This is a genomic window from Kitasatospora sp. NPDC058063, from assembly GCF_042885395.1.
Classification (GTDB): Bacteria; Actinomycetota; Actinomycetes; order Streptomycetales; family Streptomycetaceae; genus Kitasatospora; species Kitasatospora lactacystinica.
Map to the genome: position 1 here is coordinate 1 of NZ_JBHVSD010000027.1, position 111,983 is coordinate 111,983.

Below are 111,983 nucleotides of genomic sequence, written 5' to 3' on the forward strand. Positions count from 1 at the left end.
TCGAACCACGCGGCCCCATCGAGACCGAAGCAGCCCGCCGCCTCGCCGACGACCTCAAGAACGAGTGATCACCCGATTACCCAACACTTTCTGAGCCGGGTCGGGCCGGCCGGCCGGGCGGTCCGGTCGGGGCGGATCGGATCGGTCGGGCCGCCACGGCCCTACCGGACCGCTACTCCTCCTCCGCCCCCACCCGCCAGGCGTTCGGCGGCGACGCCAGCTCCTCCAGCTCGATCCCCGCCGCCGCCAGCACCACGTCCCCCGCCAGGTGCACCACCTGCTGCTCGCCCGTCTCCAGGTCCGCCACCTGGTACCGCTCGACCAGCAGCGGCCCGGAATCCGTCTCGTGGGTGTCGACGCCCTCCAGCAGCCACCCCTGGTCGAGGGTGCGCGGAGCCAGCACCGGCTCGGTGAAGGCCACCAGCCGCACCCGCGCGCTCGCCCCCTCCCCCAGCCTCAGCAGCCGGGCGGTGGCGACCAGGAAGCCCGGCGACCGGCCGGTGAAGGCGTGCGCCCGGTCGTGGCCCTCCGCCGCGTGCTCGCCGCCGGGGTCGGCCGCGTCGGTGCGGACCCAGGCCACCCCGTCCACCGCTCCGCCGCGCACCTGCCAGCCCCCGGCCCGCAGCTCCATCCGCAGCGGCCGGGCGCGCGAGTCCAGCGTGAGGTCGGTGCTGCCGAGCACCCGGCCGTCCGGCGCGTAGGTCTTGGAGACGTACCGCCACCCGGCCGCCCCGGGCGCGCAACTGAAGCGCTCCTCCCCGAGCGGGACGTGGTCATGAGGGTCGTGGAGCGAGTACCGGCCGTTGGGCATGCCGGAAAGCCTACGTGCGCGCCGCGCGTGCAACCTTCCGGCCGGTGCCCGCATTAGAGCGGCGGACGGCGCGGCTGTGCGTCGCCACCACGACGAGAGGGGGTGCGGATGGCGAAGCGGACGCGGGACGCGGAGTTCACGGAGTACGTGGCCTCCAGGAGCGGCTGGCTGCGCAAGGTCGCCTATCTGCTGTGCGGGGACTGGCACCGGGCCGACGACCTGGTGCAGGAGTGCGCGACCAAGCTGTACGTGAACTGGTCACGGGCCGGCCGGGTCGAGAACCTGGACGGCTACGCCCGCAGGGTGCTGGTCAACACCTTCCTCGCCGAGCAGCGCTCGTCCTGGTGGCGGCGGACGTCGCGGACCGCGACGCCGGTGGACGTCGCCTCGGTGGGCGCCGACCTCGACGTCCAGCTCGACCTGCGCAGGGCGCTGGCCGCGCTGCCGCCCAGGCAACGGGCCACCGTGGTGCTCCGGTACTACTGCGACCTCACGGTCGATCAGACCGCCGAGGCGATGCGCTGCTCCTCGGGCAATGTGAAGAGTCAGACCTCGCGCGCTCTCGCCACCCTCCGGACGACGCTCGCCGCTCGCCCCACCACCGCCGAGAGGACGTCATGAGGACGCACGAGCAGCGTGATCTCACCGCCCGGCTGGGTGCCCTCGCCGAGACCCCGGCGCCGCCCGCCGCGCTCGACACCTCGGCGGTGATCGCCCGCGGGCGGGTCCGGCTGCGCCGCCGCCGGCAGGCGCTGATCGGCGTGGTGGCCGGGTCGACCGCCGCCGTGCTGGCCGGCGTGCTGCTGCTGCGCCCGGCCGGCGGGCCTCCCGCACCGGCCGTCCCCGCGCCGACCTCCCCGGCCTCGCCCACGCCGTCCCCGACCGCCACCCCGACGCCGACGGCGTCCACCGGCCCGCTGAGCGCCGAGGCCCGCTTCGGCTGGCTGCCGCCGTGGCTGGCCCGACCGGCCGTCGGCTACGCGAACAGCAACGGACGGTCCGTCACCACCGCGGCCACCACGACCGCCGTCGAGAACGCCGTCCCCGCCCTGAAGCTGGAACTGCTGCGCGGCCCCGGCGAGTCCCTCGCCCCCGGGGTGCACACGGTCGCCGCGCCCGCGGTCGCCGGCCGGGAGGCCCAGTGGCTGGTCACCGACGCGTCGGGAGTCCCGGTCGGCCTGCGCTGGATGACCGCCTCCGGTCGCTGGGCCGACCTGAGGGCCACGCTGTGGATCGGGGCGAAGGTCAAGGAGGACCTGCTCAGGGTCGCGGCCGGCGTCGAGTTCGGCGGCCGCGACGTCCCGTTCCCGGTGCGGCCGACCGGCGTGCCCGCCGAGCTCAAGGCGCGGAACATCGAGGTCCACCGGCCCTCGAAGGACACCGAGCCCCCGTGGAGCGCCATCCTGTCGTACACCGTCGACGGGAAGTGGCTGAGCGTCACCGTCCAGCCGGAGAGCTTCGGGGTGTTCGTCGACGGCAGGCCGGACGGCGGCACCCCGGTGTGCCGCGTCGACAAGGGCGTCCGGCTCTGCGCCAACGGGACGGCCGCGGGGAGCCCGCCGGTGCAACAGGCCGGCGGACTGGCGGGCCTGCTCGGCCGGTTCACCGTGCTCGGTGCGGACGAGGCCTCCTGGACGGCGACGGGGCCCGCGGACCCGCCCCGCTGACGGGAACGGCCGACGAACCTGCCGGCGGAGCGGCCGACGGGCCCCGCAGACGCCGCAAACGCCGGCGGCCGGCGCCCCCCGAGGGGAGGGCGCCGGCCGCCGGACGGTTCACCGATCAGTAGCGGTACTGCTCGGCCTTGTACGGGCCGTCGACCGGGACGCCGATGTAGTCGGCCTGGTCCTGGGTCAGGGTGGTCAGCTTCACGCCCAGCGCGTCGAGGTGCAGGCGGGCGACCTTCTCGTCCAGGTGCTTCGGCAGCACGTAGACGCCGATCGGGTACTGCTCGGTCTTCGTGAACAGCTCGATCTGGGCGATCGTCTGGTTGGCGAAGGAGTTGGACATCACGAAGGACGGGTGGCCGGTCGCGTTGCCCAGGTTCAGCAGGCGGCCCTCGGACAGCATGATGATGGTGTGGCCGTCGGCGAAGCGCCACTCGTGGACCTGCGGCTTGACCTCGGTCTTCACGATGCCGGGCAGCTTCGCCAGGCCCGCGATGTCGATCTCGTTGTCGAAGTGGCCGATGTTGCCGACGATCGCCTGGTGCTTCATCTGCTCCATGTGCGAGGCAAGGATGATGTCCTTGTTGCCCGTGGTGGTGATGAAGATGTCCGCGATCGAGACGACGTCCTCCAGGGTGGTGACCTGGTAGCCGTCCATCGCGGCCTGGAGCGCGCAGATCGGGTCGATCTCGGTGATGATCACGCGGGCGCCCTGGCCGCGCAGCGACTCGGCGCAGCCCTTGCCGACGTCGCCGTAGCCGCAGACGACGGCGACCTTGCCGCCGATCAGGACGTCGGTGGCGCGGTTGATGCCGTCGATCAGCGAGTGGCGGCAGCCGTACTTGTTGTCGAACTTCGACTTGGTGACGGCGTCGTTGACGTTGATGGCCGGGAACAGCAGCTTGCCGTCACGGTGCATCTCGTACAGACGGTGGACACCGGTGGTGGTCTCCTCGGTCACGCCCTTGATCGTGGCGGCGACCTCGGTCCACTTGTTCGGGGTGTCCTTGAGGGTGCGGTTGAGCAGCTCCAGGATGATCCGGAACTCGTCGTTGTCCGCGGTGGACGGGTCCGGCGCGGCACCGGCCTTCTCGAACTCGACGCCCTTGTGGATCAGCAGGGTGGCGTCGCCGCCGTCGTCCAGGATCATGTTCGGGGTCTTGCCGTCAGGCCAGGTCAGGGCCTGCTCGGTGCACCACCAGTACTCGTCCAGGGTCTCGCCCTTCCAGGCGAAGACCGGCACGCCCTGCGGGTTCTCCGGGGTGCCCTCCGGGCCGACGGCGATGGCCGCGGCCGCGTGGTCCTGGGTGGAGAAGATGTTGCAGGAGCACCAGCGGACCTCGGCACCGAGCGCCGTCAGGGTCTCGATCAGGACGGCGGTCTGCACGGTCATGTGCAGCGAGCCGGTGATGCGGGCGCCGGCCAGCGGCTGCGCCTCGGCGTACTCGGCGCGGATCGCCATCAGACCGGGCATCTCGTGCTCGGCCAGCTGGATCTCCTTGCGGCCGAACGGCGCCAGGGAAAGGTCGGCGACCTTGAAGTCACCGGTGATGTCGGTCGACATGCGTCTGCTCCTCGCTGATAGGGGTGGGGCCAAAGGTCCGGGCGTGCGTCGCGTGCGTCAGGCCGTACGGGTGCACGGCCACGCCGGAACAGCCGGGTCCGTGGTGGACCGGCTTCCCGTTGCGCAGCACAAACCGTCGGAGGACCTCTCTCCCTCGACCGGCGCACACCCTACGGGTGCGGACCGCCGATCGACCGCCATCAGCAGCGACGTTCTGGCTCTGGTGACGAATCTACACCGACGGCCCCGCCGGCCGTCCGCCGATGACCGATTTCGGCCCCCGGTCCGAGCGGCGCTCCAGCCGGGCCCCAGCGGCCCCGGCCGCGGGGCCGGGGCGGAGTTCAGTGCGCGTCGGCCGGGCCCGGACCACCGGGCGTGGCGGCCGGGTCGTCGCCCGCCGCGGCCTTCTCGGCGCTGTACACGTCGGGCTCCAGGTAGATCGCCCGGGCGATCGGGACGACCGCGCGGACCCGCTCCTCGGCCGCGTCGATCGCCTCCGCCACCCGGGCGGCGCTGTCCTCGGCGTTGACGGCGATCTTGGCGGCGACCAGCAGCTCCTCCGGGCCGAGGTGCAGGGTGCGCATGTGGATCACCCCGGTGACCGTCTCGCCGTCCACCAGCGCCTCCCGGATCCGCTGCACCGAGTCCTTGTTCGCCGACTCGCCGAGCAGCAGCGACTTGGTCTCCATGGCGAGCACCACGGCGATCACCACCAGCAGGACGCCGATGCACAGGGTGCCGACACCGTCCCAGACACCGTTCCCGGTGATCACGGTGAGCCCGACGCCGAACAGCGCGAGCACCAGACCGATCAGCGCACCGGTGTCCTCCAGCAGCACCACCGGCAGCTCCGGCGCCTTCGCGGTGCGGATGAACTGCACCCAGCCCTGCCGGCCCTTGGCCTTGGCGGACTCCCGCATCGCGGTGAGGAAGGACCAGCCCTCCATCACTATGGCGAAGACCAGCACGCCGACCGCCCAGCCCCAGGCGTCCAGGGTCTCCGGGTGGCTGATCTTGTGCCAGCCCTCGTAGATCGCGAACAGGCCACCGACGCTGAACAGCACGACGGCCACCAGGAAGCCGTACACGTAGCGCTCGCGGCCGTACCCGAAGGGATGCTCCTCGTCGGCCTCCCGGCGCGCCCGCTTGCCGCCGATCAGCAGCAGCACCTGGTTGCCGGAGTCGGCCACCGAGTGCACGCCCTCGGCCAGCATCGAGGAGGAACCGGTGAAGCCGAAGGCGGTGAACTTGGCCGCCGCGATCGCCAGGTTCGCGGACAGTGCCGCGATCAGTGCCTTGGTGCCGCCTTCGGTACTCATGCCTGCAAAGTCCTCACGGGTCGATCAGCTCGTCGAGCGCTTACCGTACCGGCCCGGAGGTTCCACCCGGCCGACCGTCTCAGGACTGCGCGGCGAGCCCCAGGTAGACGGCGGCGAAGTCGGTCAGCGCGACCAGGTCGGCCAGCGCGTGCAGCGGGTCCGGCCGGGCGCTCGCGTACTCGGTCAGCCGGACGTCGTGCGCGGCGGCCAGCCGGTGCGCCCGGCTCACCCCGAAGCTGCGCGGCCCCGCCTCCTCCTCCGGCACCTCGGCCGGGCCGTCCTGCCCGTCCTCGGCCGCCGGGCCGGCCGCGCCCGGGGCGTGCCGCAGCAGCAGCACCTGCAGGTGCAGCGGGTCCGGCTCCTCGACCCGGTCGCGGAAGAAGTCGTCCGGGTCGGCACCCGCGCCCAACTGCCCGGTGAACATGCCGCGGTGGGCGGTGAGCACCTGCGGCAGCGGGCCGGCCAGCGCCGGGCGCCCGGCCCGGTCGGCCAGCTGGGCGGCGAACCGGGTGGCGGCCGCCCCGGCGATCGGGCCCTCGGCCCACAGCAGCGGAACCGTCCCGGCCAGCCGGGCGGCCAGGCCCTTCGCCGGGTTGGTGTACGCGGCGGCGTCCGGGCGGCAGCGCACGGCGGTGGCGTCCAGCAGGTCGGCGACGGCCGGCAGCGCGTCGTACGGGAGCTGGGTGAGGCCGATCTTCTGGGCCAGCGCCAGCAGCGGGGTGAGGTGGGACCAGAGCGCCGCCGGGTCCTCGGCCGGCAGGTCCGGCTCGGCGGCCGCCACCGGCGCGAGGTCCTCGGACGACGCCGAGGCCACGAAGGGCAGCGGCAGGGCGCGCACCTGCAGAGCGGCCTCGGCCAGCGCGCTGCCGGCCGGGGCGGTGACGACGATCGCGCAGCCGCGCGCGTACGCCTGCTCGGCGAGGCCGACCAGGCCCTGCTCGCCGCCGTCTGCGGAGCTGATCACCAGCAGGTCCAGCGGGCCGGCCCAGCCGGGCAGCTGCCAGCCGAGCCCGGTGGTGAAGGCGGGCGGGGCGCCGGCCCGGTCGGCGCGCGGGGCGGCCGCCTCGGTCGGCGGCAGCGGGGTGACCAGGGAGGCCGTGCCGGCCAGCGCGGACAGCATCTCGGCCGCGGTCAGCGCGCTGCCGTGCCCGGCGACCAGGACGGACCGCGGCCGGCCGTCCGGCCGCAGCCGGTCGAGCCCGGCCGCCTCGGCCCGGCGCAGCGCGGTGCGGACCCGTGCGCCCGCGCCGGCCAGGGCCAGCAGGGCGCGGTCGTGGTCGGCACGCCGAAGGGCGGCCGGATCGTCGAGCAGGGTGTCGTCGAGCATGCGGCGAACCTCCGGCTGCGGTCCTCTGGGCGCGCGCTCCGCTGCGCGCCGGGCGGTCGGGGTGGGGCTTTCGCCCCGGGCAACGCCCCCAGCATCAGGCCGGGCGGCGGGCCTCGTCCACCAGGAGGACCGGAATGCCCTCGCGGACCGGGTACGCGAGGCCGCAGTCCGCGCCGGTGCAGACCAGCTCGGGCTGCTCCTCGGTGCCGCCCTCGACGAGCGCGGCCCGGCACTGCGGGCAGACCAGGATCTCCAGCAGGAAGGATTCGAGCTTCATGGGGCTCTCCAAAGTTCGGGGGTGGCACGGAGGTGCCCCGGCCGATAGGAAACCCTACCGGCCGGGGCACCGGGGCCCGTGATCAGGCTCAGCCGCGGACGACGGCGAGCACGCCGTCGCGCAGCTCGGCCATCTTCGCCGGGTCCTTGGCCTCGACGTTCAGGCGCAGCAGCGGCTCGGTGTTGGAGGCGCGCAGGTTGAACCACCAGTCCGGGCCGGCCACGGTCAGGCCGTCCAGCTCGTCCACCGTGGTGCCCTCGGCGCCGGCGAAGGCGGCGCGGACGGCGGCCGTGCTGGCGGCCTGGTCGGCCACGGTGCTGTTGATCTCGCCGGAGGCCGCGTAGCGGTCGTACTCGGCGGTGAGCGCGGACAGCGTGCCCGGCTGCCCGCCGAGCGCGGCCAGCACGTGCAGGGCGGCCAGCATGCCGGTGTCGGCGCGCCAGAAGTCGCGGAAGTAGTAGTGCGCGGAGTGCTCGCCGCCGAAGACGGCGTCGGTCTCGGCCATCTCCTGCTTGATGAAGGAGTGGCCGACCCGGGTGCGCACCGGCTTGGCGCCGAGCTCGCGGACCACCTCGGGGACGGTCCAGGAGGTGATCAGGTTGTGGATGACCGTCGGCTCGGCCTCGCCGGCGGCGCGGGCGCGGGCGATCTCGCGGACGGCGACCAGGGCGGTGATCGCCGACGGGGAGACCGGCTCGCCGCGCTCGTCCACGACGAAGCAGCGGTCGGCGTCGCCGTCGAAGGCCAGGCCCAGGTCGGCGCCGACCTCGCGGACCTTGGCCTGGAGGTCGACCAGGTTCTTCGGGTCGAGCGGGTTGGCCTCGTGGTTCGGGAAGGTGCCGTCCAGCTCGAAGTACATCGGCACCAGCTCGATCGGCAGGCCGTCGAAGACGGTCGGCACGGTGTGGCCACCCATGCCGTTGCCGGCGTCCACCGCGACCTTGAGCCGGCGGATCCCGGTGAGGTCGACCAGGCCCAGCAGGTGGTCGGCGTAGCCGCGCAGGGTGTCCTGCGCGGACAGCTCGCCCGGCTTCACGTCCTTGGCCGGGACGGTGACGGTGTCGTCCTCGGCGGTCCAGGACTCGACCAGCTCGCGGATCTCGGTCAGGCCGGTGTCCTGGCCGACCGGGGCGGCGCCCGCCCGGCACAGCTTGATGCCGTTGTACTGGGCCGGGTTGTGGCTGGCGGTGAACATCGCGCCGGGCAGGTCCAGCTTGCCGCTGGCGTAGTACAGCTGGTCGGTGGAGCACAGCCCGATCTGCACCACGTCGGCGCCGTAGGCCGCGGCGCCCTCGGCGAAGGCCAGGCTCAGCGCCGGGGAGGAGGGCCGCATGTCGTGCCCGACCACGATCGCGGACGCGCCGGTGACCTGCACGAACGCGGCACCGAAGGCCCGGGACAGGCTCTCGTCCCACTGGTCCGGGACGACGCCCCGGACGTCGTACGCCTTCACGAGCTGCTTGAGGTCGCGCACTGCGGCTCCACCCTGGTCTTAGGACTGATCACGGAACGTCTGGGCCACCGCGCGTCGGATCGACGGGCGCGGTGACGGTAGACGGGCAGCGTACCCGGGCCGGACGAACACTCCGTGCCGGGTTGGTCCCGATCAGGCACGATCCGCCCGGCGGACCCCGGTCCTCAGTTGTCGGGCGAGCGCAGGACCCGGAGGTGGCCGCGGCGGCCGCCCTCGGTGGACTCGCCCTCGGGGCCGCGGCCCTGACGGGGGTTCTGCGGGCGGGCGGCCTCGCGCACGGCGTTGGCCAGCGCCTCCAGGTCGTCGCTGCTGCGGCGCAGCGGCCCGGCCTCGGCGGCGAGCCGGACGACCTCCCAGCCGCGCGGGGCGGTGAGGCGCTCGGCGTGCTCGGCGCACAGGTCGTAGCAGTGCGGCTCGGCGTAGGTGGCGAGCGGGCCGAGGACGGCGGTGGAGTCCGCGTAGACGTACGTCAGCGTCGCGACGGCCGGCCGGCCGCACGCGGTCCGCGAACAACGACGTACAGAGCTCACGAGGGTGGACGGTACCGCACTCCTCGCCGGGGAGCGAAGACCGCCTGCCCGGAAGGGGTGCCGTGTCGCACCGCGGGCGCCGGGGCCGCGTATCCAACGCCCCGTGCGATTCCCGGCCGGAGTGGTCCACTTCCGACCGTCCAAGGACTACCCTCGGCAGTGATATGGACAGCTCCGCACCGCAGTCATCGACAGGCCCGGCGCGCCGCCCCCGGCACCGCGACCGGCACGGGCGGGGCCTGCGCGGCCCGCTGGCGCCGCCCCAGGTGCCGATCTCGCTCACCCGCTCCGAACTGTTCGACGACTACGTCCGCGAGTCGGTGGAGCGCCTCGAACGGCGTTGGCCGCAGTTGATCGAGGTGGAGTTCGCCGTCCAGGAGGTGCCGCTGCACGAGCCGGACGGCGCCGACGCCGAGGACGGCGTGCCGCTGGGGCGGGTGTCGCCGGGCAAGCAGGGGCACAAGAGCCAGATCGTGGTGTACCGGCGGCCGGTGGAGATCCGGGCGAAGACCCGGGAGGACCGCGCGGCGCTGGTGCACGAGATCCTGATCGAGCAGGTCGCCGAGCTGCTGGGGCTGTCCCCGGACGCCATCGACCCGCGCTACGACGAGGACTGATCCCCCCGGGGCGGCCCCGAAGTGCCGCCCCGTCGGCTGCTCAGCGCAGGACGACGCCCGGATCCTGGCCGGCCTGCGGGACCTTGACGGTGCTGCGGTCGTCGCGCAGCGCCTGGACGGTGAACATCGGCACGTCCTTGGCCGGCAGGGAGAGCATCCGGGCGGCCACCACCGGGCCGCCGGAGACGGTCTCCACGGTGAGCGCGAAGACGCCGTTCAGCCCGGCGGGCTCGGGCGCCGGGAGGGCGACCGTGCCGCCGGCCGGGACCTGGACCTCCTTGGTGGCCGGGGTGCCGCCGCCGCTGCCGGCCGAGGCGGTGACCCGGACGGTGGCGGCCTCGCCGCTGGAGGTCAGGTAGAGCGTGGAGGCGCCGGCCCGGTTGTCGGCGACAGTGGCGCGGGCTCCGACCGGGTTGCTGCCGGTGAGCCAGGCCGCGTCGGTCTTGCCGTTGGCCGCCGCCCGGTCGATCCGCAGTCCGGCCACGATCGGGGTGCGGTGCTTGTCGTCGCTGGGCGACAGGCGCAGCCCGGCGACCTCGTCGCGGGTGACCTTGCCGAGGTCGACGGCGGCCACCATGCCCGCCTTGACGTGGATCGACTCGTTGCCGGCCGGGCTGAACCAGCCGTTCTTGCCGGACAGCTGGATCTTCAGGTCGGCGTCGTCCTCCGGCGGCGCCCAGACCACCAGGCGGGCGGAGGCCGTGTCGGCGGGCAGGCCGGGCAGCACCTGGACGGGGGCCGGGTCGGCCGAGGCCGGGATCCAGTCCGCGCCCTTGCCGCCGTCGGCGGCGTGCAGCGCGGCGCCGACCCGTCCCGAGCGCACCACCACGTGCACCGCGAGGTCGGCGACCGCGCCCTTGCTGATGGTCGACAGCAGGACGGCCTGGGAGCTGCCGGGCGCGACGGTGATCCCGTTGGCCGAGTCGTTGTCGATCAGGCCCTTGTCGCCGTACAGCTTGATGTCCACCACCGCGGCGGAGGACTCGGTGTTGACCAGGCTGACGTAGTCGACCCGGTCGCCGGCGGTGCTGGCCCCGGCGAACCAGAAGCCGGTCCCGGCCGGGGCGCAGGTGAGGCCGGACAGGCCGAGGCCGCGCTGCTCGGTGACCACCGTGGTCTGGGTGACGGTGAAGCCGGGGGCGAGGGCGCCGGTGGCGACCGCCCCGGTGCCGGGCGCGGCGTCGCCGTTGGCGGCCGGGCCGGTGGCCGGGGTTCCGGGCTTGGACACCGTCAGCCGGGCGTCGGCGGGCGCCGCGTTCTTGTCCTGGGCGGGGGCGGCGGGGGCGCCCGAGCCGGTCGGGGCCGGGGCGGCGGGGGCCGCCGGGGTCGCCGGGGCGGCGGTCGGCTGGGCGGCGGGCACGGCCGGCGCGGCCGCGTCGGAGAGCCAACCGGCCCCGCCGGTGGCGGAGCCCGTCCCGGGCGGGGTGTAGGCGGTGAGCGTGGTCGAGCCGGTCAGGCTCTGGAGCGGCTGCGGGCAGACCACCGAGGTCCGCTCGACCTGCTCGGTGGTGGGGGCGGCTCCGGTGGCCGCCTTGGCCGGGGCGGCCGGCGGGCGCACCTCGGCGATCCCGAACACGGCCGCGAGCACCACGGCCGCGGCGAGCAGGGACGGGGTGGTCCTGGCCGCGCCGCCGGCCCCTGCGGACCCCCCGGCGAACGGGCTGCGGCTGCGGCCGGGCCGGGCGGCCGGGGCCGGCCCGGACGGCTCCGCCGCGAAGGCGGGCCCGGCCGGCCCGGCGGCCTCGCCGGCGCCGGACTTCTTCCTGAATGCGGGCTTCTTCATCGCGGGTCAGCTCCCCGATCCGTGCTGGTGCGGGTACCGGCCGGGGCCGTTGGGGTCGTTCGGGTCGTAGTAGGGCTCACCCTGCTGCCGGCCAGGCAGCCAGGGCTGCTGCTCCGGCTGCTGCTGGTGGCCGTCGTACCCGTGGGCGTCGTAGCCGTACGGCTGCTGCTGTTCGGGCTGGTACGGCTGCTCGTAGCCCTGCGGCCGGGAGCCGTCGTACCCGTGGTTCTCGTAGCCGTGGGCGTCGTAGCCCTGGCCGCCGTACGGTGCGGCGACCGGCTGCTGGGCCGCGTACTGGTCGTAGCTGTACGGGTCGGCCTGCTGGTACGCCTGGTACGGGTCGGTGTACTGCTCGGCGTCCTGGATGGCGGCGGCCGCCTGGACGGCCCCGGTCACCGGCTCGCCGGCGGGCTGCGCCGGGATCGCGCCCGGCCGGTCGTACACCCCGGACTCGTCGGCACCGCCCTCGGCGCCGTCCGCGCCCTCGCCGCCCTCGCCGCGCTCGGCCATCCGGCGGGCCCGGCGGCTGCCGGGGGCGGGGGCCTGCGCCTGGGCGGCGGCGGCCAGCGCGGCGGCCGCGACGGCCTCCTCGGGCAGGTCGTCGTCCTTGTGGCTGCGGCGGCCGGGCAGGGCCAGCACCAGGATGGTGAGGCCGAGCAGCACCTGGGCCCAGATCCAGCCGGTGTGGGCGGCGCCGCCCTCCCGGGTGACGGTCAGCTTGCCGCCGGCGGCCGGGAGCTTGAAGCCCTGCGCCCAGCCGTCGACCGTGGTGGGCTCCAGCGCGGTGCCGTCCACGGTGGCCTTCCACTCCGTGGCGGCGGACTCGGCGAGCCGCAGCACCCGGCCGTCCGGACCGGCCGGGACGGTGGTGGACAGGTCGCGGGCCCCGGACGGGACGACCACCGGGTTGGCGCCCGGGGCGGTGATCACCGCGCGGACCGCGGGGGTGCCGTTGACCTGCCAGAGCGCGGCGGCGCCGTCCTGGTTGGCCTTGACCAGGCCGGGGGTGGTGTCCAGGACGTCCTTGAAGACGTCGATCACCGGCTGCTGGACCAGCACGTAGGCGATGCCGTAGCCGGCCAGCGCGCTCGCCTGGTCGGCGCCGGAGCCGGCCAGCAGGCTGCCGACCATCTTGTTCAGGCCGTCCTGGGTGCCGGTCGCCGGGTCGACGGTGGACTCGGCCTGGCCGAGCGTCAGCCCGGCGCCGCGCAGCACGGTGTAGCGGACCGCGCCGCCGCTCTTCTCCCCGGTGACGACCAGGGTGCGGGCCCGGTCGGTGGTGCCGGCCTCCTCGGCGATGAACGCGGGGACCTGGTCGGCCTGGCCGCGGTGCAGCGGGCCGCCGGCGCCGGTCAGCGCCCACCACAGGCCGGTGCCCAGCGGCGCCAGCACGGCCGTGGCCACCACCAGGGCGGCCACCGGCTGGCGCCAGCCGAAGGCGATCCCGGCCACGCGGGCGTTGGCGCCGTCGGCGCCGATCGCGGCGGCGGCCAGCAGGGCGATGCCGGCGATCAGGGTGGCCGGACCGGCCCAGGCGGGCACCGCCGGGCCGCCCGAGGCCGGGGTGACGGAGGTGCCCGCCACCGCGACCGAGAAGACCAGGCCGGCACCGGCCGCGCCCCAGGCGACGAGCACCGCGCGGCGGCGGTCGGCGCGCAGCAGCGCGGCCAGCGCGGCGAGCACGACACCCGCCGAGAGCCAGATCGGCGGCACCCCGGCGCCGCCCGGGTTGACCAGCAGCAGGCCGGCCGCGCTCGCGCCGCTGCCGTGCAGGCCGGGCAGCCCGGCCTCCAGCAGCAGCCGCTGCGGGTGCGACAGCACCGCGAGCGACCACGGCGCCAGCACCACGACGGGCACTGCCAGGATCACCAGGACGCGCAGGCCGAGCAGGCGCAGCGCCGCGCCGCCGGAGCCGAAGGGGCCGCCGCGCAGCACCGCGACGACCAGCATCGCCAGGCAGAGCGGCACCGCGAGCGCCCAGGTCAGCGGGACGAAGGCGGTGGCCAGGGTGAGCAGCAGGACGGCCATCCAGACCGGGCGCCAGCCCGGGCGGGCGCCCTTGGCGGCGCTCTCGTCCCGGATGCCCAGGCCGGCCGCGATGGCGGCGGCGCGGGCCAGCGGCGGCAGCAGCACGGCGAGCACGGCGGTGCCGATCCGGCCCTGGGCGAGCGCGCCGGTCGCGGCGGGCAGCAGCGCGTAGGTGGCGCTGGCCCAGGCGCGGACCACCTTGGAGTCCAGCAGCGGCCGGGACACCAGGTAGGCGCTGACCGCGGACAGCGGGACGGCGAGCACCACGATCAGGGTGAGCGCGAGGTCGGCGTGGTCGAAGAGCAGCCAGGAGAGCACGGCCAGCACGCCGAGGTACGGCGGCGCGGCGGCGGTGGAGCCGGTGCCGACCGGGTGCCAGGCGTCCGCGTACATCGACCAGAGGCCGCCGGCCCCGTCGGCCGCGGGCAGCAGGGCGCCGCCGAACAGCTCGCCGCTGCCGAACAGGCCGCGGCAGGCGATCAGGGCGAACACCAGCACGGCCGCGAACAGCACCGGCGCCGGGCGCCGGGCGAGCTTCTTGAGCAGCGCGAACTGCTCGACGACCAGGTCCTCGGCGTCCTCGTCGCCGCCGGCCTCGGCCGAGCCGTGCCGGCCGCTGTCGTCGCCGCCCCCTATCCCGAGCGAGCCGACGACGCCCTCGACCGCCAGCCGGGTGGTGGCGCCGGGGGCCGGGAAGAGCGTGCGGTCGTCCAGGGCGTCCGCCGCCCGGGACCGGGCACGGCGCTTGCGCGCGGCCAACAGCCGTGGGAAGCGGACGAGTTCGTGGCCGAGGCCGGCGAGTTCGTCGAAGGCCTGGCGCGGGTCCTTGCCGAGCAGGTTGGTGACGGCCCGCAGCAGGGTGCCGAGCACCAGCCGCAGCAGGACGTAGGGGAAGAGCACGCCCTTGCAGTTGGCGAGCAGGGTGTAGACCGCGCCGGCCTTGTCCACCCGGTGCGGGTGGGTGGGGCCGCAGTCGATCGCGCGGCGCTCGCGGGAGGACGCCTCGGCGTGCCGCAGCACGGCGTCGGGGGCGACCACCACGCGGTGGCCGGCGGCGTTGACCCGCCAGCAGAAGTCGGTGTCGTCCCGCATCAGCGGGAGGGCCCGGTCGAAGCCGCCGAGCTCCTCGAAGACGTCCCGGCGCACCAGCATGCCCGCGCTGGAGACGGCGAGCACCGGGCGGACCTGGTCGTGCTGGCCCTGGTCCTGCTCGCGGCGGTCCAGGCCGGTCCAGCGGCGGCCGGAGTGGGCGATGGTGACGCCGACCTCCAGCAGCTGGCGGCGGTCGTACCAGCTGCGCAGCTTGGGGCCGACCACGGCGGCGCTGGGGGTGGAGTCGGCGACCTGGAGCAGCCGGCGCAGCGCGTCGGTCTGCGGTTCGCAGTCGTCGTGCAGCAGCCAGAGCCATTCGACCGGCCGGGTCTCGCGGGGGCCGCCGCGGCCGAGGTCGTCCTCCTGGGCGAGCGGGTCGCCGAAGTCGTCCCAGCCGCCGGTGACCGGGTCGTAGCCGGAGGGGTCGAGCCGGTACGGCAGGTCTTCCGGACGCAGGGGCGCGCTGCTCGACACGGCCTCGGCGACGGCGGTGCCGAAGCCGGCCCGGCGGCCGAGGACCAGCGGGCCGCTGTCCGGCAGCCAGTCGGCGAGGGTGTCGGCGAGCAGTTGCGGAGAGTTGTCGGTGGATCCGGTGTCGACGGCGAGGATCCGCTGGACCTGGCGGTCCTGACCGAGCAGGCCGGCCATGGCCTGCGGCAGCCAGCGGGCGCCGTCGTGCGAGACGATCACGGCGGTGACCAGGTGGCGCGGGTAGGCGGGCGGCCGGGAAGCGGTGGAGCCGCTCTGGTGGCTGTAGACGGTCATCGCGTGCGCGGGCCCCAGTTCTCGGTGGACACAGCCGGTGAACGGCAACCGGATGGCGCACCACACTAACGGCTCCGGGTGGCCGCTTCGTCCGGGGTGTGCGTGCGGAGACCGTGAAGGGGGCCCCGGGAACACGAAAGCGCCCCACCACCGCGGTGAGGCGCCCGTACGACTGTGCGGCTGTCCGTCGCTGTCGAAGGGTCAGCGAGCGTCGGGGCCGCCCGTCAGACCGCGCTCTTCTTGAGCCGGCGGCGCTCGCGCTCGGAGAGACCGCCCCAGATGCCGAAGCGCTCGTCATTGGCGAGCGCGTACTCCAGGCACTCGGAGCGGACCTCGCAGGCGAGGCAGACCTTCTTGGCCTCGCGGGTCGAGCCGCCCTTCTCGGGGAAGAAGGACTCGGGGTCGGTCTGGGCGCACAACGCGCGCTCCTGCCAGCCGAGTTCCTCCTCGTCCTCCGCGATGCCGTCCCCGATCAACAGCTCAAAGAGCTCGCTCATGTGGCGCGCCTCCTCTGCCCCTACTTGGCGTCCCCGTGGTTGCCGTTGCCTCGTGCGGCCGACGACACGAGTGAAATTACAGTTGCGTCACTCTGGCCCAGTCAAGCCGAGCTCTGGTATTGGGGCCGGGATTCACTCCCTGGCACCAAGCCGTTACGAATAGTGTACATATACGGACACATCGGACCTTCTGCCTCAAGGTCCTGAACAGTGCCGAACCATCCGCAACCATTCAGCAGGTGACGCCCGGTCACCGCCACAGGCCGGTCATCGGGCTGCCTTCCCGGCGATCTTCCCATCGAAACATAGAGAGTGATGAATCACCCCATCAGGGAAAGATCCGGACCTAACCCACTCGAATGCCGCATCCTTTGGTTTGACACCGCCCCCGCGGATGCGGTGTCCTTGCTTCTATGTCAGAGTTCGCCAGCCCCCGGAGCGGTTCCACCCTCCGCCGTGCCGTGAACTCTTGTTGTCGCCTCTGTTCCTGCTGTATCTAGGCGCCCGCGTCCCACCGCGCGCCGCCCCCAGGAAGCACAGAGGCCGCCCGCGATTCCCGTCCCAGGACATCCGGATCCGGCCGATCCCACGAACCGGCCGACTCCTCCGAGGACGACTCCCGTGCGCATGATCCGCATCCGCAAGCGGAACCGCGACCGCAACAAGCTCGCCCACCGCGGCCCCGCCACCGCCCCCGCCGGCACCCCCGCCGGCCCCCGGACCCGCCAGTGGGCCGACGGCCTCAGCGACGTCTCCATCGCCGGCGACCCGCTCGCCTTCCCGCACCTGGCCCGCACCGACCTGCCGGCCCACCCCACCACCGTCGCCGGGTATGCCCGGCTGGTGCGCGAGATCGCCGCCGACCGCACCCGCTGGGAGCCGCTCGTCCGCTACGACGCGCTGACCCGCTGGTACGCCCGGCTGGAGACCGGCCCCGGCTACGAGGTCTGGCTGCTCAGCTGGCTGCCCGGCCAGTCCAGCGGCTTCCACGACCACGGCGAGTCCTCCGGCGTGATGAGCGTCGTCAAGGGCGAGCTGATCGAGCGCTCCCTCACGCACGCGGGCGAGGGCGCCCGCGCCCTGCGGCCCGGCGGGCAGCGTGTGTTCTCCTCCGGCTACCTGCACGAGGTCGTCAACGGCGCGCTCGAACCCGCCGTCTCCATCCACCTCTACAGCCCGGGCCTGACCGAGATGAACCAGTACGGCGCCGCCGCCGTCCCCGAGCAGCACCCCGAGCAGCATTCCGGGCAGCAGGCGCAGGCCGGGTCGCACTGATCACGGGCTGACGGAGGGTCCGACCGTGGCAGGATGAGTCCCATGCGCATCGTGGCACTGGCAGGCGGAATCGGCGGGGCGCGCTTCCTGCGCGGACTCCGCGCGGCGGTCGGACCGCAGGACGAGATCACCGTCATCGGCAACACCGGCGACGACATCCACCTCTACGGCCTCAAGGTCTGTCCCGACCTCGACACCGTGATGTACACCCTCGGTGGCGGCATCCACGAGGAACAGGGCTGGGGCCGGACCGACGAGACCTGGTCCATCAAGGCCGAGATGAAGGCGTACGGCGTCGGCCCCGAATGGTTCGGGCTCGGCGACCGGGACTTCGCCACCCACCTCGTGCGCAGCCAGATGCTCACCGCCGGATACAGCCTCACCCAGGTCACCGAGGCACTGTGCGTGCGCTGGAAGCCGGGCGTGCGACTGCTGCCGATGAGCGACGACCGGGTCGAGACCCACGTGCGGATCACCGACGAGCAGGGCACCCGGGCGATCCACTTCCAGGAGTACTGGGTCAAGCTGCACGCCGCGGTGGACGCCGAGGCGGTCGTCGCGGTCGGCGCGGACACCGCCAAGCCCGCGCCCGGCGTGCTGGAGGCGATCGCCGAGGCGGACGTCATCCTCTTCCCGCCGTCCAACCCGGTGGTCTCGATCGGCACCATTCTCGCCGTCCCCGGCATCCGGGAGGCGATCGCCGCCGCGCCCGCGCCGGTCGTCGGGCTCTCCCCGATCATCGGCGGGGCGCCGGTGCGCGGCATGGCCGACAAGGTGCTCGCCGCCGTCGGCGTCGAAGCCACCGCGGAGGCGGTCGCGCTGAACTACGGCAGCAGGGCGGCGCTGCGAAGCGGCCCCGGCGGGAGCGGCGATGGACGAGGGGCGGGCCTTCTCGACGGGTGGCTGGTCGACAGCGCCGACCAGTCCTCGGTGGCCGCCGTCGAGGCCGCCGGGATCGCCTGCCGGGCCGTCCCGCTGCTGATGACCGACATCGAGGCCACCGCCGAGATGGCGCGCACCGCGCTGGCGCTGGCGGAGCAGGTGCGGAAGTGACGCTGGAGGTCCTCGGAGTCGGCGGCATCCCCGAGATCGAGGCGGGGGCGGACCTGGGCGAGTTCATCGCCAAGGCGGGGACGTACCAGGACGGCGACATCCTGCTGGTCACCTCGAAGATCGTCAGCAAGGCCGAGGACCGGCTGCTGCACGCCACCGACCGCGAGGACGCGATCGACGCCGAGACCGTCCGGCTGGTCGCCCGGCGCGGACCGATCCGGATCGTGGAGAACCGCAACGGCTTCATCATGGCCGCCGCCGGGGTCGACGCCTCCAACACCGCCCCCGGCACCGTACTGCTGCTGCCCGAGGACCCGGACGCCTCCGCGCGGGCGCTGCGGGCCCGACTCCAGCAGCTCACCGGCCGCCGGCTCGCCGTCGTCGTCACCGACACCTTCGGACGGCCCTGGCGCAACGGGCTGACCGACGTCGCGATCGGCGCCGCGGGCCTCTCCGTCCTGGAGGACCACCGGGGCCGCACCGACAGCCACGGCAACCAGCTGGAGATGACCGTCACCGCGACGGCCGACGAACTCGCCGCCGCCGCCGACCTGGTGAAGGGCAAGGCCTCCGGCATCCCGGTGGCCGTCGTGCGCGGGCTCGGGCACCTCGTCACCGCCGAGGACGGCGAGGGCGTCCGGCCGCTGGTCCGGCCCTCCGTCGACGACATGTTCCGGCTCGGCACCTCCGAGGCGCTGCGGCAGGCCGTCACCCTGCGGCGCACCGTCCGCTCCTTCACCGCGGAACCGGTCGACCCGGCCGCCGTCCGCCGCGCCGTCGCCGCCGCCGTCACCGCGCCCGCCCCGCACCACACCACGCCGTGGCGGTTCGTGCTGCTGGAGTCGGCGGACACCCGGGTGCGGCTGCTCGACGCGATGCTCGCCGCCTGGCAGCGCGACCTGCGCGAACTCGACGGCTGGGACGAGGCGAGGATCGCCCGGCGCACCGCCCGCGGCAACGTCCTGCGCGACGCCCCCTACCTGGTGGTGCCCTGCCTGGTGACGGACGGCTCGCACGACTACCCCGACCCGCGCCGGGCCGCCGCCGAACGGGAGATGTTCACCGTCGCCGCCGGCGCCGCCGTGCAGAACCTGCTGGTCGCCCTCACCGGCGAGGGCTACGGCTCCGCCTGGGTCTCGTCCACCATGTTCTGCCGCGACACCGTGCGCGAGGCGCTGGACCTCCCGGACGACTGGGACCCGATGGGCGCCGTCGCCGTCGGCCGCCCCGCCGAGCCGCCGAAGGCCCGCCCGCAACGCGGCGCCGGCGCCTTCATCGCGGTGCGATAGGGATCAGCGGCCGCGATAGATGTCGCGACGGTTGCCCACCTTCACGACGAGGATCACCAATACGTCGTCCTGGACCTCGTACGCCAGACGGTAGGCGCCGACGCGAAGACGGTAGAGGCCAACGTGGCCCGTCAGCTTCTTGACATCCGGGCCGTCGACATACGGGTCGTCACCGAGCCGGGTGAGCGCAGCGAGAATCTGCATGGCGTCGACCTGGCTGATGCCGCGCAGCTGCTGCCTGGCGTGCGCGGTGAAACGGAACGCGTACTTCACGCGGCGCCCCCGGCAGTACCCGGAGGTTCCTCGAAGAGGTCTGCCAGGAGTTCGGCCATGCTCACGGTGGGTTCGTTCCGATGCTTCTCCGCCTCACGAGCGAGAAGCTCGTCCTCCGCGTCCTCTATGGCGTCGAGAATCTCGATCGGCACGACCGCTCCGACGCGCTCGCCCTTGCGCGTGATCACGGTGATCTCGCCGGCCTCGGCCTGGGTGACCACCTCCGCGAGGCGTGCCCGCAGTTCCCGGATGTTCAGCGCGTCAGCCATGCCTCAAGCGTACACATGAACGTGTACACCAGGAGGGGTTTCCGGGTCAGCGGCGGCGGTGGTCGTTGGGGGTCAGGCGCGGGCCGTAGCGGGGGGCGTGGACGCCGGTGGCCAGCAGGAGGCGGCAGACGCGGTGGCGCTGGGGACGGTAGGGCTCCAGCAGCGCGAGCATCTGGGCGTCGTCGCTGCGGGGGCGGCCGGCCAGGGCCCAGCCGACCAGATCGGGCAGGTGGAAGTCCCCGACCGAGACCGCGTCCGGATCGCCGTTGCTGCGCTGCAGGGTCTCGGCGGCCGTCCAGACCCCGATGCCCGGGACGGCGGTGAGGCGGGCGAAGGCCTCCTCGTGGCCCATCGCCGAGGCCTCCTCCAGCCGCGGCGCCAGCCGGACCGCGCGCATGATCGTCGCCGAGCGCTTCGGGTCCACGCCCGCCCGGTGCCACTCCCAGCTCGGCACCAGCGCCCACTCGCGGGCCGACGGTGCCACCCGCATGCCCTCGGCCGGGCCCGGCGCCGGGGTGCCGAAGTCCCGCAGCAGGGTGCGCCAGGAGCGGTAGGCCTCGTCGGTGGTGACCTTCTGCTCCAGGATCGCCGGGACCAGCGACTCCAGCACCAGACCGGTCCTGGCCAGCCGGACCCCGGCGGTACGGCGCTGGGCGTCCCGCAGCGGACCGGGCGGCAGGACCAGCGCCTCCGGGGTGTCGTCGGCGCCCAGCAGGGTGGGGAGGCGGTCGAGGAGCCAGTCCGCGCCCGGGCCCCAGGCGCTCGCCTCGACCTCGCCGGCGGCCGGACGCGGCAGCACCCGCAGGGTGCCGATGCCGGCCGGGGTGCGGGAGGCGCGCCAGACGGCGCCGTCACCGGTGCTGCGGTACGCCGGATCGGCGGGGCCCCGGCGCAGCGGGAGCAGGGTGCGGGCCACGTCCAGCGGGAAGCCCGGGCGCCAGCGCCGTACCGCTTCCACCGCTGTCGCCTCCCGCGTCGCCTCCGGACATGAACGATACGCGCGGGGTCGGACGGACCCGCGGGGGCGGCGAGCGGGGCGGCGGGGGTCCACCGGACGACATCGCCTCCCCGGCCCTTTCCGGTGCGGTCGGGACCCGGGAAGGGGCGGGGTGGGGAGGGGTGGGGAGGGGTCAGCGGGTCTGGAGGAGGGCGGCCGCGGTGCGCAGGGAGGGGAGGAGCGCGTAGAGGGCGTTGCCCGGGCACTCGGTGGCGACGGCGTCACGGTGTCCGGAGACGGCGTCGAACTCGACGACGCTGCCCTTGGGGTAGCGGCTGGCGCCCGAGGACGAGGTGAGCTTGGTGCGGCCGTCGGCCGGTTGGGCTTCGAGGCCGAGCTTCCAGGCGGCGAGCGCGGCGAGGCTGTCGACGAGCGGCTGGGGCGGCCGGCCGTCGACGTAGGTGCCGATCGCGGCGATGCCGGAGGAGTCGGCGTTGAAGCCGAGGGTGTGGGCGCCCTGGACGGGCCGCTCGACGCCGCCCGCCCGGCCCTCGTAGACGGTGCCGCAGCGGTCGACCAGGAAGTTGTAGCCGATGTCCCGCCAGCCATTGGTCTTCACGTGGTACTGGTACATCGCCCGGATCACCCGGGGGGCGTCGGCGCAGGCGTAGTCGGTGGCGGTGTCGGTGTGGTGGACGAAGACCTCGCGGACCGGGCCGGTGTACACGAAGTCCCGCTCGCGCAGTGACTCGTCGGCCCCCCAGCCGGCCCGGGTGACGATCGCCGGGCTCGGAGCCTGGCCCTTGAGCGCCGGCTCGGTGGACGGGCCCGGCTCGGTGGACGGCCCGGTCGGCGGGTCAGCGGGCGGGTTCGCGGGCGGCTCCGTCGGCGACCCGGTCGGCGGGTCCGTCGACGGATTCGCGGGAGACCCGGTCGGCGGATCTGTCGGCGAGGCCGTCGGCGGGTTCGCGGGAGACCCGGTCGGCGACCCGGTTGTCGGGTCCGTCGGCGGATTCACGGGCGGATTCACGGGCGGCCCGGTTGTCGGGTCCGTCGGCGGGTCCGTCGACGGCCCGGTCGGCGGCTCCGCGGGCAGGGTCCGTACGCGCGTCGGGGCCACCCCGTTCCCCGGGTCGACCAGGTCGAGCCGCAGCCCGGCCGGTACTCCGGCGGGCCCGGGCCGGACCTCGACCGCGACACCGTCGCTGCGGCCGGTCCAGAGCGGGGCGGTGGCGCCGTGCGCCGGGTCGTCGGGGCTGTCCCCGGGACCGGCCTCCAGCCGGTGCCAGGCGCTCCAGCGGCCGGTGGCCGCGTCCCGGGTGCGGACCCGGACCACCGCCCCCGCGAGGGCGTCCGCCGGGCCGTCCCAGCCCAGGCCGAGGAGTTCGAACGGTCGGGTGCCGCGCGCGGCGAGGCCGGTCCCGGCGGGCAGCGGGAGGGTGGTGGTCGAGCCGCCGCCGGCGAACTCGCGGCGCTGCGGCTTCGGCGAGGGGGTCGCGGTGGCGGCGGGTTGGAGCAGGAGGGCGGCGGTGCATCCGGCGAGCAGGGCGGCCGGGAGTGAGAGGCGCATAAACCGGATCGTCGCCGCAAACCGGACCGCCCGCCACGCCGCTCCGCGCCCGTTCGGCCGCCCCTCCCGGCCTCCCACCCGAAGGCCGTAGGCTGGGGCGCACCATGACTGCGCCTTTCGCTGCCGATGCCCGCACCCCCGTCGAGCTGCTGCACGCATTCCTGCGCGGCGGCACCCCTTCGGTCGATCCCGCGGCCCCGCTGGTCACCTTCTACGACGACGCCACCGGCGAACGGGTGGAGCTCTCCGCCCGCACCTTCGACAACTGGGTCGCCAAGACCGCCAACCTCCTCCAGGACGAGCTGAACGCCGGCCCCGGCGACCGGGCGGCGCTGCTGCTGCCCGCCCACTGGCAGAGCGCCGTCTGGCTGCTGGCCTGCTGGTCGGTCGGGGTGGCGGCGGTCCCGGGCGGCGACCCGGCCGCCGCCGACCTGGTGGTCAGCGGCCCGGACGGGCTGGAGGCCGCCCAGGCCTGCGAGGGGGAGCGGGTCGCGCTCGCCCTGCGCCCGCTCGGCGGCCGCTTCCCGCAGCGTCCGGAAGGGTTCCTGGACTACGCCGCCGAGGTGCCCGGCCAGGGCGACCGCTTCGCGCCGTACTCCCCCGTCGCCCCGGAGGGGCAGGCGCTGGAGACCGCGGTGGACGGGCTGCCGCTGAAGCTGACGGGCGAGCAGACCGTGGCGCTGGCCCGGGAGGGCGCGGCGCGGCTCGGTCTGAAGCCCGGTGACCGCGTCCTGTCCACTCTCGCGTACGACGACTGGGCCGGTCTGGAGGCCGGTCTGCTGGCGCCGCTGGCAGCCGGTGCCTCGGTGGTGCTGTGCCGCAATTCGCAGGCGCTGGACGCCGGGCAGTGGGAGAAGCGGACGGAATCCGAACGGGTGACACTGCGCCTCGGCTAACCCCCGGCGCGGGCCCGGCGGGTAGGGATCGCTGCCATGGCCGAGGACGACACCGCGCACCCCCCGACCGGCACTCCCCCGGCGAGCGGCCCCGCACAGGACGGTCCGCCGACCGGCACCCCTCCCGACGGGACCGGACGCCCGCGACGGCGCCGGCGGTGGTTGATGATCACCGCCGGCGCCGTCGCGTTCCTGCTGGTCGCCACCGGCGTGCTGCTCTGGATCGCCTACCGCAAGCTGGACGGCAACATCCGCACCGACTCGGCCACCGACCGGCTGCTGGCCCGGCTGGAGGCCGAGCGGCCGAGCCGCACCGCCGGGGCGCGGGGTGCCGAGAACATCCTGCTGATCGGCAGCGACGACCGCTCCGGCGCGAACGGCTCGTACGGCGGTGGGAGCGGCACCGAGCGCTCGGACACCACGATCCTGCTGCACCTGGCCGCCGACCGCGGGCACGCGACGGCGGTCTCGGTGCCGCGCGACGTCATGGTCTCCGTCCCCGCCTGCGAGAAGCCGGACGGCACCCGCAGCAAGCCCGCGCTGATGCAGTTCAACCGGGCCTTCGAGACGGGCGGTCCGGCCTGCTCGATCCGGACCGTCGAGAAGCTGAGCGGCATCCGGATCGACCACTACGTGATCCTCGACTTCAGCGGCTTCAAGACGATGGTGGACGCGATCGGCGGGGTCGAGGTGTGCGTGCCGCAGCCGATCCACGACAAGGACGCCAGGCTCGACCTGCCCGCCGGCCGGCAGACCCTGCACGGCGAGCAGGCGCTCGGCTACGTCCGGGCCCGGGAGAGCCTGGGCGACGGCAGCGACACCCAACGCATGGGCCGCCAGCAGCAGTTCCTGGCCGCGCTGATCCGCAAGGCGCAGTCGCAGGGCGTGCTGCTGAACCCGGCGAAGCTGTGGCCGGTGCTGGACGCCGCGACCTCCTCGGTGCGGGCGGACGGCGGGCTGTCCTCGCTCGGCGCGCTGTACGACCTCACCCAGGACCTGCGCGGCGTCCCCTCGGCGGACGTGGTCTTCCTGACCGCGCCGCGCCGCCCGTACCGCTACGACTCGGACCGGGACGAGTTCGTGCAGCCGCAGACCGGCCAGTTGTTCGCGGCGCTGCGGGACGACCGGCCGGTCGCCGTCCGGCCGCCCGGGTCCTCGCCCTCACCGGGCCCGTCCCCGTCCCCGGGCGCCGGCCCGACGGCCGAGGTGGCGGCGGCGGTGACGGCCTCGGGGGCGGCGACCGCGTCACCCTCCGCGAGCGCCGCGCCCACCTTCGAGGGACGCACCGCCGACGTGGACGCCTGCGCCCCGCACTGAACCGTCGGCCCCCGACCGCGCCGGTGCACGCCGGTCCGGCCCCGTCGGCCGATCCGGACGTTTCCGCAATTGCTCGGCCACGAGCGGTATTTATCCCCGCCCTGCCGGAACATGGCGGAGATCACACCGGGAACGACTCCCCCGTTCGGCTCGTCTAGTGTGTCCGGATCGGCCCGTCCGTACGGGCGGTCCGCAGCCGTGACCGGTCGAAGGTAGGGAACCCCCGTGCACGAGGAGCAACCGGAAGGCGGCCGGTACCGGGTCGACCCGGCTCCCGGCGTCCCCCGGCAGCGCCGGCGGGCCGGCGAGGCACCGGCGGCACCGGCGGCACCGGCCCCGGAGGGCCGCCGGGACAGCCGGCGGCGGGCGGCCGCGCTCGCCAAGCGCAGCCGGCGCCGACGGGCGCTCAAGTGGACGGCCGGGGCGGGCGCCCTGGTGATGGTGGCGGGCTGCGGCGGGGCGTACTACCTGTACCGGCACTTCAACGACAACCTGACCTCGGTCAAGGTCCAGCTGGGCGACGAGTCCGAGCGGCCCCGGGCCGCCGGGGACGCGCTGAACATCCTGGTGATCGGCACGGACAGCCGGGAGGGCCTCGGCCGGGAGTACGGCGACGAGGGCAGCACCGGGCACGCCGACACCACGCTGCTGTTCCACATCGCCAAGGACCGCACCAACGCGACGGTGATCAGCCTCCCGCGCGACCTGATGCTGCCGATCCCGGAGTGCCAGAACGCCCAGGGGAAGAAGATCCAGGGCTCGGCGCGGGAGGAGTTCAACAACAGCCTCGGCCAGGAGGGGCGCGACGCGGGCTGCACCTGGAAGACCGTCGAGAAGAACACCGGGATCCGGGTCGACCACTTCGTGCAGGTCAACTTCGAGGCGGTGAAGACCCTGTCCACCGCCGTCGGCGGGGTCGAGGTCTGCGCGGCCAAGGACATCAACGACTCCGGCTCCCACCTCAAGATGACCAAGGGCCGGCACGTGGTCCAGGGCGAGGAGGCGCTGGCCTTCGTCCGCACCCGGCACGCGGTCGGCCAGGGCGGCGACCTCACCCGGATCCCGCTCCAGCAGCAGTTCATCAGCTCGATGATCCGCAAGATCAAGAGCGACGACACCCTGACCAGCCCGACCAAGCTCTACAAGCTCGCGGACGCCGCCACCAAGGCGCTCACCGTGGACTCCGGCATCGGCAGCGTGGACAAGCTCAAGGACCTCGCGCTGGACATCAGCAAGGTGGACACCAAGAACATCACCTTCACCACCGCGCCCGTCCTGGACGACCCCAAGGACGAGAACCGGGTGATCCTCAAGCAGCCGGACGCCGGGCAGCTGTTCGCGATGGTCGCGGCCGACCGCTCGCTGACCGAGACCGCCGCCCCGCCGAGCGACCCGCCCGCCGCCGAGGCCCCGGCCACCGGCGCCGCGACCCCGCCGCCCGCCCCGGCCGCCACCACCCCGCCCGTCTCCGGCAAGGGCGTCCAGCTGACGGTGCGCAACGGCAGCGGCACCCGCGGACAGTCCGGGCCGACCGTGGAGAAGCTCCGGGCGAAGGGCTTCGACAAGGCCGTGGTGGGCAGCGACGCACCGCCCGCCGAGACCACCACGGTGTCCTACCCGTCCGGCCGGGAGGCCGAGGCCCAGGCCCTGGCCGCCGCCCTCGGCCTGCCCGGCGACGCCGTCCGGCCGGCCGCGAAGTCGGACCCGAAGGGCGGGCTGGTGCTGGTGCTCGGCAAGGACGTGCTGGCCGCCGCCAACCCGGCGGCGGTGCCCACCGAGGCGCCCGAGGACCTCCAGCGGGTCCAGGCGGACGACACCGACGTCTGCGCCAAGTAGCCAGGTCCTGTCCGGCCGATCTCGCGGACTGATCCGCCGAGATCGGCCGGACAGGGCCTAGCCGGGCAGGAGGGTTCCGCCCTCCTCGCGGTAGCGCTCGGAGGTCCGGGGGCACTGCCAGCCGCCGTCCCCGGTGGGCCGCAGCGGCTCGCCGGCCCGGCCGACCCAGCCGATCCGGCGGGCCGGGACACCGGCGACCAGCGCGAAGTCCGGGACGTCCCGGTGCACCACCGCGCCGGCCGCGACCAGCGCCCAGCGGCCGACCGTCACCCCGGCGACCAGCACCGCGCGGCCGCCGATCGAGCAGCCCTGACGGAGCGTCACCCCCTCGGCCCGCCAGTCGTGTTGGCCCTTGGGGCGGCCCTCGGGAGTGACCGCGCGGGGGTACCGGTCATTGGTGAGGACGGCGGCCGGACCGATGAACACCCCGTCCTCGACCACCGCCGGCTCGTACACCAGCGCGTGGTTCTGCACCTTGACCCGGTCCCCGATCCGCACGCCGGGACCGACGTACGCGCCGCGGCCGATCACGCAGTCCGCGCCGACCACCGCGTCCTCGCGGACCTGGGCGAGGTGCCAGACCGCCGTCCCGGCACCGATCGCGGCCCGTTCGTCGACGTCCGCGCTCGGCTCGATCCGGACCGCACCCGCCCCGTCCTCAACTGTCGCCATGCGCACCGACGATAGCGGCGCCGCACGGCACCGCGGGCTGCCGGGACGAATCAGCGGGCGCCAGGGCGTGTCAGGCACGCCCCAGGATCAACCCGTCTTCGAGAGCACGTCCTTGGAGGACGGGCCGACGCTGGCGATCACTCTTCGGGCCAGCGAGCGCGGAGAGGTCAGGAAGCCGAAGCCCCAGCTGAGGTGCATGGTCGCGAAGGCCACCGGCAGCAGCGCCCTGGCCTTGAACGACAGCCCCCGGCCCTCGACCGCGGCGCCGCCGAGGATGCCCATCAGGTACGCGCCGGGCACCGCCAGGAAGGCGGGGTGGACGGCGGCGCCGAGCACCAGCCCGAGGACGACCGCCGCCAGCGCGGCCGGCGGGGCGAGGTAGCGCATGTTGACCGAGCCGCGGTGGTAGCGGGTGACCACCCGGCGCCAGCGGCCGTAGTCCTTGTACTGCTTGGCCAGCGCCCGCACCGAGGGGCGGGGCCGGTACGTCACCTTGAGCTGCGGGGTGAACCAGACCAGGCCGCCGTCCTGGCGGATCCGGTAGTTCAGCTCCCAGTCCTGGGCGCGGATGAACTCCTCGTTGTAGCCGCCGAGCTTCTCCAGCACCTCGCGCCGGAACACCCCGAGGTAGACGGTGTCCGCCGGGCCGGCCAGGCCGCCGGTGTGGAAGGCCGCGTTCCCGACGCCGATCTTGGAGGTCATCGCGGCGGCGACCGCGTGCTCCCACTCGGTCTCGCCCTCAGCGTGCATGATGCCGCCGACGTTGGCCGCCTCCATCTCGCCGAGCAGCCGGACCGCCGTGGTGATGTAGCCGGGGGTGAGCAGGCCGTGGCCGTCCACGCGCACGACTATCGGGTGCCGTGAGCCCCGGATCGCGGCGTTCAGCCCGGCCGGCGTCCGGCCGGTGGGGTTCGCCACCGTCCGCACCCGCGGGTCCTCGGCCACCAGCTCGGCCGCGATCTCCGCGGTGCGGTCGGTGGAGGGACCGAGGGCGATCACCACCTCCATCGGCCCGGGATACTCCTGGTCCAGGATGCGGCGGACCGCCGTGCGCAGGTGACGTTCCTCGTTGAGCACCGGCATGATCACGGAAACAGCCGGCAGCTCCTCAGCAGCCTTGGTGTTCATCGGGGCCAACCGTACCGGTGCGGACGCGTCCCCGTCTTGTCCCGGTCTGGGCGGCCGGGGACGCCTCGCGGCGCGGCACCGGTGCTGTGATCAAGAACACCGTACTCCCCCTTATGTGCGGGCCGGAAGCGGTGTGGATCCGGTGCCGGTCCGGGGTGGGTTCAGAGTGCGTAGTGAGCGACGGTGAACACCGCGTAACCGGTCAGCGCGAGCCGGTTCACCAGGTGCTGGGGGCCGCCCAGCCGGTCCGGCAGGGCCTGCGCCGGCCGCAGGTCGGGGCGGTGGGCGGCGGTGGCGACGGTCCGGGCCACCGCCGCCGGGTCGTACTGCCCGCCGAAGAAGGCGGCCAGCCGGGCCGCCGGTCGGCTGAAGAAGGAGAACTCCCGGCCGCCGCGCAGCCGGATCGTCAGCAGGCTCCGGTGCACCGCCGCCGCCGAGATCTCCGCCCAGCGATAGCTGCGGGTGCGCAGCGCGGTGGCCACCCGCAGGCCGTCGCGGTCGGCCACCAGCTGCCAGGAGAACGTCTGGGCGCAGGCGTGGATCGCCAGCGAGCCGATCCACAGCGGGCGCACCAGCCCCTCCCACCAGCCGTCGTCGTCGAGGAGCACGACGGCGGCGACGACCAGCAGCGCCGCCAGCGGTCCGGCCGCCGCGCGCAGCGGCAGCGGCATCTCCCAGCGGCAGGCGTCCAGCGGCCGGGCGTCCGAGCCGGCCTCGGGGGCGGCGGCGACGGTCTCGGCGGTCAGCGCGGCGACGGCCAGCTCGCGCTCGCGGTAGCGCCCGGAGCGCCGGCCGAGCCGCGGGGCCCGGGCGACGGCGGCGACGACGGAGGCCACCCGGTGCGGGTCGCCGTCCAGCAGGGCCGGGCGGACCAGGAGCTGCTGGTCGGGGCCGTCCGGGCCGCGGTACAGCACGGCCGGGACGCTGCGGCCGGCCCGGGCCAGCCGGGCGGCGGCCTGGTCCGGGGTGGCGCGCTCGACGAGCTCGCCGTACTCCTCCTCGGTCGGGTCGTGCCGCGGTTCCGGCTCGGGGCAGTCCTCCTCGTCGTCCTCCAGGTCGGGGTGCTCGGGCAGCCAGCCGGGGCCCGGGCGGTCCGGCATGTCCGGGTGGCCCTCCCTGGCCCAGTAGTAGCGCTCCCACTCCTTCAGCCGCCACAGCGCGGGCCCGTCCGCCGGGCCGTCCACCGGGAGCACCAGCAGGTCGCCCTGGGCGTCGGCCCGGACCCGGACGGCCAGGGCGGGAGCGGTGCCCTCGAAGCCGGGCCGGGTGCGGCGGGCGTCGTGGGCCAGGGCGGAGCCGAGCAGCAGCAGGCCGGGCAGGGCGAGCAGGCCGCCGAGGAGCGCCTCGCCGGACAGGTCGTAGTCGTCGCCCAGCGCACGGACCCGGTCGCCGTCCAGCAGCAGCGGGATCGTCTGGCCCGGCTGAGGTCGCTCGGCCCACCACACGTCCAGCTTCGCGGTGGGCCCGGCGGCGGCGCCGGGCGGCGCGGCGACCGTCACGTCTCCGCGGCGGGGGTCCTGGTAGTGGACGGTCAGCAGGCCGTCCCGGTCGTACTCCCCCGCGGTGCCGGTGACCCGCACGGCCGCGCCGTCCCGCTCCTCCTGCTGGGACTGCGCCCACAGGCCGTACAGCGGCAGCGCGGCGGCGGCGACCAGGAACAGGACGCCGAGCACCCGCCGCCCGACCGGCGCGTGCGGGGGGTGGACGGGCGAGGGCGCGCCGGCGGCCGTCCAGGGGAAGGGGACGGGCGGGGCCATCAGTTCGTCGAGCTGGTGGCGGGCGCGGCGGCGGCCGAGGTCGGCGCCGATCAGGACGGCGGCCAGCAGCAGGTGCAGCAGCACGGCGGACCAGCGGGCGAGCGGGGTGACCAGGCCGTTCGGGAGGTACCAGAACAGGGCCAGGGCGGCGACCGGGACGAGCGGCCGGACGCGGGGCCGGCCGACCAGCAGGACGGCCTCGGCCAGCAGCGTCCAGAGGGCCAGGGTCTCGCCCCAGGTCTCCCGGCAGATGCCCTGGGCGTTGCAGGCCCCTCCGCTGTCCGGCTCCACCGCGGCGGCCAGGGCCAGGAAGGCGATCGGCAGCAGCGCGAGCCACCGGCTGTCCAGCCGCCAGGCGGTCCGGGCGGCGCGCCAGCGGGTGGCGGCGGCACTGGTGAGGGGCGCGGCGCTGGGCAGCGGCGGGGCGTCCGAGGGGAACATCGGACGATCATCCCAGCCCGGGGGAAACGGAACGCGCCTCGGCGGCGGCCTCCCGGCAAGGGGCGGGGAACGGCACCGGGGCCGGGTGCTGTGCGCACCCGGCCCCGGTCCCCCGTTCCCCCGTTCCCCCGTCTCCCCCGTGCTCCGGGGCCCGGCGACCCCGGAGCCGGCTCAGTCCGTCGCGATGGCCGCGAGGACGTTCATGCGTCCGGCCCGGAAGGCCGGGACGAGTGCGGCGAACAGGCCGATCAGCACCGAGGAGACCAGCGTGATCGCCACCATGGTGGTCGGGACGGAGAGCGTCCCCAGGCCCTGGTCCCGCAGCACGCCCTGGACGGTGACGCCCCAGGCGAGCCCCAGCCCGGTGCCGAGGACGGCGCCGAACAGCGCGATCACCACGGACTCCAGCCGGATCATCCGGCGCAGCTGGCGGCGGGACAGCCCGATCGCCCGCAGCAGGCCGATCTCGCGGGTCCGCTCGACCACCGACAGCGCCAGGGTGTTGACCACGCCGAGCACCGCGACCGTGATCGAGAGGGCGACCAGCCCGTAGATCAGGTAGAGCAGGGTGTTGATCTGGGACTGGGCGAGTTCCTTGTAGCCGGCCCGGTCCTTGATGGTCAGCTGCGGGTACTCCTTCAGCCCGTCCTCCAGCGCGGTCAGCGTCTTCTGGACGTCGGCGCCCTGGGCGGCCTTGGCGAAGAAGGTCCACACCGGCGGCTGCTCGGCGGCCGGGACGGCCTTCGCCATGGTGTCCACGGCGACGAAGGAGCCGCCGCCGAACAGGTCGCCCTTGCCGAGGACCGCGCCGACCGGCAGCGCCTGGGTGCGGCCCTGGCCGTAGTCGACGGTGACCTGGTCGCCGACCTTCAGGTTGTGGTCCTTGGCGAAGGCGGCGCCGATCCCCAGCGAGCCGCGCTGGAGCGAGTCCACCGCGCCGGAGTCGACGGTCGGCCGGAAGTCGGTGCCGAAGAAGGACGGCGGGACCGCGGTCAGCGGGGTCTTGGCCTGCTGCCCGTCCGACAGCCGGACCTTGGCGGCGAAGAACCGCTGGGTGGTGATGTGGTCGATGCCCGGGGTCCGCTCGACGGCCTCCAGCATCTCGGGCGTGATCGCGGTGCGGCCACCGGAGATGATGTAGTCCGCGCCAACCGACTTGTCGATCTGCGCGCTGGTCGAGGTGACGGCCGAGGAGCTGAACACCGCGGAGGCGATCACCAGCGCCAGGCCGATCATCAGCGCGGCGGCGGTGGCGCCGGTGCGGCGCGGGTTGCGCATCGCGTTGCGCTGGGCGAGCTTGCCGGACGGCCCGAACAGCGCCGGCAGCAGCGCGCCGAGCACCCGGACGACGGCCGAGGCCAGCAGCGGGCCGAGCACCACGAAGCCGATCAGGGTGAGCACCACGCCCAGGCCCAGGTACTGGCCGCCGGTGGCCGCCTTCTCCGCCCGCGCGCCGAGCACCAGCAGGGCGCCGCCGCCGGCCGTCAGCAGCAGGCCGAGGACGGTACGGACCAGGTTGGCGCGGCCCTCGGTCGGCGTGCCGTGGTCGCGCAGGGCGGCCATCGGCGAGATCCGGCTCGCCCGGCGGGCCGGGAACCAGGCCGCGACCAGGGTGACCACGATGCCCAGCGCGTACCCGGCGACGAACACGTCCGGCCCGATCCGCAGGTCGGCCGCCTCCAGGTCCATGCCGATCGCGGTCATCAGCTTGATCAGGCCGACCGCCACGCCCAGGCCGGCCGCGACCCCGAGGGTCGAGCCGAGCACGCCCAGGATCAGCGCCTCGACCAGCACCGAGCGGTTGACCTGCCGCCGGCTGCCGCCGATGGCGCGCAGCAGGCCGATCTCCCGGGTGCGCTGGGCGACCAGCATCGAGAAGGTGTTGACGATCAGGAACGCGCCGACGATCGCCGAGACGAAGGCGAAGCCGAGCATCGCGTACTTCATGAAGTCCAGGCCCTTGCCGACCTGCTCGGTGCGGTCCGCCTTCTGCTCGGCCGCCGTCTTCACCAGGTACCCGCCGCCGAGCGCGGACTGCACGTCCGCCTTGAGCCGGTCGTTGCCGCGGCTGCCGTCGCCGTACGCCTCGACGGTGCTGAAGGCCTGCTCGCCGAGCAGCACCTGCTGGGCGGTCGCGGTGTCCAGGAACGCGAGCGCCGCGCCCGGGTTGGTGGTGGTGAAGGTGCCGATGCCGACGATGGTGAAGTCGTGCCGGCCGAGGGGGTTCTCGACCCTGAGCCGGCCGCCGAGGCCGAGCTTGGCCTTCTTCACGGTGTCCGCGTCCAGCAGCAGCTCGGTCGGGCCGCGCGGTGTGCGGCCGGAGGTGACCTTCAGCGGGTTGGCCGGGGTGTCCGTCCAGCTGCCGACCAGGGTGGGCGCGCCGGTGGTCGGGCCGACCAGCTTGTTGGTGGCCGGGTCGATCAGCACGGCGTTCTCGACCAGGACCTGGCCGACGGCGCTCTTCACCCCGGGCAGCGCGGCGACCTGCCGCTCCAGCGCGACCGGGACGGTCGGCGGCTTGACGGCGGCCTGCTGCTCCTCGTCCTCGGCCGGCTTGGGCGGATTGACCGAGACGTCGGAGGAGGTCGCGGCGAAGAGCTTGTCGAAGGTGCCGGTGGCGGTGTTGGAGAACACCAGGGTGCCGGAGACGAAGGCCACCGACAGCACGACGGCGATGAGCGAGAGCGCCATCCGGCCCTTGTGGGCGAAGAAGCTCCGCAGTGAGGTCTTGAGCAGCATGATGGTGTCGTCCCGCCGCTCAGCTGGTGCGCTTGCCGTCGAAACGGCGCATGCGTTCGAGGACGGAGTCGGCGGTGGGCGCGTACATCTCGTCCACGATCACGCCGTCGGCGAGGAAGAGCACGCGGTCCGCGTAGCCGGCGGCGACCGGGTCGTGGGTGACCATCACGATGGTCTGGCCCAGCTCGTCCACCGAGCGGCGCAGGAAGGTCAGCACCTCGGCGCCGGAGCGGGAGTCCAGGTTCCCGGTGGGCTCGTCCCCGAAGATGATCTCGGGGCGGGCGGCCAGCGCCCGGGCCACCGCGACGCGCTGCTGCTGGCCGCCGGAGAGCTGGGAGGGGCGGTGCTTGAGCCGGCCGGACAGGCCGACCGTCTCCACCACCTGGTCCAGCCAGGCCTGGTCGGGCCTGCGACCGGCGATGTCCATCGGGAGCGTGATGTTCTCCAGCGCGCTCAGGGTCGGAAGCAGGTTGAACGCCTGGAAGATGAAGCCGATCTTGTCGCGCCGGAGTCTGGTGAGCTGCTTGTCCTTGAGGCCGGTGATCTCGGCGTCGCCGATCCGGATCCGGCCGGAGGTGACCGTGTCGAGGCCCGCCAGGCAGTGCATCAGGGTGGACTTGCCGGAGCCCGAGGGGCCCATGATCGCGGTGAACCGGCCGCGCTGGATGTCCACGTCGACGGAGTCGAGCGCGGTCACCCTGGTCTCGCCCGAACCGTACGCCTTGGTGACCTGACGGGCCGACGCGGCGACGGCCGGCGCTCCGCCGGGAAGCTGGGGGTCGTACACGGCTGCTGCTGCCGTCGTCACTGGACTCTCCTAAGGAAGATGCGCTCACCCGTTGGCCCCCAGCCTCGCGGGCCCGCCCGCCTCATGACATGGCGCAGGCGGTAGTCCTCGACCGGGAGTTGTCTCCACCCTCCCGGTGGACCTGGCCACCGGACCCGACGCGATCGGGCCGTTTCCTGGCGGGTGGGGATGTGTGAACCACGTTAGGAGCCGACGGCCGCCGGCTCCTCATCCGCCGGAATGAAGCCGCTCAACCAAGGTTCTACGGGCCGCGGCGCCGCTCCCCCTAGGGGTAGCCGCGGCCCGTCTCGGGGACGCCCCGTACGGGCCGCGGCGGCGGTCCGTCAGCTCGTCAGCGCGGTTGCGGCCAGCCGCTCCAGGGCCGTGGCGAAGCCCTCCACGACCGGGACCAGCAGGGCTTCGGTCTCACGCTCCACCAGGGTCGTCCCGTCCTCCCGGGCGGTGATGTGGCGGTCGAGCACGAACCAGCCCTGGGTGATGTGGTCGGCGCCCATCGAGCTGAGCACCGGGCGCAGCGCGTAGTCCACCGCGAGGACGTGCGCGGGCGAGCCGCCGGTGGCGAGCGGCAGGACGGCCTTGCCGGCCAGCGCGTACTGCGGGAGCACGTCCAGCAGGGCCTTCAGCAGGCCCGAGTAGGCGGCCTTGTAGACGGGGGTGCCGACGACCACGCCGTCGGCGCGGGCGAACAGCTCGGTGACGGCGACGATCTCGGGGTGGTCGAAGTCGCCCGACAGCAGGGCGTGCGCGGGCAGGCTGCGGGCCTCGAAGGGGACGACGTGGTGGCCGCGCTCCGCCAGCCGCGCGTCGACGTGGCGCAGCAGGCGGGTGGTGCGGGAGGTGGGGGACGGGGAGCCGGAAACGGACAGGACGACGGCCATGGGTTCACCTCTGGGTGGAAGCGGGGCGGCGCGGGGCGGCGGGTTCCGGCCGGGTGCGGCGGGGGAAGGCGCCGCGGGTGGGGGCCGGTGCCGGGAGCGGTGCCGGGAGCGGTGCCGGCGGACGTGCACCGGGGGCGCTGTGTCGGCGGACGTGCGGCGGGGACGCCGTGCCGGCGGACGTGCGGCGGGTGCGGGGATTCGGCGGGCGCGCGTCAGCCGCGACAGAGCGAACAGGCCACACCGCGCCGCAGGTCGACGTACCGCCGACGCGTGAGTGCCCAACGCTGATCCATGCCTGGAATGCAAACACGCTGTGTTCGCGCTGGTCAAGAAACGTTTCAGCAGCTGGAACACGGGGTGTCCGGACGTTGCGGCGGAACGATCCGGTACGTGCATCAAAACTGCTACAAGAAGCCCGGTGGACCCCCCGGGGGGAGTCAGCCCGACCGGGGTCGGGCATCCTCGTCGGCATGAACACGTGGCAGGAGGGCCGCCCGGGGGGCGGCGGGAACCCGTACGGCGGAAACGGCGGGGGCGGCGCGGCCGAGCCGCCGCTGCCGTCCTCGCTGAACCCGCGCGGGCCGGGGGCGGCCGCGCCACGGCAGCCGCGACAGCCCGGGCAGCCGGGGCCCTCCCGGCTCGGCGGCGTCCCCCCGCAGGGGGCCGGCGCGCCCGGCGGCCGTCCCGGCGCACCCGGCGGCGCTCCCGGCGGCGCCGCAGGCCACGGTGCTCACAGCGGACCCGGTGGCCCCGGCGGTCAGGGCCGCCCCGGCGGGCCCGGTGGCCAGGGCCGCCCCGGTGGCCCCGGCGGGCCCGGCGGCACCCGCCCGCCCGGTGCCCAGGCCCGGCGCTGGCCGCGGCGGCGGATAGTGAAGTGGTCGGTCTTCGGCGTGCTGATCGCCGTCATGGTGACCGCCGTCTCCACCTGGTTCTGGGCGGACTCCAAGCTCAACCACGAGAACGTGCTCGCCGACTACCCCGGCCGCCCGGCCGCGGGCAAGGGCACGAACTGGCTGATCGTCGGCTCCGACAGCCGCCAGGGCCTCACCGACGCCGAGCAGGACGACCTGCACACCGGGCACGACACCGAGGGCAAGCGCAGCGACTCGATGATGATCCTGCACGTCGGGGACAACGGGAACACCCTGATGAGCATCCCGCGCGACTCCTGGGTGCCGATCCCCGACCACCCGGGCAGCAACGGCAAGCCGGTCAAGGGCACCACCGCGAAGATCAACTCGGCCTTCGGCAACGGCGGCGGCCGGCTGCTGGTCCAGACCGTCGAACAGAACACCGGCCTGCGGATCGACCACTACGCCGAGATCGGCTTCGGCGGCTTCGTCGGCATCGTCGACTCGATCGGCGGCGTCGAGATGAAGATCGACCAGGACGTCCAGGACAAGGACTCCGGCCTCGACCTCAAGGCCGGCGACCAGACCCTCACCGGCAAGCAGGCGCTGGCCTTCGTCCGCCAGCGCCACCAGATGGCCGACCAGGACCTCGGCCGGATGCGCAACCAGCAGAAGTTCCTCGGCGCGCTGGCCCACCAGGCCGCCTCCCCCGGCAACCTGATGAACCCGTTCACCTTCTACCCGCTGGTCGACTCGGCGCTCGGCACCCTGATCGTCGACGAGGACTGCGGCCTGACCGACCTCGGCTCGCTCTTCCTCGCCATGAAGGACGTCAACGGCGGCAGCGGCAAGTCGCTGACCGTGCCGATCGGCAACCCGGACTACCGGACCAAGACCGGCGAGTCCGCCGTGCTGTGGGACGCCAACAAGTCCAAGCAGCTCTTCGCCGCGTTCAAGAACGACACCGCGGTCCCGGACTTCAAGTAGTCCGCGACTTTGTGCGACCGCGTCGACACAATGGGTGGATGCCACTCGTCACCGCGCTGATCCATCGCCGTCGCCACCGCCTCCTGGGCCGCCTGGTCCAGGAGGCGCTCGCGCTCTACGGGATGGAGGTGCCCGCCGCCTGCGAGATCGGGCCCGGACTGCGCGTCTTCCACCGCGGCTTCGGCACCGTGCTGCACCCGAACACCACCCTCGGCGCCGGCGTAACGCTCTACAACGGCGTGACCATCGGCCGGGCCGACCCGTGGGTGCCGCAGGAGGAGAGCGCGATGCGGCGGGTGGTGGTCGAGGACGGCGCGGTGCTGTGCGCCGGCGCCAAGGTGGTGTGCAAGGAGGGCGTGCTGACCGTCGGCGCGGGCACCGTCGTCGGCGCCAACGCGGTGCTCACCCGCTCGACCGGGCCCGGGGAGGTCTGGGCCGGCGTCCCGGCGCGCAAGGTGGGGATGCGGACGGGCGGCCGGTGGACCTGCCCGGTACCGGCCCGGCCCGCCCCGAGCCCCTCCTGAACGCGCCGGGACGCACCGGACGCACGGGACGCACCGGACCGGACGGGCACGGACCGGACGGCACGGACCGGTACGGGAACCGGCGCCTGCCTAGACGAACGGCAGCAGCCCGGTGCCGCACTCCGGGAAGCGGACCAGCCACTCCCCCTCGCCGCCGGCCGCCTCGGTGGCACCCGAGAAGCCGTAGTGGATCGGCTGCCCGTCGCCGCTCAGCCACCTCGCGTGGGTCAGCTGCACCGAGAGCGAGGCCGGGCGGTACGGGGCCGCGGCGGCGTGGACGACCGGGGCGGGCTGCTCCAGCACCAGCTCGTGCTCGGTCTCGCCCGGCCGGAAGGTCACCACCGTCTCGGTGCCCGGGCGGCGCGGGAAGGCGCCCGTCGGATCCGTCCAGTACGCGGCGACCATCACCGCGAGGGTGCCGTCCAGGCTGCCGGTGTCCGGCCGCACGTACTCCTCGTCCGCGACCCAGCGGGCGTGGTGGCGGACCTCCTCCGCGCCCCACCGCTCGTCCCAGCGCACCCAGTAGCCGGCCACCCGCTTGACGGTCATGCCCTCGCGGACGACCCGGACGGCGAACCGCGCCGGGCCGACCGGCTCGCAGCCGGCCAGGGAGACCACCGTCACCTGTTCGAAGGTCACCTCGCCGTCGTCGGCGCCCTGCTCCACCATCGGTCAACCACCTTGCCGCAGAGTCGAGTTCGGCCGCGGCTTGGGCCGTGTCCGAGAAGTCGAGCGTAGGGCCCCGGCAAAGGAGGACCGCACGATTGCCCGGTTCCGGCCCGGACGGCGGCGCTCCCGGCTACCCTGCCCGCCGCACCGCGGTCCGGCGCGGGAACGGGCCCGGGGCGGGTACGGCGAGCGGGTACGAAACCGCCCCGGAGCGGGAGGCCGGAAGATCCGACGTCCCGCTCCGGGGCGGTGCGCGCCAGTGGCGGCGGCGACTACTTGACCTCGCCGGAGGCGGCGATGGAGATCTTGGCCGAGGTGCGGCCGCTCTGCGAGCCGAGGCCCTCGATCTTCTTGACCAGGTCCATGCCCTCCAGGACCTCGCCGAAGACGACGTGCTTGCCGTCCAGCCAGTCGGTGACGATGGTGGTGATGAAGAACTGCGAGCCGTTGGTGTTGCGGCCGGCGTTGGCCATCGACAGCAGGCCCGGGCGGTCGTGCTTGATCTGGAAGTTCTCGTCCGCGAACTTCTCGCCGTAGATGCTCTTGCCGCCGGTGCCGTTGTGGTTGGTGAAGTCACCACCCTGGAGCATGAAGGCCGGGATCACGCGGTGGAAGCCGGAGCCCGCGTAGCCGAAGCCGTTCTGGCCGGTGGCCAGCTCGCGGAAGTTCTGGGCGGTCTTGGGAACGACGTCGTCGTACAGCTTGAAGACGATCCGGCCGGCCGGCTCGTCGTTGATCGTGATGTCGAAGAAAACGTTGGAAGACATGCAGGGATGATGGCACGATCACCTGTTCGGCGCGCGCTGCCCCCGGTCGGGCGCGGCCGGACGCGGCTGTGTTATCCGGATTCCGCCCCCCGAGACGCGACCGGGAAGCTAACATCGATGTCAGGTTTCAGGCCTCAGTGCGGCACGGGGACGGGGTGGACGGCGTGCGGATCGGCGAACTGGCCCGTCGGACGGGTGTGAGCGAACGCTCGCTGCGCTACTACGAGCAGCAGGGCCTGCTCGCCGCCCGCCGCACCGAGGGCGGCCACCGCGAGTACCCGGAGGCCGCCGTCGACCGGGTGGTGCACATTCAGGAGCTGTTCGCGGCCGGGCTGCACAGCCGGACCATCTACAAGATCCTCCCCTGCATGCGGGACTCCGACGGCAGCCCGAACGAGGTCGCCACCCCCCTGCTGGTCGAGGAGCTCACCGCGGAGCGCGAACGGATCGACCGGACGATCAGCGACCTGCTGCGCTCCCGCGAGGTGCTGGACGAAGTGATCGCGACCGCCTCCGGGCAGCCGCCGTCCTCGTCCGAGGCCGCGTAGAAGACCGCGCTGGAGGCCGCGCAGGAGGCCCGCTGGAGGCCTCAGCCCTTCGGCCTGCGGGCCAGCAGACAGGCCTGTGGGGTCTTCTCGTCCCCCTCCGGCTCACGGACCGTACGGGACGTGACCGTCAGGCCCGCCTCCCGCACCAGCTCCTCGACGTGCTCCGGCCGCAGCCGGCGGAAGTCCAGCGACACCGGGTGGCCGAAGGGGCGCTCCTGGCGCGACGGCCGGTCGCCGACCTGGAAGGCGAGCATCAGGTGGCCGCCGGGGGCGAGCACCCGGGCGCACTCGGCGAACACCTCGGGCAGCCGCTCCGCCGGGGTGTGGATGATCGAGTACCAGGCCACCACGCCGGTCAGCTCCCCGTCCCGGAAGGGGAGGTCGAACATCGAACCGACGCTGAACGGCACCTCCGGGTGGGCCTGCCGGGCGAGCTCGACCATCCGCGGCGAGAGGTCGATCCCGTGCACGTCCACGCCGAGCCGGTGCAGCGGGCCGGTCATCCGGCCCGGGCCGCAGCCGAGTTCGGCCGTCCTGCCGCCCGGCCGCTCGGCGCGGACCAGGTCGGCGAAGAGCCCCAGCATCGCCCGGTCCATCGGCATGCGGTCCAACGCGTCCCGGAAGAGCTCGGTGTACTCGGCGGCGACGGCGTCGTAGAACGCCCTGGTCTCGGTGAGGAAGTCCGGCTCGGTCATGGCCCCGGACCCTACCGGGCGGCCGACCGGACCCGGGGCGTGTCCGGCGGATCCTCGCCGGGTGCGCGACAGCGGGGCACGCGCCTACCATCGGTCCGGCCAACCAGCCCGAGGGGGACGGAAGATGAGCACGATCGGGGTCTACCTGGCGCATCCGCGGCCGGGGAGCTTCAACCACGCGCTGTACGGGGCCGTGGTGGACGAACTGCGGGAGCGCGGCTGCCGGGTGCGCCCCCACGACCTGTACGCGGAGGGCTTCGCGCCGCTGCTGGCCGCCGAGGAGACCGGCACGGTGGCCGCGGCGGAGCGGTCCGGGGATCCGGTCCTCGCCCTGCACCGCGCCGAGGTGGCCGCCCTGGACGCGCTGGTGCTGATCCACCCCAACTGGTGGGGCATGCCGCCCGCGGTGCTCACCGGCTGGGCGCAGCGGGTCCTGGTGCCCGGCGTCGCGTACAAGCTCGGGACGACCGACGGCGAGCCGGCCGGGCTGCTGCGGGCCGGCCGGGCGCTGGTGCTGAACACCTCGGACACCCCGGAGGCCCGCGAGCGCGAGGAGTTCGGCGACCCGCTGGAGCGGATCTGGGCGGCCTGCGTGCTGCCGTACGTCGGGGTCGCCGAGGTACGGCGGACGGTGTTCCGCACGGTCACCGACTCCTCCGACGCCGAGCGCGCCGGCTGGCTGCGACAGGCCCGGGAGCAGGCCGCGGCGCTGCTCAGCTGAGCGGCGGGAGGTCCAGTTCGGCGACGGTCTGGCCGCCGCTCAGCTCGCCGGTCGGGCGGAAGCCGAGACGGGCGTAGAACTCCTCCGGGCCGTCCGGGCCCGGGTGGTGGGTGACGGTGACGCGGGATCCGCCGCGGCGGCGGATCTCGGCGCAGACCTGCTCGACGGCGAAGCGGCCGTAGCCGCCGCGCTGCCGCTCGGCGTCGATCAGCAGCCGCCACAGGCCGGAGCGGGGGCGGTCGCCGGGGCGGTCGGGGTAGAAGGTGAGGTCGAAGAAGGCCATCACGAAGCCGACCGGCCGCCCGTCGTCCAGGATCAGCCGGGGCCAGGCGGCCTCCCCGTACGCGTACGCCTCGGCCAGCGACTTCACCACCGGCGCCACCAGGGCCTCCTGGTCGGGGCGGACCCGCAGCGCGAGGGCGGCGTCGACGTTCTCGGGGGTGATGGGGGCCAGGCTGAGCACGGAGGGCCTGGTGGGCGCGGAGGGCATGGCGGGCAGCCTACGGAGCGCGGCTGCCCGCCGTCGCGCGGTTTTCGTCGCGCGGCCCTCCACCGACCGAGGGGTGGGGCCACCCACCACCCGCCGCCCGGTGGACGGGGCCGTCCGCCGGCCGGTGGGCTACTCGCCGGCCGGGAAGTCGGTGCCGCGGCCGACCGCCGCCCACGTCTCGGTCTCCCGCCGCGCCTCGTCGAGGGTGCCGAGGACGCCGTCCACCGCGTCGCTGCCGAGCGCGAGCCGCAGCGGGGTGTGCTCGGCGGCCAGCGCGGCCAGGATCGCCTCGGCGGCCCTCGCCGGGTCCCCGGCCTGCTTGCCGTCGCTGTCCGGCAGCCCGGTGCGGACCGGGCCGACGAGCGGCTCGTACGCCTCGATCGGGGCGCTGTGGGCGAGCGCGTCGCCGCCCGCGAAGCCGGTCCGGAACGCGCCGGGCTCGACGATCAGCACCTTGACCCCGAAGCCGGCCACCTCCTTGGCCAGCGCCTCGGACAGCCCCTCCAGCGCGAACTTGGTGGCCGAGTAGGCGCCCACCCCGGGGAAGCTGAAGCGGCCGCCCATGCTGCTCATCTGCACCACCGCGCCCGAGCCCCGGGCCCGCAGGTGCGGCAGCACGGCCCGGGTGAGTGCGGCCGGGCCGAAGAAGTGCAGCTCCATCAGGTCCCGCAGCTCGCGGTCGGTGGACTCCTCGACGGCGCCGATCAGCCCGCGCCCGGCGTTGTTGACCAGGACGTCGATCCGGCCGTGCCGCTGGACGGTCTCCGCGACGACGGCCGCGATCCGCTCCTGGTCGGTGACGTCCAGCCGGACCGGGAACAGCCGGTCCGGGTGCGCGGCGGCCGGCTCCGCCAGCGTCTCGGGGCGCCGGGCTGCGGCCACGACGGTGTCGCCGGCCGCCAGCGCGGCCTCGGTGAGCGCCCGGCCGAAGCCGGAGTTGGCGCCGGTGATCAGCCAGACCTTGCCGGTGGGGTGCTGCTCGGGGGTGCTGCCCATGATCGTCGATCTCTCGCAATCGTCGCGTGCTGCCCATGAGTTGACGATCATTTATGACACCGTCACGGGGGCCGCGTCCAGGACGGTTCGATGCCGGACGACATACGGCCCCCGACCGCGGACGGGCGGTCAGGGGCCGTGGGTGTACGTCGAGTGGGGTGTCGGGTGGGGTTACGGGAGGTTGCGGGCCATCACGATCCGCTGGACCTGGTTGGTGCCCTCGTAGATCTGCGTGATCTTCGCGTCCCGCATCATCCGCTCCACCGGATAGTCCCGGGTGTACCCGTACCCGCCCAGCAACTGCACCGCGTCCGTGGTGATCTCCATCGCCGCGTCCGACGCGAAACACTTCGCCGCCGCACCGAAGAACGTCAGATCCGCGTCCCCGCGCTGCGACTTCGCCGCCGCCGCGTACGTCAGCTGCCGCGCCGCCTCCAGCTTCATCGCCATGTCCGCCAGCATGAACTGGACCCCCTGGAACTCGGCGATCGCCTTCCCGAACTGCCGGCGCTCCCTCACATACCCGTTCGCGTAGTCCAGCGCCCCCTGCGCGATCCCCACCGCCTGCGCCGCGATCGTCACCCGCGTGTGGTCCAAGGTCTTCATCGCCGTCGCGAAACCCGTCCCCTCCGCACCGATCATCCGGTCCGCGGGAATCCGCACATTGTCGAAGTACACCTCACGCGTCGGCGAACCCTTGATCCCCAGCTTCTTCTCCGGCGCACCGAACGACACCCCCTCGTCGCCCTTCTCCACCACGAACGCCGAGATCCCCTTCGAGCGCTTCTCCGGATCCGTCACGGCCATCACCGTGTAGAACTCCGACACCCCCGCGTTGGTGATCCAGCGCTTCACCCCGTTCAGCACCCAGAAATCCCCGTCGCGCACCGCCCGGGTCCGCATCCCCGCCGCGTCCGAACCCGCCTCCGGCTCCGACAGGCAGTACGAGAACATCCCCTCGCCCCGCGCCAGCGCCCCCAGGTACTTCGCCTTCAACTCCTGAGACCCCGACAACTGCACCGGCAGCGACCCCAGCTTGTTCACCGCCGGAATCAACGAGGACGACGCACACACCCGCGCCACCTCCTCGATCACGATCACCGTCGCCAGCGCATCCGCCCCCGCACCACCGAACTCCTCCGGCACGTGCACCGCATGCAGATCACTGCCCCGCAACGCCTCCAGCGCCTCCTGCGGGAACCGCCCCTGCTCGTCCACCTCCGCCGCGAACGGAGCGATCTTCGCCTCGGCCAGCGAACGCACCGCCTCACGGAGCATCCCGTGCTCCTCGGAGATCCGGAAGAGATCGAAGTCAGCCGCCCCTGCGCTGCCCGCCATGATGCCTGCCTCGTCGTTCAGTGACCGGTGCCCGATCGAGGTCCGATCGACGCCCGGTGCGAGTCGAATCCGCGGTTAACTACCGTTCAGTAGAGATCCTAGGGCGCCGACCTGCGGCTGCCTAGCGTTCAGGGCGGTCCCTCGGGCGTGCAGGTGATCCCGGTGCGCCCTCGGCGGGCGGATAGCATCAGGGCATCCGTACTGGTCGCGTCCGCATCCAAGGAGAACCCGTGACCCTCCGCATCTCCGTGATCGGCACCGGCTACCTCGGCGCCACGCACGCCGCCGCGATGGCCGAGTTCGGCTTCGAGGTGCTGGGTCTGGACATCGACCCGGACAAGATCGCCATGCTGACCGCGGGCCGCGTCCCGATGTACGAGCCGGGGCTCTCCGAACTGCTGCTCAAGCACGTGGCCGGGCACGAGGGTTCAACCGGACGGCTGCGCTTCACCACCTCCGCCCAGGAGGCCGCCGAGTTCGGCGACGTGCACTTCATCTGCGTCAACACTCCGCAGCGCAAGGGCGAGTTCGCCGCCGACATGTCGTACGTCGACACCGCGATCGACGAGCTCGCACCGCACCTGACCCGTCCCGCCCTGGTGGTCGGCAAGTCCACCGTCCCGGTCGGTTCGGCGGCCCGGCTGGCCGAGCGGCTGGCCGCGCTGGCGCCGGTCGGCGAGGGCGCCGAACTCGCCTGGAACCCGGAGTTCCTGCGCGAGGGGTTCGCCGTGCAGGACACCCTGCGGCCGGACCGGATCGTGGTCGGCGCCCAGAGCGAGCGGGCCGAGCGGGTGCTGCGCGAGGTGTACGCGGAGCCGATCGCGGCCGGGGTACCGTTCATGGTCACCGACTACGCGACCGCCGAACTGGTCAAGGCGGCCGCCAACTCCTTCCTGGCCACCAAGATCTCCTTCATCAACGCGATGGCCGAGGTCTGCGAGGCGGCCGGCGCGGACGTCACCCAGCTCAGCAAGGCGCTCGCCTACGACGAGCGGATCGGCGGCAAGTTCCTCAACTCCGGCCTCGGTTTCGGCGGCGGCTGCCTGCCCAAGGACATCCGGGCGTTCATGGCCCGGGCCGGCGAGCTCGGCGCCGACCAGGCCCTGACCTTCCTGCGCGAGGTCGACTCGATCAACATGCGGCGCCGCTCCCGGATGGTCGAGCTGGCCCGCGAACAGTGCGGCGGCGGCTTCCTGGGCCGCCGGGTCGCCGTCCTCGGCGCCGCCTTCAAGCCCAACTCGGACGACATCCGGGACTCCCCCGCCCTCAACGTGGCCGCCCAGATCCAGCTCCAGGGCGCCCAGGTCACCGTCTACGACCCGAAGGCCGTGGACAACGCCCGCAAGATGTTCCCGTCCCTCACCTACGCCCACTCAGCCCTGGAGGCCGCCGAGGGCGCCCACGTGGTCCTCCACCTCACCGAGTGGTCCGAGTTCCGCGAGCTGGACCCGTCCGCGCTCGGCGCCGTGGTCGCCGAGCGCCGCCTCCTCGACGGCCGCAACGTCCTGGACGCCGAGGCCTGGCGGGCCGCCGGCTGGACCTACCGCGCCCTGGGCCGCCCGAGCTGACGAGTCCGCTCCCGAGCGCCCGTCCCCGACCCCGGGGGCGGGCGCTCGCGCGTTCCCGGACCCACATATTTGAACATGTTCAACTCTCGTGCGAGGATCGGGCCACCCGCTGTCCGCGGTGGTCCGAAGACCGGGGGGTCCTTCATGCGCAAGTCGTTCGTCCGGTTGGCCATCGGCTGCGCGGCGGTCGCCGCGCTCCTGCTCTTCCTCGCGAGCCGCTTCGCGCTCGCCCTCGACGACCTCGCCTCCGGCGAACCCGTCAAGGCCGACTGCTCGGAGGTCGTGGACTTCGCGGGCGGATCCATGCCCGCAAAGGCCACCGGGGCCCACTGCACGGACACCAGCGGCTGGCAGGAGCAGGGGTACACCGGCGAGTTCCGGATGCCCCGGACCGACCTGGCCGCCCGGCTGGTCGCCGCGTTCCCGCGCGTCCGGCTGATCAGCGACGAGACCTGGGGAATGACCCTCCGGAACCGCGACGAGACCGATGGGAACCGGCCCCGGGGGAAGGCCTGGGTCGTCGAACTGGAGGTCACGTACGACAACGACACGACGGCCCTGGTCAAGCTCAACGCCACCAACATCTGAGCCCAGGAATCCGGCGTCCGCGAACGTCGTTGCTACCGGCATGACGAGCTACGGCGACGAAGCGGCGGTCCGCGAGATCCTCACCCGCACCGGCGACACCTGGGCGGTGGTGGGCCTGTCCACCAACACCGCCCGCGCCGCGTACAGGGTGGCCAGGGCGCTCCAGGAGTACGGCAAGCGGATCGTGCCCGTGCACCCGAAGGCCGAGACGGTCCTCGGCGAGCAGGGCTACGCCTCGCTCGCCGAGGTGCCGTTCCCGGTCGACGTGGTGGACGTGTTCGTCCGGTCCGAACTCGCCGGGGAGGTGGCCGACCAGGCGGTGGCCGCCGGGGCGAAGGCGGTCTGGTTCCAGCTGGGCGTCGTCGACGAGGCCGCCTACGGGCGGACCCGGGCGGCCGGGCTCGCCATGGTGATGGACAGGTGCCCGGCCATCGAGATCCCCAGGCTCTAGGCCTGAGGGCCGTCCAGCTGCGCGATGGTGGCGATGGACGGGCGGCGGCTCGCGCGCAGCCCGGCGGCCGCCGATTCGGCGTCGCGCAGGACGCGCACGGCGTTGTGCCAGGTGAGCTTGGCCAGGTCGGCCTCCGACCAGTGGCGGCCGAGGAGTTCGGCGACCAGGTTGGGGTAGCCGGCCACCGAGTCCAGGCCGTCCGGCAGGAAGGCGGTGCCGTCGAAGTCGCCGCCGATGCCGATGTGGTCGATGCCGGCCACCTCGCGCATGTGGTCGAGGTGGTCGGCGACGGTGGCCGGGGTGGCGATCGGGCGCGGGTTGGCGGCCTCGAAGGCGCGCTGGCGCTCCATGGCCGGCGGGGTGGTGTCCAGCGGGTGGAAGCCGTGGGCGCGCATGTTCTCGTCGGCGGCCCTGGTCCAGTCGATGGCGGCGGGCAGGATGAACTTGGGCACGAAGGTCGCCATCGCCACGCCGCCGTTGGCGGGCAGCTGGGCGAGCACGTCGTCCGGGATGTTGCGCGGGTGGTCGCAGACCGCGCGCGAGGAGGAGTGCGAGAAGACGACCGGCGCCTCGGTCACCCGCAGGGCGTCGCGCATGGTGTCGGCGGAGACGTGCGAGAGGTCGACCAGCATGCCGAGCCGGTTCATCTCCCGGACGACCTCCTCGCCGAACCGGGTCAGCCCGCCGGCCACCGGCTTGTCGGTGGCGGAGTCCGCCCACGGCACGTTGTCGTTGTGGGTGAGCGTCAGGTACCGCACGCCCAGCTCGTACAGGGCGCGCAGGGTGGCCAGCGAGCAGTCGATGGAGTGGCCGCCCTCGGCGCCCATCAGGGAGGCGATCCGGCCCTCGGCGCGGGCGGCCTCGATGTCCGCGGCGGTACGGGCCAGGCGCAGCCGGTCCGGGTAGCGCTCGACCAGGGCGTGGACGAAGTCGATCTGCTCCAGGGTGGCGCTCACGGCGTGGTCGCCGGCCAGCGAGGAGGGGACGTAGACGGACCAGAACTGCGCGCCGACCCCGCCCTCCGCGAGGCGGGCGAGGTCGGTGTGCAGGCGGTCGCTCTGGTCGGCGGCGAGGTCGAGCGCGCCGAGGTCGTATCCGGCCTGCTCGCGCATCGCCCAGGGGAGGTCGTTGTGGCCGTCCACCACGGGGGCGGTGCGCAGCAGGGCGCGGGCGCGGTCCAGCGGGGTGGGGGAGTCCGTCCGAGAAGTCATACGGGTTGTTCTACCCCACCCCCACCAGGGGAATTACTTGCCGAAGCCGAAGGAGGAGGAACCGGCCACCTTGGCGCGCAGCTTCTGGCCCTTCTCGGTGGCCTGGTTGTTCAGCTCGGCCTGGAACTCGGTCATCTTCTCGGCGAGTTCGGGGTCGAAGGCGGCGAGCATCCGCACCGCGAGCAGGCCGGCGTTGCGCGCGCCGGCCACCGAGACGGTCGCCACCGGCACGCCGGCCGGCATCTGGACGATCGACAGCAGGCTGTCCATGCCGTCCAGGTAGCGCAGCGGCACCGGCACGCCGATGACCGGCAGCGGGGTGACGGAGGCGAGCATGCCCGGCAGGTGGGCCGCGCCGCCGGCGCCGGCGATGATCGCCTTCAGGCCGCGCAGGTGGGCGTTCTCGCCGTACGCGACCATCTCGCGGGGCATCCGGTGGGCGGAGACGACGTCCACCTCGTAGGGGATCTCGAACTCGTCGAGCGCCTGGGCGGCGGCCTCCATGACCGGCCAGTCGGAGTCCGAGCCCATCACGATGCCGACGAGGGGGGCGGTCGAAGCGGGGCTCATTCGGTGATCGTTCCTCGCAGGTAGGCGGCCGCGTGGCGGGCGCGCTCGCGGACGTCTTCGAGGTCGTCCCCGAAGACGTTGACGTGGCCGACCTTGCGGCCGGGCTTCACGTCCTTCCCGTACATGTGGATCCGCAGCCCGGGGTCGCGGGCCATGCAGTGCAGGAAGGGGCGGTACATGTCCGGGTAGTCGCCGCCGAGGACGTTGACCATGACGGTCCACTTGGCGCGCGGGCGGGGGTCGCCGAGCGGGAGGTCGAGGACGGCCCGCAGGTGGTTCTCGAACTGCGAGGTGACGGCGCCGTCCTGGGTCCAGTGCCCGGAGTTGTGCGGGCGCATGGCCAGCTCGTTGACGAGGATGCGGCCGTCCCGGGTCTGGAACAGCTCGACGGCGAGGTGGCCGACGATGCCGAGGTCGCCGGCGATCCGCAGGGCGAGCTGCTGGGCCTCGTCGGACAGGGCCGGGTCGAGGTCCGGCGCGGGGGCGGTGACCTCGGCGCAGACGCCGTTCTCCTGGACGCTCTCCACCACCGGGTAGGCGACGGCCTGGCCACTGGGCGAGCGGACCACGTTGGCGGCCAGCTCGCGGACGAAGTCGACCTTCTCCTCGGCCAGCACCGCGACGCCGGCCAGGAACGGGGCCTGCGCCTGCTCCTCGTCGTCGACGACCCAGACGCCCTTGCCGTCGTAGCCGCCGCGGACGGTCTTGAGGACGACCGGGTAACCGGAGCCCTCCTCGGCGAAGGCGGTGACGTCGGCCGGGTCGGCGACGATCCGGTGCCGGGGGCAGGGCACGTCGATGGAGTCCAGCTTGGCCCGCATCACGCCCTTGTCCTGGGCGTTGACCAGCGCCTCCGGGCCGGGGCGGACGGCGATGCCGTCGGCCTCCAGGGCCCGCAGGTGCTCGGTGGGGACGTGCTCGTGGTCGAAGGTGATCACGTCGCAGCCGGCGGCGAAGGCGCGCAGGGTGTCGAGGTCGCGGTAGTCGCCGAGGACGACGTCGGACACCACCTGTGCGGCGGAGTCCTGGGGCGTGTCGGCGAGGAGTTTGAACCTGACCCCGAGCGGGATGCCCGCCTGGTGTGCCATGCGGGCCAGCTGCCCGCCACCGATCATGCCCACCACTGGAAAATTCACATTGCCCGGGGAAGTCACGCGGCCCAGGATATCCGGGCCGGTCGGGGGCGGTGGAGCCGCCGGTGGGGCCGTCGGGGCGGACGCGCGTAGATGTCAACCTGTCGCCCTGGGGGCTGAGCCGTTCGATGGAAGCGGGTAGCCTGGACGGCCAGGTCCTGGTCTGCGCGGTCCGATCATGTGCGTGCACGCAGGGCTCAAGGGGTGGCCGCGCCGTCGCGGCAGGCCCTTTCGTCCCGCAGGCACATGGAGGCAGTCCGGTATGGCGACGACCGCAGCTTCGAACCCCCCGCTCGCACAGAAGATGCGTGGGATCACGGGCGAAGTCGTGAAGTTCGGCATCGTCGGCCTGAGCGGCGTGGTGGTCAACTTCGCCGTCTTCTGGGTCTGCATCAACGGCATGGGCCTGGCGTCGGTCCGGTCGAACATCGTCGCGACGGTGATCGCGATCGCGACCAACTACCTGGGCTACCGCTACTGGCTCTACCGGGACCGCGACGCCGCCTCCCGCCGGCGCGAGATCACGCTCTTCCTGGTCTACAGCGGCATCGGCATGCTGATCGAGACCGGCATCCTCGGCTTCTCGGTGTACGTGCTCGACCTGCGCTCGCACTACGAGCAGATCGGTGCCAAGGTGATCGGCCTCGCCGTGGCCACCGTGTTCCGCTTCGTCTCGTACCGCACCTGGGTGTTCAAGGCCGTGCCGGAGCCCGTCGGACTGCCCGCCCAGCAGGCGGTGGACGCCACCAGCGGCCAGGAGCTGGCCGCACAGGCCGAGCTGATGCTGGCCACCGAGCGGATCCGCCTCGCCAAGGCCGAGTAGGCCCCGCACCCCCTGCGCCCCTCGCACCCCCTTCGCTCCCCACAGCCCCGGCAGCCCGAACGCGGCCGCCGGGGCTTGCCGTGTCCGTCGGGGCTTGCCGTGTCCGCCGCAGCCGGAGGACAGTGGTTACCGAGGGCGAGCACGGCCGGCGGACGATCGTGGCCGAGGGGGTCCAGGAGGCTCGCCATGACGTTCGTCCAGATCATCGACTGCAGGACCGACAGGCTCGACGACCTCAACCGGCTGCTGAACACCTGGGTCGAGGCGACCCGGGGCAGGCGGACCGCTTCCCACGCGGTGATCGGCACCGACCGTTCCGACACCGCGCACGTGGTGCAGATCGTGGAGTTCCCCTCCTACGCGGCGGCGATGGAGAACTCCGCCCTGCCCGAGACCGACCGGATCTTCCGCGAGATGGTGGCGCTCTGCGACGCGCCGCCCACCTTCACCGACCTCGACGTGGTCCGCGACGCGCAGCTCGACTAGCCAGGGCCCGGGCCCGTTCAGTCCTGGTGGCTGCGTCCGAGGAAGAGCGCGAACACCGCCGGCTTCAGCGAGAGCAGTTCGAGCCGCCCGCCGTCCGCCTCCGCGAGGTCGCGGGCGACGGCCAGACCGATGCCGGTGGAGTTGCGCCCGCTGACCGCGCGTTCGAACACCCGGTTGCCGAGGTCCGCCGGCACGCCCGCGCCCTGGTCCTGGACCTCGACCACCGCCGAGGTGCCGGACGGCCGGACCCGCAGGGTGATCGTCCCGGCGCCGTGCATCAGCGAGTTCTCGATCAGGGTGGCCAGCACCTGGGCGACCGTCCCCGGGGTACCGACCGCGGTGACCCCGTGCAGCCCCTCCAGGGAGAGCACCCGGCCCTGCTCCCGCAGCGTCGGGCCCCACTCCTCCACCTGCTGCTTGATCACCTCGTCGAGGTCGAAGGCGACGGCGGTGGGGCTGCGCGGGTCGCGCTGGGTGGTGAGCAGCCGCTGGACCACGTCGGTGAGCCGCTCGACCTGCTGGAGGGCGATGGTCGCCTCCTCCTTGACCGTCTCCGGCTCCTCGGCGAGGGCGGTGATCTCCTCCAGCCGCATGGAGAGCGCGGTGAGCGGGGTGCGCAGCTGGTGCGAGGCGTCGGCGGCGAGCCGGCGCTCGGCGGTGAGCATCCGGGCGATCCGCTCGGCGCTGGTGTCCAGCACCTCGGCGACCCGGTCGAGCTCGGGCACCCCGTAGCGGCGGTCGCGCGGGCGCGGGTCGCCGGAGCCGAGCCGCTCGGCGGTCTCGGCGAGGTCGGTGAGCGGCCGGGCGAGCCGCTTGGCCTGCCAGACGGCGAGGGCCACCGCGGCCTGGACAGCGAGCAGGGCGACCACGCCGAGCAGCAGCAGGTTGTTGGCGATCTCGTGGTCGACGTCCTCGCGGGACTGCTCGACGGTGACGGTCTCGCCGCTGTTGCCGCGCTCGACGGCCTTCAGCAGGTGGTTCCCGGCGGGGCGCTCGCCCGCGGAGACCACCGGCTGGCCGGGCACCTGCACCTCGACGTAGCTGCCCTCGGTGATCTGGCTCTCGAAGGCCCGCCCGGTGACCGGCTCCCCCGCGGCGAGCCGGCTCTCGACCAGGGCGAGCACCCGGACGGCGGCCGCGTCCACCCGGTCCTGGGCCGAGTTGACGATGGTCCGCTTCTCGACCAGGGCGAGCGGCACGCAGAACACCACGACGACCACCAGGACGACGCCCAGCAGCGAGTTGATCATCCTGCGTTTCACGCTGCCGCTCCCCGGGGTGTTCCACTGCCGCGGGCCGAGGGCCCGTTCTCCGTCAGGGACTAATTCTTCTCGAACCGGAACCCGACTCCGCGCACGGTGGCGATGTAGCGGGGGTTGGCCGCGTCGTCGCCGAGCTTCTTGCGGAGCCAGGAGATGTGCATGTCCAGGGTCTTGGTGGAGGTCCACCAGGTGGTGTCCCAGACCTGCCGCATGATCTCCTCGCGGGTGACCACCCGGCCGGCGTCCCGGACCAGGACCCGCAGCAGCTCGAACTCCTTGGCGGAGAGGGTGAGTTCCTCGTCGCCGAGCCAGGCGCGGTGGGATTCGATGTCGATCTTCACACCGTGCGCGCCGGTGGTGAGCTGGTCGACGTTGCCGCGCCGGAGCAGGGCCCGGACGCGGGCGAGCAGTTCGGCCAGGCGGAAGGGCTTGGTGACGTAGTCGTCGGCACCGGCGTCCAGGCCGACCACGGTGTCCACCTCGTCCGCGCGGGCGGTGAGCACCAGGACGGGGCAGCTCTTGCCGTCGGCACGCAGGCGGCGGCAGACCTCCAGGCCGTCCATCTCGGGCAGGCCGAGGTCCAGGACGACGAGGTCGACCTCCTCGGTGAGGCCCGCGGCCAGTGCGGTCGGACCGTCCTCGCGGACGAGCACCTCATAGCCCTCGCGTCGCAGGGCCCGGGCGAGCGGTTCGGAGATCGCCGGATCGTCCTCGGCGAGCAGCACACAGGTCATGTGGTGATGGTAGTCCGCCGGGGTAACGCCGGACGCCCTGTGAGGTAGTTCACAGAGCGTGATCGTTATACAAGGCCCCGATTGCACCCAACGGGCCGTAGCTGACCGGCCGTTCGGTGAAGAATCTCCGTTTGGATCTTGAAACCGAAGGAAGACGCGCCCATCTACCATCGATAGATCGGGAAGATCTGGCGCCGACTTTGCCATTCCCATACCTGATTCAAGGCTTTTGTCATCTGATAAAGCCAAATGTCGCCACGTAGAGTGGTTTCGTCCACGTCCGCCGCCACCCCCCTAGGCGGACGCTGTCAGGCAAGGAACCACTACTCATGGCGTCGAAGACCCTGGACGCCGACATGACGTCGGCCTCTCCCGGCGGCAAGACCTTCCTCGGGCATCCCCGAGGTCTTGCCACCCTGTTCATGACCGAGATGTGGGAGCGCTTCTCCTACTACGGCATGCGCGCCCTGCTCATCTACTACCTGGTCTCCGGTGGCGCCGACGCCGCCGTGGGCAGCCAGGGCGGCGGCCTCGCCATGACGGCGACGACGGCGACGGCGATCTACTCCGTCTACGTCTCGATGGTCTACCTCATGGCCTACCCCGGCGGCTGGTTCGGTGACCGGGTCTGGGGCGCCCGCAAGACCGTCGCCATCGCCGGGTTCGTGATCATGTTCGGCCACATCGCGCTGGCCGTCCCGGGCCAGGCGGCGTTCTTCCTCGGCCTGCTCCTGGTCGCGCTCGGCTCCGGGCTGCTGAAGGCCAACATCTCCACGATGGTCGGCCAGCTCTACAACGGCCCCGAGGACCCGCGCCGCGACGGTGGCTTCACCGTCTTCTACATGAGCATCAACCTCGGTGCCTTCGTCGCCCCGTTCATCATCGGGACGATCGGCAAGGAGTACAGCTGGCACCTGGGCTTCGGCATCGCCGCGGTCGGCATGGCCTTCGGCCTGGTGCAGTTCCTGCTGGGCAGCCGCCACCTGAGCCCCAAGAGCAGCAAGGTCCCCAACCCGCTCAAGCCCGCGGAGCGCAACAGCCTGCTGGTCAAGGGCGGCATCACCGTCGCCGCCGTCGCCGTCTTCTACGCCGTGATCGTCGGGCTGGGCGTCTACACCCTGAACTGGGCCCTCGTCCCGCTCACCCTGGCCGGTCTGCTCATCCCGATCGCCGTGCTGGTCCGGATCAAGCGCGACAAGGACCTCAGCGCCGGCGAGCAGTCCAAGATGTCCGCCTACATCTGGTTCTTCGCCGCGGCCGCCATCTTCTGGATGATCTACGACCAGGGCGGGTCGACCCTCTCCCTGTTCGCCGACAAGAAGACCGCCGACAGCCTGTTCGGCTTCGGCTTCTCGGCCACCTGGTACCAGTCGCTCAACCCGCTGTTCGTGATGGCGCTCGCGCCGGTGTTCGCCTGGCTGTGGCTGTGGCTCTCCCGCCGCAACAAGGAGCCGAACACCATCGTGAAGTTCTCGATGGGCCTGGTCCTGGTCGGCGCCTCGTTCTTCATCTTCATCATCCCGATGAACATGGCGGACGGCGGCACCATGGTCTCCCCGCTGTGGCTCGTCTCGATCTACCTGATCCAGACCATCGGTGAGCTCTGCCTCTCCCCGGTCGGCCTCTCGGTCACCACCAAGATGGCGCCGCAGAAGTACGCCTCCCAGATGATGGGCGTCTGGTTCCTCGCCGTCACCGCCGGTGACTGCACCACCAGCCTGCTCTCGCTGGCCGGCGTCAACCTCGACGGCAACGGGATCATCGCGATGCAGGCGTCGCTCGCCGTCCTCGCCGGGCTCGCCGTCTTCGGCTACCGCAAGCGCGTCCAGGCCCTCATGGGCGACGTGCGCTGACGGACCGGCCTACGGCTCACGACTCCGGGGCCGCCGTGGATTCCTGAGATTCGCGGCGGCCCCGGCCGTCTTTCCCGGCCCTGCCCGTCCTCCGCCCCGGCCGCCCGGCCACCCCGGCTGCCCGCCCGCCGAGGCCGCCGAGGCCGCCGCCGGGCGTTATGCGCTCGACACGGGCCCGGCGGCCGTGCCTATGGTGCCCCGCATGACGACCCTCTCCTTACCCCGTCAGCTGGCCCGCACCCGGCAGTTCACCCTGGGCGTCCCCGTCCGGCCTGAGCCCGCGCCGGACGGCGCCACCGTGCTCTTCCTGCGCGGCCGGTCCGGCACCGACCCGCTCGCCTGCCTCTGGGCCCTGGACACCGCCACCGGCGAGGAACGGCTGATCGCGGACCCGGCCGTGCTGGGCGCCGCCGAGGGCATCGCCGGGTACAGCACCGACGCCGCCGGCGCGCTCGCCGCCTTCGCACTGGACGGCGCCCTGTGGCTGGCCGACACCGCCCGCGGCACCGTCCGCGCCGTCCCCGTCCCCGGCCCGCCGCAGGACCCCCGGCTCGACCCGGCCGGCCGCCGGATCGCCTACGTCACCGGCGGCGCCCTGCGGGTGGTCGGCGTCGACGGCACGGACGACCGTCCGCTCGCCGAACCCGAGGCCGAGGACGTCTCCTACGGGCTCGCCGAGTACGTCGCCTCCGAGGAGATGTTCCGCGACCGCGGCCACTGGTGGTCCCCCGACGGCACCGCGCTGCTGGTCGCCCGGGTCGACAACCGCCCGCTCGCCCGCCTCTTCGTGGCCGACCCCGCCGACCCGCACCGCCCGCCGCGCACCGTCCGCTACCCGCTGGCCGGCACCGCCAACGCCGAGGTCTCACTGCGGCTGCTCGGCCTCGACGGCACGGACACCGGGGTCCGCTGGGACCGCGCCGCCTTCGAGTACCTCACCGCCGCCGGCTGGGACGGCCACGGCCCGTACGCCGCCGTGCAGAGCCGTGACCAGCGCACCGTCCGCACCCTGGCGATCGAGCCGGACGGCGCCACCCGGGTACTCGCCGAGCGGCAGGACGCGCACTGGATCGAGCTGCTCCCCGGCCTGCCGACCCGCACCGGGGGCGGCGCCCTGGTGGACACCGCCGACCTGGGCGACACCCGGCACCTGACCGTCGACGGCAAGCCGGTCACCCCGCCCGGGCTCCAGCTGCGCGCGGTGCTCGGGACGGACGGCGAGCAGGTCCTGTTCACCGCCTCCGACGAACCCACCGAGACCCACCTCTGGACGTACGGACCGGACACCGGCCCACGGCGGCTCAGCAGCGGCCCCGGCCTGCACACCGGGGTGCGGCGCGGCGGCACGCTGGTCCTCACCACCCACACCCCCGGGCACCCCGGTGGCCGCTCCACCGTCCTGCGCGAGGGCTCGACACCCCACCCGCTCACCTCGCACGCCGAGCCGCCCGTCGTCACCGCCCGGCCCGAACCGCTCCGGCTCGGCCCGCGCGAGCTGCGCGCCACGCTCTTCCTGCCCGCCGGTCACCGCCCCGGGGACGGCCCGCTGCCCGTCCTGCTCGACCCGTACGGCGGACCCGCCATGCAGAAGGCCACCACCGGCGGCCTGTGGTGGGACCAGGTCTCCCAGTGGTTCGCCGACCAGGGCTTCGCGGTCCTCGTGGTGGACGGCCGCGGCACCCCCGGGCGCGGGCCGCGCTGGGAAAAGGCGATCCACGGCGACAAGGCGGGGCCCGCCCTCGACGACCAGGTCGAGGGCCTGCGGGCGGCCGACCGGCTGCGGCCCGGGCTGCTCGACCTCGACCGGGTCGCCATCCGCGGCTGGTCCTACGGCGGCTACCTCGCCGCGCTCGCCGTACTGCGCCGCCCGGACGTCTTCCACGCCGCCTCCGCCGGAGCCGCGCCCACCGACTGGCGGTTCTACGACACCCACTGGCAGGAGCGCTTCCTCGGCCACCCCGACGAGCACCCCGAGCACTACGACAGCGGCTCGCTGATCGCCCTGGCGCCGGAGCTCCGCCGCCCGCTGCTGCTGATCCAGGGCCTCGCCGACGACAACGTGTACCCGGCCCACACCCTGCGGCTGTCCGCCGCCCTGCTCGCCGCCGGCCGCCCGCACGAGGTCCTCCCGCTGCGCGCCACCGGCCACCGGCCCACCGACGAGGCGGTGGTCGAGCACCTGCTGACCCACGAACTGCACTTCCTGCGGCGCTCGTTGGGCCTGGCATGAGCGAAGGCCCGCCCCCCGGTCGCAGGACCGGGGGGCGGGCCTTCCACGGACGTGTCCTCAGAGCTCGCGCACGCCCGCCCGCCAGACCGCCGCCGTCAGCGGCACGCCCGGGCGGTAGGCCAAGTGGACGTGCGAGGGCGCGTCCAGCAGCAGCAGGTCCGCGCGGGCCCCGGGGGCGACCACCCCGACGTCCGTGCGCCGCAGCGCCCGGGCGCCGCCCGCGGTGGCCGCCCAGACCGCCTCGTCCGGGGTCATCCCCATCTCCCGCACCGCGACCGCGATGCAGAACGCCATCGAACTGGTGAAGCTGGAGCCCGGGTTGCAGTCCGTGGACAGCGCCACCACCGCGCCCGCGTCCAGCAGCCGGCGCCCGCTCGGGTACTCGGCGCGGGTGGAGAACTCCGCGCCCGGCAGCAGGGTGGCGACCGTCGCCGAGCCGGCCAGCGCCGCCACGTCCTCGTCCGTCAGATGGGTGCAGTGGTCCGCCGAGGCGGCTCCCAGCTCCACCGCGAGCTGCACGCCCGGCCCGTAGGTGAGCTGGTTGGCGTGCACGCGCGGCGTGAGGCCCTTCTCGATCCCCGCCGTCAGAACAGCCCGCGCCTGGTCCCCGTCGAACGCGCCCTTCTCGCAGAACACGTCCACCCAACGGGCGTGCGGGGCGCAGGCGTCCAGCATCTCGCCGGTGACCAGGTCGACGTAGCCGGCCGGGTCCTCGGCGTACTCGGGGGCGACCACGTGAGCGCCCAGATAGGTGGTCTCCGGGGTGTACCCGGCGGCGATCCGCAGCGCCCGCGCCTCGTCCTCGACCGTCAGCCCGTAGCCGGACTTGCACTCGATGGTGGTGGTGCCCTGCCGCAGCGCCTCCCGGACGAACCGCACCAGATTGGCTTCCAGTTCGGCATCCGAAGCGGCCCGCGTAGCCGCCACCGTCGTGCGGATGCCGCCCGCCGAGTACGCCTGCCCGGACATCCGGGCGTTGAACTCGGCGGTGCGGTCACCCGCGAACACCAGGTGGGCGTGCGAGTCGACGAAGCCGGGCAGCAGGGCCCGGCCCCCGGCGTCGAAGCGCTCGTCCGCCGCCGGGGCCTGCGCGGCCGGGCCGACCCAGGCGACGGTGCCGCCGTCGACCACCACGGCCGCGTCGGTGAGCAGGCCGAGCGGCCCGGCGCCCTGCCCGGGGTCGTTGGTGACCAGGCTGCCGATGCCCGTGATCAGGGTGGTCGTGGTGCTCAAGACAACGCCTTCCGAAGGGAGTTGAACGGGGTCAGTAGTCCAGCGCGCCGATCGCGGAGCGCAGCGCGCCCGGCACGTCGACCACCAGCCGGTGCACGCCGTCCCGGACGACGTGCCGGCCGCCGACCACGACGTGCCGCACGTCCGCCGCCGAGGCCGCGAAGACCGCGATCTCGGCGCCGAGCCGGGGCGGCGGTCCCGCCGTGCGGACGGTGTCCAGCGCGATCACCGTGAAGTCGGCGAGCGCCCCGGCCTCGATCCGTCCGGCCTCCGGCCAGCCGAGCGAGGCGTGGCCGTCCTCGGTCCCGGCCCGCAGCAGCGCGTTCGCCGTCCAGTGGCCGCGGGTGCGGGTGCGCAGCCGCTCGTCCAGCTCCAGCGCGCGGGCCTCCTCGAACGGGTCGATCACCGCGTGGCTGTCGCTGCCCAGGGTGATCGGGGAGCCCGCCGAGGCCAGCCGGCGGGCCGGGCCGATGCCGTCCGCGAGGTCCCGCTCGGTGGTGGGGCACATGCAGACCGTGGTGGAGGAGTCGGTGAGCAGCCGGACGTCCTCGTCGGTCAGGTGGGTGGCGTGCACGGCCGAGGTGCGCGGGCCGAGCGCGCCGTGGTCGGCGAGCAGCCTCGTCGGGGTGACCCCGTGCGCGGCCAGGCAGGCGTCGTTCTCGGCGGTCTGCTCGGAGAGGTGGACGTGCAGCGGCGCCCCGCGCACCGACGCCCAGTGCGCGACGGTGCCCAGCTGCTCGGCCGGGACGGCCCGCACCGAGTGGACGGCGGCGCCGATCCGGGCGTGCTCGCGCGGCTTGAGCGCGTCCGCCCGGACCGCCCAGGCCTCCGCGTCGCCGTCGCTGAACCGCAGCTGCGGCCTGGTCGGCTCGGCGCCGAAGCCGGAGGAGAGGTAGCAGGTGTCCAGCAGGGTGATCCGGATGCCGGCCCGGGCGGCGGCCTCGATCAGCGCCTCGCCCATCGCGTTCGGGTCGGTGTAGCGGGCGCCGCCGGGCGCGTGGTGCAGGTAGTGGAACTCGCCGACGGCCGTGATGCCGGCCAGCGCCATCTCGGCGTAGACGGCGGTCGCGAGCTCCAGGTAGCGGTCCGGGTCCAGCGCACCGGCGAACCGGTACATGGTGTCGCGCCAGGTCCAGAAGGTGCCGGAGCCGACCTGGACGTGCCCGCGCAGCGCCCGGTGGAAGGCGTGCGAGTGGGCGTTCGCCTGACCGGGCAGCAGCAGCCCGTCGAGCCGGACGGCGTCGGGCGGGCAGGGGCCGCTGTCCGGGGTGACGGCGGCGATCGTGCCGCCGGGGCCGGTGGTGATCAGCACGTCCGGCTCGACCACCGGCCCGTTGTCGTGCGGCAGCCAGGCGTACTGCGCCCAGTAGCGCACGTGCTCGTTCACTGGCACGCCAGGTCCTCCAGTACGTCGGCGAGGGCGGCGACCCCGGCCAGGCAGTCGGCCTGCTCGGCGTGCTCGGCCGGGGAGTGCGAGACGCCGGTGGGGTTGCGCACGAACAGCATGGCGGTCGGGATCGCGGAGGCCAGGATGCCGGCGTCGTGTCCCGCGCCGGTGGGCAGCACCGGGGCGTCCAGCAGCTTGGCGAGCCGGTCGCGCAGCGGCCCGTCGAAGTCCACCACCGGGGTGTAGGACTCGCGGGTCAGCTCGACCCGGACGCCGTCGCGCTCGCCGCGCTCGGCGGCGGCCCGCTCGATCTCGGCGACCAGCTCGGTCAGGGTGCGCTCGTCGGCGGCCCGGGAGTCCAGCCAGCCGCGCACCAGCGAGGCGATCGCGTTGGTGCCGTTGGGCTCCACCGCGACCTTCCCGAAGGTGGCCAGCGCGCCCGCCAGCTTGGCCTTCTTGCGGGCGGCGAGCACGGTGTTGGCGTAGGTCAGCATCGGGTCGCGGCGGTCCTCGATCCGGGTGGTGCCGGCGTGGTTGGCCTCGCCGTGGAAGTCGAACCGCCAGCGGCCGTGCGGCCAGATCGCGCCCGCCACGCCGACCGGCTGCTCCTCGGCGAGGCAGCGGCCCTGCTCGACGTGGAGCTCGACGAAGGCGCCGATCCGGGCCAGCCGGTCGTCGTCCGCGCCGATCGCGGTCGGGTCGTAGCCGGCCTTCTCCATCGCGTCGGGCAGCCGTAGGCCGTCGGCGTCGCGCAGCTCGTACGCGGCCTCGCGGGACAGCACCCCGGCGGTCAGCCGGGAGCCGATGCAGGCCACCCCGAACCGGGCGCCCTCCTCGTCGCCGAAGTTGACGATCGCCAGGGGCCTGGTGAACTCCGTTCCCCGGGCGCGCAGTTCGTCCAGCGCGGCGAAGGAGGAGACCACCCCGAGCGGGCCGTCGAAGGCCCCGCCGTCCGGGACGGAGTCCAGGTGCGAGCCGGTGACGACCGCCCCCTGCCCGTTCGGGTCGCCCAGCCAGGCCCACTGGTTGCCGTTGCGGTCCAGCTCGTACGTCAGGCCGCGGCTGCGGGCCTGCTGCTCGAACCAGGCGCGGCACTCGGCGTCGGCGGAGTTCCAGGCGAAGCGGCGGTAGCCGCCGGAGGTGGCGGAGCGGCCCACGGGGAGCAGCTCCGCCCACATCTCTTCGAACGAGGGTGCTGTCACAGCTCACCCATCGGGACGCGAACCCCGCGCTCGGCGGCGACCTCGTCGGCGCGGTCGTAGCCGGCGTCGACGTGCCGGATGACGCCCATGCCCGGGTCGTTGGTGAGCACCCGGCGGATCTTCTCACCGGCCAGCGGCGTGCCGTCGGCCACGGTGACCTGGCCGGCGTGGATGGAGCGGCCGATGCCGACGCCGCCGCCGTGGTGGATGGAGACCCAGGAGGCACCGGAGGCCACGTTGACCATGGCGTTGAGCAGCGGCCAGTCGGCGATCGCGTCCGAGCCGTCCAGCATCGCCTCGGTCTCCCGGTACGGGGAGGCGACCGAGCCGCAGTCCAGGTGGTCGCGGCCGATGACGATCGGCGCGGACAGCTCGCCGGAGGCGACCATGTCGTTGAAGCGCTCGCCGGCCTTGTCGCGCTCGCCGTAGCCGAGCCAGCAGATGCGCGCGGGCAGGCCCTGGAAGTGCACCTTCTCCTGGGCCATCTTGATCCAGCGGTGCAGCGACTCGTTCTCCGGGAAGAGGTCGAGCACGGCCTTGTCGGTCTTGGCGATGTCCTGCGGGTCGCCGGACAGGGCCGCCCAGCGGAACGGGCCCTTGCCCTCGCAGAACAGCGGGCGGATGTACGCGGGGACGAAGCCGGGGAAGGCGAAGGCGCGGTCGTAGCCGGCCAGCTGGGCCTCGCCGCGGATCGAGTTGCCGTAGTCGAAGACCTCGGCGCCGCGGTCCAGGAAGCCGACCATGGCCTCGACGTGCTTGGCCATCGACTCGCGCGAGCGGGTGGTGAACTCCGCGGGCTTCTCGGCCGCGTAGGTGGCCATGTCGTCGAAGGCGACGCCGATCGGCAGGTAGCTCAGCGGGTCGTGGGCGCTGGTCTGGTCGGTGACGATGTCGATCGGCGCGTCCATCGCGAGCAGTTGCGGGAAGAGCTCGGCGGCGTTGCCCAGCAGGCCGATGGAGAGCGGCTGCTTCTTGTCGCGGGCCGCGGTGGCCAGCTCCAGCGCGTGCGCGAGGTTCTTGGCCTCGACGTCCAGGTAGCGGTGCTCGATCCGGCGGGAGATCCGGGACGGGTCGCAGTCGATGCAGATCGCCACGCCCCCGTTCATGGTGACGGCCAGCGGCTGGGCGCCGCCCATCCCGCCGAGGCCGGCGGTGAGGGTGATGGTGCCCTCCAGCGAACCGTTGTACCGCTTGTTGGCGACGGCGGCGAAGGTCTCGTAGGTGCCCTGGAGGATGCCCTGGGTGCCGATGTAGATCCACGAGCCGGCGGTCATCTGGCCGTACATGGTGAGCCCGAGGCTCTCCAGCCGGCGGAACTCCTCCCAGTTGGCCCAGTCGCCGACCAGGTTGGAGTTGGCGATGAGCACGCGCGGCGCCCACTCGTGGGTCTGCATCACGCCGACCGGCCGCCCGGACTGGACCAGCATGGTCTCGTCCTGCTTCAGGCCCTCCAGCGTCCTCACCATGGCGTCGAAGGAGCGCCAGTCCCGCGCGGCCTTGCCCGTGCCGCCGTAGACCACCAGCTTGGACGGGTGCTCGGCCACCTCCGGGTCGAGGTTGTTCATCAGCATCCGCAGGGCCGCCTCCTGCTGCCACCCCTGCGCCGTCAGCCCCGTCCCACGCGCCGCGCGCACCTCACGCGGCCCGCTCGCCTGCTGCACCATAGTTCGGCCTCCCTGCGGATGGATTCATTCAAGCTATGTTCGATTGAATATAACTAAACAGTCGGCTTTCGACCAGACCCCGAAAGCATCCGATCAACGCCCGAACCGGAGCGCCTGCCGCCAGTAGCCTGCGGCCGGAAGCACCAGCCGATCGGCCCAGTGGAGGACGCCATGGCAGCTGTTCCGGCACGCTCCGGCAGGCTGCGCCGGACCGCCGAAGGGATCGAGCGGCGCACCGGGCTGCAGGTCGAGATCATCGGCGGCACGCTGCTGATGTCGCCTCCCCGCCGAGGGAAACACGCCGGCACAGTGCGCCACCTGCGCGAAGACCTCGGACCGCAGCTGCCCGCGAACCTCGGCGCCCACGAGTCGTCATCGGTCGCCCTACCGGACGACGAGGACGACTGCGCCACCCCCGACCTGATCGTGCTGCCCGTCGCATGGGAGAACGAGGACGACCGGCGAGCCGATCCCCGCCGTGCCGCTCTCGCCGTTCAGGTCGTTCCCGGCCCCTCGCTCATCACCCACATCGCCGCCAGGACCAGCTGGTACGCGATCGCAGGCGTTCCGGTCCTCCTCACGGTCGACCCCCGCAAGGGCGCCTGGACACTCCACACCCGCCCCCGCGACGGCGAGTACCAGGGCGTCCTGCACGGCACGTACGGCGAGGCCGTCCCGCTGCCCGCGCCGCTGCCCGCCGAGCTGGACACCTCCGGCCTTCCGCTGTACGCGCCGCGCGGCTGAGTCAGGCCGCCGCGCCGCCGTCCCAGTCGATGCCGATCTCGGCGAGCCAGCGGCGGTCGTCGGCGTCCGGGGCGGGCGGGGACGGCGGGCGGGGGATGTTCTGGACGGGGCCGAGGCCGTACTTCTCGGCGGCCGCGACGGCGCGGGCGTCGGGTTCGATGACGCCGACGTGGACGGCCGACTCGTCGCCCGGGTCGAGGACGGTCAGTTCGGGTTCGGGCAGGCGCCGCAGGGTGACGCGGCGTCCGCAGGCGGGGCAGGACCATTCGTCGGCGCCCGAGGAGAGGCGGGCGACGAACTTCATCTCGTGGATCACGTGCATGGGTGGCACCCCCTGCAGGAGGGGATGCCCGGGTTTGTGACGGCTACTCCCCCGCCGCCGCTCCGGGCCGTGCTTGTTCCACGCTCATTCCAGGAAGAGGCCGCGCGCCGCCGCCGACTGCTCGATCGCCTCCAACCGGGCTTCCGCTCCGGGCAGTTCGTCGCACATGGACTGCAGCAGCACCCGGCCGAGCATCATCGGGGCGCATGCGGTGTCGAAGACCAGCCCGGTGCCGACGGCGGCCGGCAGCATCAGGTCGGACAGCTTGGCGACCGGCGCGAACGCGCTGTCGGCCACGGTGAGCACCGTCAGCCCGCACTCGCGGGCCACCGTCAGCGCGTCCATCAGCTCCCGCGGGTAGCGCGGCAGCGCGAAGCAGAGCAGTGCGCTGGCCCCGGCCGCCCGGGCCTGTTCCAGCCGGTCGGCGAGCATGCTGCCGCCCTCGTCCAGCAGCCGGATGTCCGGGTGCACCTTGGCCGCGAAGTAGGCGAAGCCGCGCGCCTGCGCCGAGGCGGCCCGCAGGCCGAGCACCGGCAGCGGGCGGGAGGCGGCGAGCAGCCGGGCGGCCCGGGTGATCGGCTCCGGGTCGGCGAGGAGTTCGGCGAGGTGGCGCAGGTGGGCGATCTCGGCGAGCACGGCCTGCTGGTGCTCGTTGCGCACCGCGTCGTCCGGGGTCTCCGGCGCGGCCTGTTCGCCGCCGCCGAGTTCGCGCAGCTGCTTGCGCAGCGCCGGGTAGCCGTCGTACCCGAGCGCGACCGCGAAGCGGGTGACGGAGGGCTGGCTGACGCCCGCGAGTTCGGCGACCTCGACGCTGGACAGGAACGGCGCCTCGGTGGCGTGCCGCACCAGCGAGTGGGCGATCCGGCGCTGGGTCGGCGTCAGCCGGTGCCCCTCGAACAGTTGGAGCAGCCGGGCGGAGGGGCCGACGCTGCCGGTCTCGTCGGTGGCGGTCATCAGCGGTACCTCCGGGTGCGAGGGGGTCGGACGACGACTGTGCAGGAGCGGGCCGCACCTGGCAAAGACGTCTCGTACGGCGGGACGTCCGGTGGGACGCCCCGCGGGTCGGACCGGTCGGGCGGGCCGGACCGGTCGGGCGGGCCGGCGGCCGGCCGAACCGGGTCGGGGTAACCCTGATTTGTCCCTGAGCCCGCCCGGATTCCTCCTGCGAACGGATGGACCGGGGGCCCCGGCGGCCCCACCCTGGATCCATGGACACTCGTCAGGACGAACTGCGGCGCGACCTCGACGCCACCCTCCAGGCCCGCAAGGAGCTCGGCAAGGAGTACGAGGACGCACTCGTCGACTCCTTCATGAAGCGGCTCGACGCCCGGCTGGACGCCCGGGTCGAGCGGTCGGTGGCCCAGCGGTTGGACGACTACGAGCCGCGGTCCCCCCACCGGGGGCAGTCCCGCCGTTCGGGCTGGGGCAAGCGCTCCAACACCGGGCTCGCGGTGACCTCGCTGGTCCTCGGCATCCCGCTGACGGCGATCGCGGGCAGCCCGGAGAGCGGCGGCTTCGCCGGTCTGGTGGTCTGCTGGGCGGGCATCGTCGGAGTCAACCTGGCGGCCGCCCTGGGCGAGCTGCGCAACCGCCGGGACCGCGCGGAGCGCTCGCCGCGGAGCGACTGGGACTGAGCCCCCGTCACTCCACGGCGACGCCACGACCCCGGCCGGCCGGGTCTCAGGCCAGCGGGCCGGTGACCCGCTCGACCGCCCGCACCAGCTCGCCGGAGGCGACCAGCTCGGCTGCGGCCTCCAGGTCGGGCGAGAGGAAGCGGTCGCGGCCGGCACCGCCGACGCCCGCCTCCCGGGCGGCGGCCATGGCGGCCGCGGTGGCCGGGGCGACGCGGCCCGACGCGTCGGCCTGCTGACGGATCTCCAGCGCCCGGGCGGCCGCGGTGAGTTCGACGGCGAGGATCCGGCCGAGGTTGGCCACGGCCTGGCGCAGCTTGCGCGCGGCCGACCAGCCCATCGACACGTGGTCCTCCTGCATCGCGGAGGACGGGATCGAGTCGACCGAGGCCGGGACGGCGAGCCGCTTGTTCTCGCTGACCAGTGCCGCCTGGGTGTACTGGGCGATCATCAGGCCGGAGTCCACGCCCGGGTCGTCGGCCAGGAAGGCCGGCAGGCCGTGCGAGCGGGCCTTGTCGAGCAGCCGGTCGGTGCGGCGCTCGGAGATCGAGCCGAGGTCGGCGGCGGCGATGGCGAGGAAGTCCAGCACGTAGGCGACCGGGGCGCCGTGGAAGTTGCCGTTGGACTCCACCCGGCCGTCCGGCAGCACCACCGGGTTGTCGACCGAGGCGGCCAGTTCGCGCGAGGCGACCAGCCGGGCGTGCTCCAGGGTGTCCCGGCCCGCGCCGGCGACCTGCGGGGCGCAGCGGATCGAGTAGGCGTCCTGGACCCGCGGCGCGTCGTCCTGGTGGTGGCCGGTGAGGCCGGAGTCCTTGAGGACGGCGAGCATGTTGGCGGCGCTCAGCGCCTGGCCCGGGTGCGGACGGATCGGGGCGTGCAGCTCGGGGGCGAGCACCTTCTCGGTGCCGAGCAGCGCCTCCAGGCTCATCGCGGCGGTGATGTCGGCGTTGGTGAAGAGCCGCTGGAGGTCGGCGATGGCCATCACCAGCATGCCGAGCATGCCGTCGGTGCCGTTGATGAGGGCGAGGCCCTCCTTCTCCAGCAGCTCGACGGGCTCGATCCCGGCGGCGGCGAGCAGTTCGGCGGCGGGCTTCTCCACGCCGTCCGGGCCGGTGGCGGTGCCCTCGCCCATCAGGACCAGTGCGCAGTGCGACAGCGGCGCGAGGTCGCCGGAGCAGCCGAGCGAGCCGAACTCCCGCACCACCGGGGTGATGCCCGCGTTGAGCAGGGCGGCCATGGTCCGGGCGACCAGCGGCCGGACGCCGGTGCGGCCGGAGGCCAGCGTCTTCATCCGCAGGAACACCAGCGCGCGGACCACCTCGCGCTCGACCGCCGGCCCCATGCCGGCGGCGTGCGAGCGGACCAGCGACCGCTGCAGCTGGGCGCGCAGCTCGGGGCTGATGTGGCGGACGGCGAGCGCGCCGAAGCCGGTCGACACGCCGTAGACGGGGCGCGGCTCGGCCGCGAGGGCGTCGATCCGCGCGCGGGCGGTCGCCATCTCGGCCAGCGCGTCGGGGCCGATCTCGACCCGGGCGTTGCCCCGGGCGACGGCGAGGACGTCCTCCGCGCTGACGTCGGCCTTGCCGACCAGGACCAGCGGAGCGTCGGGGGCCACAGCACTGTGCATATCCATATACACCATCACATCAGGTGAATGAAGATATGACAACAGGTGCTCGCCATCCGGATTCTCCGCCCTCCGGACCGGCGCCGCACACCGCGGCCCCCGCGCCGCCTCCGCGTCACGTCGCGAGCTCGGCCTCGATCAGGTCCGCCGCCCGGGCGGTGCCGCCCTCGGCCCGCCCGGCGGCGGACAGCTCGCGCAGCCGCTCGGCCACCGCCGGATCGCCGACCAGCTCCAGCAGGGCGGCGCGCAGCGCCTCCGCAGTGGCCTGCTCGGTGTCCAGCCGGCGGGCGACGCCGAGCCCCACCAGGGCGTCCGCGTTGGCGAACTGGTCGGTGGCCTGCGGCACCGCGATCATCGGCACGGCGTGGAACAGCCCCTCGCTGGAGCCGCCCATGCCCGCATGGGTGACGAAGGCGTCCGCCTGGGAGAGCACCGACAGCTGCGGCACCCACCGGTGCACCTCGACGGTGTCCGGCACCTCGCCGAGCTCGGCCGGGTCGGTGTGGCTGCCGATCTGGAGCACGGTGTGCCAGCCCGGCAGCTCGCCGAAGGCCCGGACGCAGGCCCGATAGAAGGCCGGCTGGTGGGTGAAGGCCGAGCCCAGCGAGACCAGCAGCACCTTCTCGGCGCCGGCCGGCCGCTCCCACCGCCCCTGGTGGGCGCGGTCGCCGAAGCAGGGCCCGACGAAGCTGATCCGCCGCTCGTCGACCCGGTCGGCGTTGGGCTGCAGGGCGCGCGGGACCAGTGCGATCGCCCGCTCCGGGCGGTTCTTGAAGGAGTCCACGTCGCGCTGCACCACACCGGCCTCGGCCAGCCAGTCGGCGAACCGGCGGTAGTGCTCGGCGCCGCCCGGACCGGTGCGGATCGCCTCGAACACCTCCGCGAGGTCCTGCTCGAAGCCCTCCCAGCCGACGAAGGTGGGCGACAGCTGCACGACCGGCACCCCCAGCCGCTCGCCGAGCGCCCGGGCCGCGAAGCCCGCGATGTCGCAGAGCACCAGGTCGGGCCGGTCGTCGGCGAAGGCCTCCAGGAGGACGGGCCACATGGAGAGCGCGTCGTCCAGGAACAGCTCCTGGATCGCCACCGGATCCTCCATCCAGCCGTCCGGGTCGTCGGCGAGCGGCAGCTTCGTCGGGTACGGGACGAAGGCGGCGCCGGTGGACTCGACGGTTTCCCGGAAGGACGGGTCGTTGACGTAGCTGACCCGGTGGCCGCGGGCGACCAGCTCGGTGATCACGGCGAGGCTGGGGTTGACGTGGCCATGGGCCGGAATGGAGACCATCAGGATGTGTGCGGGGCGGTTCACGGGCACCTCCGGGGGCAGCGATGAAGACGAGACGGACCGTCTCGCGGTTGCTTGAGAAGACAATACGGTTCGTCTCGCTGTTGTGCATAGAATTTTTCCCATGACGTCCAGAACCGCCCCCGACCCCGCCCGCCGCAGCGAGCGCGCCCGCGCCGCCGTCCTCGCCGCAGCCACCGAACTCGTCGCCGAGGTCGGCTACGGCAAGCTGACCATCGAAGCGATCGCCGCCCGCGCCGGCGTCGGCAAGCAGACCATCTACCGGTGGTGGCCCTCGAAGGGGGCGGTGGTCTTCGACGCCTTCCTCGCCGCGAGCGAGCACGAGGGCAGCCTCGCCCTCCCCGACACCGGCGACCTCGCCGCCGACCTCCGCGCCGTCCTGCGCCCCACCAGCGACGAGCTCGCCGACCCGGGCGCCGACCGCACCTACCGCGCGCTCCTCGCCGAGATCCTCAACGACCCCGCGCTGCACGCCGAGTACCGCACCCGCCTGCTGGACCCGCTGCTGGAGGCCACCCGCGACCGCCTGCGCCGTGCCCGCGAGGCCGGCCGGATCGCCCCCGACGCCGACCTCGACCTGGCCGTCGAACTCTTCTACGGCCCGCTCAACTACCGCTGGCAGTTCCGGCTCGGCCCGCTCACCCACGAGCACGCCGACCTCCTGGTCGACGCCGCCCTCCGGGCACTCGCCCCACCCGCCGCCGACGGCGGTCGCGGCGCCTGAACCAGCACACGGCCACCACCGCCACCGGCACGCGGAGCAGCGGCACCAGGGCGGGCCGGGTGAACGGCCCGCCGGACCCACCGCCGGACCCACCGCGGGAGCCGTGCCGACGGCGAGGTGCCCGGCACGCCGTCACCGGGTCCGCCGACGGGCCCCGACCGGGGCCGACCCCTCAGACCGCCGGCGGCGAGGCCGGGCCCGCCAGGGCGACCGAGACCAGGGCCCGCATGGCGCAGGCGGCCTGGCCCAGCGGCAGGGTGGCGTCGTCGGCGAAGAGCTCCACCAGCCAGCCGCCGGCCGGGTTCTGGCCGCCCGCCGCGACCATGCCCCGGTAGCCGGAGACGACGAGCATCGCCTCCTCCGCCGGGTCGTTGCCGGCCGCGCCCGACCGCAGGGCGAAGGCGCCGCCGCGCACGGCGCGGCGGGTCATCGGGTAGTGCCGGAGGTCGAAGACCGCGTCGGGGGCCTCGATCCGGGCCCGCTGGGTCTCGGCGCGGGCGTTGGCGGGGCCGCTGGTCATCCGGTAGACGGCGTGCTGGGCGGTGCGCATGAACTGGGAGCCGGGCGGAACGTACGAGACCCACCAGCCGACGGCGTCCAGCAACCGGGCGGCGGCCTCGGCGACCACGACCAGCTTGCCGAGGGTGTCCGCCGGGTGGACGACCCGGGCCGCGGCAGCCCGGTCGAGGGAGGCGAGCACGGCGGTGAGCAGCTGCCCCGGATCGGCGCTGTGGGCGGCGCCGCGGAACCGCCGCCGGTCGCCCGCCCCGGCCCGGCCGTTCGGCCCGCGCCGCCCGTCCGCCCGGTGGTGCGGGTCGGCGGCGTCGGCGAGCAGCACGGTGGGGTCGGGCGAGAATCCGGGGCCGTGGCTGCGCCCGGCGACCACCGGGTGGGCGGCCCGGGCCGCCTTGGCCCGGTACTGGGCGGCGTCGGCGAGCCGGAACAGCCGGTCGGGGGTGGTGACGGGCCCGATCGAGTCCCCGGTGGAGGCGACCCCGCAGGCCACGCCCTCGCCCTCGGAGAGCGCGAGCGCCCGGGCGCACAGCTCCTCGGCGACGGCGACCACCTCGTCGGCCTTCTGCCCCTCCACCAGCAGGCAGAACTCGTCGCCGCCGAGCCGGGCGGCGAGGCTGCCGGGGAGCTTGGCGGCGGCCAGCGAGAGCTGGTGGGCGAACCGCTCCAGCAGCCGGTCGCCCATCTCGTGGCCGAGCTGGTCGTTGACCCGTTTCAGTCCGTTGACGTCGCAGACCACCAGGGAGACCACGGTGTTGTCCCGGTTGTGCGCCTCCAGCGCGCTCTCCAGCCGGGCGTCGACGGCCCGCCGGTTGGCCAGGCCGGTGAGCGGGTCGGAGAAGGCGAGTTTGCGCAGGTCGGCGAGGCGCTCGGTCTGCGCCAGCCCGGCCGAGACCTGGGCGGCGAGCAGGGTCGCGTAGTCGGCGTCGCCCTCGGTGAACCCGGGCATCCCGGCCGACCGGGCGAGGTAGAGCTCGCCCCAGGCCTGGCCGTGCAGCACGATCGGCGCGACCACGCAGCAGGCCCGCCCGCGCCGGCGCAGCGCCGCGGCGCGCTCCTGGCAGTACGCGCCGGCGGTCGGGTGGGCGTGCCCGGCGTGCGGCTCGCTGTTCTCGGCGCTCTGCAGCCAGGCGCGCGGCAGCCGCCCGGTGGTCCAGCGTTCCTCCAGGTACGTGACGATCTCGGGGAAGTCGGCGACCGGGTACGACTCGTCCTCGGGCAGTTCCTCCTCGCCCGGGGCGAGTTCGCCGTGGTTGACCAGGACCCGCAGCCGGCCGGACTCCCGGTCCCAGACCGATACGGCGGCCATGGTGGCGCCGAGCGCCTCGGTGGCCCGGGTGGCGGCGGCCCGGACGGCCTCCAGCGGGGTGAGCGCGGCGGCCATGTCCTGGGCGAGCTCGACCACGGACTGCAGCCTCAGGTCGGGCAGCGGGTCGGGGTTCCGCGGACGGCCGCAGTCGCAGTCGCGGTCCGTCATGATCGCCTCGCTGCCCACCGGCTCGCCTCGCTCCCTGCGCTCGGTCCTGCCAGACCCCCGCCGGCCGGCCGCACCCGACCGGCCGCTTGCACCAAGACTATGGCGGTTTCATTCGGTTATGCCCCGTTTGCCCGGACGGACCCGCAGCCGACCGTACGGGTTTCAACCGTTCGGCACCCGGGAAGCCGTACCCGCCGCGGGAGAGCCGCACCCATCGCAGGAGAGCCGCACCCACCACGGGAGAGCGCGCCCACGGACCTCCGCACCGCGGGCAGCCTCCTCCGCACCGCGGACGGCTTCTCCGCTCCCACGCCTTCCCCGCGGACGGAGCGCTATTCGCCCTCCCCGCGGACGGGCCGCTGTCCGCCCTCTCCGCGGGCGGAGCGCTACTCGGCCTTCAGCCGCCGGGTGAGCAGCCACGGCTCGACCAGTCCGAGCCCCCGCACCGGCCGCCGCCACATCGGCTGCAGGTGGAACCGGGCCCCGGCCTCCGGGCCCGGCATCGGCAGCCCGGAGGCGGGCATCCCGGCCGCGGCCGACAGCGCCTCGGCCAGGCCCGGCCCCTCCGAGTCGGCCGGGGCGACGCTGCCGTTCTGCTCCAGCGCGGCGGCGAACTCGCCGTCGATCAGCACCGCGTCCTTGGGGGCGATCGAGGTCAGCCGGCTGGCCAGGTTGACGGTGGTGCCGAAGACGTCGCCCATCCGCGAGGTGACCGTACCGAAGGCCATGCCGACCCGCAGCGGCGGGATGGTGTCGTTCCCGGCCAGCGCCTCGATCAGGCTCAGCGCGATCTCGGCGGCGGTCGCCGGGTCCTCGGAGACGTAGAGGATCTCGTCGCCGAGCGTCTTGATCACCCGGCCGCCCTGGCCGGCGATCAGGTCCGAACAGGTGTTCTCGAAGGTCTCGACCAGCTCGCCGAGCTCCTCCTCCTCCAGCCGCCGGGACAGCCGGGTGAAGCCGACCAGGTCGGCGAAGCCGACGGCGAGCCGTCCGCTGGTGATCTCGTTGTCCTCGGCGGCCTGCACCACCCGGCCGGTGACGGCCGCCAGCTGGCGCCGCCAGACGTACACCAGGAACTGCTCCAGCTCCGGCAGCAGCAGCTCGACCAGCGGGTACGCGACGTCGGCCCGGGTCAGCCCGGGCTCGGCGGACTGGGTGAGGTTCTCCAGGAAGGTGTCCATCTGCCAGCCGGCCAGCCGGGCCGTGGTCTGACCGGTGGAACGGGCCACCTGGATCGCCATCGACTCGCTGAGCAGCCCGGACTCCACCAGGCCGGCCAGGCGCCGCAGCGCGATCACGTCGCCGTCGGTGAGCGCGCGGGACTGGCCGATGTCGGGGAAGCCCATGGCGCGCCAGAACCGGGTGGCCAGCTCCATCGGGACGTCGGCGGCGCGCGCGGCCTGGTACGGGGTGTAGCGGCGCGGCGCGTCCAGGATCAGGCGTTCCAGTTCGAGCGCGACCGTGGGGTCGTTACTGCCCGCCGTCGCGCCGCTGCTGCCGTCCTCTGCCACCGGTCCGTCCCCGTGCGATCGCCGCACTCGCCTCGTGTCCTACCTGTCCGGGCGCGCCGTCCGCCACCCGGGCGGACAGTGGCGCGCCTCACACCGCTGCCAGGTGGAATGTTCGCACGGAATCGTCGGATCCGGGGCATCAGCCCGGGTCAAGGGGTGGTGAAGACTGCCGTTCAGCGGGCCTCGGGGCGCACGTGGACGACGTCCCCGGCACCGACCGCCCGGCGTACGCCGTCGGGCGTGCGGACCACCAGCCGCCCGTCGCCGTCCACCGCCACCGCCTCGCCGACCAGCTCGCGGTCGCCCGGCAGGTGCACCTTCACCCGGCGGCCGAGCGTGGTGCAGCGGTCCGCGTAGGCGCGCAGCAGGTCGCTGGCGTGCGGGTCGCCCGCGGCGGCCGTCCACTCCCGGTACAGCTCGGCCAGCTCGCGCAGCAGGGCGCGCAGCAGGGTGCCCCGGTCGGTGGTGGAGGCGCCGGCCAGCGCGAGCGAGGCGGCGGCGGGGACGGGCAGTTCCTCCGTGCGCAGCGAGACGTTGAGGCCCATGCCGACCACCACCGCGCCGCCCGACAGCTCGGTGAGGATGCCGCCGAGCTTGCGCTCCGCGCCGTCGATCTCCGCCTGGAGGTCGTTGGGCCACTTCAGGCCTACCTCGACCCCGGCGACCCGGCCGAGCGTGCTGGCCGCGGCCACCCCGGCCAGGATCGGCAGCCAGCCGTACCGCTCGACCGGCACCCCCTCGGGGCGCAGCAGCACGGACAGGAACAGCCCGGAGCGGGGCGGAGCGGTCCACTGCCGGCCCAGCCGGCCGCGGCCGCCGCTCTGCGCCTCGGCCACCAGCACCGCGCCCTGGGCGGCGCCCGCCGCGGCCCGGGCGGCGAGGTCGCTGTTGGTGGAGCCGGTCTCGGCGACGACGTCCAGCGAGGTCCACAGGCCGCCCGGGACGAGCAGGTCGTGGCGCAGCGCCTCCTCGTCCAGCGGTGGACGGTCCAGGTCGGTCCAGGGCGACGGTCCGGCGTGGCCGAAGCCGCGCAGTCCGCTGCGGCGGGGGGTCTCGGGTGCGGTCATGGGAAAACCCTAGGGCGTGTCTGACAATTCGAGTCGGATCAGGGCGCGGCGTCGGGGTGCGTGCATCGCAAGGCGGAGGTGGGGGCACCTCCCGGCCGGAGGCTGGGGGCGGAGCCACTGCGGTGGGGGCACCTCCCGGCCGAAGGCTGGGGGCCATTGGCGACCGACGACAACGCGGCGAGGTGCGTGCCCCGACGCCGCGCACCCGGCGGGAATTGTCAGACACGCCCTGGGGCCGATCCGGGACGCAGGCCGCCCCATCGTCCCGCAGAACACCCGTCAACAGAACTGTGTCGATGGTCATGACGCCAGGACGTGCCGCATCGCCCTCCGCGCTGGCTACGCTACCCAGCGGTAGTTCGTAGCGCCGCCCTGCCCTCATGCGCGGGCCCACCACCCGGCCCCGCGCGCACTCGAACAGGTCGCGGCCATGGATCAGGGAGAGCCACCGGATGACCGAGGCGTCGTACGACCCCCACACCACCGCCGGCAAGCTCGCCGACCTGCGGCGAAGGCTGGACGAGGCGGTGCACTCCGGCTCCGCGAAGGCCGTGGAGAAGCAGCACGCCAAGGGCAAGCTGACCGCCCGCGAGCGGGTCGCGGAACTGTTGGACGAGGACTCCTTCGTGGAGTTCGACGAGTTCGCCCGCCACCGCTCGACCAACTTCGGCCAGGAGAAGAACCGGCCGTACGGCGACGGCGTGGTGACCGGCTACGGCACCGTCGACGGCCGCCAGGTCGCCGTGTTCGCCCAGGACTTCACCGTCTTCGGCGGCTCGCTCGGCGAGGTGTTCGGCGAGAAGATCGTCAAGGTGATGGACTTCGCGCTGAAGACCGGCTGCCCGGTCATCGGCATCAACGACTCCGGCGGCGCCCGGATCCAGGAGGGCGTGGTCTCGCTCGGCCTGTACGGCGAGATCTTCCGGCGCAACGTGCACGCCTCCGGCGTCGTCCCGCAGATCTCGCTGATCATGGGCCCCTGCGCGGGCGGCGCGGTGTACTCCCCCGCGATCACCGACTTCGTGGTGATGGCCGACCGGACCTCGCACATGTTCATCACCGGCCCGGACGTGATCAAGACCGTCACCGGCGAGGACGTCGCGATGGAGGAACTGGGCGGCGCGCGCACCCACAACGCCAAGTCGGGCAACGCGCACTACCTGGCCGCCGACGAGAAGGAGGCGATCGAGTACGTCAAGAGCCTGCTCTCGTACCTGCCGTCCAACAACCTGAGCGACCCGCCGTCCTACCCCGAGCAGGCCGACCTCACGGTCACCGAGGAGGACCTCGAACTCGACACCATCGTGCCGGACTCGGCGAACCAGCCGTACGACATGCGCACGGTGATCGAGCACATCGTCGACGACGGCGAGTTCCTGGAGACCCAGCCGCTGTACGCGGGCAACATCATCACCGGCTTCGGCCGGGTCGAGGGCCAGTCCGTCGGCATCGTCGGCAGCCAGCCGATGGACCTGGCCGGCTGCCTGGACATCAACGCCAGCGAGAAGGCCGCCCGCTTCATCCGCACCTGCGACTCGTTCAACGTCCCGGTGCTGACCTTCGTCGACGTGCCCGGCTTCCTGCCCGGCACCGAGCAGGAGTGGGACGGCATCATCCGGCGCGGCGCCAAGCTGATCTACGCCTACGCCGAGGCCACCGTCCCGCTGATCACCGTGATCACCCGCAAGGCCTTCGGCGGCGCGTACGACGTCATGGGCTCCAAGCACCTGGGCGCCGACCTCAACCTGGCCTGGCCGACCGCGCAGATCGCCGTGATGGGCGCGCAGGGCGCGGTCAACATCCTGCACCGCCGGGAGATCGCCGAGGCCGAGGCGGCCGGCACCGTCGAGGAGAAGCGGGCCGAGCTGATCGCCTCGTACGAGGACACCCTGCTGAACCCGTACCTGGCGGCCGAGCGCGGCTACGTGGACGCGGTGATCGCGCCGAGCGAGACCCGCCGGCACATCGTCCGCGGTCTGCGGGCGCTGCGCGGCAAGCGCGAGGTGCTGCCGCCGAAGAAGCACGGCAACATCCCCCTGTAGGCCCCGTCCCTGTCGGGAGAGAAGCAGCCATGTCCCCGATCCACGTACTGCACGGGCAGCCGACCCCCGAGGAGCTGGCCACCGTCCTGGCGGTGGTCCAGGCCCGGGCCGCCGCCGCGCAGGCCGCCGCCGAGGCGGCGCGCCTGGCCGGTGCCGGCCCGGCGTCCCCCTGGAACGACCGCGCCCGCCTGCACCGCGCCGCCGTCCGTCCCGCCGTGAACGCCTGGCGGACCTCGGGCTGGGCGCACTGACACCCGCCGCGCGGAGCGGGAGGCCGGCCCCGCCGGCCGCCCGCTCCGCGTGTTCCCGGGTGCCCGCTCCGCCCGGAACCTGAGTACGGATACTCAGGCGCCCGCGGCCCGCGCGGCGCACTCTGGACTGGTGCTCTGGTCAGATCCCCGTGACGAGCCCTCGCCCGAGGCCCGTCGGATGCAGGAGCGGATGCAGCGGGCCGGCAAGGTGATCGCCGTCCTGGTGCTGGTCGGCGCCGTGCTGATGATGCTCTCCCAGCCCTTCACCTGAACCGTTCACCCGAACGGCGGATAGGGGCACCCCCTACCCTGGTGGGCATGACCGACCAGCGCGCCCTCGTCCTCGCCTCCGCCTCCCCCGCCCGCCTCGGGCTGCTGCGCCAGGCGGGCCTCGACCCGCGCGTGGTGGTCAGCGGCGTCGACGAGGACGCGATCACCGCCGCCACCCCCGCCGAACTCGCGCTCGTACTGGCCGAGGCCAAGGCGAAGGCCGTCGCCGCCGAACTCGCCGACGGCGAGCTGGTGATCGGCTGCGACTCCGTCCTGGAACTGGACGGCCGGGCCCTCGGCAAGCCCGCCGACGCCGCCGAGGCGCTGGCCCGCTGGCAGTCGATGCGCGGGCGCGCCGGCGTGCTGCGCACCGGCCACTGCGTGATCGACACCGCGACCGGCCGGCAGTCCTCGGCCACCGCCTCCACCACCGTCCGCTTCGGCACCCCGGACGACGTGGAGGTCGCCGCGTACGTGGCCTCGGGCGAACCGCTGCACGTCGCCGGGGCGTTCACCCTGGACGGCCGCTCGGCGCCGTTCATCGACGGCATCGACGGCGATCCGGGCAACGTCATCGGCCTCTCCCTGCCGCTGCTGCGCCGGCTGCTCGCCGACCTGGGCGTGCGCATCACCGATCTGTGGGCCGACTGACCTGCCGCACCGCGCCCCTGTCCCCCTAAGCTGACCGGCGTCCGAACGGGGAGGGGCGCGGAAGATGACCGACAGCGTGCTCAACGTGGTGCTCGGCCTGGTGGCCAGTGCGATCAGCGCTGTCCTCGGCTGGCTGGCCCAGGTGCTGCGGCGGCGCCGCAAGGTCGAACGGGTGCGGGCGTTCTTCGGACTGCCGAGCGGCAGCGATTGCCTGATCGTGGTGCCGCGCAGCATCGGGACCGGCTCGCACGCGCACACCGTGACCCGGCGCGACGCCTACGCGCTGATGTGGCTGGCCGGGCTGGTCGAGGAGTGCGGGGCGCGTCCCGAACTGGTCGCCCACGACGCCGCGCACCGCGGCCTGGGCGCCAAGACCGAGCTGTGCCTGGGCGGTCCGGTCAGCAACGAGCGGATGGCCGCGCACCTGGCCTGGGCCCTGCCCGGCGTGCTCGTCACCTCCGGGCCGGGTCCCGGCAGCAACGTGATCGTGGTGGGCGAGCGCGACTACACCGCCGACCGCGACCAGACGCACGCCCTGCTCGCCCGGATCTCCACCCCGGACGGCGGCCGCCCGGTGTTCCTGGTCGCCGGCCAGACCGGCGTCGCCAACCAGGCCGGGGTGCGCCACCTGGTCGCGCACCATCGCGAACTCGCCCGGAGGTACGGGCAGGACGGCACCTTCGCGCTCGTCCTGCGGGTGGTCAATCCGGAGGCGTACGGGCCGGACATGGTCGAGGTGGCGGCCGACGTGACGGCCGAGGCGCTGCAGCGGCCGGGTGCCCGCTCAGGCGCCGCTTGAGCGGTCCGCGCGAGACTGTGGCCGATGCCACCTCCCCGCCACGCCGCCGACCGGTCACCCGCCGTGGCCCCGCCCGATCCGGGCGGACCGGCGCCGACCTGCGGCGTCGTCCGCGGGGCCGCGGAAGGGGCCGGAAAAGCCATCACCGAGCGTGTGGGATAGTTCACAACCCGGGGCTACTCGCCGGTACTGCCCAGGAATCCATAAACTCAACGAGGTTCAAGAAGGGAGCCACAGTGCGCAAGGTGCTCATCGCCAACCGCGGGGAAATCGCCGTCCGCGTCGCCAGGGCCTGCTCGGACGCCGGTATCGCCAGCGTCGCCGTCTACGCCGAGCCGGACCGGGATGCGCTGCACGTCCGCGCGGCCGACGAGGCTTACGCGCTGGGCGGTGACACCCCCGCTACCAGCTACCTGGACATCGCCAAGGTCCTCAAGGCGGCCGCCGACTCCGGCGCCGACGCCGTCCACCCCGGCTACGGGTTCCTGTCGGAGAACGCCGACTTCGCCCAGGCCGTCCTCGACGCGGGTCTGATCTGGATCGGCCCGCCGCCGCAGGCCATCCGCGACCTCGGCGACAAGGTGACCGCCCGGCACGTCGCCCAGCGGGCCGGTGCCCCGCTGGTGGCCGGCACGCCGGACCCGGTCTCGGGCGCCGACGAGGTCGTCGTCTTCGCCCGGGAGCACGGCCTGCCGGTCGCCATCAAGGCGGCCTTCGGCGGTGGCGGCCGCGGCCTCAAGGTCGCCCGCACGCTGGAGGAGATTCCCGAGCTGTACGAGTCCGCGGTGCGCGAGGCCGTCGCCGCCTTCGGCCGCGGCGAGTGCTTCGTCGAGCGCTACCTGGACAACCCGCGGCACGTGGAGACCCAGTGCCTGGCCGACAAGCACGGCAACGTGGTGGTCGTCTCCACCCGTGACTGCTCGCTGCAGCGCCGCCACCAGAAGCTCGTCGAGGAGGCGCCCGCGCCGTTCCTGACCGCCGAGCAGAACGCCGAGCTGTACCGGGCGTCCAAGGCCATCCTGAAGGAGGCCGGCTACGAGGGCGCCGGGACCTGCGAGTTCCTGGTCGCCCTGGACGGCACGATCTCCTTCCTGGAGGTCAACACCCGTCTCCAGGTGGAGCACCCGGTCACCGAGGAGGTCACCGGCCTCGACCTGGTCCGCGAGATGTTCCGGATCGCCGACGGCGAGGAGCTCGGCTACGGCGACCCCGAGGTGCGCGGCCACTCCTTCGAGTTCCGCATCAACGGCGAGGACCCGGGCCGCAACTTCCTGCCCGCGCCCGGCACCGTGACGCTGTTCGCCCCGCCGTCCGGCCCGGGCGTGCGCCTGGACTCCGGCGTGGAGACCGGCTCGGTCATCGGCCCGGCCTGGGACTCGCTGCTGGCCAAGCTGGTCGTCTCCGGCCGCGACCGCAAGCAGGCCCTGGAGCGGGCCCGCCGCGCGCTGGCCGAGTTCAAGGTGGAGGGCATGGCCACCGCCATCCCGTTCCACCGGGCGGCCGTCGTCGACCCGGCGTTCGCGCCGGAGGTGCACGGCAGCGACGAGCCGTTCAAGGTCTTCACCCGGTGGATCGAGACCGAGTTCGACAACACCATCCCGCCGTTCGCCGGCGCGGCCGGTGACGGCGAGGAGGCCGAGACCCGGGAGACCGTGGTGGTCGAGGTCGGCGGCAAGCGGATCGAGGTCTCGCTGCCGTCCTCGCTGGGCGTCGCGACGGCCCCGGCGGCCGGTGCGGCGGGTGCCGCCAAGGCCAAGCGCCGGGTGGGCGCCAAGAAGGCCGGTTCGGCCGTCAGCGGCGACACCCTGGCCTCGCCGATGCAGGGCACCATCGTCAAGGTCGCCGTGGAGGAGGGCCAGGTCGTCGCCGAGGGCGAGCTGATCGTGGTCCTGGAGGCGATGAAGATGGAGCAGCCGCTGAACGCCCACAAGGCGGGCACCGTCTCCGGTCTCAAGGCCGAGGTGGGCGCGAGCGTCAGCAGCGGCGCCGCGCTCTGCGAGATCAAGGACTGACGCCGCCGCGGGAGGCACCGTCCCCCGGACCGGTCCGTACGCCCTTCGAGGGCGTGCGGACCGGTCGCGTTTCCGGGGTCCGCCGGTCGCGTCCCGCGGACTCCCCGCGGGCTCAGCGCCCGCGCGGCAGCCCCAGCTCGGCCAGCCGGGTCGGCATGCCGCCCGGGCCGACCGGTCCGCCGTGCGCGCCGGGGCGGCGCTGGCCGGGCAGCGGGGCACCGCCGGGGGGCGGGCCGCCGCGGCGGGCCATCGGGCCGGGCTGGGTCTGGTGCACCGGGCCGCTGCCGGTGCCGTGCACCGGGGCGTCGCCGCTCGGGCCCGCGCCCAGCGGGGCCAGGTCGACCTGCACCCCGCAGTCGGCGAGCGCGTCCAGTTCGCGGACGGTGGCGTCGTCCGCGGTGGCCTGCTCGTCGGTGACCAGCCGGGTGATGGTCTCGGTGGCGACGGTCTGGAACATGCCGGCCGCGCCGAGCTTGGTGTGGTCGGCGAGGACGATCACCTCGGCGGCCGCCAGCACCATGGCCCGGTCCACGCTCGCGGACAGCATGTTCGCCGTCGACAGCCCGCGCTCGGCCGTCAGCCCGCTGCCGGAGATGAAGGCCTTGGTGACCCTCAGCCCCTGCAGGGACTGCTCCGCGCCGCTGCCCACCAGCGCGTAGTTGGAGCCGCGCAGGGTACCGCCGGTCATCACCACTTCGACCCGGTTGGCGTGCGCCAGCGCCTGGGCGACCAGCAGCGAGTTGGTGACCACCGTCAGCCCGGGCACCCGGGCCAGTCTGCGGGCCAGCTCCTGGGTGGTGGTGCCGGCGCCGACCACCACCGCGTCGCCCTCCTCCACCAGGCCGGCGGCGAGGTCCGCGATGGCGCTCTTCTCCGCCGCGGACAGGTGGGTCTTCTGCGGGTATCCGGGTTCGCGGCTGAAGCCGCCGGGGAGCACCGCGCCGCCGTGCCGGCGGTCGAGGAGCCCTTCTGCCTCCAGCGCCCGCACGTCACGGCGCACGGTCACTTCGGAGGTCTGGACGACGCGGGCCAATTCCCGGAGCGAGACGGCTCCGTTGGCGCGCACCATTTCGAGGATCAACTGGCGACGTTCTGCTGCAAACACAGAACCGACGGTAACCTGCGTGACCGTCTGCTTTCAGGCGTTTGCAGCTAGTAGCGGGAATTGCTCACGCACGAGCGGCGCGTGACCGTAGAATACGCGCCGCCCATGCCCCCGGAACCGCGCCCGCCGTCCGGGTGACGGCCATGCCCGCGCGAAGGGCGGCCGCCGATCGGCGACCGCCCTCAACTGTGCGCCGGACGCTCAGGATTCGCCGTCGGCCCGCTTGCGGATGTGCAGCTGGCGGGCGGCCTCGGCGGTCGAACCGGAGACGGACGGGTAGACGGTGAAGGCGCTGGCCACCTGTTCGACCGTCAGATTGGCGTCCACCGCGAGCGAGATCGAGTGGATCAGCTCGCTGGCCCGCGGGGCGACGACCACGCCGCCGACCACGATGCCGGTGCCCGGGCGGCAGAACAGCTTCACGAAGCCGTCCCGGATGCCCTGCATCTTCGCCCGCGGGTTGCCGCGCAACGGGAGCTTGACCACGACGGCGTCCATCTTGCCGCACTCCACGTCGGCCGCCGTGTAGCCGACGGTGGCGATCTCCGGGTCGGTGAAGACGTTGGACGCCACGGTCTTGAGGTTCAGCGGCTGCACCGCGTCGCCGAGCGCGTGGTACATCGCGATCCGGCCCTGCATGGCCGCCACCGAGGCGAGCATGAAGACGCCGGTGCAGTCGCCGGCCGCGTACACGCCGGGGGCGCTGGTGCGGGAGACCCGGTCGACCTGGATCTGGCCCCAGTCGTTGAGCTTGACCCCGGCCTCCTCCAGGCCCATCTCGGAGGTGTTGGGGATCGAGCCGACCGCCATCAGGCAGTGGGTGCCCTCGATCACCTTGCCGTCGGCCAGCATGACCTCGACCCGGTCGCCGATCCGCTTGACGCTCTCGGCGCGTGAGCGGCCCATCACGTTCATGCCGCGGCGGCGGAAGACGTCCTCCAGCACCTCGGCGGCGTCCGGGTCCTCGCCCGGCAGCACCCGGTCGCGGCTGGAGACCAGGGTCACCTTGGAGCCGAGCGCCTGGTAGGCGCCGGCGAACTCGGCGCCGGTCACGCCGGAGCCGACCACGATCAGCTCGCGGGGCAGCTCCTCCAGGTCGTACACCTGGGTCCAGGTGAGGATCCGCTCGCCGTCCGGCTGGGCGTCCGGCAGCTCGCGCGGGTGGGCGCCGGTGGCGATCAGCACGGCGTCGGCGCGCAGCGTCTGCACGGTGCCGTCGGGCGCGTCCACCAGCACCTCGCGGGAGCCGTCCGCGGCCTGCCCGCCGGTGCCGAGCCGGCCGCGGCCGCGCAGCACGGTGACGCCGGCCCGGGTGACGGACTGGGTGATGTCGTGGGACTGCGCGATGGCCAGGCGCTTCACACGGCGGTTGACCTTGCCCAGGTCCACGCCGATGACCCGGGCCGCCTGCTCGACCGGCGGAGTGTCGTCCGCGACCAGGATGCCCAGTTCCTCGTACGAGCTGTCGAAGGTGGTCATCACCTCCGCGGTCGCGATCAGGGTCTTCGACGGAACGCAGTCCGTGAGCACCGCCGATCCGCCCAGACCGTCGCGGTCGACGACGGTCACCTCCGCGCCGAGCTGAGCGGCCACCAGCGCCGCCTCGTAGCCGCCGGGTCCGCCACCGATGATCACGATCCGAGTCACGCTCCCCATTGTCCCGCACGCCGGGACGGCCGCCACGCCGGGGTCCGGGCTCCCGTACGTTCGTCCAGTAGCCCCGGCCCGCCCGCCGCCCGGGCTACGCTGGCCCCCATGCCCCTTTACGCCGCGTATGCCACCAACCTCGATGCCCGGCAGATGACCCGCCGAGCCCCGCACTCCCCACTGCGCGGCACGGGGTGGCTAGCCGGTTGGCGGCTCACCTTCGGCGGCGAGCAGCTCGGCTGGGAAGGCTCGCTGGCCACCGTGGTCGAGGACGAGAAGGACCAGGTCTTCGTCTCGCTGTACGACGTCGCGCCGATGGACGAGGAGGGCCTGGACCGCTGGGAGGGCGTCCAGCTCGGCATCTACCGCAAGATCAAGCTGCGCGCGCAGACCCTGGACGGGGACATCCCGGTCTGGACGTACGTGCTCAACGACTACGAGGGCGGCCTGCCCGCGGCCCGCTACCTCGGCCTGATCGCCGACGCCGCGGAGAGCGCCGGCGCCCCGCACGACTACGTGATGGACCTGCGCCGCCGCCCCTGCTGAGGGGTTCCCGGGGCTCCGTGCGCCTGCGGGCCGCGCGCCGGGCGAGCGGGTACGGAGGGTACGGAGCGCCGTCTGTGTGGGAACCGACGAACCGAGTGGCCCGGAACCACCGCCGAGCTGTGTTTTCGGGTCATCCGGGTAACGATCCGGCATGCCGCGGCGGAATTTCTACGCGCGTAGCCGATTCCCGTCTATCCTCGGACCCGTGAACGCTTCTCCTCAGTCGGTCGTCTCCGCCGACCCCTACGCCGCCGCCCAGGCCGCCGCCGAGCGCCTGCGCGAGCTGACCGGTGCCGAGCGGCACGACGTCGCCCTGGTGATGGGCTCCGGCTGGGTGCCGGCCGCCGACGCCCTGGGCGAGACCGTGGCCGAGTTCCCGGTCACCGAGCTCCCTGGCTTCCCCGCCCCCGCCGTCGCCGGCCACGCCGGCACGATCCGCTCGGTGAAGATCGGCGACAAGCGCGCCCTGATCTTCCTCGGCCGCAACCACTACTACGAGGGCCACGGCGTCGCCACCGTCGTCCACGGCGTGCGCACCGCCGCCGCGGCTGGCTGCGGCATCATCGTGCTGACCAACGGCTGCGGCGGTCTGCGCCAGGGCTGGACCCCGGGCCAGCCGGTCCTGATCAGCGACCACATCAACCTGACCGCGGACTCCCCGATCGTCGGCGCCAACTTCGTCGACCTCACCGACCTGTACTCCAAGCGCCTGCGCGCGCTCTGCCGCGAGGTCGACCCGTCCCTGGACGAGGCCGTCTACGTCCAGTTCCGCGGCCCGCACTACGAGACCCCGGCCGAGGTCAACATGGCCCGGGTGATCGGCGGCGAGCTGGTCGGCATGTCCACCACCCTGGAGGCCATCGCCGCCCGCGAGGCCGGCGCCGAGGTGCTCGGCATCTCCCTGGTCACCAACCTGGCCGCCGGCATGACCGGCGAGCCGCTCAACCACGCCGAGGTGCTGGAGGCCGGCAAGGCCTCCGCCGAGCGCATGGGCGAACTGCTGGCGAAGGTCCTTGAGCGGATCTGACGCCCACCAGGCGCAGAATCATGACCGACGGGGCCCACGGGCGGCGTGATCCGCTGATCACGCCCTCCCGTGGGCCCCGTCCGCATGCGCGACCCCTTCCCTTGCGGAACCCTCCGGTCACAGCGGAAACCCTCCTCCCGATCAACCGCGGAACCTCCGGCCGACACACCGACGCACTCCCGATGGAGCTGGCATGACGCAGGCACTCAACCCCGATCTCCTCGCCCGGGCCCGGACCTGGCTGGCCGAGGACCCCGACCCGCAGACCCGCGAGGAGCTCGCCGCGCTGCTGGCCCTGGCCGAGGGCCCGGAGGCCGAGACCGACGCCAAGCTCGCCTGGTCGGAGCTGGCCGAGCGGTTCTCCGACCGGCTCCAGTTCGGCACCGCCGGCCTGCGCGGCGAACTCGGCGCCGGTCCGATGCGGATGAACCGCGCCGTGGTGATCCGGGCCGCCGCCGGCCTGGTCGCCTACGTCAAGCAGCAGGGCCTGGGTGACCTGGTCGTCATCGGCTACGACGCCCGCCACAAGTCGTACGACTTCGCCCGCGACACCGCCGCCGTGGTGGTCGGCGCCGGCCTGCGCGCCGCGCTGCTGCCGCGCCCGCTGCCGACCCCGGTGCTCGCCTTCGCCGTCCGCCACCTGGGCGCGGCCGCCGGCGTCACCGTCACCGCCAGCCACAACCCGCCGCAGGACAACGGCTACAAGGTCTACCTGGGCGACGGCTCGCAGATCGTCCCGCCGGCCGACGCCGGGATCGCCGCCGAGATCGACGCGATCGGCTCGCTGGACGAGGTCCCGCGCGCCGAGGAGGGCTGGGAGGTGCTCGGCGAGGAGGTCGTCGAGGCCTACCTGACCCGGGCCGTCTCGATCATCGACGAGCACGGCCCGCGCGACCTGGAGGTGGTCTACACCCCGATGCACGGCGTCGGCCGCGACACCCTGGTCGCCGCGTTCCGCCGGGCCGGCTTCCCCGCGCCCACCGTGGTCGCCGAGCAGGCCGAGCCCGACCCGGACTTCCCGACCGTGGCCTTCCCCAACCCGGAGGAGCCGGGGGCGATGGACCTCGCGTTCCGCACCGCCGCCACCGTCGGCCCGGACATCGTGATCGCCAACGACCCGGACGCCGACCGCTGCGCGGTGGCCGTCCCCGCCAACGGCAACGCGGCCGGCGGCGGCGCCGGCGCGGCCGGCTGGCGGATGCTGCGCGGCGACGAGGTCGGCGCGCTGCTCGGCTCGGCCCTGGTCGCGAAGAAGGCCGAGGGCACCTTCGCCACCACCATCGTCTCCGCCACCCTGCTCGGCCGGATCGCCGAGGCGGCGGGGCTGGGCTACGCCGAGACCCTGACCGGCTTCAAGTGGCTCTCCCGCGCCGAGGGCCTGCGCTACGGCTACGAGGAGGCGCTCGGCTACTGCGTCGACCCGCAGGGCGTCCGGGACAAGGACGGCATCACCGCCGCCCTGCTGGTCGCCGAGCTGGCCGCCACGCTCAAGAAGTCCGGCCGCACCCTGTCCGACCTGCTGGACGACCTGGCGCTGGAGCACGGTCTGCACGCCACCGACCAGCTCTCCGTCCGGGTCAAGGACCTCACGCTGATCACCGACGCGATGCGCCGGCTGCGCGAGCAGCCGCCGACCGTCCTGGCCGGTCTGCGGGTCACCCGCGCCGACGACCTGTCGGCCGGCTCCGCGGACCTGCCGCCCACCGACGGGCTGCGCTACTACCTGGCCGGCGAGGGCGTCCGCTCCGCCCGCATCGTGGTCCGCCCCTCGGGCACCGAGCCCAAGCTCAAGTGCTACCTGGAGGTCGTCCTCCCGGTCGCCTCCGCGGCCGACCTCGGTCCCGCCCGCGAGCGCGCCGCCGCCCTCCTCGCCACCGTCAAGCACGACCTCGCCGAGGCCGCCGGCATCACCGTCTGACGTCCGCGCACACGTGAAGGGGCCCGCCGGTCGCGACCGGCGGGCCCCTTCGTGCGGTCGGCGGGGTCAGACCGCGATGACGGTGATCAGCGCGATCAGACCGGCCAGGGTGGGGGCGATGACCCACCAGCACCAGCGGACCTCTACCGGGCCGGCGGCGGAGGGTCGGGCGGCGTTGCGCTCGGCCGTCTCCTGGAGGACGGCGGTGACCTGGTCGGACCAGGCGCGGGTGGGGTCGGGCGAGCCCTGGACGACCGGGTTGGTCCGCTTGGCCATGCCCATCCCCAGGCCGGTCCGGGAGGCGTGCTCGGCGGCGCTGGGGCTCTGCGCCCGGGTGGCCCGCTTGCGCTGCCGCAGCGACACCGGCACGGCCCAGAGCTGGAACTTCTTCCCGCCGGCGAGCAGCTCGACCGAGTACCCGGCGCGCAGCGCCTCCACCGAGGCCCACGGCGCGACGACGGTCCGCCACGGGTTGCGCACCACCAGCCGGTCGCGGCCGGCCGTCACGGCCGGGCGCAGCGTGTACGCGATCACCGGGAAGGCGAACACCGGCACCGCCGCGAGCGAGACGTACGGGGTCTTCCCGGTCCCGCTCACCACCGCGTCGCCGATCAGCCAGGCCGCCACGACCAGCAGCAGCACTCCGGAGATCACACCGGGGACAGAGCGGTACACGCGGTCGGCGTACTCGGGCTCCCCGTCGGGGGCGGCGGGGCCCTGGTGGGGCTTGCCGTCGGAATCGGTCATGACGTCGATTCTGCCCCATGCCCCTCGCCCCGAGGTCTCGGTCCGGCCACGAATGACGAGCGCTCTAGCGGTTTGCTACGCGCGTAGATATGCTGCCCTTGTGACTATGTCCACTGTTGCAGCCAATGCCCCCGGCGTTGCGGGCAGCGGCCTTCAGGACGTTGCGGCGTCCGAGGCCTCGCTCCGCCGATTCCTGCACGGCCTGCCCGGCGTCGACCAGGTCGGCCTGGAGGCGCGTGCCGCCGCTCTCGGTACCCGCTCGATCAAGACCACGGCGAAGGCGTACGCCATCGACCTGGCGATCTCGATGATCGACCTGACCACGCTGGAGGGCGCGGACACGGTCGGCAAGGTGCGCGCGCTGTGCGCCAAGGGCAGGACCCCCGACCCGACCGACCCGACCACCCCCCGCGTCGCCGCCATCTGTGTCTACCCGGACATGGTCGCCACCGCGAAGGCCGCCCTGAAGGGCACCGACATCCAGGTCGCCTCGGTGGCCACCGCCTTCCCGGCCGGCCGCGCCGCCCTCCCGGTCAAGCTCGCCGACACCGCCGACGCGGTGGCCGCGGGCGCCGACGAGATCGACATGGTGATCGACCGCGGCGCCTTCCTCTCCGGCCGCTACCTCGACGTCTTCCGCGAGATCACGGCCGTCAAGGAGGCGTGCGAGCGCCCCGACGGCAGCTTCGCCCACCTCAAGGTGATCTTCGAGACCGGCGAGCTCCAGACCTACGACAACGTCCGCCGGGCCTCCTGGCTGGCGATGCTGGCCGGCGCCGACTTCATCAAGACCTCCACCGGCAAGGTCGCCGTCAACGCGACCCCGCCGGTCACCCTGCTGATGCTGGAGGCGGTCCGCGACTTCCGCGCGGCCACCGGCGTCCAGGTCGGCGTCAAGCCCGCCGGCGGCATCCGCACCACCAAGGACGCCATGAAGTACCTGGTGATGGTCAACGAGACCCTCGGTGACGACTGGCTGACCCCGCACTGGTTCCGCTTCGGCGCCTCCAGCCTGCTCAACGACCTGCTGATGCAGCGCCAGAAGCTGGCCACCGGCCGCTACTCCGGCCCCGACTACGTGACGGTGGACTGATCACCATGGCCAAGAAGAAGAACACCGAGGAGCCCGTGGCCAAGCCCGCCGGCGGCCTCTTCGCCTACGCCCCGGCCCCGGAGTCCCCCGCCGCCGCGGGCGACATCGCCACCTCCTACGGCCACTTCATCGGCGGCGAGTTCGTCGACTCCTCCGGCAACGAGGCCCTGAAGACGGTCAACCCGGCCACCGAGCAGGTGCTCGCCGAGTTCGCCCAGGGCACCGAGGAGGACGTGGACCGCGCGGTCGCCGCCGCCCGCAAGGCCTTCGCCGACTGGTCGGCGCTGCCCGGCAGCGAGCGCGCCAAGTACCTGTTCCGGATCGCCCGGATCATCCAGGAGCGCAGCCGCGAGCTGGCCGTGCTGGAGTCGATCGACAACGGCAAGCCGATCCGCGAGACCCGCGACGTCGACCTGCCGCTGGTCGCCGCCCACTTCTTCTACTACGCGGGCTGGGCCGACAAGCTGGACTTCGCCGGCTTCGGCCCGAACCCGAAGCCGCTGGGCGTCGCCGGCCAGGTCATCCCGTGGAACTTCCCGCTGCTGATGCTGGCGTGGAAGATCGCGCCCGCGCTGGCGACCGGCAACACGGTCGTCCTGAAGCCGGCCGAGACCACCCCGCTGACCGCGCTGCGCTTCGCCGAGATCTGCCGCCAGGCCGGTCTGCCGAAGGGCGTCGTCAACATCGTCACCGGTGACGGCCGCACCGGCGCCGCGCTGACCTCCCACCCGGACGTCAACAAGGTCGCGTTCACCGGCTCCACCCCGGTCGGCCGCGCCATCGCCAAGCAGCTGGCCGGCACCCGCAAGAAGCTCTCGCTGGAGCTGGGCGGCAAGGCCGCGAACATCGTCTTCGACGACGCGCCGATCGACCAGGCCGTCGAGGGCATCGTCAACGGCATCTTCTTCAACCAGGGCCACGTCTGCTGCGCGGGTTCGCGCCTGCTGGTCCAGGAGTCGATCCAGGACGAGCTGCTGGACGCCCTGAAGCGCCGGATGACCACCCTGCGGGTCGGCGACCCGCTGGACAAGAACACCGACATCGGCGCCATCAACTCGGCCGAGCAGCTGGCCCGGATCACCGCGCTGACCGAGGCCGGCGAGGCCGAGGGCGCCGAGCGCTGGTCGCCGGCGTGCGAGCTCCCGGGCACCGGCTTCTGGTTCAAGCCGACCCTGTTCACCGGCGTGAGCCAGGCCCACCGGATCGCCCAGGAGGAGATCTTCGGCCCGGTCCTGTCGGTGCTGACCTTCCGCACCCCCGCCGAGGCGGTCGAGAAGGCCAACAACACCCCGTTCGGCCTCTCCGCCGGCATCTGGACGGAGAAGGGCTCGCGCATCCTCTGGATGGCCAACCGGCTCCGGGCCGGCGTGGTCTGGGCCAACACCTTCAACAAGTTCGACCCCACCTCGCCGTTCGGCGGCTACAAGGAGTCGGGCTACGGCCGCGAGGGTGGCCGCCACGGTCTGGAGCCCTACCTGAATGTCGAGGCCTGAGATGTCTGACACGACCTTCCAGCGTCTTGACGTCCTCAAGACCTACAAGCTGTACGTCGGCGGGAAGTTCCCGCGCTCCGAGAGCGGGCGGGTGTACGAGGTGACCGACGCAAAGGGCGAGTGGCTCGCCAACGTCCCGCTGGGCACCCGCAAGGACGCCCGCGACGCCGTCGTGGCCGCCCGCAAGGCGGTCAAGGGCTGGTCCGGCACCACCGCGTACAACCGCGGCCAGGTGCTGTACCGGGTGGCCGAGATGCTCCAGGGCCGGCGCGAGCAGTTCGCCGCCGAGGTGGCCGTCTCCGAGGGCATCGGCCCGAAGAAGGCCGCCGCGCTGGTGGACGCCGCGATCGACCGCTGGGTCTGGTACGCGGGCTGGACCGACAAGGTCGCCCAGATCGCGGGCGGCGCCAACCCGGTCGCCGGGCCGTTCTTCAACCTCTCCACCCCGGAGCCGACCGGCGTGGTCGGGATCGTCGCCCCGCAGGCCGGGTACGGGCACTCGCTGCTCGGCCTGGTCTCGGTGATCGCCCCGGCGATCGCCACCGGCAACACGGTCGTGGTCGCGGCCGCCGCGGACGCCCCGCTGCCCGCGCTGTCGCTGGGCGAGGTGCTGGCCACCTCGGACGTCCCGGGCGGCGTGGTCAACATCGTCTCGGGCCGGACGGCGGACATCGCCCCCACCCTGGCCTCGCACCAGGACGTCAACGCGCTGGACCTCACCGGAGCCATCGCCGTCGACGGTCCCGGCGCGCCGCAGCCGCTGGAAGCGGCCGCCGCGGATACCCTGAAGAGGGTAGTCCGTCCGGTGCTGGACCCGTTCGCCCAGGACTGGACCAATGCGCCCGGTACGGACCGGCTACTCTCGTTCCTGGAGACGAAGACGGTCTGGCACCCGATGGGGATCTGACCTCCCCGCTCCGAGTAACAACTCCACAAGCTGGCCGTCCCCAGTGCCCTCACCCCCCCAGGGCCCGGACGGTCATTGGACGGACCCGCGCCTCTCCCCCCCCTGGCGCGGGTCCGTCGGCGTTCCCGCGACTTTCGTCGCCGCCCGGGCCGACTTTCGGGGCTCCCGGTCCGTACGCGCCCGGGCCATGATCGTCGGGACGGAACCGGCCGAGGGGGCGCGATGGAAGAACTGGGCGAGCTGATGGCACTCGTCACGGACGGCGTGCTGCGCCGGTGGCGGGTGGCCCGGGCCCGCCGCCGGCTGGCCGCCGGGAAGGCGGTGCGGCTGCCCTGCTCGGCCCGCTCCGACCGGCCCGGCCGACGGCCCGGCTACGTCAACGGGACGCTGGGGATCACCCCCGGAGCCGCCACCGCGTGCTTCCGCGCGCGCGGCGCCGACCCGCTCGAACTGCCCGTCGGGGGCACCTTCCACGAACCCGAGCCCGACACCTGGCACGACCAGGACTGGGCCGCCACCGCATACCGGCCGCCCGGCGGCGGGGAGCCGGTGTACCTCCAGGTGGACAGCCGCTGCCTGCCGATGGTCCGGTCCGCCCTGGCCGGCCCGAAGCCGCGTCAGAAGGTCTGAGCCGACCGGTTTCGGCAACCGGCCGGGATGCGTCAGACTGGTGTCCCGTGAGTGACTCCCCCATGAACCCCGCACCGACCGGGCATGCCCGGGTGATCCTGCTCTCCGGGCCCTCCGGGTCGGGGAAGTCCTCGCTGGCCGAGCGCAGCGGCCTGCCGGTGCTCCAGCTCGACGACTTCTACAAGGACGGGGACGACCCGACCCTGCCGCGGCTGCCGGACGGCGCCGTCGACTGGGACTCCCCGCTGGCCTGGCACCGCGACCGGGCCGTCGCCGCGATCCGCGCCCTGCACGAGCACGGGCGCACGGACGTCCCCGTGTACTCGATCCCGGACAACGGCCGGATCGGCACCCGCGGCCTGGATCTGGGCGGGGCGGGCGCGTTCATCGCGGAGGGCATATTCGCCGCCGAGATCACCGCCGAGTGCGCCGACCAGGGCCTGCTGGGCGACGCCCTGTGCCTGCGCAACGGCGCGCTCACCACGGCCTGGCGCCGGCTGCGCCGGGACGTCCGGGAGGGCCGCAAGTCGCTGCCGGTGCTGCTGCGCCGCGGCCTGCGGCTGATGCGGGCCGAGCGGTCCATCGTCGGGCGGCAGGTCGCGCTCGGCTCGTACGCGTGCGCCGGCCCGGAGGCCGAGCGGCGGATCCGCGCCGCGGCCCGGAGCACCGAGCTCTCCGCGGCCTGAGCCCCGGGGCCGGATCCCGCGCCCCGGCCCGGCCCGGACCGGACCGCGCCGCGGGGCCGTGACACCCAGGACATGACGAAGGGCCCGGTGCGTCTCCCCCGCACCGGGCCCTTCGCCTTCCCCGAACGGTCCTCGGCTCCCCCACGGGCGTGCTCCCCCGAGCCGCTGCCCCCGGACCGTGACCGTCCGCTTCCCGTCCCCCGACGGGAGTCCTCGTTACGCGACCAGCTCGCCGAACGCCCGGACGGTGTCGCCCGACTTGTTCAGGTGCTCGTCCTCGCGCAGCCGGCGCAGGGCGCGCCAGATGCTGCTCTTGACCGTGCCGACGCTGATCCCCAGCACGTCGGCGATCTCCGGGTCGGTCTTGCCCTCGTAGTACCGCAGCACCAGCATGGTGCGCTGGTTCTCCGGCAGCTTCGCCAGCGCCTGCCAGAGCACGGTGCGCAGCTCGGTGCCGCCCATCGCGTCGGTGTCGCCGGCCGTCTCCGGCAGCTCCTCGGTCGGGTACTCGTTGACCTTGCGGCGCCGCCAGGCGGAGATGTGCAGGTTGGTCATGGTGCGGCGGAGGTACCCGCCGACCGCGGCCTTGTCGGTGATCCGGCCCCAGGCCCGGTAGGTGCTGAAGAGCGCGCTCTGCAGCAGGTCCTCGGCCTCGTAGCGGTCACCGGTCAGGTGGTAGGCCGTGGCGTACAGGGAGGCGCGGCGCTCGCGCACGTACGCGGTGAACTCCGTGATGTGGTCCTCCGCGACGGCCGGGTGCTCCCCCTGCGCGCCTCCCTGTCCCGCCTCGGTGGTGCGGGCCGCGGCGGGGTTCAGCCGCAGCAGCGTCGCACCGGCGGCCTCACGACCGGTCGGCTCCCCCGAACCGACCGTCCGCAGACCGTTCCCCCCGGTCCCCCGGTTACCCCCCGGGACGTCCTTGCCCTCGACGCGGACGGGGAGGATCCCCCGCAGCGTGAGGGTGTTGGCGGAGTCGGCCGAACTCCCCAGACGGCCGATCCCGTACAGCTCCCCCGTCCTGCCGCCGCCGCTCACCCGACGGGCGCCAGGGTTTCCACCGGTGCTGTGCGCGCACCCCCGCACGGTCACGGCACCGGAGTTCTCGTCGGTCCTGACCTCGTACCGGGTCCGGTGGGACGTGGCTGACGAACGCGCGGTGCGGACAGCCGGGTTGGTCCGGGTCTGAAGCATGGCGTTCATCGTGCGCCCCCTGGGTCGGTACGAGCGGTTCCGGTAGCCGCCCTTCAGCCGGCCTTGCGGCCCGCTGTCCTGCGGCGACATGGAAAATCCTGCCCGCCGGTTGTGATGGCGCTGTCCGCCGACTGTCACAGGGGTGTCACAGGAGGGGGCCGAACATCCCGGACCGCCTCCCTCCGTACCGGACGCCGGTGGCGTCCGTTCCGGTTCCCGGAGGGACGGTGGGTGGTCCGGGGGGTGATTCGGCGCGGCCGGTGGGCCAAAATGGGGCCGTGCCTTTCCTCCTTCTGATCGAGGACGACGACGCCATCCGGACCGGCCTCGAACTCGCTCTCACCCGCCAGGGCCACCGCGTGGCCACCGCCGCCTCCGGCGAGGACGGCCTGAGGCTCTTCAAGGAGCAGCGGCCCGACCTGATCGTTCTGGACGTGATGCTGCCCGGGATCGACGGCTTCGAGGTGTGCCGCCGGATCCGCCGCACCGACCAGCTGCCGATCATCCTGCTCACCGCGCGCTCGGACGACATCGACGTGGTGGTGGGCCTGGAGTCCGGCGCGGACGACTACGTCGTGAAGCCGGTGCAGCCACGCGTGCTGGACGCCCGGATCCGGGCGGTGCTGCGGCGCGGCGAACGGGAGAGCTCGGACTCCTCCGCCTACGGCAGCGTGGTGATCGACCGCGCGGCGATGACCGTCACCAAGGACGGACAGGACCTCCAGCTCACCCCGACCGAGCTGCGGCTGCTGCTGGAGCTCAGCCGCCGCCCCGGCCAGGCGCTCTCCCGCCAGCAGCTGCTGCGGCTGGTCTGGGAGCACGACTACCTCGGCGACTCCCGCCTGGTGGACGCGTGCGTGCAGCGGCTGCGGGCCAAGGTCGAGGACGTGCCGTCCGCGCCGACGCTGATCCGCACCGTCCGCGGGGTGGGCTACCGGCTGGACCCGCCGGCCTGACCCCGAACACCTCCGACCAGCCCCACCCGCCCCTGAACTCCCGTACCACGACAGGCTCTTGTGACTGACCATCAGACGACTGCCCGGCGGTTCCCGACGGGCCGGTGGCGTCGGCTGCGCTCCCTGCGGGTGCGGCTGATCGCGGTGTTCGCGGCCGTCGCGCTGCTCGCCGCCGTCTCGGCCTCCGGTATCGCGTACTGGCTGAACCGCGACGCGGTGCTCAAGCGCGCCCAGGACACCGCGCTGAACGACTTCCGGGTCTCGCTCACCCGCAACGTCTCCGAGCTGCCGCTGAACGCGAGCTGCCCGGAACTGGCCGCGCTGGCGTCCAACGTGGCCAGCTCCGGGCTGACGTACGACGTGGTGGTGGTCGACGCGGCGCACCCGGAGTGCACGGCCTCCTCCGACCCCGCGAACTTCACGCTCGCGGACGTCCCGGCGGCGCTGCAGTCCACCGTCGCCAAGCCGCGCGAGATCACCGAGAACAACCCGTACCCGTACCACCTGTACTGGCAGCGGCAGAACCTGGAGGGCCGGCCGTTCGTGATCGGCGGCACCAAGGTGGTGCCGAACGGCCCGACGGCGTACATGTTCAAGTCGCTGGAGAACGAGCGGGCCGACCTCAACACGCTGGGCTGGTCGCTGGCCATCGCCACGCTGCTCGCGCTGATCGGCTCGGCGCTGCTCGCCCAGGCCGCCTCGGCGACCGTGCTGCGGCCGGTCAAGCGGCTCGGGGACGCCGCCCGCAGGCTCGGCGAGGGGCACCTGGACACCCGGCTGGAGGTCGAGGGCTCGGACGAACTCGCCGACCTGGCACGGACCTTCAACCGGGCCGCGGAGTCGCTGCACGAGCAGGTCGAGGAGCTGAGCGCGCGCGAGGCGCAGAGCCGGCGGTTCGTCGCCGACATGTCGCACGAGCTGCGCACCCCGCTGACCGCGATGACCGCCGTGACCGACATCCTGGAGGACGAGGCCGAGTCGCTGGACCCGATGATCGAGCCGGCCGTCCGGCTCGTGGTCAGCGAGACCCGGCGGCTGTCCGACCTGGTGGAGAACCTCATGGAGGTGACCCGCTTCGACGCCGGTACCGCCAGACTGGTCGCCGACGAGGTGGACATCGCCGACCTGATCATGTCCTGCATCGACGGGCGGGCCTGGTACGACGCGGTCGAACTGGACGCCCCGCGCGGCATCCTGGCCGTGGTCGACCCGCGCCGGCTCGACGTGGTCTTCGCCAATCTCATCGGCAACGCGCTGAAGCACGGCGGCTCGCCGGTGCGGGTCGGGGTCCGGCAGGACGGGGAGTCGGTCGTGGTCGAGGTCTCCGACAGCGGTCCGGGCATCCCGGAGGACGTGCTGCCGCACGTCTTCGACCGCTTCTACAAGGCGGACCGCGGGCGGGCGCGCTCGGAGGGCAGCGGCCTCGGGCTGTCGATCGCGATGGCCAACGCGCAGATACACGGGGGAACGATCACGGCGGCGAACGGGGAGGTCGGCGCGGTGTTCACCCTGACCCTGCCGCTGGCCCCGCCGCCTCCGCCGTCAGCGGGCGGGACCGAGGACGGCCCCGCCGGCGACGCCGCCGAGGACAAGGACACCACGTGACCGCCCCCACCGACACCGCCGTCCCCCGCACCGCCCTGCGCCGCGGCGCCGGCGTGCTGCTGCTGCTCGCGCTGGCCTCCGGCTGCGGCATCCGGCCGACCGCCGTGCCGGTCGACGCCGGCGCGCCCGCCAGCCGGACGGCCTGCCCGACCACGCCGCACATACCGGCGGCCCTGGCCACCCCGCCGGGACCGGCCCCGACCGTGACCCCGACCCGTGGCACCAAGGCGGCCGTGAGTCCGAGCCCGTCGCCCACCCCGGTGACGCCGGGCAGCCCGCCGCCGGACAACGTGTTCGGCGCGGTGCCGACGACCTCGCCCTGCCGTTAGGGCGTGTCTGCCAATTCCCGCCGGGGAGGAGGGAGCGGACGGGACTCGGGGGGCGCGTTTGGGAATGTTCACGCCGGGTGTGGAACCGACGTGCCGTCGACCCACGTCCTTCCCCCCGTGCAGCGAGATGGCACCAGGACACGCGACGAGCGTTCCGGCGCGGGGACGAAGAGCAGCCCGGCGGCGGCCGTCCACCGTCCCCTCCGGTTGGCCGGGCTGGCGGGTCTCGCCGGCCACCTTGCACTGGCGCTCTGGCTGGTGCTGAGACCACTGCCGGTGGCCTGGGTGTACGACGCCAACCTGACGCCGCTCGCCTCGCTCCGCTCCTCCAGCGGCTGGCAGGTGGTCGGCGAACTCCTGCTGCTGGCCCCGCTCGGGGTCCTGCTGCCGCTGGCCGGCGGCCGGCTCCGGGCCCCCTGGCTGCCCTCCTTCCTGCGCACCACCGGCGTCTCCGCGCTGCTGGCGACCGCGCTGGAGTTCCTCTCGTCCTGGGCACCCGGGCACGTCCTCAACGTGGACCACATCCTGCTCGCCGTGGCCGGCGTGGCCGTCGCCCACCTCGCGCTCGTCCCCGGTCTGCGGCACCTGCTGCGGGACCGGCGGCCGCGGGCGCCCCGGATGACGGTGCTCTCCGTGCCGCCGGTGGCCGTCACCCCGGTCACGGCCGTCGCCCCCACCGCCCGCCGGCGCGCCTACGCCGAACCGACGCCGCCCGCCCGCTGAGCCGGCCCCGGGGCCCGGACCACCCGGCCGCCGACCTCCACCAGCCCGCCCGGGCACGGTCCGGCCAGCAGCTGCGAGCCCCGGCCCTGGGTGACGGTCAGCGCCCGCCCCAGACTCGCGGCCAGCAGCAGGGCGGCCGCTCCCGTCGCCTCGTCCTCGTCGATCCCGTCTCCCCGCCCGGGGAAGGCCCGGGCCCGTACGGTGCCGGCCGCCTCGTCCTGCCAGGCCCAGGCGTAGACCCACTCCCCCGGCGGCGGCACCTCCAGCGCCTCCACCTCGGCCGCCGAACCGTACTGCCGCAGCGTGCGCCCCGGGGCCCACTCCGGCCGGGCCGCGATCCGGGTCAGCCCGTCCGCGCGCCGCACCGCCACCTCGCCGGCGGCCGTGACCAGCCGGTCCACCCCGAGCAGCCAGGCCGCGCCCACGCACGGGTGGCCGGCGAACGGCAGGCGCACCGACGGGGTGTAGATGTCGATCTCCCCGCGCTCCGGGTCGTCGACGAACACCGTCTCGCTGAAGCCCAGTTCGCGGGCGATCCGCTGCCGCTCCGCACGCCCCGGAACGGCGGCGCCGTCGCGCACCACGCCGAGCGCGTTGCCGTGCCCGCCGTCCGGCCCGCAAAAGACCCGCAGCACCTCAAAATCTGTCATTTCCCACCTCGTCGACTGCCGCTGCGGCACAGCGCAATGACACCGTGACACAAAGGCGGCGACGAATGTCGGCCGCCTTTAGTACTGTGCGCTCTCGTCCCCGAACGGCGCCTGCCGTTTTTCTTCTTCCCTTCCCCAGGAAACCGCTTTGAACAATCTGGACTTCAGCGCCGAACCGCTCTTCTCCTGGTACGTCGTACTGCTGGCGCTCAGCGGCGTCATCATGGTGGCCCTCGGGGCCGCCGCCGGCGGGCTGAAGGCCGGCCTGCGCGTCCTCAACGTCGTCCTCGGCCTCGGCTTCCTCGGGTACGCCTATTACCTGGCGTTCGTCTTCGAGGGCGGCACGTACTACATCTTCTTCAAGGTGTTCATCCTGCCGGTCGGCATGATCGTCGCCTCGGTGAAGTCGCTCGTCGAACGCGGCAACGCCAAGCAGCAGCAGGCCGCCCAGGCGGCCGCCGCGTTCAACCCCAACGCGCCGCAGGGGGCCTTCAACCCGAACGCGCCGTTCAACCCCAACGCCCCGCAGGCCCCGTTCAACCCGAACGCCCCGCAGGCCCCGTACGCCCAGCAGCCGGGCGCGCCCGTCCCGCCGCAGGCCGGCGCCCCGGTTCCCCCGGTCGCGCCGCAGGCCGCTCCGCCCGCACCGCCGCAGGGCGGCGCGCCGTACCAGCCGGGCGTCCCCCCGCAGCCGGTGGCGGACAACCCGTACGCGCAGCCGCAGCCGCCGCAGAACCCGGTCGGCTGACCGCACCACCGGCTCGTACGCACACCTGAAGGCCCGTCCGTCCCCGCGCGACAGCGGGGGCGGACGGGCCTTCAGGCACGTCAGGGCCGGTTCCCGGCACCGCCCCGCACCCGGTTGCGGCGCCGCGCCACCACCAGGGTGCCGACGCCCATGGCGATCGCGGTCACCCCGGTGATCGCCATCGGCTCCGCGGCCGTGCCGCCACCGGTGGAGGCCAGCCGGGTGTCGGCGGCCGGGGCGGCCACCGCCCGCGGGCCGCCCGCCGCCGGGCTCGGCGCCATCGGAGGGGCCGCCGCCGGGACGACCGGGGCGGCGGACGGCTCCGCCGCCTCCGGGCCCGGGTCGGGGTCCTGGAACGCCGGAGCGGCCCTGGCGGTGGGACCCGTCGCGGACACGGTGATGAAGTCGGCCGCGGCGCCGACCGCCTCGGCCGCGCTCTCGCCCGGCTCCGGCAGGGTGTCCGCGACGGCGACCAGGGACTCGAACAGGATCGGCGCGTCCCTGGTGAAGGCCAGCCGGACCTCGACGGTGCGGCTCCCGCCCTTCGCCAGCGCGATGACGTCGGCGTTCCGGTCCCCGGTCCGCAGCCCGAGGCACAGCCAGGCCGGGTGCCCCGGGCTGTCGGCCGAGGTGGCCTCCCGCCACTGCCCGTCGGCGGCACGGAACTCGAACTTGACGGTGCTCGAAGGGAGTTCGGCCGCCCCCTGGAACACGGCCGCGGGCACGACCCGCAGGTCCCGGCCGCTCCGGTTGGTGAGGACCAGCGTGAACGGCTTCGCCTCCCCGCCCACCGTGAACGAGGTGGGCACGCCCTCGAACCCGACCTCCACGGTGGCCGCCGGGGTGGCCGGCGCCGTGGTCGGCACGGGGGTCGGCGCCGCCGCCGGGGCGACGACCAGGTCCGGGTGGCCGCTCTCCGCACCGGTGGTGCGCTGCTCCGGCGGCAGGGCCGGGTCCGAGACCACGGCGTCGAAGCCCGGCGTCACCCGCCCGGCAGGGGCGTCGGCGGTGACGGTGAGCCGCAGCCGGTAGACGGCCTCGGCGCCGGCCGCCAGCGACAGCACGGCGGGCTGGTCGAGCGCCCAGCGGGCGCCGGTGCCCGCGGCGTTCACCCCGGCATCCTGCCACTGGGCGGCGCCGGGCGACCGGTACTCCAGCCTGAAGTGGCCCTGCCCGGCACCGGCACCGGCACCGGTGTCCGCGAGGCCGAAGAACGAGGACGGGACGTCCAGCCGGTGGTCCGCGGTGTTCCGGAGCGTCGCGGTGAACTCCACCGCCGCGCCACCCGCCGTGACGGTGCCGGGAAGGCCCCCGAAAGTGATCGTGACCGGCGAGGGACGGGTCCGGGTGCCCGGGACCACCGCGACGGCCTGCGGCGCGGCGAGGACGGCCGGACCCTCGACGGCGGCCAGGCCGGAGGCCAGCGTGACGGCGGCGGTCGCGGTCAGGAATCTGCGATGCCGAATGCGCAATTCAACCTCACGAGAGAATGCGGGACAGAACCCATCAGGACGTGAAATCGCTTGCGCGAGAGGTCGTTCCACAACGAAGTCGGGCTTCTCGTCCGCCCCCCGGCCGACTGCGATCGGCAGCATCCTACCGAGCCGGCCCGGCCCCTTCGGACGGGCCCGGGCGCACGTTCCGGCCCTCGGCCCTCGGGGTCACCCTGAGGCCGACCCCGACGTCCGGCTACACCTACCCGGTGACCCTTCGGGGCGGAGAATCACCTGCCGGACGGAGGACCGGGGGCCGCCGGCGACGGAGTATGGAAGCAGCCCGCCGGACCGGCCGGACCGGGCCGCCACCACACGGAGACGACCATGACCGCGCGCCTCGCCCGCCCCCGCCACAACCGCGTCATCGCCGGCGTCTGCGCCGGGATCGCCGAACGCTTCGGCCTGACCCCGTGGACCGTCCGGCTGATCTTCCTGCTCTCCTGCCTGCTGCCCGGCCCCCAGTTCCTCCTCTACCTGGCCCTCTGGCTGCTGCTCCCCCAGGAGCCGTGAGCCCGGCGGCCCGTCGCCGTGCCGTGGGCCGGGGCGTGCCGGTCGGGCGCGCCCCGGACTTCAGCCGGTCAGGCCGGGGAGGGCCGGCAGGGTGCTGGTCAGCGCGCCGATCGGGGTCTTGTCCAGGCCCGGGACGGTCGGGAGGGCGGCACGCTGCTGGGTGACGCCGGCCAGCGGGGTCTCCCCGGCCGGGACGGCCTTGCCCACGCTCGGGGCGAGGGTGCCCAGCGTCTCGGTCACCTTGCCGGTGGCGGGCAGCTTGGCGGCGGTGTCGGTGACCGCACCGGTCACCGCCGGGTTCGTCAGCGCGCCGGTGGGCAGCCCGAGGCCGCCGGCCGCCTGGCCGTCGGCCGCGGAGGCGGTACCGGCGCCGACCGCCGCGATGGCGATGCCGAGCGCCGCGGTGCCCGCGGCCTTGAGAGCCTGCTTCATGGTGGGTCCCCTTTGGGTCCTCGTCGGTGGCCGACTTCACGTACGGGACCGACGGACGGGCGACCGCCGCCGAGCCGTATCGGCAATGACGGGCACACCGTAGTGAGCCGGTCACCCGGGAACCAAAGGGCATTCACTCACCCGAGTGAGTAGTCGGATGAACGCCAACTCTCGTGCGGGAGCACGGCGTTCATCCGACCCGGCGGGCCCGGCGCACCGCCCCGGCGGCTCAGTTGCCGCCGGCGCCCACGCTGAACAGCCACTCCGACTTCAGCTCGGCGTAGCCCGGCTTGATCACGTCGCTGATCATCGCCAGCCGCTCGTCGAACGGCAGGAACGCGGACTTCATCGCGTTCACGGTGAACCACTCCAGGTCGCCCAGGGTGTAGCCGAAGGCCTCCACCACGTGGCCGAACTCCCGGCTCATGCTGGTGCCGCTCATCAGCCGGTTGTCGGTGTTCACGGTGACCCGGAACTTCAGCCGGCTGAGCAGCCCGATCGGGTGCTCGGCGTACGAGGCCGCGGCGCCGGTCTGGATGTTGGAGGTCGGGCACATCTCCAGCGGGATGCGCTTGTCGCGCACGTACGCGGCCAGCCGGCCGAGCTCGACCGTGCCGTCCTCGCCGACCGTGATGTCGTCGACGATCCGCACACCGTGGCCGAGCCGGTCGGCGCCGCAGCACTGCAGGGCCTCCCAGATCGACGGCAGGCCGAAGGCCTCGCCCGCGTGGATGGTGAAGTGGTTGTTCTCGCCCTTGAGGTAGTCGAAGGCGGCCTGGTGGCGGGTGGGCGGGTAGCCGGCCTCGGCACCGGCGATGTCGAAGCCGACGACGCCCGAGTCCCGGTGGCGGTTGGCCAGTTCGGCGATCTCCTGCGAGCGGGCGGCGTGCCGCATCGCGGTGATCAGGGTGCCGATGCGGATCCGGTGGCCGGCTGCGCGGGCGTTGGCCTCGCCGAGGCGGAAGCCCTCCTGGACGGCCTCGACGACCTCGTCGAGGCTCAGCCCGGCCTCCAGGTGCTGCTCGGGGGCGTAGCGGACCTCGGCGTACACGACGCCGTCGGCGGCCAGGTCCTCGGCGCAGTCCGCGGCGACCTTGATCAGCGCCTCACGGGTCTGCATCACGGCGCAGGTGTGCGCGAAGGTCTCCAGGTAGCGGACCAGCGAGCCGGAGTCGGCGGCCTCGCGGAACCACTCGCCGAGCTCCTTGGCGTCGGTGGTGGGCAGGCCCTGGTAGCCGCAGGCGGCGGCCAGCTCGACCACGGTCTCCGGGCGCAGCCCGCCGTCCAGGTGGTCGTGCAGGAGGACCTTCGGCGCGCGGCGGATCTGGTCGGCGGTGGGGATGCGCGGGCCGGTGCCCGCGGTGGTGACGGGGATCTGCTGTTCCATTGCGGAAATATAGCCCCTACGCGCGTAGACCGACCACCGCGAACACCACCGGATGGTCCAAACTCCACGCGGAATTCCACCGCCCGGTCCATACGATCCGCCAAAACTCCGGACCGCCGCCGAGCGGGCGTCAGTCGTGCTGCAGCAGCCGCCCCCGCCGGGACAGCACGAAGTCCCGGAAGGTCCGCGCCGGCGGGGCCAGCGGCCGCCCCGCCGCCCAGGCCAGCCCGATCGCCCGGCGGGTGCGCGGCGCCGTCACCTCCAGCTCCACCACCCCCGGCCGCGGCACCAGGGCCGGCGGCAGCAGCGCCACCCCCAGCCCGGCCGCCACCAGCCCGCGCAGCGTCTCCGTCTCCTCCCCCTCGAACGCCAGCCGGGGGACGAACCCGGCCTGCGCGCAGAAGCCGTCCGTGATCGCGCGCAGCCCGTACCCCTGCTCCAGCCCGACGAACGGCTCCTCGGCCACCTCCGCCAGCCGGATCCGCCGCCGCCCGGCCAGCCGGTGGTCCGCCGGGACGACCAGGTGCAACCGCTGCTCGTCCAGCGGGCGGGCGGCGAACGCCGGGTCCTCCGGCAGCGGCGCGACCAGACAGAGGTCCAGCTCCCCGGCCCGCAGCCGCTCCAGCATCGCCGCGCCGTAGTCCTGCACCAGCTGGAACCGCACCCGCGGGTGCGCCGCGCGGAAGCCGCGCAGCAGCGCCGGCACCGCGTCCGGCCCCATCGTGTGCAGGAAACCGAAGGCCACCAGGCCCGCCTCCGGGTCCGCCTCCGCCCGGGCCGCCGCCGCACCGCGCTCGACCTCGGCCAGCGCCCGCTCCACCGAGGCCAGCAGCAGCCGGCCCGCCCGGGTCAGCTGCACCGTACGGCCCTGACGGGCCAGCAGGTCCACCCCCAGCTCCTCCTCCAGCCGGGCCACCGAGCGCGACAGCGTCGGCTGCGGCACCCCGAGCAGCGCGGCCGCCCGGGTCACGTGCTCCAGCCGGGCCACCGCCGCGAACCGGGCCAGCCGGGGCGCCAGCAGCACCGCCGGCTCCCGCGGTCCCAACTCGGCCACCCGGTACCGCTGCTCGCCGCCGTCCGCCGACTCCGGACCGGACATCGCGCCACCACCTCGACTCATACGCCAGTGCATCGATCATCCACACTTCATGCATTGGACGCATCAACGGCGCCAGGCCTACGGTCGACGACATGCAGCCCGCCGATACCGGGGCATCCGTGACCACCCCGGATGCCCCCGCCACCGCCCCCTCCTCCGCCGCCACCGCGGACGACCGCCACCGCCCCGGCCAGCGCGGCTTCCGCCGCGCCAACCTCGCCCTGTTCGCCGCCGGGGTCGCGACCTTCGTCCTGCTCTACTCCACCCAGGGCCTGCTGCCGATCCTCTCGGCCGATCTCGACCTCACCCCCGGCCAGGCCAGCTGGACGGCCTCCGCCGCCACCCTCGGCCTCGCCCTCGGGCTGCTCCCGGCCAGCGCGCTCTCCGACAAGTACGGCCGCACCGCGGTGATGACGGCCTCCACCCTCGCCGCCTCCGCCCTCGCGCTCGCCCTGCCCTTCGCGCCGGACCTCACCGCCCTCGTCACCCTGCGGGTCCTCCAGGGCGCCGCCCTCGCCGGGCTCCCCGCCACCGCCATGGCCTACCTCGCCGAGGAGGTCCACCCCAGCGCGCTGCCCTCCGCGATGGGCCTGTACGTGGCCGGCAACAGCATCGGCGGAATGGGCGGCCGGCTGCTCTCCGGCTGGACCGCCGCCGGACTCGGCTGGCGCTGGGGCCTCGCCGCCTCCGCCGTCCTCGCCCTGCTCGCCACACTCGCCTTCCGGCTGCTGATCCCCGCGGCCCGGCACTTCACCCCCGCCCCGGTGGACGCCCGCGCGCTCGCCCGGACCGTCGGACGGCATCTGCGCAACCCGCTGCTGGTGCGGCTGTACGCGCTCGGGATGCTGTTCATGGCCGTGTTCGGCGCGGTCTACAACACCGTCGGCTACCGGCTGATCTCCGCGCCGTTCCACCTGCCGGAGTCGATCGCCGCCTCGATCTTCGTGGTCTACCTGGTCGGCACCGGCACCTCCGCCGCCGCCGGCCGGCTCTCCGGCCGCCTCGGCCGGCGCGGCGCCCTCTACGTCTCCATCGGCGTGACCGCGGCCGGCCTGCTGCTCTCCCTCGCCGAGTCCCTGGTCTGCGCCCTGCTCGGCCTGGTCCTGATCACCGCCGGCTTCTTCGCCGGCCACGCCACCGCCTCCTCCTCGGTCGGCCGCACCGCCACCGAGGGCCGCGCCCAGGCCTCCGCCCTCTACCTGATCGCCTACTACCTCGGCAACAGCCTCGGCGGCACCCTCGGCGCCGACGCCTACCACGCCACCGGCTGGCCCGGCGCCGCCACCGTCGGGCTCGCCGCCATGACCCTCGCCGCCGCCGTCACCCTCTACGCCACCCACCGGGCCCACGCGGCCCGCCGAACGGGGCAGCTGGGCAGACTTTCCGCCAGGTAGACTTTCCCCATGGCAGACCTCAAGCGCCGCCGACGCCCCCACTTGGTGTCCACTCCCGTGCGGAAGAAGGGCGTGGTCACCATTCCGCAGGAGATAAGAGAGCAGCTGGACCTCCAGGAGGGCGACCAACTGGTTGTCGCGGTGGAGGACGGCCGCATCGTGCTGACCCCGGCCTCGGTCATCCCGGACGACCAGGCGTGGTTCTGGAGCGGCTCCTGGCAGGAGAAGGAGCAGGAGGTCGACGAGGCGATCGCCGCGGGCGAGCGGGGCGAGGTATTCCAGGACGGGGACGCCTTCCTCCAGTCGCTCGCCGACGAGGCCGGTCTCGACCTGGGGGAGATCAAGCGCCGTGCCGACGTATGAGTCACTGGCTCACTTCCTGCGCGACTGGAAGGGCCTGACCGCCGCGCAGAAGGCCGCGTTCCTGGTCGCGGTGACCCAGTTCGTCACCGACCTCCGAGCCGGACAGGGCTTCCGCCGAGGCCTGCGGGTGAAGAAGATGCAGGGCCATCCGGACATCTGGGAGATGACCTGGGCCCCGGACGGCCGGGCGACCTTCAGCTACGGAACCCCGGTCCAGGACGGCGAGCCGCACATCGTCTGGCGCCGGATCGGCACCCATGACATCTTCGGCCGCCCCTGATCGGGGAAAACGCCGGGCCGCCCACCGGTGCACCGGTGGGCGGCCCGTTCACGACCACGCTCAGGCGATGCGGTCGAGGACGATCGGGTTCGGGGTGAAGGCGGTGCCCGCCGGGGCGACCTCGATGCCGCCGGCCAGGGCCTCGACGGCGTAGTCGAAGCGCTCCGGGGTGTCGGTGTGCAGGGTCAGCAGGGGCTGGCCGGCCACCACGGTGTCGCCGGGCTTGGCGTGCATCTCGATGCCGGCGCCGGCCTGGACCGGGTCCTCCTTGCGGGCGCGGCCGGCGCCCAGGCGCCAGGCGCTGACGCCGATCGCGTAGGCGTCCAGCGTGGTGAGGACGCCGGAGGCGGGGGCCGGGATGATGTGCTGCTCGCGGGCGACCGGGAGCGGGGCGTCGACGTCGCCGCCCTGGGCGGCGATCATGCGGCGCCAGTGGTCCATCGCGGAGCCGTCGCGCAGCGCGTCGGCCGGGTCCTTGCCCTGCACGCCGGCCGCGGCGAGCATCTCGCGGGCGAGCGCGAGGGTCAGCTCGACGACGTCGGCCGGGCCGCCGCCCGCGAGCACCTCCAGGGACTCCCGGACCTCCAGCGCGTTGCCCGCGGTGAGGCCGAGCGGGGTGGACATGTCGGTGAGCAGCGCGACGGTGTTGACCCCGGCGGTGGTGCCCAGGCCGACCATGGTGCGGGCGAGTTCGCGGGCGTCGTCCAGGTTCTTCATGAACGCGCCGGAGCCGACCTTGACGTCCAGGACCAGCGCGCCGGTGCCCTCGGCGATCTTCTTCGACATGATCGAGGAGGCGATCAGCGGGATGGCCTCGACGGTGCCGGTGACGTCGCGCAGCGCGTACAGCTTCTTGTCGGCCGGCGCGAGGCCGTCGCCCGCCGCGCAGATCACCGCGCCGGCGGAGCCCAGCACGTCCATCATCTCCTCGTTGGAGAGCAGGGCGCGCCAGCCGGGGATGGACTCCAGCTTGTCCAGGGTGCCGCCGGTGTGGCCGAGGCCGCGGCCGGACAGCTGCGGAACGGCGGCGCCGCAGGCGGCGACCAGCGGGGCGAGCGGCAGGGTGATCTTGTCGCCGACGCCGCCGGTGGAGTGCTTGTCACTGGTGGGCAGCGGCAGCGAGGAGAAGTCCATCCGGACGCCGGAGCGGATCATGGCGTCGGTCCAGCGGCTGATCTCGTGCGGCTTCATCCCGTTCAGCAGGATCGCCATCGCCAGCGCGGACATCTGCTCGTCGGCGACCTCACCGCGGGTGTAGGCGTCGATGACCCAGTCGATCTGAGCGTCGCTCAGCTCTCCGCGATCGCGCTTGGTCCTGATGACGGAGATGGCGTCCATGCGTGCTCCAAGAGAGGTTTCAAAAGCGAAGAGTGTCGCGAGATGACCGGGTTCCGGCCCACTCGCGACACTCTACGCGCGTAACAATTGCTGCGGCTAGGGCCAACCGGGCCCTTAGAGCCGCTCCGGCCCGAACGCGTCGGGAAGGACCTCGCTCATCGGCTTCACGCCCGAGGCCAGCTCGACCAGCAGCCCCGGACCGCCGTGCTCGTACAGCAGTTGGCGGCAGCGCCCGCACGGCATCAGCAGTTCGCCGGCGCCGTCCACGCAGGTGAAGGCGACCAGCCGGCCGCCGCCGGAGGAGTGCAGCGCGGACACCAGCCCGCACTCGGCGCACAGCCCGAGCCCGTACGAGGCGTTCTCGACGTTGCAGCCGGTGACCACCCTGCCGTCGTCCACCAGGGCGGCCGCGCCGACCGGGAACCTGCTGTACGGCGCGTACGCGCGGCCCATGGCCTCGCGCGCCGCCGCGCGCAGCAGCTCCCAGTCGATCGCGGGCGGCGCCGCGGGCGCGGAGGCGGTCACTTGCCCTGGCCCTTGCGGTAGATCTGACCGTCCGCCTTGGGCATCCGCAGTCGCTGCGAGGCCAGCGAGAGCACCACCAGGGTGATCACGTACGGCGTGGCGACGATCAGCGGGCGCTGCACCTCGTCGGTCAGCGAGTACCAGGCGATCAGGCCGCCGGCCACCACGAAGGAGACCACCGTCGCGGTGTACTTGCGGCGGTACAGCTGCCAGAGCGCGAACAGGATCATCGCGATGCCGACGATCAGGATCAGCACGTGCACCGACTCCGGGTCGCGCAGCTGGAGGCTGTCGGTGAAGCCGAACAGGCCGGCGCCCATGGCGAGGCCGCCGGGCATCCAGTTGCCGAAGATCATCGCGGCGAGGCCGATGAAGCCGCGGCCGAGGGTCTGGCCGTCCTTGTAGAAGTGCGCCGCGACCAGCGAGAGGTACGCCCCGCCGAGGCCGGCGAAGGCACCGGAGGCGATGACCGCGAGGTACTTGTACTTGTAGACGTTGACGCCCAGCGACTCGGCGGCGGTGGGGTTCTCGCCGCAGGAGCGCAGCCGCAGGCCGAACACCGTGCGCCAGAGCGCGAAGTAGCTGACCACGATCAGCGCGCCGGCCAGCAGCACGACCACCGAAATGTTGGTGACCAGGCCGCCGAGCACGCCCGCGACGTCCGAGACGAAGAACCAGTGGTGGCTCTCGATGCTCTTCAGCCCGGAGGACAGGCCCGGGACGGTGATGTACGGCAGCGGATCGGCCGGCGGGGACTGGTTCTGGCCGGCACCGACCGAGACGTAGTCCTTGTAGTAGATCCGGTTGACGTACGCACAGATGCCGGGGATCAGCAGGTTGATGCCGACACCGGAGACGATGTGGTCGACGCCGAAGGTGACCGTGACGACCGCGTGCAGCAGGCCGCCGACCGCCCCGCCCAGCATGCCGGCCAGCAGGCCGACCCACGGGTTGACCAGGTAGCCCGCCCAGGCGCCGCAGAAGGTGCCGGCGACCATCATGCCTTCGAGACCGATGTTGACCACACCGGCCCGCTCGGACCAGAGACCGCCCAGACCGGCCATGCCGATCGGCACGGCGGCGCCGAGCGCGGCGGTGACCTGCCCGGAGGAGGTCAGCGAGTGGTTGCCGGTGGCCAGGCCCACGGCGGAGAACAGCACCAGGGCGCCCGCGATCAGGAGCAGGACGACCGGCCAGGACAGCTTGCGCTTCTTCGCGGGTGCGCCCGACGCCTTCGGACGGGCAGCCGTTGCCGTGCTCATGCGGACACCTCCTTCTTCTCACTGTTCGCGGCAGCCTGGGCGGCGAGCTGGGCGCCGACCTTCTGCTGCTGACGCTTCAGGCCGTAGCGGCGCACCAGCTCGTACGCGACGACGACGCAGATGACGATGGTGCCCTTCATGACGTCGACGATCTCGAACGGGAACCCGCCCTGGAGCGGCAGCACCGAGCCGGTGACGTCCAGGAACGCGAACAGCAGCGCCGCGAAGGCCATGCCGATCGGGCTGTTCCGGCCGAGCAGGGCGATCGAGATGCCCAGGAAGCCCAGACCGGGCTGGAAGCTCTGGCCGAAGTAGTACGAGTTCTGCAGCAGCTCCGGCAGGCCGATCAGACCGGCGATGGCTCCGGAGACCACCATCGAGACGACCACCATGCGCTTGACGTTCACGCCGGAGGCGGTCGCCGCGGACTCCGAGCGGCCGGTGGCGCGCAGGTCGAAGCCGAAGCGGGTGCGGGTCAGCACGAACTGGAAGACCACTCCGACCAGGGCGGCGACGAAGATGAAGCCCCAGAGCGTTCCGCCGGCCGTCTCCAGCGAGAAGAAGTGGCTGGACTGCGAGATCCGCTCGGTCTGGATCGAGTTGGTGGTGCCGCTGGTCTTCGGCGCGAAGATGCCGGGGACGAGCAGCAGACCGATGATCGCGGTCGCGATCGAGTTCAGCATGATGGTCGAGATGACCTCGCTGACGCCGCGGTAGACCTTCAGCAGACCGGCGATGCTCGCGTACAGACCGCCGACCACCATGGCCGTGGCCAGCAGCAGCGGGATCTGGATGAAGGCCGGCAGGTCCACCTTGGCGCCGACGAAGGCCGCGAACAGCGCCGCGACCTTGTACTGGCCCTCGACGCCGATGTTGAACAGGTTCATCCGGAACCCGAACGCGGCGGCTGCGGCGGCCAGGTAGTAGGTGGTGGTCCGGTTGAGGATGTTCACCTGGCCGTCCGACTTGCCGGCGTACGTGATCATCACGTTCCAGGCGTCGAACGGGTTCTTGCCCGAAGTCGCCAGCAGGACGGAGCAGATCGCGATGGAGAGCAGGACCGCGAGCACCGGCGCCGCCAGCGCGAGCACGATCCGCTCACCGCTGAACCGCTGGGCCAGGCCGGGCTTCGCGGCGGCGGGGTTGGGACTGGTCATGGGTTACTCCCCCGCCTGCGGGTCGTCGGCGGTGTCGGTGGGCTGGTGCCCGGCCTCGGCCTCGGTGCCCTCGGCCGCGACGGCCTGCGCCTCGGCGACGGCCTCCGGCTCGGACTCCAGGTGGCCGCTGGCGGCACCGGTCATCGCGGTGCCGAGGTCCTCGGCGGTGACGGTGGCCGGGTCGGCGTCGGCGACCAGGCGGCCGCGGTAGATGACCCGGATGGTGTCGGACAGGCCGATCAGCTCGTCCAGGTCGGCGGAGATCAGCAGGACGGCCAGGCCGGCCCGCTGGGCGACCCGGATGTGCTCCCAGATCTGCGCCTGCGCGCCGACGTCCACACCGCGGGTGGGGTGGGCGGCGATCAGCAGCTTGGGCTGGTGGCTCATCTCGCGGCCGATGATCAGCTTCTGCTGGTTGCCGCCGGAGAGCGAGGCCGCGGTGACCTCGATGCCGGGAGTGCGGACGTCGTACTCCTCGACGATCCGCCAGGTGTCCGTGCGGGCGGCGGCCGGGTCGAGCAGCACGCCCTTGGAGTTGGGCGCCTCGGTGACGTGGCCGAGGATGCGGTTCTCCCAGAGCGGGGCCTCCAGCAGCAGGCCGTGCTTGTGGCGGTCCTCGGGGATGTAGCCGATGCCGGCCTCGCGGCGGGCCCGGGTCAGGGCGCCGGAGAGGTCCTTGCCGTCCAGGGTGACGGTGCCGGCGTTCAGCGGCAGCATCCCCATGACGGCCTCGACCAGCTCGGCCTGGCCGTTGCCCTCGACACCGGCGATGCCGAGGATCTCGCCCTTGTGGATGCGCAGCGAGATGTCGTCGAGGACGACGCGCTCGATGCCCTCGGCGTCGGTCTTGGCGATCCGCAGGCCTTCGACGTCGAGCATCACGGCCTCGGTGACGGTCGACTCGCGGCTCTCCGGCGAGGGCAGCTCGGCGCCGACCATCAGCTCGGCGAGCTGCCGGGCGGTGACGGCCTTCGGGTCGGCGTCGCCGACCGTGGTGCCGCGCCGGATGACGCTGATCGCGTCGGCCACCGCGAGCACCTCGTGCAGCTTGTGCGAGATGAAGATGACGGTGACGCCCTCGGACTTGAGCTCGCGCAGGTTGTCGAACAGCGCGTCGACCTCCTGCGGGACGAGCACGGCCGTGGGTTCGTCGAGGATCAGGATCTTGGCGCCGCGGTACAGCACCTTGAGGATCTCGACGCGCTGGCGGTCGGCGACGCCGAGGTCCTCGACCAGGACGTCCGGGCGCACGCCCAGGCCGTACTGGTCGGAGATCTCCTTGATCTTCGCCTTCGCCCTGGCGCCGATGCCGTGGAGCTTCTCGCCGCCGAGGACGACGTTCTCCCACACCGTGAGGTTGTCGGCGAGCATGAAGTGCTGGTGCACCATGCCGACGCCGCGCGAGATGGCGTCGCCGGGGGTGTTGAACTCGCACAGCTCGCCGTTGATCGCGATGGTGCCCTCGTCCGGCTTCTGCATGCCGTAGAGGATCTTCATCAGCGTCGACTTGCCGGCGCCGTTCTCACCCATCAGGGCGTGCACGGTCCCGGTGCGGACGGTGAGGTTGATGTCGTGGTTGGCCACGACACCCGGAAAGCGCTTGGTGATGCCGCGCAGTTCGACGGCCGGTGTCGCCGTCCCCGCGCTGGGGGTGCCGTCCTTGCGCAGGGGGACGGGGTCGGATGCGGTGATGGCGGTCTCCTGGTGGTCTGGAGGCGCGTCGTTGCGCTCGGAGGGCCAAGGGGGAACGGAGAGACGGAACGGGGCCCGGGGGGTACGCGTTGAGCGCACCCTGCCGGGCCCCTCCCGTGAACTGTGTGGTGCGTCGCCCTGCCGGGCAGGCGGCGGGCTCTGCGGCGTCCGGGACGCGCGGTGCTTACTTGACCGGCGCGGTCGGAATGGTGGTGGCGCCGGACTTGATCGCGTCGGAGGCGACCTTCAGCTTGTCCTGGATGTCGTCGATCTTGCCGCCGGTGATGGCGAGCGAGACGCCCTCGGCCTTCAGGTCGAACAGCTTGACGCCGGTCGGGCTCTGGCCCTGCTTGACCGACTGGATGTACGAGAACACCGCGGTGTCGACGTTCTTGACCATCGAGGTCAGGATGCTGTTCTTGTACTTCGCCAGGGCCGGCTGGCTGGCCTGGTCGGAGTCGACACCGATGGCCAGGGCGCCCGACTTGTTGGCGACGGCCTCGATGGCGCCGTTGCCGGAGGAGCCGGCGGCGGTGTAGATGACGTCCGCGCCCTTGTCGAGCTGGCCCTGGGCGGCCTCCTTGCCCTTGTCGGGCGAGGCGAAGCCGGTGAAGTCCGGCGGGGTGCTCAGGTAGGTGGTCTCGACCGTGATGCTCGGGTCGACGGACTTCACACCCGCCGTGTAACCGGCCTCGAACTTCTTGATCAGCTCGGACTGCACACCACCGATGAAGCCGACGTGCTTGGCCTTCGACTTGTTCGCGGCGGCGACACCGGCCAGGTACGAGCCCTCCTGCTCGGCGAAGAGCAGCGAGGTGACGTTGGCCGGCTGGTCCTTGTCGTTCGAGTCGATGATCGCGAACTTGACCGTCGGGTTGTCCTTGGCGACCTTGTCGACCGCCGGCTGGTAGACGAAGCCGACCGCGATGATCGTCTTGTAACCCGCGTCGATCAGGTTCTTGAGACGGGTCTCCTTGTCGGCCTCGGCCTCGTTCTGCTTGGCCTCGGCCTCGGTCACGGAGACGCCCAGCTCGGACTTGGCCTTGTCGAGGCCACGGGCGGCGGAGTCGTTGAACGACTGGTCGCCGCGGCCGCCGATGTCGTAGGCCATGCCGACCTTGAGCGAACCGTCGCCCGAGCCGGAAGAGGAGGAGTCGGTGCTCTTTGCGCCGCAAGCGGCGAGCGAGGCCATGCCCAGGGAACCCGAGAGCACAACCGCGGCGAGCTTCATTGAACGGCGCAAGGGGATATCTCCTTCTACACGCAACCGTTTGGCGTGGTCGGACGCCACCGTAACGCGCGTAGAACACGGTTGTGTTACGGGGTGCCGGAGCATACGGGTTGTTATCAAACCGTGGTCTGATGTTCTCCCCGGGGCTCTTATCCCCCGCGCGGACGGTGATCCGAGGTCGGTTCGGTCAGTTTACGTAACCCCGACGGGACCCCGGATCCGGCCGTTCCGCTTCGCTCCGGCCGCACCGCCCCCGGACCTGCCGTCAGCTGCCGTCCGCCTCCAGGGCCAGCGCCGAGAACAGTTCCACGCCGATGCCGATCGCCCGCTCGTCCACGTCGAACCGGCCCTGGTGCAGGTCCCGGACCGTGGCGTCGCCGGGGGCGCGGACGCCGAGCCGGGCCAGCGCGCCCGGGGCGTGCTCCAGGTACCAGGAGAAGTCCTCGCCGCCCAGGCTCTGCTCGGTGCCCTCCACCACCACGGCGCCGTCCCCGCCGAAGCGGGCGTGCATCGCCCCGTCCAGCAGGGCGACCGAGACCGCCTCGTTCACCACCGGCGGCACCCCGCGGTGGTAGTCCAGCGTCCACTTGGCCCGGTGGGTCTCGGACAGCTTGGCGATCAGCTCGTGCAGCAGGTCCGGCGCCTCCCGCCAGCCGTCCAGCTCCAGGCAGCGAACGGTGCCCTCCAGCTCGGCGTGCTGCGGGATGACGTTGGGCGCGGAACCGGAGGCGATCCGCCCCCAGACCAGGCTGACGCCCCAGCGCGGGTCCATCCGGCGGGCCAGCGCCCCCGGGAGGTCGGCGGCCGTCCTGGCGACCGCGGTGACCAGGTCCGTGGTCAGGTGCGGACGGGCGGTGTGCCCGCCGGGGCCGTCCAGGTGCAGCACCAGGCGGTCGCAGGCCGAGGTGATCGCCCCGACCCGCAGGGCGATCCGGCCGACCTCCACCTTCGGGTCGCAGTGCACCGCGAAGATCCGCCCGACACCCGCCATCCCGCCGGCCT

General features: G+C 73.6%; 102 protein-coding genes and 2 pseudogenes (1 of these 104 running past the window's edge). 46 read left to right on the plus strand and 58 right to left on the minus strand.

What is annotated here, in order from left to right; all coding sequences use genetic code 11:
* Positions 1-172 precede the first annotated feature (172 nt).
* Complete coding sequence (locus ACFVUY_RS34785) at positions 173-811, minus strand: hypothetical protein (protein ID WP_387695683.1); 639 nt, start codon at positions 809-811, stop codon at positions 173-175.
* A 108-nt stretch (positions 812-919) separates the two neighbouring features.
* Here ACFVUY_RS34785 and ACFVUY_RS34790 point away from each other — a divergent pair, with 108 nt between their 5' ends.
* A complete protein-coding gene (locus tag ACFVUY_RS34790) occupies positions 920-1,432 on the plus strand; it encodes a SigE family RNA polymerase sigma factor (protein ID WP_387736295.1) in 513 nt (170 codons plus the stop codon).
* Positions 1,429-2,478, plus strand: a complete 1,050-nt coding sequence (locus ACFVUY_RS34795) for a hypothetical protein (protein ID WP_387736297.1) — start codon at positions 1,429-1,431, stop codon at positions 2,476-2,478. The genes ACFVUY_RS34790 and ACFVUY_RS34795 overlap by 4 nt, the downstream gene beginning before the upstream one ends.
* A 115-nt stretch (positions 2,479-2,593) precedes the next feature.
* Here ACFVUY_RS34795 and ahcY read toward each other — a convergent pair whose 3' ends face one another.
* The 6 genes from ahcY to ACFVUY_RS34825 form a co-directional block, all read right to left on the minus strand.
* A complete protein-coding gene (gene ahcY / locus ACFVUY_RS34800; RefSeq protein WP_387695685.1) occupies positions 2,594-4,042 on the minus strand; it encodes an adenosylhomocysteinase in 1,449 nt (482 codons plus the stop codon).
* 341 nt (positions 4,043-4,383) lie between these two features.
* Complete coding sequence (locus tag ACFVUY_RS34805) at positions 4,384-5,361, minus strand: cation diffusion facilitator family transporter (RefSeq protein ID WP_387695686.1); 978 nt, start codon at positions 5,359-5,361, stop codon at positions 4,384-4,386.
* 79 nt (positions 5,362-5,440) lie between these two features.
* Positions 5,441-6,688: an SIS domain-containing protein gene (locus ACFVUY_RS34810; RefSeq protein ID WP_387736299.1), complete on the minus strand. Its 1,248-nt coding sequence runs from the start codon at positions 6,686-6,688 to the stop codon at positions 5,441-5,443.
* A gap of 94 nt (positions 6,689-6,782) precedes the next feature.
* Positions 6,783-6,965 carry a Trm112 family protein gene (locus ACFVUY_RS34815; RefSeq protein ID WP_049659271.1) on the minus strand — a complete coding sequence of 61 codons (183 nt, stop codon included), beginning with the start codon at positions 6,963-6,965 and terminating at the stop codon, positions 6,783-6,785.
* Between the two features lie 88 nt (positions 6,966-7,053).
* The gene (locus ACFVUY_RS34820; protein ID WP_387695688.1) at positions 7,054-8,439 is read right to left on the minus strand and encodes a phosphomannomutase/phosphoglucomutase; all 1,386 of its coding nucleotides are present in this window, start codon (positions 8,437-8,439) and stop codon (positions 7,054-7,056) included.
* Between the two features lie 164 nt (positions 8,440-8,603).
* Positions 8,604-8,969, minus strand: coding sequence for a DUF3499 domain-containing protein (locus ACFVUY_RS34825; RefSeq protein ID WP_359910076.1), 366 nt, complete (start codon positions 8,967-8,969; stop codon positions 8,604-8,606).
* Positions 8,970-9,133: 164 nt separating this feature from the next.
* On the opposite strand from ACFVUY_RS34825, the gene ACFVUY_RS34830 reads away from it, so the two are divergent.
* Positions 9,134-9,586, plus strand: a complete 453-nt coding sequence (locus tag ACFVUY_RS34830) for a metallopeptidase family protein (RefSeq protein WP_359910079.1) — start codon at positions 9,134-9,136, stop codon at positions 9,584-9,586.
* Between the two features lie 40 nt (positions 9,587-9,626).
* Here the strand turns inward: ACFVUY_RS34830 and ACFVUY_RS34835 are convergent, their stop codons facing one another.
* The 3 genes from ACFVUY_RS34835 to ACFVUY_RS34845 all read right to left on the minus strand — a co-directional run bounded on the left by ACFVUY_RS34835 (position 9,627) and on the right by ACFVUY_RS34845 (position 15,751).
* On the minus strand, positions 9,627-11,369 hold the full coding sequence (locus ACFVUY_RS34835) for a DUF5719 family protein (RefSeq protein ID WP_387736300.1): 1,743 nt from the start codon (positions 11,367-11,369) through the stop codon (positions 9,627-9,629).
* 6 nt (positions 11,370-11,375) lie between these two features.
* On the minus strand, positions 11,376-15,254 hold the full coding sequence (locus tag ACFVUY_RS34840) for a glycosyltransferase (protein WP_387736301.1): 3,879 nt from the start codon (positions 15,252-15,254) through the stop codon (positions 11,376-11,378).
* A gap of 224 nt (positions 15,255-15,478) precedes the next feature.
* Positions 15,479-15,751, minus strand: coding sequence for a WhiB family transcriptional regulator (locus ACFVUY_RS34845; protein WP_030062195.1), 273 nt, complete (start codon positions 15,749-15,751; stop codon positions 15,479-15,481).
* Between the two features lie 621 nt (positions 15,752-16,372).
* Between ACFVUY_RS34845 and ACFVUY_RS34850 the strand changes: the two genes are divergently transcribed.
* Genes ACFVUY_RS34850 through ACFVUY_RS34860 form a run of 3 tightly spaced genes read left to right on the plus strand, consistent with a single transcriptional unit; the run spans position 16,373 to position 19,368 of the window.
* Entirely contained in the window at positions 16,373-17,026 is a 654-nt protein-coding gene (locus tag ACFVUY_RS34850) for a cysteine dioxygenase (protein WP_387736303.1), read from the plus strand.
* Positions 17,027-17,068: 42 nt separating this feature from the next.
* Complete coding sequence (gene cofD / locus ACFVUY_RS34855) at positions 17,069-18,079, plus strand: 2-phospho-L-lactate transferase (protein WP_387736304.1); 1,011 nt, start codon at positions 17,069-17,071, stop codon at positions 18,077-18,079.
* Entirely contained in the window at positions 18,076-19,368 is a 1,293-nt protein-coding gene (locus tag ACFVUY_RS34860; RefSeq protein WP_387736305.1) for a coenzyme F420-0:L-glutamate ligase, read from the plus strand. The genes cofD and ACFVUY_RS34860 overlap by 4 nt, the downstream gene beginning before the upstream one ends.
* 3 nt (positions 19,369-19,371) lie before the next feature.
* Here ACFVUY_RS34860 and ACFVUY_RS34865 read toward each other — a convergent pair whose 3' ends face one another.
* From ACFVUY_RS34865 to ACFVUY_RS34880, 4 genes are all read right to left on the minus strand, one after another.
* On the minus strand, positions 19,372-19,641 hold the full coding sequence (locus ACFVUY_RS34865) for a type II toxin-antitoxin system RelE/ParE family toxin (RefSeq protein WP_387736306.1): 270 nt from the start codon (positions 19,639-19,641) through the stop codon (positions 19,372-19,374).
* Entirely contained in the window at positions 19,638-19,910 is a 273-nt protein-coding gene (locus ACFVUY_RS34870; protein ID WP_387736307.1) for a type II toxin-antitoxin system Phd/YefM family antitoxin, read from the minus strand. The genes ACFVUY_RS34865 and ACFVUY_RS34870 overlap by 4 nt, the downstream gene beginning before the upstream one ends.
* Before the next feature lie 46 nt (positions 19,911-19,956).
* Positions 19,957-20,961 (minus strand): DNA-3-methyladenine glycosylase family protein, encoded by a 1,005-nt coding sequence (locus ACFVUY_RS34875; RefSeq protein WP_387736308.1) that lies wholly within the window; start codon positions 20,959-20,961, stop codon positions 19,957-19,959.
* Positions 20,962-21,040: 79 nt separating this feature from the next.
* On the minus strand, positions 21,041-22,417 hold the full coding sequence (locus ACFVUY_RS34880; RefSeq protein WP_387736309.1) for an N-acetylmuramoyl-L-alanine amidase: 1,377 nt from the start codon (positions 22,415-22,417) through the stop codon (positions 21,041-21,043).
* A gap of 104 nt (positions 22,418-22,521) precedes the next feature.
* Here ACFVUY_RS34880 and ACFVUY_RS34885 point away from each other — a divergent pair, with 104 nt between their 5' ends.
* The 3 genes from ACFVUY_RS34885 to ACFVUY_RS34895 all read left to right on the plus strand — a co-directional run bounded on the left by ACFVUY_RS34885 (position 22,522) and on the right by ACFVUY_RS34895 (position 26,466).
* Positions 22,522-23,313, plus strand: a complete 792-nt coding sequence (locus ACFVUY_RS34885) for a TIGR03089 family protein (protein WP_387736310.1) — start codon at positions 22,522-22,524, stop codon at positions 23,311-23,313.
* A 36-nt stretch (positions 23,314-23,349) separates the two neighbouring features.
* Entirely contained in the window at positions 23,350-24,630 is a 1,281-nt protein-coding gene (locus ACFVUY_RS34890; protein WP_387736311.1) for an LCP family protein, read from the plus strand.
* A gap of 225 nt (positions 24,631-24,855) precedes the next feature.
* Positions 24,856-26,466, plus strand: a complete 1,611-nt coding sequence (locus ACFVUY_RS34895) for an LCP family protein (protein WP_387695752.1) — start codon at positions 24,856-24,858, stop codon at positions 26,464-26,466.
* A 57-nt stretch (positions 26,467-26,523) separates the two neighbouring features.
* On the opposite strand, the gene ACFVUY_RS34900 is transcribed toward ACFVUY_RS34895, so the two are convergent.
* From ACFVUY_RS34900 to ssuE, 6 genes are all read right to left on the minus strand, one after another.
* On the minus strand, positions 26,524-27,138 hold the full coding sequence (locus tag ACFVUY_RS34900) for an acyltransferase (RefSeq protein WP_387736312.1): 615 nt from the start codon (positions 27,136-27,138) through the stop codon (positions 26,524-26,526).
* An 87-nt stretch (positions 27,139-27,225) separates the two neighbouring features.
* Positions 27,226-28,266 carry a glycosyltransferase family 2 protein gene (locus ACFVUY_RS34905; RefSeq protein ID WP_359910112.1) on the minus strand — a complete coding sequence of 347 codons (1,041 nt, stop codon included), beginning with the start codon at positions 28,264-28,266 and terminating at the stop codon, positions 27,226-27,228.
* 161 nt (positions 28,267-28,427) lie between these two features.
* Positions 28,428-30,464 (minus strand): hypothetical protein, encoded by a 2,037-nt coding sequence (locus tag ACFVUY_RS34910; RefSeq protein WP_387736313.1) that lies wholly within the window; start codon positions 30,462-30,464, stop codon positions 28,428-28,430.
* Positions 30,465-30,635: 171 nt separating this feature from the next.
* Positions 30,636-33,206, minus strand: coding sequence for an ABC transporter permease (locus ACFVUY_RS34915; RefSeq protein WP_387695766.1), 2,571 nt, complete (start codon positions 33,204-33,206; stop codon positions 30,636-30,638).
* Positions 33,207-33,222: 16 nt separating this feature from the next.
* Complete coding sequence (locus tag ACFVUY_RS34920; protein ID WP_387695756.1) at positions 33,223-34,011, minus strand: ABC transporter ATP-binding protein; 789 nt, start codon at positions 34,009-34,011, stop codon at positions 33,223-33,225.
* 323 nt (positions 34,012-34,334) lie between these two features.
* Positions 34,335-34,889 carry an NADPH-dependent FMN reductase gene (gene ssuE / locus ACFVUY_RS34925; RefSeq protein WP_380355371.1) on the minus strand — a complete coding sequence of 185 codons (555 nt, stop codon included), beginning with the start codon at positions 34,887-34,889 and terminating at the stop codon, positions 34,335-34,337.
* A 470-nt stretch (positions 34,890-35,359) separates the two neighbouring features.
* Between ssuE and ACFVUY_RS34930 the strand changes: the two genes are divergently transcribed.
* Positions 35,360-36,727, plus strand: coding sequence for an LCP family protein (locus ACFVUY_RS34930; protein ID WP_387736314.1), 1,368 nt, complete (start codon positions 35,360-35,362; stop codon positions 36,725-36,727).
* 38 nt (positions 36,728-36,765) lie between these two features.
* Positions 36,766-37,251: a hypothetical protein gene (locus tag ACFVUY_RS34935; protein WP_387736315.1), complete on the plus strand. Its 486-nt coding sequence runs from the start codon at positions 36,766-36,768 to the stop codon at positions 37,249-37,251.
* A 90-nt stretch (positions 37,252-37,341) separates the two neighbouring features.
* Here the strand turns inward: ACFVUY_RS34935 and ACFVUY_RS34940 are convergent, their stop codons facing one another.
* Positions 37,342-37,920 (minus strand): hypothetical protein, encoded by a 579-nt coding sequence (locus ACFVUY_RS34940; protein WP_387695759.1) that lies wholly within the window; start codon positions 37,918-37,920, stop codon positions 37,342-37,344.
* Positions 37,921-38,192: 272 nt separating this feature from the next.
* The gene (locus ACFVUY_RS34945) at positions 38,193-38,687 is read right to left on the minus strand and encodes a peptidylprolyl isomerase (protein WP_387695760.1); all 495 of its coding nucleotides are present in this window, start codon (positions 38,685-38,687) and stop codon (positions 38,193-38,195) included.
* 164 nt (positions 38,688-38,851) lie between these two features.
* Between ACFVUY_RS34945 and ACFVUY_RS34950 the strand changes: the two genes are divergently transcribed.
* Positions 38,852-39,235, plus strand: coding sequence for a MerR family transcriptional regulator (locus tag ACFVUY_RS34950; protein WP_359910136.1), 384 nt, complete (start codon positions 38,852-38,854; stop codon positions 39,233-39,235).
* Positions 39,236-39,276: 41 nt separating this feature from the next.
* Here the strand turns inward: ACFVUY_RS34950 and ACFVUY_RS34955 are convergent, their stop codons facing one another.
* Entirely contained in the window at positions 39,277-39,930 is a 654-nt protein-coding gene (locus ACFVUY_RS34955) for a class I SAM-dependent DNA methyltransferase (protein ID WP_387736316.1), read from the minus strand.
* 124 nt (positions 39,931-40,054) lie between these two features.
* Between ACFVUY_RS34955 and ACFVUY_RS34960 the strand changes: the two genes are divergently transcribed.
* The gene (locus ACFVUY_RS34960; protein ID WP_387736317.1) at positions 40,055-40,651 is read left to right on the plus strand and encodes an NAD(P)H-dependent oxidoreductase; all 597 of its coding nucleotides are present in this window, start codon (positions 40,055-40,057) and stop codon (positions 40,649-40,651) included.
* Here ACFVUY_RS34960 and ACFVUY_RS34965 read toward each other — a convergent pair.
* The 3 genes from ACFVUY_RS34965 to ACFVUY_RS34975 form a co-directional block, all read right to left on the minus strand.
* The gene (locus ACFVUY_RS34965) at positions 40,644-41,141 is read right to left on the minus strand and encodes a GNAT family N-acetyltransferase (protein WP_387695763.1); all 498 of its coding nucleotides are present in this window, start codon (positions 41,139-41,141) and stop codon (positions 40,644-40,646) included. The genes ACFVUY_RS34960 and ACFVUY_RS34965 overlap by 8 nt on opposite strands.
* Positions 41,142-41,270: 129 nt before the next feature.
* On the minus strand, positions 41,271-42,137 hold the full coding sequence (locus ACFVUY_RS34970; RefSeq protein WP_387736318.1) for an oxidoreductase: 867 nt from the start codon (positions 42,135-42,137) through the stop codon (positions 41,271-41,273).
* 171 nt (positions 42,138-42,308) lie between these two features.
* A complete protein-coding gene (locus tag ACFVUY_RS34975) occupies positions 42,309-43,475 on the minus strand; it encodes an acyl-CoA dehydrogenase family protein (protein ID WP_387736319.1) in 1,167 nt (388 codons plus the stop codon).
* Positions 43,476-43,705: 230 nt separating this feature from the next.
* Between ACFVUY_RS34975 and ACFVUY_RS34980 the strand changes: the two genes are divergently transcribed.
* From ACFVUY_RS34980 to ACFVUY_RS34990, 3 genes are all read left to right on the plus strand, one after another.
* Complete coding sequence (locus tag ACFVUY_RS34980) at positions 43,706-45,043, plus strand: UDP-glucose/GDP-mannose dehydrogenase family protein (RefSeq protein ID WP_359906155.1); 1,338 nt, start codon at positions 43,706-43,708, stop codon at positions 45,041-45,043.
* A 144-nt stretch (positions 45,044-45,187) separates the two neighbouring features.
* Complete coding sequence (locus tag ACFVUY_RS34985; RefSeq protein WP_387736320.1) at positions 45,188-45,631, plus strand: hypothetical protein; 444 nt, start codon at positions 45,188-45,190, stop codon at positions 45,629-45,631.
* A 40-nt stretch (positions 45,632-45,671) separates the two neighbouring features.
* Entirely contained in the window at positions 45,672-46,082 is a 411-nt protein-coding gene (locus tag ACFVUY_RS34990) for a CoA-binding protein (protein WP_387736321.1), read from the plus strand.
* On the opposite strand, the gene ACFVUY_RS34995 is transcribed toward ACFVUY_RS34990, so the two are convergent.
* From ACFVUY_RS34995 to ACFVUY_RS35005, 3 genes are read right to left on the minus strand one after another with little or no spacing between them, the layout of a single operon-like run.
* Positions 46,079-47,293 (minus strand): dipeptidase, encoded by a 1,215-nt coding sequence (locus ACFVUY_RS34995; RefSeq protein WP_380350551.1) that lies wholly within the window; start codon positions 47,291-47,293, stop codon positions 46,079-46,081. The two genes, ACFVUY_RS34990 and ACFVUY_RS34995, sit on opposite strands and share 4 nt — an antisense overlap.
* 33 nt (positions 47,294-47,326) lie before the next feature.
* Positions 47,327-47,863, minus strand: coding sequence for a 5-(carboxyamino)imidazole ribonucleotide mutase (gene purE, locus ACFVUY_RS35000; RefSeq protein WP_387693296.1), 537 nt, complete (start codon positions 47,861-47,863; stop codon positions 47,327-47,329).
* Positions 47,860-48,999, minus strand: coding sequence for a 5-(carboxyamino)imidazole ribonucleotide synthase (locus ACFVUY_RS35005; protein ID WP_387693319.1), 1,140 nt, complete (start codon positions 48,997-48,999; stop codon positions 47,860-47,862). Before ACFVUY_RS35005 ends, purE begins: the two co-directional genes overlap by 4 nt.
* Before the next feature lie 301 nt (positions 49,000-49,300).
* Between ACFVUY_RS35005 and ACFVUY_RS35010 the strand changes: the two genes are divergently transcribed.
* Complete coding sequence (locus ACFVUY_RS35010) at positions 49,301-49,819, plus strand: GtrA family protein (protein WP_387693294.1); 519 nt, start codon at positions 49,301-49,303, stop codon at positions 49,817-49,819.
* 186 nt (positions 49,820-50,005) lie between these two features.
* Positions 50,006-50,302, plus strand: a pseudogene (locus tag ACFVUY_RS35015) (ester cyclase); the annotation flags it as partial.
* Between the two features lie 20 nt (positions 50,303-50,322).
* On the opposite strand, the gene ACFVUY_RS35020 reads toward ACFVUY_RS35015, so the two are convergent.
* Positions 50,323-51,567 carry an ATP-binding protein gene (locus ACFVUY_RS35020; protein WP_387693292.1) on the minus strand — a complete coding sequence of 415 codons (1,245 nt, stop codon included), beginning with the start codon at positions 51,565-51,567 and terminating at the stop codon, positions 50,323-50,325.
* 59 nt (positions 51,568-51,626) lie between these two features.
* The gene (locus tag ACFVUY_RS35025; RefSeq protein ID WP_030058577.1) at positions 51,627-52,301 is read right to left on the minus strand and encodes a response regulator transcription factor; all 675 of its coding nucleotides are present in this window, start codon (positions 52,299-52,301) and stop codon (positions 51,627-51,629) included.
* Between the two features lie 329 nt (positions 52,302-52,630).
* Between ACFVUY_RS35025 and ACFVUY_RS35030 the strand changes: the two genes are divergently transcribed.
* Positions 52,631-54,154, plus strand: a complete 1,524-nt coding sequence (locus tag ACFVUY_RS35030; RefSeq protein WP_387693289.1) for a peptide MFS transporter — start codon at positions 52,631-52,633, stop codon at positions 54,152-54,154.
* Between the two features lie 202 nt (positions 54,155-54,356).
* Positions 54,357-56,384 (plus strand): prolyl oligopeptidase family serine peptidase, encoded by a 2,028-nt coding sequence (locus ACFVUY_RS35035; protein ID WP_387736322.1) that lies wholly within the window; start codon positions 54,357-54,359, stop codon positions 56,382-56,384.
* Positions 56,385-56,441: 57 nt separating this feature from the next.
* Here the strand turns inward: ACFVUY_RS35035 and hutI are convergent, their stop codons facing one another.
* Genes hutI through hutU form a run of 4 tightly spaced genes read right to left on the minus strand, consistent with a single transcriptional unit; the run spans position 56,442 to position 61,870 of the window.
* Positions 56,442-57,617 carry an imidazolonepropionase gene (gene hutI, locus ACFVUY_RS35040; RefSeq protein WP_387736323.1) on the minus strand — a complete coding sequence of 392 codons (1,176 nt, stop codon included), beginning with the start codon at positions 57,615-57,617 and terminating at the stop codon, positions 56,442-56,444.
* Between the two features lie 31 nt (positions 57,618-57,648).
* Positions 57,649-59,010 (minus strand): formimidoylglutamate deiminase, encoded by a 1,362-nt coding sequence (locus ACFVUY_RS35045; RefSeq protein ID WP_387736324.1) that lies wholly within the window; start codon positions 59,008-59,010, stop codon positions 57,649-57,651.
* Complete coding sequence (locus ACFVUY_RS35050; RefSeq protein WP_387736350.1) at positions 59,001-60,182, minus strand: allantoate amidohydrolase; 1,182 nt, start codon at positions 60,180-60,182, stop codon at positions 59,001-59,003. The genes ACFVUY_RS35045 and ACFVUY_RS35050 overlap by 10 nt, the downstream gene beginning before the upstream one ends.
* Positions 60,183-60,202: 20 nt before the next feature.
* Positions 60,203-61,870, minus strand: a complete 1,668-nt coding sequence (hutU, locus tag ACFVUY_RS35055; RefSeq protein WP_387736325.1) for a urocanate hydratase — start codon at positions 61,868-61,870, stop codon at positions 60,203-60,205.
* 171 nt (positions 61,871-62,041) lie between these two features.
* Between hutU and ACFVUY_RS35060 the strand changes: the two genes are divergently transcribed.
* Positions 62,042-62,614 (plus strand): Uma2 family endonuclease, encoded by a 573-nt coding sequence (locus ACFVUY_RS35060; RefSeq protein WP_387736326.1) that lies wholly within the window; start codon positions 62,042-62,044, stop codon positions 62,612-62,614.
* A gap of 1 nt (position 62,615) precedes the next feature.
* Here the strand turns inward: ACFVUY_RS35060 and ACFVUY_RS35065 are convergent, their stop codons facing one another.
* Both ACFVUY_RS35065 and ACFVUY_RS35070 read right to left on the minus strand, forming a co-directional pair.
* Positions 62,616-62,936, minus strand: coding sequence for a hypothetical protein (locus tag ACFVUY_RS35065; protein ID WP_359906104.1), 321 nt, complete (start codon positions 62,934-62,936; stop codon positions 62,616-62,618).
* An 84-nt stretch (positions 62,937-63,020) separates the two neighbouring features.
* A complete protein-coding gene (locus tag ACFVUY_RS35070) occupies positions 63,021-63,890 on the minus strand; it encodes a MurR/RpiR family transcriptional regulator (protein ID WP_224278798.1) in 870 nt (289 codons plus the stop codon).
* Between the two features lie 254 nt (positions 63,891-64,144).
* Here ACFVUY_RS35070 and ACFVUY_RS35075 point away from each other — a divergent pair, with 254 nt between their 5' ends.
* A complete protein-coding gene (locus ACFVUY_RS35075; protein ID WP_387736327.1) occupies positions 64,145-64,570 on the plus strand; it encodes a hypothetical protein in 426 nt (141 codons plus the stop codon).
* 46 nt (positions 64,571-64,616) lie between these two features.
* Here the strand turns inward: ACFVUY_RS35075 and hutH are convergent, their stop codons facing one another.
* A complete protein-coding gene (gene hutH, locus ACFVUY_RS35080; RefSeq protein WP_387736328.1) occupies positions 64,617-66,194 on the minus strand; it encodes a histidine ammonia-lyase in 1,578 nt (525 codons plus the stop codon).
* Between the two features lie 115 nt (positions 66,195-66,309).
* A complete protein-coding gene (locus ACFVUY_RS35085; RefSeq protein WP_387736351.1) occupies positions 66,310-67,476 on the minus strand; it encodes a macrolide family glycosyltransferase in 1,167 nt (388 codons plus the stop codon).
* Between the two features lie 124 nt (positions 67,477-67,600).
* Between ACFVUY_RS35085 and ACFVUY_RS35090 the strand changes: the two genes are divergently transcribed.
* Positions 67,601-68,221 carry a TetR/AcrR family transcriptional regulator gene (locus tag ACFVUY_RS35090; RefSeq protein ID WP_387693274.1) on the plus strand — a complete coding sequence of 207 codons (621 nt, stop codon included), beginning with the start codon at positions 67,601-67,603 and terminating at the stop codon, positions 68,219-68,221.
* Between the two features lie 739 nt (positions 68,222-68,960).
* On the opposite strand, the pseudogene ACFVUY_RS35095 reads toward ACFVUY_RS35090, so the two are convergent.
* The 3 genes and pseudogenes from ACFVUY_RS35095 to ACFVUY_RS35105 all read right to left on the minus strand — a co-directional run.
* A pseudogene (locus tag ACFVUY_RS35095) lies at positions 68,961-70,118 on the minus strand (diguanylate cyclase domain-containing protein); the annotation flags it as partial.
* 479 nt (positions 70,119-70,597) lie between these two features.
* Positions 70,598-71,722, minus strand: a complete 1,125-nt coding sequence (locus tag ACFVUY_RS35100; protein ID WP_387693272.1) for an adenylate/guanylate cyclase domain-containing protein — start codon at positions 71,720-71,722, stop codon at positions 70,598-70,600.
* A 173-nt stretch (positions 71,723-71,895) separates the two neighbouring features.
* On the minus strand, positions 71,896-72,789 hold the full coding sequence (locus ACFVUY_RS35105; protein WP_387693270.1) for a biotin--[acetyl-CoA-carboxylase] ligase: 894 nt from the start codon (positions 72,787-72,789) through the stop codon (positions 71,896-71,898).
* Positions 72,790-73,241: 452 nt separating this feature from the next.
* On the opposite strand from ACFVUY_RS35105, the gene ACFVUY_RS35110 reads away from it, so the two are divergent.
* From ACFVUY_RS35110 to ACFVUY_RS35135, 6 genes are all read left to right on the plus strand, one after another.
* Positions 73,242-74,831: an acyl-CoA carboxylase subunit beta gene (locus ACFVUY_RS35110; RefSeq protein ID WP_359906088.1), complete on the plus strand. Its 1,590-nt coding sequence runs from the start codon at positions 73,242-73,244 to the stop codon at positions 74,829-74,831.
* A gap of 29 nt (positions 74,832-74,860) precedes the next feature.
* The gene (locus tag ACFVUY_RS35115) at positions 74,861-75,082 is read left to right on the plus strand and encodes an acyl-CoA carboxylase epsilon subunit (protein WP_387693268.1); all 222 of its coding nucleotides are present in this window, start codon (positions 74,861-74,863) and stop codon (positions 75,080-75,082) included.
* Positions 75,083-75,212: 130 nt separating this feature from the next.
* Positions 75,213-75,353 (plus strand): morphogenic membrane protein MmpB, encoded by a 141-nt coding sequence (gene mmpB / locus ACFVUY_RS35120; protein ID WP_380542892.1) that lies wholly within the window; start codon positions 75,213-75,215, stop codon positions 75,351-75,353.
* Between the two features lie 47 nt (positions 75,354-75,400).
* Positions 75,401-76,003 carry a nucleoside triphosphate pyrophosphatase gene (locus ACFVUY_RS35125; RefSeq protein ID WP_387736329.1) on the plus strand — a complete coding sequence of 201 codons (603 nt, stop codon included), beginning with the start codon at positions 75,401-75,403 and terminating at the stop codon, positions 76,001-76,003.
* Positions 76,004-76,067: 64 nt separating this feature from the next.
* Positions 76,068-76,802 (plus strand): hypothetical protein, encoded by a 735-nt coding sequence (locus ACFVUY_RS35130; protein ID WP_387693265.1) that lies wholly within the window; start codon positions 76,068-76,070, stop codon positions 76,800-76,802.
* A gap of 236 nt (positions 76,803-77,038) precedes the next feature.
* Positions 77,039-78,814 carry a biotin carboxylase N-terminal domain-containing protein gene (locus tag ACFVUY_RS35135; RefSeq protein ID WP_359906073.1) on the plus strand — a complete coding sequence of 592 codons (1,776 nt, stop codon included), beginning with the start codon at positions 77,039-77,041 and terminating at the stop codon, positions 78,812-78,814.
* 112 nt (positions 78,815-78,926) lie between these two features.
* Here the strand turns inward: ACFVUY_RS35135 and ACFVUY_RS35140 are convergent, their stop codons facing one another.
* Both ACFVUY_RS35140 and ACFVUY_RS35145 read right to left on the minus strand, forming a co-directional pair.
* Positions 78,927-79,883 carry a DeoR/GlpR family DNA-binding transcription regulator gene (locus ACFVUY_RS35140; protein ID WP_380542983.1) on the minus strand — a complete coding sequence of 319 codons (957 nt, stop codon included), beginning with the start codon at positions 79,881-79,883 and terminating at the stop codon, positions 78,927-78,929.
* A 237-nt stretch (positions 79,884-80,120) separates the two neighbouring features.
* Positions 80,121-81,575 (minus strand): NAD(P)H-quinone dehydrogenase, encoded by a 1,455-nt coding sequence (locus tag ACFVUY_RS35145; protein WP_387693261.1) that lies wholly within the window; start codon positions 81,573-81,575, stop codon positions 80,121-80,123.
* 99 nt (positions 81,576-81,674) lie between these two features.
* Between ACFVUY_RS35145 and ACFVUY_RS35150 the strand changes: the two genes are divergently transcribed.
* The 3 genes from ACFVUY_RS35150 to ACFVUY_RS35160 all read left to right on the plus strand — a co-directional run bounded on the left by ACFVUY_RS35150 (position 81,675) and on the right by ACFVUY_RS35160 (position 85,057).
* Positions 81,675-82,112 (plus strand): gamma-glutamylcyclotransferase, encoded by a 438-nt coding sequence (locus tag ACFVUY_RS35150; protein ID WP_224284955.1) that lies wholly within the window; start codon positions 81,675-81,677, stop codon positions 82,110-82,112.
* Between the two features lie 205 nt (positions 82,113-82,317).
* Positions 82,318-83,139: a purine-nucleoside phosphorylase gene (locus tag ACFVUY_RS35155; RefSeq protein ID WP_359906064.1), complete on the plus strand. Its 822-nt coding sequence runs from the start codon at positions 82,318-82,320 to the stop codon at positions 83,137-83,139.
* Between the two features lie 193 nt (positions 83,140-83,332).
* A complete protein-coding gene (locus tag ACFVUY_RS35160; protein WP_387736330.1) occupies positions 83,333-85,057 on the plus strand; it encodes a phospho-sugar mutase in 1,725 nt (574 codons plus the stop codon).
* A 66-nt stretch (positions 85,058-85,123) separates the two neighbouring features.
* Here the strand turns inward: ACFVUY_RS35160 and ACFVUY_RS35165 are convergent, their stop codons facing one another.
* Positions 85,124-85,804: a PH domain-containing protein gene (locus ACFVUY_RS35165; RefSeq protein ID WP_387693257.1), complete on the minus strand. Its 681-nt coding sequence runs from the start codon at positions 85,802-85,804 to the stop codon at positions 85,124-85,126.
* A 106-nt stretch (positions 85,805-85,910) separates the two neighbouring features.
* Between ACFVUY_RS35165 and deoC the strand changes: the two genes are divergently transcribed.
* From deoC to ACFVUY_RS35190, 5 genes are all read left to right on the plus strand, one after another.
* Positions 85,911-86,897: a deoxyribose-phosphate aldolase gene (gene deoC, locus ACFVUY_RS35170; protein ID WP_387736331.1), complete on the plus strand. Its 987-nt coding sequence runs from the start codon at positions 85,911-85,913 to the stop codon at positions 86,895-86,897.
* A gap of 5 nt (positions 86,898-86,902) precedes the next feature.
* A complete protein-coding gene (locus tag ACFVUY_RS35175) occupies positions 86,903-88,390 on the plus strand; it encodes an aldehyde dehydrogenase family protein (RefSeq protein WP_387693253.1) in 1,488 nt (495 codons plus the stop codon).
* A gap of 1 nt (position 88,391) precedes the next feature.
* Positions 88,392-89,297 carry an aldehyde dehydrogenase family protein gene (locus ACFVUY_RS35180; protein WP_387736332.1) on the plus strand — a complete coding sequence of 302 codons (906 nt, stop codon included), beginning with the start codon at positions 88,392-88,394 and terminating at the stop codon, positions 89,295-89,297.
* Positions 89,298-89,519: 222 nt separating this feature from the next.
* Positions 89,520-89,927 carry a hypothetical protein gene (locus ACFVUY_RS35185; RefSeq protein WP_387693249.1) on the plus strand — a complete coding sequence of 136 codons (408 nt, stop codon included), beginning with the start codon at positions 89,520-89,522 and terminating at the stop codon, positions 89,925-89,927.
* 62 nt (positions 89,928-89,989) lie between these two features.
* Positions 89,990-90,613, plus strand: a complete 624-nt coding sequence (locus tag ACFVUY_RS35190) for an ATP-binding protein (RefSeq protein ID WP_387693312.1) — start codon at positions 89,990-89,992, stop codon at positions 90,611-90,613.
* 216 nt (positions 90,614-90,829) lie between these two features.
* On the opposite strand, the gene ACFVUY_RS35195 is transcribed toward ACFVUY_RS35190, so the two are convergent.
* Positions 90,830-91,804, minus strand: coding sequence for a SigE family RNA polymerase sigma factor (locus tag ACFVUY_RS35195; protein WP_387736333.1), 975 nt, complete (start codon positions 91,802-91,804; stop codon positions 90,830-90,832).
* A 278-nt stretch (positions 91,805-92,082) separates the two neighbouring features.
* Here ACFVUY_RS35195 and ACFVUY_RS35200 point away from each other — a divergent pair, with 278 nt between their 5' ends.
* The 4 genes from ACFVUY_RS35200 (at position 92,083) to ACFVUY_RS35215 (ending at position 95,417) form a co-directional block, all read left to right on the plus strand.
* On the plus strand, positions 92,083-92,760 hold the full coding sequence (locus ACFVUY_RS35200) for a response regulator transcription factor (protein WP_030257458.1): 678 nt from the start codon (positions 92,083-92,085) through the stop codon (positions 92,758-92,760).
* A gap of 60 nt (positions 92,761-92,820) precedes the next feature.
* Positions 92,821-94,365 (plus strand): ATP-binding protein, encoded by a 1,545-nt coding sequence (locus ACFVUY_RS35205; RefSeq protein WP_387693247.1) that lies wholly within the window; start codon positions 92,821-92,823, stop codon positions 94,363-94,365.
* Complete coding sequence (locus tag ACFVUY_RS35210; protein WP_387693245.1) at positions 94,362-94,694, plus strand: hypothetical protein; 333 nt, start codon at positions 94,362-94,364, stop codon at positions 94,692-94,694. Before ACFVUY_RS35205 ends, ACFVUY_RS35210 begins: the two co-directional genes overlap by 4 nt.
* Before the next feature lie 117 nt (positions 94,695-94,811).
* Positions 94,812-95,417, plus strand: coding sequence for a VanZ family protein (locus ACFVUY_RS35215; protein ID WP_387736334.1), 606 nt, complete (start codon positions 94,812-94,814; stop codon positions 95,415-95,417).
* Here the strand turns inward: ACFVUY_RS35215 and ACFVUY_RS35220 are convergent.
* On the minus strand, positions 95,387-96,067 hold the full coding sequence (locus ACFVUY_RS35220; protein WP_387736335.1) for a PhzF family phenazine biosynthesis protein: 681 nt from the start codon (positions 96,065-96,067) through the stop codon (positions 95,387-95,389). The two genes, ACFVUY_RS35215 and ACFVUY_RS35220, sit on opposite strands and share 31 nt — an antisense overlap.
* A 148-nt stretch (positions 96,068-96,215) precedes the next feature.
* On the opposite strand from ACFVUY_RS35220, the gene ACFVUY_RS35225 reads away from it, so the two are divergent.
* Positions 96,216-96,815 (plus strand): hypothetical protein, encoded by a 600-nt coding sequence (locus ACFVUY_RS35225; RefSeq protein WP_387693239.1) that lies wholly within the window; start codon positions 96,216-96,218, stop codon positions 96,813-96,815.
* 80 nt (positions 96,816-96,895) lie between these two features.
* Here ACFVUY_RS35225 and ACFVUY_RS35230 read toward each other — a convergent pair whose 3' ends face one another.
* Positions 96,896-98,287: a hypothetical protein gene (locus tag ACFVUY_RS35230; protein WP_387693237.1), complete on the minus strand. Its 1,392-nt coding sequence runs from the start codon at positions 98,285-98,287 to the stop codon at positions 96,896-96,898.
* Between the two features lie 348 nt (positions 98,288-98,635).
* On the opposite strand from ACFVUY_RS35230, the gene ACFVUY_RS35235 reads away from it, so the two are divergent.
* Positions 98,636-98,821: a PspC domain-containing protein gene (locus ACFVUY_RS35235; RefSeq protein WP_387693235.1), complete on the plus strand. Its 186-nt coding sequence runs from the start codon at positions 98,636-98,638 to the stop codon at positions 98,819-98,821.
* 60 nt (positions 98,822-98,881) lie between these two features.
* On the opposite strand, the gene ACFVUY_RS35240 is transcribed toward ACFVUY_RS35235, so the two are convergent.
* The 3 genes from ACFVUY_RS35240 to ACFVUY_RS35250 all read right to left on the minus strand — a co-directional run bounded on the left by ACFVUY_RS35240 (position 98,882) and on the right by ACFVUY_RS35250 (position 101,739).
* Entirely contained in the window at positions 98,882-99,253 is a 372-nt protein-coding gene (locus tag ACFVUY_RS35240; protein WP_359911518.1) for an ATP-binding protein, read from the minus strand.
* A 229-nt stretch (positions 99,254-99,482) separates the two neighbouring features.
* Positions 99,483-100,640, minus strand: a complete 1,158-nt coding sequence (locus ACFVUY_RS35245; protein ID WP_387693233.1) for an adenosine deaminase — start codon at positions 100,638-100,640, stop codon at positions 99,483-99,485.
* A 130-nt stretch (positions 100,641-100,770) separates the two neighbouring features.
* Positions 100,771-101,739 carry a LysR family transcriptional regulator gene (locus tag ACFVUY_RS35250; RefSeq protein ID WP_387736336.1) on the minus strand — a complete coding sequence of 323 codons (969 nt, stop codon included), beginning with the start codon at positions 101,737-101,739 and terminating at the stop codon, positions 100,771-100,773.
* 92 nt (positions 101,740-101,831) lie between these two features.
* Between ACFVUY_RS35250 and ACFVUY_RS35255 the strand changes: the two genes are divergently transcribed.
* From ACFVUY_RS35255 to ACFVUY_RS35265, 3 genes are read left to right on the plus strand one after another with little or no spacing between them, the layout of a single operon-like run.
* Positions 101,832-103,133 (plus strand): MFS transporter, encoded by a 1,302-nt coding sequence (locus ACFVUY_RS35255; RefSeq protein WP_387736337.1) that lies wholly within the window; start codon positions 101,832-101,834, stop codon positions 103,131-103,133.
* A 9-nt stretch (positions 103,134-103,142) separates the two neighbouring features.
* Positions 103,143-103,496 (plus strand): AbrB/MazE/SpoVT family DNA-binding domain-containing protein, encoded by a 354-nt coding sequence (locus ACFVUY_RS35260; RefSeq protein WP_387693226.1) that lies wholly within the window; start codon positions 103,143-103,145, stop codon positions 103,494-103,496.
* Positions 103,483-103,776: a hypothetical protein gene (locus ACFVUY_RS35265; protein WP_387693224.1), complete on the plus strand. Its 294-nt coding sequence runs from the start codon at positions 103,483-103,485 to the stop codon at positions 103,774-103,776. Before ACFVUY_RS35260 ends, ACFVUY_RS35265 begins: the two co-directional genes overlap by 14 nt.
* Before the next feature lie 60 nt (positions 103,777-103,836).
* Here ACFVUY_RS35265 and ACFVUY_RS35270 read toward each other — a convergent pair whose 3' ends face one another.
* The 7 genes from ACFVUY_RS35270 to ACFVUY_RS35300 form a co-directional block, all read right to left on the minus strand.
* On the minus strand, positions 103,837-105,114 hold the full coding sequence (locus tag ACFVUY_RS35270; RefSeq protein WP_387736338.1) for a thymidine phosphorylase: 1,278 nt from the start codon (positions 105,112-105,114) through the stop codon (positions 103,837-103,839).
* 114 nt (positions 105,115-105,228) lie between these two features.
* Positions 105,229-105,639, minus strand: a complete 411-nt coding sequence (locus tag ACFVUY_RS35275) for a cytidine deaminase (protein ID WP_387736339.1) — start codon at positions 105,637-105,639, stop codon at positions 105,229-105,231.
* The gene (locus ACFVUY_RS35280; protein ID WP_387736340.1) at positions 105,636-106,901 is read right to left on the minus strand and encodes an ABC transporter permease; all 1,266 of its coding nucleotides are present in this window, start codon (positions 106,899-106,901) and stop codon (positions 105,636-105,638) included. The genes ACFVUY_RS35275 and ACFVUY_RS35280 overlap by 4 nt, the downstream gene beginning before the upstream one ends.
* Positions 106,898-108,058, minus strand: a complete 1,161-nt coding sequence (locus ACFVUY_RS35285) for an ABC transporter permease (protein ID WP_387736341.1) — start codon at positions 108,056-108,058, stop codon at positions 106,898-106,900. The genes ACFVUY_RS35280 and ACFVUY_RS35285 overlap by 4 nt, the downstream gene beginning before the upstream one ends.
* A gap of 3 nt (positions 108,059-108,061) precedes the next feature.
* The gene (locus tag ACFVUY_RS35290) at positions 108,062-109,588 is read right to left on the minus strand and encodes an ABC transporter ATP-binding protein (RefSeq protein ID WP_387736352.1); all 1,527 of its coding nucleotides are present in this window, start codon (positions 109,586-109,588) and stop codon (positions 108,062-108,064) included.
* Positions 109,589-109,934: 346 nt separating this feature from the next.
* Complete coding sequence (locus ACFVUY_RS35295) at positions 109,935-110,993, minus strand: BMP family protein (RefSeq protein WP_387736342.1); 1,059 nt, start codon at positions 110,991-110,993, stop codon at positions 109,935-109,937.
* Positions 110,994-111,246: 253 nt separating this feature from the next.
* Positions 111,247-111,983 carry the 3' portion of an amidohydrolase gene (locus ACFVUY_RS35300; protein ID WP_387736343.1) on the minus strand. The gene runs 517 nt beyond the window's last position, so the window shows 737 of its 1,254 coding nt (coding positions 518-1,254); its start codon lies beyond the right edge, outside the window; the stop codon is at positions 111,247-111,249.

Excerpts from the sequence above, each read along its gene's own strand:
- ACFVUY_RS34785 (WP_387695683.1), bottom strand. The coding sequence starts at position 811 with ATGCCCAACGGCCGGTACTCGCTCCACGACCCTCATGACCACGTCCCG.
- ACFVUY_RS34790 (WP_387736295.1), top strand. The coding sequence starts at position 920 with ATGGCGAAGCGGACGCGGGACGCGGAGTTCACGGAGTACGTGGCCTCC.
- ACFVUY_RS34795 (WP_387736297.1), top strand. The coding sequence starts at position 1,429 with ATGAGGACGCACGAGCAGCGTGATCTCACCGCCCGGCTGGGTGCCCTC.
- ahcY (WP_387695685.1), bottom strand. The coding sequence starts at position 4,042 with ATGTCGACCGACATCACCGGTGACTTCAAGGTCGCCGACCTTTCCCTG.
- ACFVUY_RS34805 (WP_387695686.1), bottom strand. The coding sequence starts at position 5,361 with ATGAGTACCGAAGGCGGCACCAAGGCACTGATCGCGGCACTGTCCGCG.
- ACFVUY_RS34810 (WP_387736299.1), bottom strand. The coding sequence starts at position 6,688 with ATGCTCGACGACACCCTGCTCGACGATCCGGCCGCCCTTCGGCGTGCC.
- ACFVUY_RS34815 (WP_049659271.1), bottom strand. The coding sequence starts at position 6,965 with ATGAAGCTCGAATCCTTCCTGCTGGAGATCCTGGTCTGCCCGCAGTGC.
- ACFVUY_RS34830 (WP_359910079.1), top strand. The coding sequence starts at position 9,134 with ATGGACAGCTCCGCACCGCAGTCATCGACAGGCCCGGCGCGCCGCCCC.
- ACFVUY_RS34835 (WP_387736300.1), bottom strand. The coding sequence starts at position 11,369 with ATGAAGAAGCCCGCATTCAGGAAGAAGTCCGGCGCCGGCGAGGCCGCC.
- ACFVUY_RS34840 (WP_387736301.1), bottom strand. The coding sequence starts at position 15,254 with ATGACCGTCTACAGCCACCAGAGCGGCTCCACCGCTTCCCGGCCGCCC.
- ACFVUY_RS34845 (WP_030062195.1), bottom strand. The coding sequence starts at position 15,751 with ATGAGCGAGCTCTTTGAGCTGTTGATCGGGGACGGCATCGCGGAGGAC.
- cofD (WP_387736304.1), top strand. The coding sequence starts at position 17,069 with ATGCGCATCGTGGCACTGGCAGGCGGAATCGGCGGGGCGCGCTTCCTG.
- ACFVUY_RS34870 (WP_387736307.1), bottom strand. The coding sequence starts at position 19,910 with ATGGCTGACGCGCTGAACATCCGGGAACTGCGGGCACGCCTCGCGGAG.
- ACFVUY_RS34880 (WP_387736309.1), bottom strand. The coding sequence starts at position 22,417 with ATGCGCCTCTCACTCCCGGCCGCCCTGCTCGCCGGATGCACCGCCGCC.
- ACFVUY_RS34885 (WP_387736310.1), top strand. The coding sequence starts at position 22,522 with ATGACTGCGCCTTTCGCTGCCGATGCCCGCACCCCCGTCGAGCTGCTG.
- ACFVUY_RS34890 (WP_387736311.1), top strand. The coding sequence starts at position 23,350 with ATGGCCGAGGACGACACCGCGCACCCCCCGACCGGCACTCCCCCGGCG.
- ACFVUY_RS34900 (WP_387736312.1), bottom strand. The coding sequence starts at position 27,138 with ATGGCGACAGTTGAGGACGGGGCGGGTGCGGTCCGGATCGAGCCGAGC.
- ACFVUY_RS34905 (WP_359910112.1), bottom strand. The coding sequence starts at position 28,266 with ATGAACACCAAGGCTGCTGAGGAGCTGCCGGCTGTTTCCGTGATCATG.
- ACFVUY_RS34910 (WP_387736313.1), bottom strand. The coding sequence starts at position 30,464 with ATGTTCCCCTCGGACGCCCCGCCGCTGCCCAGCGCCGCGCCCCTCACC.
- ssuE (WP_380355371.1), bottom strand. The coding sequence starts at position 34,889 with ATGGCCGTCGTCCTGTCCGTTTCCGGCTCCCCGTCCCCCACCTCCCGC.
- ACFVUY_RS34930 (WP_387736314.1), top strand. The coding sequence starts at position 35,360 with ATGAACACGTGGCAGGAGGGCCGCCCGGGGGGCGGCGGGAACCCGTAC.
- ACFVUY_RS34935 (WP_387736315.1), top strand. The coding sequence starts at position 36,766 with ATGCCACTCGTCACCGCGCTGATCCATCGCCGTCGCCACCGCCTCCTG.
- ACFVUY_RS34940 (WP_387695759.1), bottom strand. The coding sequence starts at position 37,920 with ATGGTGGAGCAGGGCGCCGACGACGGCGAGGTGACCTTCGAACAGGTG.
- ACFVUY_RS34945 (WP_387695760.1), bottom strand. The coding sequence starts at position 38,687 with ATGTCTTCCAACGTTTTCTTCGACATCACGATCAACGACGAGCCGGCC.
- ACFVUY_RS34955 (WP_387736316.1), bottom strand. The coding sequence starts at position 39,930 with ATGACCGAGCCGGACTTCCTCACCGAGACCAGGGCGTTCTACGACGCC.
- ACFVUY_RS34960 (WP_387736317.1), top strand. The coding sequence starts at position 40,055 with ATGAGCACGATCGGGGTCTACCTGGCGCATCCGCGGCCGGGGAGCTTC.
- ACFVUY_RS34965 (WP_387695763.1), bottom strand. The coding sequence starts at position 41,141 with ATGCCCTCCGCGCCCACCAGGCCCTCCGTGCTCAGCCTGGCCCCCATC.
- ACFVUY_RS34970 (WP_387736318.1), bottom strand. The coding sequence starts at position 42,137 with ATGGGCAGCACCCCCGAGCAGCACCCCACCGGCAAGGTCTGGCTGATC.
- ACFVUY_RS34975 (WP_387736319.1), bottom strand. The coding sequence starts at position 43,475 with ATGGCGGGCAGCGCAGGGGCGGCTGACTTCGATCTCTTCCGGATCTCC.
- ACFVUY_RS34985 (WP_387736320.1), top strand. The coding sequence starts at position 45,188 with ATGCGCAAGTCGTTCGTCCGGTTGGCCATCGGCTGCGCGGCGGTCGCC.
- ACFVUY_RS34990 (WP_387736321.1), top strand. The coding sequence starts at position 45,672 with ATGACGAGCTACGGCGACGAAGCGGCGGTCCGCGAGATCCTCACCCGC.
- ACFVUY_RS34995 (WP_380350551.1), bottom strand. The coding sequence starts at position 47,293 with ATGACTTCTCGGACGGACTCCCCCACCCCGCTGGACCGCGCCCGCGCC.
- purE (WP_387693296.1), bottom strand. The coding sequence starts at position 47,863 with ATGAGCCCCGCTTCGACCGCCCCCCTCGTCGGCATCGTGATGGGCTCG.
- ACFVUY_RS35010 (WP_387693294.1), top strand. The coding sequence starts at position 49,301 with ATGCGTGGGATCACGGGCGAAGTCGTGAAGTTCGGCATCGTCGGCCTG.
- ACFVUY_RS35025 (WP_030058577.1), bottom strand. The coding sequence starts at position 52,301 with ATGACCTGTGTGCTGCTCGCCGAGGACGATCCGGCGATCTCCGAACCG.
- ACFVUY_RS35030 (WP_387693289.1), top strand. The coding sequence starts at position 52,631 with ATGGCGTCGAAGACCCTGGACGCCGACATGACGTCGGCCTCTCCCGGC.
- ACFVUY_RS35035 (WP_387736322.1), top strand. The coding sequence starts at position 54,357 with ATGACGACCCTCTCCTTACCCCGTCAGCTGGCCCGCACCCGGCAGTTC.
- ACFVUY_RS35050 (WP_387736350.1), bottom strand. The coding sequence starts at position 60,182 with ATGTGGGCGGAGCTGCTCCCCGTGGGCCGCTCCGCCACCTCCGGCGGC.
- hutU (WP_387736325.1), bottom strand. The coding sequence starts at position 61,870 with ATGGTGCAGCAGGCGAGCGGGCCGCGTGAGGTGCGCGCGGCGCGTGGG.
- ACFVUY_RS35060 (WP_387736326.1), top strand. The coding sequence starts at position 62,042 with ATGGCAGCTGTTCCGGCACGCTCCGGCAGGCTGCGCCGGACCGCCGAA.
- ACFVUY_RS35065 (WP_359906104.1), bottom strand. The coding sequence starts at position 62,936 with ATGCACGTGATCCACGAGATGAAGTTCGTCGCCCGCCTCTCCTCGGGC.
- ACFVUY_RS35070 (WP_224278798.1), bottom strand. The coding sequence starts at position 63,890 with ATGACCGCCACCGACGAGACCGGCAGCGTCGGCCCCTCCGCCCGGCTG.
- ACFVUY_RS35075 (WP_387736327.1), top strand. The coding sequence starts at position 64,145 with ATGGACACTCGTCAGGACGAACTGCGGCGCGACCTCGACGCCACCCTC.
- hutH (WP_387736328.1), bottom strand. The coding sequence starts at position 66,194 with ATGCACAGTGCTGTGGCCCCCGACGCTCCGCTGGTCCTGGTCGGCAAG.
- ACFVUY_RS35085 (WP_387736351.1), bottom strand. The coding sequence starts at position 67,476 with ATGGTCTCCATTCCGGCCCATGGCCACGTCAACCCCAGCCTCGCCGTG.
- ACFVUY_RS35090 (WP_387693274.1), top strand. The coding sequence starts at position 67,601 with ATGACGTCCAGAACCGCCCCCGACCCCGCCCGCCGCAGCGAGCGCGCC.
- ACFVUY_RS35105 (WP_387693270.1), bottom strand. The coding sequence starts at position 72,789 with ATGACCGCACCCGAGACCCCCCGCCGCAGCGGACTGCGCGGCTTCGGC.
- ACFVUY_RS35110 (WP_359906088.1), top strand. The coding sequence starts at position 73,242 with ATGACCGAGGCGTCGTACGACCCCCACACCACCGCCGGCAAGCTCGCC.
- ACFVUY_RS35115 (WP_387693268.1), top strand. The coding sequence starts at position 74,861 with ATGTCCCCGATCCACGTACTGCACGGGCAGCCGACCCCCGAGGAGCTG.
- ACFVUY_RS35125 (WP_387736329.1), top strand. The coding sequence starts at position 75,401 with ATGACCGACCAGCGCGCCCTCGTCCTCGCCTCCGCCTCCCCCGCCCGC.
- ACFVUY_RS35130 (WP_387693265.1), top strand. The coding sequence starts at position 76,068 with ATGACCGACAGCGTGCTCAACGTGGTGCTCGGCCTGGTGGCCAGTGCG.
- ACFVUY_RS35140 (WP_380542983.1), bottom strand. The coding sequence starts at position 79,883 with ATGGTGCGCGCCAACGGAGCCGTCTCGCTCCGGGAATTGGCCCGCGTC.
- ACFVUY_RS35145 (WP_387693261.1), bottom strand. The coding sequence starts at position 81,575 with ATGGGGAGCGTGACTCGGATCGTGATCATCGGTGGCGGACCCGGCGGC.
- ACFVUY_RS35150 (WP_224284955.1), top strand. The coding sequence starts at position 81,675 with ATGCCCCTTTACGCCGCGTATGCCACCAACCTCGATGCCCGGCAGATG.
- ACFVUY_RS35160 (WP_387736330.1), top strand. The coding sequence starts at position 83,333 with ATGACGCAGGCACTCAACCCCGATCTCCTCGCCCGGGCCCGGACCTGG.
- ACFVUY_RS35165 (WP_387693257.1), bottom strand. The coding sequence starts at position 85,804 with ATGACCGATTCCGACGGCAAGCCCCACCAGGGCCCCGCCGCCCCCGAC.
- deoC (WP_387736331.1), top strand. The coding sequence starts at position 85,911 with ATGTCCACTGTTGCAGCCAATGCCCCCGGCGTTGCGGGCAGCGGCCTT.
- ACFVUY_RS35175 (WP_387693253.1), top strand. The coding sequence starts at position 86,903 with ATGGCCAAGAAGAAGAACACCGAGGAGCCCGTGGCCAAGCCCGCCGGC.
- ACFVUY_RS35180 (WP_387736332.1), top strand. The coding sequence starts at position 88,392 with ATGTCTGACACGACCTTCCAGCGTCTTGACGTCCTCAAGACCTACAAG.
- ACFVUY_RS35185 (WP_387693249.1), top strand. The coding sequence starts at position 89,520 with ATGGAAGAACTGGGCGAGCTGATGGCACTCGTCACGGACGGCGTGCTG.
- ACFVUY_RS35190 (WP_387693312.1), top strand. The coding sequence starts at position 89,990 with ATGAACCCCGCACCGACCGGGCATGCCCGGGTGATCCTGCTCTCCGGG.
- ACFVUY_RS35195 (WP_387736333.1), bottom strand. The coding sequence starts at position 91,804 with ATGCTTCAGACCCGGACCAACCCGGCTGTCCGCACCGCGCGTTCGTCA.
- ACFVUY_RS35220 (WP_387736335.1), bottom strand. The coding sequence starts at position 96,067 with ATGACAGATTTTGAGGTGCTGCGGGTCTTTTGCGGGCCGGACGGCGGG.
- ACFVUY_RS35235 (WP_387693235.1), top strand. The coding sequence starts at position 98,636 with ATGACCGCGCGCCTCGCCCGCCCCCGCCACAACCGCGTCATCGCCGGC.
- ACFVUY_RS35240 (WP_359911518.1), bottom strand. The coding sequence starts at position 99,253 with ATGAAGCAGGCTCTCAAGGCCGCGGGCACCGCGGCGCTCGGCATCGCC.
- ACFVUY_RS35245 (WP_387693233.1), bottom strand. The coding sequence starts at position 100,640 with ATGGAACAGCAGATCCCCGTCACCACCGCGGGCACCGGCCCGCGCATC.
- ACFVUY_RS35250 (WP_387736336.1), bottom strand. The coding sequence starts at position 101,739 with ATGTCCGGTCCGGAGTCGGCGGACGGCGGCGAGCAGCGGTACCGGGTG.
- ACFVUY_RS35255 (WP_387736337.1), top strand. The coding sequence starts at position 101,832 with ATGCAGCCCGCCGATACCGGGGCATCCGTGACCACCCCGGATGCCCCC.
- ACFVUY_RS35260 (WP_387693226.1), top strand. The coding sequence starts at position 103,143 with ATGGCAGACCTCAAGCGCCGCCGACGCCCCCACTTGGTGTCCACTCCC.
- ACFVUY_RS35270 (WP_387736338.1), bottom strand. The coding sequence starts at position 105,114 with ATGGACGCCATCTCCGTCATCAGGACCAAGCGCGATCGCGGAGAGCTG.
- ACFVUY_RS35280 (WP_387736340.1), bottom strand. The coding sequence starts at position 106,901 with ATGAGCACGGCAACGGCTGCCCGTCCGAAGGCGTCGGGCGCACCCGCG.
- ACFVUY_RS35285 (WP_387736341.1), bottom strand. The coding sequence starts at position 108,058 with ATGACCAGTCCCAACCCCGCCGCCGCGAAGCCCGGCCTGGCCCAGCGG.
- ACFVUY_RS35290 (WP_387736352.1), bottom strand. The coding sequence starts at position 109,588 with ATGGGTGAGAACGGCGCCGGCAAGTCGACGCTGATGAAGATCCTCTAC.